The organism is Citrobacter sp. CK181 (assembly GCF_030333595.1).
Taxonomy (GTDB): domain Bacteria; phylum Pseudomonadota; class Gammaproteobacteria; order Enterobacterales; family Enterobacteriaceae; genus Citrobacter_B; species Citrobacter_B koseri.
Map to the genome: position 1 here is coordinate 95,452 of NZ_JAOWFN010000015.1, position 113,460 is coordinate 208,911.

At 55.6% G+C, this 113,460-nt stretch carries 107 protein-coding genes and 6 tRNA genes; 42 read left to right on the forward strand and 71 right to left on the reverse strand.

Annotation, left to right across the window (positions count from 1 at the left end):
- Position 1: 1 nt before the first annotated feature.
- From OGW17_RS17720 to mltB, 13 genes are all read right to left on the reverse strand, one after another.
- Positions 2-78: transfer RNA gene (locus OGW17_RS17720), tRNA-Arg, on the reverse strand.
- A 193-nt stretch (positions 79-271) separates the two neighbouring features.
- Positions 272-348, reverse strand: a tRNA-Arg gene (locus OGW17_RS17725).
- 62 nt (positions 349-410) lie between these two features.
- Positions 411-487 (reverse strand) — tRNA-Arg (locus tag OGW17_RS17730).
- Positions 488-490: 3 nt separating this feature from the next.
- Positions 491-583, reverse strand: a tRNA-Ser gene (locus OGW17_RS17735).
- 340 nt (positions 584-923) lie between these two features.
- Positions 924-1,109: a carbon storage regulator CsrA gene (gene csrA / locus OGW17_RS17740; protein WP_000906486.1), complete on the reverse strand. Its 186-nt coding sequence runs from the start codon at positions 1,107-1,109 to the stop codon at positions 924-926.
- A 239-nt stretch (positions 1,110-1,348) separates the two neighbouring features.
- A complete protein-coding gene (gene alaS / locus OGW17_RS17745) occupies positions 1,349-3,976 on the reverse strand; it encodes an alanine--tRNA ligase (protein ID WP_049010251.1) in 2,628 nt (875 codons plus the stop codon).
- 131 nt (positions 3,977-4,107) lie between these two features.
- Positions 4,108-4,608 (reverse strand): recombination regulator RecX, encoded by a 501-nt coding sequence (gene recX / locus OGW17_RS17750; protein ID WP_071257945.1) that lies wholly within the window; start codon positions 4,606-4,608, stop codon positions 4,108-4,110.
- A gap of 106 nt (positions 4,609-4,714) precedes the next feature.
- On the reverse strand, positions 4,715-5,779 hold the full coding sequence (gene recA, locus OGW17_RS17755) for a recombinase RecA (protein WP_012134806.1): 1,065 nt from the start codon (positions 5,777-5,779) through the stop codon (positions 4,715-4,717).
- 96 nt (positions 5,780-5,875) lie between these two features.
- Positions 5,876-6,373 carry a nicotinamide-nucleotide amidase gene (gene pncC / locus OGW17_RS17760; RefSeq protein WP_024130886.1) on the reverse strand — a complete coding sequence of 166 codons (498 nt, stop codon included), beginning with the start codon at positions 6,371-6,373 and terminating at the stop codon, positions 5,876-5,878.
- A gap of 130 nt (positions 6,374-6,503) precedes the next feature.
- Positions 6,504-7,382 carry a metal ABC transporter substrate-binding protein gene (locus OGW17_RS17765; protein ID WP_024130887.1) on the reverse strand — a complete coding sequence of 293 codons (879 nt, stop codon included), beginning with the start codon at positions 7,380-7,382 and terminating at the stop codon, positions 6,504-6,506.
- A 14-nt stretch (positions 7,383-7,396) separates the two neighbouring features.
- Positions 7,397-8,257 (reverse strand): metal ABC transporter permease, encoded by an 861-nt coding sequence (locus OGW17_RS17770; protein WP_012134809.1) that lies wholly within the window; start codon positions 8,255-8,257, stop codon positions 7,397-7,399.
- The gene (locus OGW17_RS17775) at positions 8,254-8,907 is read right to left on the reverse strand and encodes a metal ABC transporter ATP-binding protein (RefSeq protein WP_071257943.1); all 654 of its coding nucleotides are present in this window, start codon (positions 8,905-8,907) and stop codon (positions 8,254-8,256) included. The genes OGW17_RS17770 and OGW17_RS17775 overlap by 4 nt, the downstream gene beginning before the upstream one ends.
- A gap of 304 nt (positions 8,908-9,211) precedes the next feature.
- Positions 9,212-10,312, reverse strand: coding sequence for a lytic murein transglycosylase B (gene mltB / locus OGW17_RS17780; protein WP_071257942.1), 1,101 nt, complete (start codon positions 10,310-10,312; stop codon positions 9,212-9,214).
- Positions 10,313-10,567: 255 nt separating this feature from the next.
- Between mltB and srlA the strand changes: the two genes are divergently transcribed.
- From srlA to gutQ, 7 genes are all read left to right on the forward strand, one after another.
- On the forward strand, positions 10,568-11,131 hold the full coding sequence (srlA, locus tag OGW17_RS17785) for a PTS glucitol/sorbitol transporter subunit IIC (protein ID WP_012134812.1): 564 nt from the start codon (positions 10,568-10,570) through the stop codon (positions 11,129-11,131).
- Positions 11,128-12,099, forward strand: coding sequence for a PTS glucitol/sorbitol transporter subunit IIB (srlE, locus tag OGW17_RS17790; protein WP_047461709.1), 972 nt, complete (start codon positions 11,128-11,130; stop codon positions 12,097-12,099). The genes srlA and srlE overlap by 4 nt, the downstream gene beginning before the upstream one ends.
- 11 nt (positions 12,100-12,110) lie before the next feature.
- Positions 12,111-12,473 (forward strand): PTS glucitol/sorbitol transporter subunit IIA, encoded by a 363-nt coding sequence (srlB, locus tag OGW17_RS17795; protein ID WP_071257941.1) that lies wholly within the window; start codon positions 12,111-12,113, stop codon positions 12,471-12,473.
- A gap of 18 nt (positions 12,474-12,491) precedes the next feature.
- Entirely contained in the window at positions 12,492-13,271 is a 780-nt protein-coding gene (gene srlD / locus OGW17_RS17800; RefSeq protein ID WP_012134815.1) for a sorbitol-6-phosphate dehydrogenase, read from the forward strand.
- Between the two features lie 101 nt (positions 13,272-13,372).
- The gene (gene gutM, locus OGW17_RS17805; protein WP_012134816.1) at positions 13,373-13,732 is read left to right on the forward strand and encodes a transcriptional regulator GutM; all 360 of its coding nucleotides are present in this window, start codon (positions 13,373-13,375) and stop codon (positions 13,730-13,732) included.
- A gap of 73 nt (positions 13,733-13,805) precedes the next feature.
- Entirely contained in the window at positions 13,806-14,579 is a 774-nt protein-coding gene (gene srlR / locus OGW17_RS17810) for a glucitol operon DNA-binding transcriptional repressor SrlR (protein ID WP_012134817.1), read from the forward strand.
- Positions 14,572-15,537 (forward strand): arabinose-5-phosphate isomerase GutQ, encoded by a 966-nt coding sequence (gutQ, locus tag OGW17_RS17815; RefSeq protein ID WP_071257940.1) that lies wholly within the window; start codon positions 14,572-14,574, stop codon positions 15,535-15,537. Before srlR ends, gutQ begins: the two co-directional genes overlap by 8 nt.
- On the opposite strand, the gene norR is transcribed toward gutQ, so the two are convergent.
- Positions 15,534-17,054 (reverse strand): nitric oxide reductase transcriptional regulator NorR, encoded by a 1,521-nt coding sequence (gene norR / locus OGW17_RS17820; RefSeq protein WP_012134819.1) that lies wholly within the window; start codon positions 17,052-17,054, stop codon positions 15,534-15,536. The two genes, gutQ and norR, sit on opposite strands and share 4 nt — an antisense overlap.
- 186 nt (positions 17,055-17,240) lie before the next feature.
- Here norR and norV point away from each other — a divergent pair, with 186 nt between their 5' ends.
- Both norV and norW read left to right on the forward strand, forming a co-directional pair.
- Positions 17,241-18,689 carry an anaerobic nitric oxide reductase flavorubredoxin gene (norV, locus tag OGW17_RS17825; RefSeq protein WP_012134820.1) on the forward strand — a complete coding sequence of 483 codons (1,449 nt, stop codon included), beginning with the start codon at positions 17,241-17,243 and terminating at the stop codon, positions 18,687-18,689.
- Complete coding sequence (norW, locus tag OGW17_RS17830) at positions 18,686-19,819, forward strand: NADH:flavorubredoxin reductase NorW (RefSeq protein ID WP_071257938.1); 1,134 nt, start codon at positions 18,686-18,688, stop codon at positions 19,817-19,819. The genes norV and norW overlap by 4 nt, the downstream gene beginning before the upstream one ends.
- A gap of 257 nt (positions 19,820-20,076) precedes the next feature.
- Here norW and hypF read toward each other — a convergent pair whose 3' ends face one another.
- The 3 genes from hypF to OGW17_RS17845 form a co-directional block, all read right to left on the reverse strand.
- Entirely contained in the window at positions 20,077-22,317 is a 2,241-nt protein-coding gene (gene hypF, locus OGW17_RS17835) for a carbamoyltransferase HypF (protein ID WP_071257937.1), read from the reverse strand.
- Positions 22,318-22,461: 144 nt separating this feature from the next.
- Entirely contained in the window at positions 22,462-23,007 is a 546-nt protein-coding gene (gene hydN / locus OGW17_RS17840) for an electron transport protein HydN (protein WP_024130889.1), read from the reverse strand.
- Between the two features lie 154 nt (positions 23,008-23,161).
- Entirely contained in the window at positions 23,162-24,175 is a 1,014-nt protein-coding gene (locus OGW17_RS17845; protein WP_071257936.1) for a LacI family DNA-binding transcriptional regulator, read from the reverse strand.
- Between the two features lie 264 nt (positions 24,176-24,439).
- On the opposite strand from OGW17_RS17845, the gene ascF reads away from it, so the two are divergent.
- Both ascF and OGW17_RS17855 read left to right on the forward strand, forming a co-directional pair.
- Positions 24,440-25,894, forward strand: a complete 1,455-nt coding sequence (gene ascF / locus OGW17_RS17850) for a PTS cellobiose/arbutin/salicin transporter subunit IIBC (protein WP_071257935.1) — start codon at positions 24,440-24,442, stop codon at positions 25,892-25,894.
- Positions 25,895-25,916: 22 nt separating this feature from the next.
- A complete protein-coding gene (locus OGW17_RS17855; RefSeq protein WP_071257934.1) occupies positions 25,917-27,341 on the forward strand; it encodes a 6-phospho-beta-glucosidase in 1,425 nt (474 codons plus the stop codon).
- Positions 27,342-27,423: 82 nt separating this feature from the next.
- Here the strand turns inward: OGW17_RS17855 and hycI are convergent, their stop codons facing one another.
- The 9 genes from hycI to hycA all read right to left on the reverse strand — a co-directional run bounded on the left by hycI (position 27,424) and on the right by hycA (position 35,293).
- Positions 27,424-27,879, reverse strand: coding sequence for a hydrogenase maturation peptidase HycI (hycI, locus tag OGW17_RS17860; RefSeq protein WP_047461683.1), 456 nt, complete (start codon positions 27,877-27,879; stop codon positions 27,424-27,426).
- Positions 27,872-28,282 (reverse strand): formate hydrogenlyase maturation HycH family protein, encoded by a 411-nt coding sequence (locus OGW17_RS17865; protein WP_071257933.1) that lies wholly within the window; start codon positions 28,280-28,282, stop codon positions 27,872-27,874. The genes hycI and OGW17_RS17865 overlap by 8 nt, the downstream gene beginning before the upstream one ends.
- Entirely contained in the window at positions 28,279-29,046 is a 768-nt protein-coding gene (hycG, locus tag OGW17_RS17870; protein ID WP_012134830.1) for a formate hydrogenlyase subunit HycG, read from the reverse strand. The genes OGW17_RS17865 and hycG overlap by 4 nt, the downstream gene beginning before the upstream one ends.
- The gene (locus OGW17_RS17875) at positions 29,046-29,588 is read right to left on the reverse strand and encodes a formate hydrogenlyase complex iron-sulfur subunit (protein ID WP_049011105.1); all 543 of its coding nucleotides are present in this window, start codon (positions 29,586-29,588) and stop codon (positions 29,046-29,048) included. The genes hycG and OGW17_RS17875 overlap by 1 nt, the downstream gene beginning before the upstream one ends.
- A gap of 9 nt (positions 29,589-29,597) precedes the next feature.
- Positions 29,598-31,307, reverse strand: a complete 1,710-nt coding sequence (gene hycE, locus OGW17_RS17880) for a formate hydrogenlyase subunit HycE (RefSeq protein ID WP_012134832.1) — start codon at positions 31,305-31,307, stop codon at positions 29,598-29,600.
- A 17-nt stretch (positions 31,308-31,324) separates the two neighbouring features.
- The gene (locus OGW17_RS17885; RefSeq protein WP_012134833.1) at positions 31,325-32,248 is read right to left on the reverse strand and encodes a respiratory chain complex I subunit 1 family protein; all 924 of its coding nucleotides are present in this window, start codon (positions 32,246-32,248) and stop codon (positions 31,325-31,327) included.
- A gap of 2 nt (positions 32,249-32,250) precedes the next feature.
- On the reverse strand, positions 32,251-34,077 hold the full coding sequence (gene hycC / locus OGW17_RS17890) for a formate hydrogenlyase subunit 3 (RefSeq protein ID WP_071257931.1): 1,827 nt from the start codon (positions 34,075-34,077) through the stop codon (positions 32,251-32,253).
- Positions 34,074-34,685 carry a formate hydrogenlyase subunit HycB gene (hycB, locus tag OGW17_RS17895; protein ID WP_047461668.1) on the reverse strand — a complete coding sequence of 204 codons (612 nt, stop codon included), beginning with the start codon at positions 34,683-34,685 and terminating at the stop codon, positions 34,074-34,076. Before hycB ends, hycC begins: the two co-directional genes overlap by 4 nt.
- A 146-nt stretch (positions 34,686-34,831) precedes the next feature.
- Complete coding sequence (gene hycA / locus OGW17_RS17900) at positions 34,832-35,293, reverse strand: formate hydrogenlyase regulator HycA (protein WP_071257930.1); 462 nt, start codon at positions 35,291-35,293, stop codon at positions 34,832-34,834.
- A 209-nt stretch (positions 35,294-35,502) separates the two neighbouring features.
- Between hycA and hypA the strand changes: the two genes are divergently transcribed.
- The 7 genes from hypA to OGW17_RS17935 all read left to right on the forward strand — a co-directional run bounded on the left by hypA (position 35,503) and on the right by OGW17_RS17935 (position 42,181).
- Positions 35,503-35,874, forward strand: coding sequence for a hydrogenase maturation nickel metallochaperone HypA (hypA, locus tag OGW17_RS17905; RefSeq protein WP_024130894.1), 372 nt, complete (start codon positions 35,503-35,505; stop codon positions 35,872-35,874).
- A gap of 102 nt (positions 35,875-35,976) precedes the next feature.
- Positions 35,977-36,849, forward strand: coding sequence for a hydrogenase nickel incorporation protein HypB (gene hypB, locus OGW17_RS17910; protein WP_012134839.1), 873 nt, complete (start codon positions 35,977-35,979; stop codon positions 36,847-36,849).
- The gene (gene hypC / locus OGW17_RS17915; RefSeq protein WP_047461662.1) at positions 36,840-37,112 is read left to right on the forward strand and encodes a hydrogenase 3 maturation protein HypC; all 273 of its coding nucleotides are present in this window, start codon (positions 36,840-36,842) and stop codon (positions 37,110-37,112) included. The genes hypB and hypC overlap by 10 nt, the downstream gene beginning before the upstream one ends.
- Complete coding sequence (gene hypD / locus OGW17_RS17920) at positions 37,112-38,233, forward strand: hydrogenase formation protein HypD (protein ID WP_012134841.1); 1,122 nt, start codon at positions 37,112-37,114, stop codon at positions 38,231-38,233. Before hypC ends, hypD begins: the two co-directional genes overlap by 1 nt.
- Entirely contained in the window at positions 38,230-39,240 is a 1,011-nt protein-coding gene (gene hypE, locus OGW17_RS17925; protein ID WP_071257928.1) for a hydrogenase expression/formation protein HypE, read from the forward strand. The genes hypD and hypE overlap by 4 nt, the downstream gene beginning before the upstream one ends.
- 389 nt (positions 39,241-39,629) lie before the next feature.
- Entirely contained in the window at positions 39,630-41,708 is a 2,079-nt protein-coding gene (flhA, locus tag OGW17_RS17930) for a formate hydrogenlyase transcriptional activator FlhA (protein ID WP_024130895.1), read from the forward strand.
- A 44-nt stretch (positions 41,709-41,752) separates the two neighbouring features.
- Positions 41,753-42,181, forward strand: coding sequence for a TOBE domain-containing protein (locus tag OGW17_RS17935; protein WP_012134844.1), 429 nt, complete (start codon positions 41,753-41,755; stop codon positions 42,179-42,181).
- Positions 42,182-42,257: 76 nt separating this feature from the next.
- On the opposite strand, the gene OGW17_RS17940 is transcribed toward OGW17_RS17935, so the two are convergent.
- Positions 42,258-42,602 carry a nitrous oxide-stimulated promoter family protein gene (locus tag OGW17_RS17940; RefSeq protein WP_024130896.1) on the reverse strand — a complete coding sequence of 115 codons (345 nt, stop codon included), beginning with the start codon at positions 42,600-42,602 and terminating at the stop codon, positions 42,258-42,260.
- Positions 42,603-42,789: 187 nt separating this feature from the next.
- Here OGW17_RS17940 and sitA point away from each other — a divergent pair, with 187 nt between their 5' ends.
- The 5 genes from sitA to mutS all read left to right on the forward strand — a co-directional run bounded on the left by sitA (position 42,790) and on the right by mutS (position 48,931).
- Complete coding sequence (gene sitA / locus OGW17_RS17945) at positions 42,790-43,707, forward strand: iron/manganese ABC transporter substrate-binding protein SitA (RefSeq protein WP_047461652.1); 918 nt, start codon at positions 42,790-42,792, stop codon at positions 43,705-43,707.
- Positions 43,704-44,525 carry an iron/manganese ABC transporter ATP-binding protein SitB gene (gene sitB / locus OGW17_RS17950; protein ID WP_058668011.1) on the forward strand — a complete coding sequence of 274 codons (822 nt, stop codon included), beginning with the start codon at positions 43,704-43,706 and terminating at the stop codon, positions 44,523-44,525. The genes sitA and sitB overlap by 4 nt, the downstream gene beginning before the upstream one ends.
- The gene (gene sitC / locus OGW17_RS17955; protein WP_012134848.1) at positions 44,522-45,382 is read left to right on the forward strand and encodes an iron/manganese ABC transporter permease subunit SitC; all 861 of its coding nucleotides are present in this window, start codon (positions 44,522-44,524) and stop codon (positions 45,380-45,382) included. The genes sitB and sitC overlap by 4 nt, the downstream gene beginning before the upstream one ends.
- Positions 45,373-46,221, forward strand: a complete 849-nt coding sequence (gene sitD, locus OGW17_RS17960) for an iron/manganese ABC transporter permease subunit SitD (protein ID WP_071257927.1) — start codon at positions 45,373-45,375, stop codon at positions 46,219-46,221. The genes sitC and sitD overlap by 10 nt, the downstream gene beginning before the upstream one ends.
- A gap of 148 nt (positions 46,222-46,369) precedes the next feature.
- Positions 46,370-48,931 carry a DNA mismatch repair protein MutS gene (gene mutS / locus OGW17_RS17965; protein WP_012134851.1) on the forward strand — a complete coding sequence of 854 codons (2,562 nt, stop codon included), beginning with the start codon at positions 46,370-46,372 and terminating at the stop codon, positions 48,929-48,931.
- Between the two features lie 47 nt (positions 48,932-48,978).
- Here mutS and OGW17_RS17970 read toward each other — a convergent pair whose 3' ends face one another.
- The 4 genes from OGW17_RS17970 to OGW17_RS17985 form a co-directional block, all read right to left on the reverse strand.
- A complete protein-coding gene (locus tag OGW17_RS17970) occupies positions 48,979-49,272 on the reverse strand; it encodes a hypothetical protein (RefSeq protein ID WP_175479743.1) in 294 nt (97 codons plus the stop codon).
- 107 nt (positions 49,273-49,379) lie between these two features.
- Positions 49,380-49,616, reverse strand: a complete 237-nt coding sequence (locus tag OGW17_RS17975; protein ID WP_012134852.1) for a non-oxidative hydroxyarylic acid decarboxylases subunit D — start codon at positions 49,614-49,616, stop codon at positions 49,380-49,382.
- Positions 49,617-49,626: 10 nt separating this feature from the next.
- Complete coding sequence (locus OGW17_RS17980; RefSeq protein WP_071257925.1) at positions 49,627-51,054, reverse strand: non-oxidative hydroxyarylic acid decarboxylases subunit C; 1,428 nt, start codon at positions 51,052-51,054, stop codon at positions 49,627-49,629.
- On the reverse strand, positions 51,054-51,647 hold the full coding sequence (locus OGW17_RS17985) for a non-oxidative hydroxyarylic acid decarboxylases subunit B (RefSeq protein ID WP_071257924.1): 594 nt from the start codon (positions 51,645-51,647) through the stop codon (positions 51,054-51,056). Before OGW17_RS17985 ends, OGW17_RS17980 begins: the two co-directional genes overlap by 1 nt.
- A 168-nt stretch (positions 51,648-51,815) precedes the next feature.
- Here OGW17_RS17985 and OGW17_RS17990 point away from each other — a divergent pair, with 168 nt between their 5' ends.
- Entirely contained in the window at positions 51,816-52,220 is a 405-nt protein-coding gene (locus OGW17_RS17990; protein WP_071257923.1) for a MarR family winged helix-turn-helix transcriptional regulator, read from the forward strand.
- 150 nt (positions 52,221-52,370) lie between these two features.
- Here OGW17_RS17990 and rpoS read toward each other — a convergent pair whose 3' ends face one another.
- From rpoS to cysD, 12 genes are all read right to left on the reverse strand, one after another.
- A complete protein-coding gene (gene rpoS, locus OGW17_RS17995) occupies positions 52,371-53,363 on the reverse strand; it encodes an RNA polymerase sigma factor RpoS (RefSeq protein ID WP_000081498.1) in 993 nt (330 codons plus the stop codon).
- A gap of 62 nt (positions 53,364-53,425) precedes the next feature.
- The gene (gene nlpD, locus OGW17_RS18000) at positions 53,426-54,553 is read right to left on the reverse strand and encodes a murein hydrolase activator NlpD (RefSeq protein ID WP_024130899.1); all 1,128 of its coding nucleotides are present in this window, start codon (positions 54,551-54,553) and stop codon (positions 53,426-53,428) included.
- 138 nt (positions 54,554-54,691) lie between these two features.
- Complete coding sequence (pcm, locus tag OGW17_RS18005; protein WP_012134859.1) at positions 54,692-55,318, reverse strand: protein-L-isoaspartate O-methyltransferase; 627 nt, start codon at positions 55,316-55,318, stop codon at positions 54,692-54,694.
- Complete coding sequence (surE, locus tag OGW17_RS18010) at positions 55,312-56,073, reverse strand: 5'/3'-nucleotidase SurE (RefSeq protein WP_012134860.1); 762 nt, start codon at positions 56,071-56,073, stop codon at positions 55,312-55,314. The genes pcm and surE overlap by 7 nt, the downstream gene beginning before the upstream one ends.
- Positions 56,054-57,103 carry a tRNA pseudouridine(13) synthase TruD gene (gene truD, locus OGW17_RS18015; protein WP_071257921.1) on the reverse strand — a complete coding sequence of 350 codons (1,050 nt, stop codon included), beginning with the start codon at positions 57,101-57,103 and terminating at the stop codon, positions 56,054-56,056. Before truD ends, surE begins: the two co-directional genes overlap by 20 nt.
- The gene (gene ispF / locus OGW17_RS18020; protein ID WP_012134862.1) at positions 57,100-57,579 is read right to left on the reverse strand and encodes a 2-C-methyl-D-erythritol 2,4-cyclodiphosphate synthase; all 480 of its coding nucleotides are present in this window, start codon (positions 57,577-57,579) and stop codon (positions 57,100-57,102) included. The genes truD and ispF overlap by 4 nt, the downstream gene beginning before the upstream one ends.
- A gap of 139 nt (positions 57,580-57,718) precedes the next feature.
- The gene (gene ispD, locus OGW17_RS18025) at positions 57,719-58,414 is read right to left on the reverse strand and encodes a 2-C-methyl-D-erythritol 4-phosphate cytidylyltransferase (RefSeq protein WP_012134863.1); all 696 of its coding nucleotides are present in this window, start codon (positions 58,412-58,414) and stop codon (positions 57,719-57,721) included.
- An 18-nt stretch (positions 58,415-58,432) separates the two neighbouring features.
- Positions 58,433-58,744, reverse strand: a complete 312-nt coding sequence (gene ftsB, locus OGW17_RS18030; protein ID WP_012134864.1) for a cell division protein FtsB — start codon at positions 58,742-58,744, stop codon at positions 58,433-58,435.
- Between the two features lie 201 nt (positions 58,745-58,945).
- Entirely contained in the window at positions 58,946-59,269 is a 324-nt protein-coding gene (locus OGW17_RS18035; RefSeq protein WP_012134865.1) for a DUF3561 family protein, read from the reverse strand.
- A 49-nt stretch (positions 59,270-59,318) separates the two neighbouring features.
- Positions 59,319-59,924, reverse strand: coding sequence for an adenylyl-sulfate kinase (gene cysC / locus OGW17_RS18040; RefSeq protein WP_071257920.1), 606 nt, complete (start codon positions 59,922-59,924; stop codon positions 59,319-59,321).
- Positions 59,924-61,351: a sulfate adenylyltransferase subunit CysN gene (gene cysN, locus OGW17_RS18045; RefSeq protein WP_071257918.1), complete on the reverse strand. Its 1,428-nt coding sequence runs from the start codon at positions 61,349-61,351 to the stop codon at positions 59,924-59,926. Before cysN ends, cysC begins: the two co-directional genes overlap by 1 nt.
- Positions 61,352-61,360: 9 nt before the next feature.
- Positions 61,361-62,269: a sulfate adenylyltransferase subunit CysD gene (cysD, locus tag OGW17_RS18050; RefSeq protein ID WP_012134868.1), complete on the reverse strand. Its 909-nt coding sequence runs from the start codon at positions 62,267-62,269 to the stop codon at positions 61,361-61,363.
- Between the two features lie 253 nt (positions 62,270-62,522).
- On the opposite strand from cysD, the gene OGW17_RS18055 reads away from it, so the two are divergent.
- Positions 62,523-63,566: an aminopeptidase gene (locus OGW17_RS18055; RefSeq protein ID WP_012134869.1), complete on the forward strand. Its 1,044-nt coding sequence runs from the start codon at positions 62,523-62,525 to the stop codon at positions 63,564-63,566.
- 134 nt (positions 63,567-63,700) lie between these two features.
- Here OGW17_RS18055 and cysH read toward each other — a convergent pair whose 3' ends face one another.
- The 3 genes from cysH to cysJ form a co-directional block, all read right to left on the reverse strand.
- Positions 63,701-64,435 (reverse strand): phosphoadenosine phosphosulfate reductase, encoded by a 735-nt coding sequence (cysH, locus tag OGW17_RS18060; RefSeq protein ID WP_049008633.1) that lies wholly within the window; start codon positions 64,433-64,435, stop codon positions 63,701-63,703.
- Positions 64,436-64,536: 101 nt separating this feature from the next.
- Positions 64,537-66,249, reverse strand: a complete 1,713-nt coding sequence (gene cysI, locus OGW17_RS18065) for an assimilatory sulfite reductase (NADPH) hemoprotein subunit (RefSeq protein WP_012134872.1) — start codon at positions 66,247-66,249, stop codon at positions 64,537-64,539.
- Complete coding sequence (gene cysJ, locus OGW17_RS18070; RefSeq protein WP_058668020.1) at positions 66,249-68,054, reverse strand: NADPH-dependent assimilatory sulfite reductase flavoprotein subunit; 1,806 nt, start codon at positions 68,052-68,054, stop codon at positions 66,249-66,251. Before cysJ ends, cysI begins: the two co-directional genes overlap by 1 nt.
- 307 nt (positions 68,055-68,361) lie before the next feature.
- Between cysJ and queD the strand changes: the two genes are divergently transcribed.
- The gene (gene queD, locus OGW17_RS18075; RefSeq protein WP_012134875.1) at positions 68,362-68,724 is read left to right on the forward strand and encodes a 6-carboxytetrahydropterin synthase QueD; all 363 of its coding nucleotides are present in this window, start codon (positions 68,362-68,364) and stop codon (positions 68,722-68,724) included.
- 131 nt (positions 68,725-68,855) lie between these two features.
- Here the strand turns inward: queD and queE are convergent, their stop codons facing one another.
- The 7 genes from queE to mazG all read right to left on the reverse strand — a co-directional run bounded on the left by queE (position 68,856) and on the right by mazG (position 75,663).
- Complete coding sequence (gene queE, locus OGW17_RS18080; protein ID WP_047461605.1) at positions 68,856-69,527, reverse strand: 7-carboxy-7-deazaguanine synthase QueE; 672 nt, start codon at positions 69,525-69,527, stop codon at positions 68,856-68,858.
- Positions 69,528-69,828: 301 nt separating this feature from the next.
- Complete coding sequence (locus OGW17_RS18085) at positions 69,829-70,176, reverse strand: hypothetical protein (RefSeq protein ID WP_071257917.1); 348 nt, start codon at positions 70,174-70,176, stop codon at positions 69,829-69,831.
- Positions 70,177-70,180: 4 nt separating this feature from the next.
- Positions 70,181-70,966, reverse strand: coding sequence for a DUF4225 domain-containing protein (locus OGW17_RS18090; protein WP_071257916.1), 786 nt, complete (start codon positions 70,964-70,966; stop codon positions 70,181-70,183).
- A 12-nt stretch (positions 70,967-70,978) separates the two neighbouring features.
- A complete protein-coding gene (locus OGW17_RS18095; RefSeq protein ID WP_071257915.1) occupies positions 70,979-71,293 on the reverse strand; it encodes a hypothetical protein in 315 nt (104 codons plus the stop codon).
- A 199-nt stretch (positions 71,294-71,492) separates the two neighbouring features.
- Complete coding sequence (eno, locus tag OGW17_RS18100) at positions 71,493-72,791, reverse strand: phosphopyruvate hydratase (RefSeq protein ID WP_012134889.1); 1,299 nt, start codon at positions 72,789-72,791, stop codon at positions 71,493-71,495.
- An 89-nt stretch (positions 72,792-72,880) separates the two neighbouring features.
- Positions 72,881-74,518 (reverse strand): glutamine hydrolyzing CTP synthase, encoded by a 1,638-nt coding sequence (gene pyrG / locus OGW17_RS18105; protein ID WP_012134890.1) that lies wholly within the window; start codon positions 74,516-74,518, stop codon positions 72,881-72,883.
- Between the two features lie 353 nt (positions 74,519-74,871).
- Positions 74,872-75,663 (reverse strand): nucleoside triphosphate pyrophosphohydrolase, encoded by a 792-nt coding sequence (gene mazG, locus OGW17_RS18110; RefSeq protein ID WP_012134891.1) that lies wholly within the window; start codon positions 75,661-75,663, stop codon positions 74,872-74,874.
- On the opposite strand from mazG, the gene OGW17_RS18115 reads away from it, so the two are divergent.
- Positions 75,655-75,804, forward strand: a complete 150-nt coding sequence (locus OGW17_RS18115) for a hypothetical protein (protein ID WP_175479742.1) — start codon at positions 75,655-75,657, stop codon at positions 75,802-75,804. The two genes, mazG and OGW17_RS18115, sit on opposite strands and share 9 nt — an antisense overlap.
- Here the strand turns inward: OGW17_RS18115 and relA are convergent.
- Both relA and rlmD read right to left on the reverse strand, forming a co-directional pair.
- On the reverse strand, positions 75,801-78,035 hold the full coding sequence (relA, locus tag OGW17_RS18120) for a GTP diphosphokinase (RefSeq protein WP_047461598.1): 2,235 nt from the start codon (positions 78,033-78,035) through the stop codon (positions 75,801-75,803). The two genes, OGW17_RS18115 and relA, sit on opposite strands and share 4 nt — an antisense overlap.
- A 51-nt stretch (positions 78,036-78,086) precedes the next feature.
- Positions 78,087-79,385 carry a 23S rRNA (uracil(1939)-C(5))-methyltransferase RlmD gene (gene rlmD, locus OGW17_RS18125; RefSeq protein ID WP_071257914.1) on the reverse strand — a complete coding sequence of 433 codons (1,299 nt, stop codon included), beginning with the start codon at positions 79,383-79,385 and terminating at the stop codon, positions 78,087-78,089.
- A gap of 57 nt (positions 79,386-79,442) precedes the next feature.
- Between rlmD and barA the strand changes: the two genes are divergently transcribed.
- Positions 79,443-82,199 (forward strand): two-component sensor histidine kinase BarA, encoded by a 2,757-nt coding sequence (barA, locus tag OGW17_RS18130; RefSeq protein WP_049009494.1) that lies wholly within the window; start codon positions 79,443-79,445, stop codon positions 82,197-82,199.
- Between the two features lie 132 nt (positions 82,200-82,331).
- On the opposite strand, the gene OGW17_RS18135 is transcribed toward barA, so the two are convergent.
- The 8 genes from OGW17_RS18135 to syd all read right to left on the reverse strand — a co-directional run bounded on the left by OGW17_RS18135 (position 82,332) and on the right by syd (position 90,825).
- Positions 82,332-83,474 (reverse strand): glycerate kinase, encoded by a 1,143-nt coding sequence (locus OGW17_RS18135; protein ID WP_047461590.1) that lies wholly within the window; start codon positions 83,472-83,474, stop codon positions 82,332-82,334.
- A gap of 81 nt (positions 83,475-83,555) precedes the next feature.
- Positions 83,556-84,896: a glucarate dehydratase gene (gene gudD / locus OGW17_RS18140; protein WP_024130902.1), complete on the reverse strand. Its 1,341-nt coding sequence runs from the start codon at positions 84,894-84,896 to the stop codon at positions 83,556-83,558.
- Between the two features lie 19 nt (positions 84,897-84,915).
- Positions 84,916-86,256 carry an enolase C-terminal domain-like protein gene (locus OGW17_RS18145; protein WP_012134897.1) on the reverse strand — a complete coding sequence of 447 codons (1,341 nt, stop codon included), beginning with the start codon at positions 86,254-86,256 and terminating at the stop codon, positions 84,916-84,918.
- Between the two features lie 2 nt (positions 86,257-86,258).
- A complete protein-coding gene (gene gudP / locus OGW17_RS18150; RefSeq protein ID WP_012134898.1) occupies positions 86,259-87,611 on the reverse strand; it encodes a galactarate/glucarate/glycerate transporter GudP in 1,353 nt (450 codons plus the stop codon).
- A gap of 455 nt (positions 87,612-88,066) precedes the next feature.
- Positions 88,067-88,516 carry a flavodoxin gene (locus tag OGW17_RS18155; RefSeq protein ID WP_012134900.1) on the reverse strand — a complete coding sequence of 150 codons (450 nt, stop codon included), beginning with the start codon at positions 88,514-88,516 and terminating at the stop codon, positions 88,067-88,069.
- Between the two features lie 18 nt (positions 88,517-88,534).
- Entirely contained in the window at positions 88,535-89,317 is a 783-nt protein-coding gene (gene truC / locus OGW17_RS18160; protein ID WP_047461581.1) for a tRNA pseudouridine(65) synthase TruC, read from the reverse strand.
- Positions 89,317-89,646: a YqcC family protein gene (locus tag OGW17_RS18165; protein ID WP_071257913.1), complete on the reverse strand. Its 330-nt coding sequence runs from the start codon at positions 89,644-89,646 to the stop codon at positions 89,317-89,319. The genes truC and OGW17_RS18165 overlap by 1 nt, the downstream gene beginning before the upstream one ends.
- 633 nt (positions 89,647-90,279) lie before the next feature.
- The gene (syd, locus tag OGW17_RS18170; RefSeq protein ID WP_047461575.1) at positions 90,280-90,825 is read right to left on the reverse strand and encodes a SecY-interacting protein; all 546 of its coding nucleotides are present in this window, start codon (positions 90,823-90,825) and stop codon (positions 90,280-90,282) included.
- A 68-nt stretch (positions 90,826-90,893) separates the two neighbouring features.
- Between syd and queF the strand changes: the two genes are divergently transcribed.
- From queF to xni, 5 genes are all read left to right on the forward strand, one after another.
- Positions 90,894-91,742, forward strand: coding sequence for an NADPH-dependent 7-cyano-7-deazaguanine reductase QueF (queF, locus tag OGW17_RS18175; RefSeq protein ID WP_058668030.1), 849 nt, complete (start codon positions 90,894-90,896; stop codon positions 91,740-91,742).
- A 114-nt stretch (positions 91,743-91,856) separates the two neighbouring features.
- Entirely contained in the window at positions 91,857-93,221 is a 1,365-nt protein-coding gene (gene ppnN / locus OGW17_RS18180) for a nucleotide 5'-monophosphate nucleosidase PpnN (RefSeq protein WP_024130903.1), read from the forward strand.
- 564 nt (positions 93,222-93,785) lie between these two features.
- Positions 93,786-95,075, forward strand: coding sequence for an HAAAP family serine/threonine permease SdaC (gene sdaC, locus OGW17_RS18185; RefSeq protein ID WP_049009488.1), 1,290 nt, complete (start codon positions 93,786-93,788; stop codon positions 95,073-95,075).
- Between the two features lie 60 nt (positions 95,076-95,135).
- Positions 95,136-96,503 carry an L-serine ammonia-lyase II gene (sdaB, locus tag OGW17_RS18190; RefSeq protein WP_071257912.1) on the forward strand — a complete coding sequence of 456 codons (1,368 nt, stop codon included), beginning with the start codon at positions 95,136-95,138 and terminating at the stop codon, positions 96,501-96,503.
- A gap of 170 nt (positions 96,504-96,673) precedes the next feature.
- On the forward strand, positions 96,674-97,429 hold the full coding sequence (gene xni, locus OGW17_RS18195) for a flap endonuclease Xni (protein WP_071257911.1): 756 nt from the start codon (positions 96,674-96,676) through the stop codon (positions 97,427-97,429).
- An 80-nt stretch (positions 97,430-97,509) separates the two neighbouring features.
- Here the strand turns inward: xni and fucO are convergent, their stop codons facing one another.
- Both fucO and fucA read right to left on the reverse strand, forming a co-directional pair.
- Entirely contained in the window at positions 97,510-98,658 is a 1,149-nt protein-coding gene (gene fucO / locus OGW17_RS18200) for a lactaldehyde reductase (RefSeq protein WP_049009485.1), read from the reverse strand.
- Between the two features lie 25 nt (positions 98,659-98,683).
- Positions 98,684-99,331 (reverse strand): L-fuculose-phosphate aldolase, encoded by a 648-nt coding sequence (gene fucA, locus OGW17_RS18205; RefSeq protein ID WP_012134912.1) that lies wholly within the window; start codon positions 99,329-99,331, stop codon positions 98,684-98,686.
- Positions 99,332-99,886: 555 nt separating this feature from the next.
- Here fucA and fucP point away from each other — a divergent pair.
- The 5 genes from fucP (at position 99,887) to fucR (ending at position 105,731) form a co-directional block, all read left to right on the forward strand.
- Positions 99,887-101,197, forward strand: coding sequence for an L-fucose:H+ symporter permease (gene fucP, locus OGW17_RS18210; protein WP_012134914.1), 1,311 nt, complete (start codon positions 99,887-99,889; stop codon positions 101,195-101,197).
- A gap of 31 nt (positions 101,198-101,228) precedes the next feature.
- A complete protein-coding gene (gene fucI, locus OGW17_RS18215; RefSeq protein ID WP_012134915.1) occupies positions 101,229-103,004 on the forward strand; it encodes an L-fucose isomerase in 1,776 nt (591 codons plus the stop codon).
- A 103-nt stretch (positions 103,005-103,107) separates the two neighbouring features.
- Positions 103,108-104,526, forward strand: a complete 1,419-nt coding sequence (gene fucK, locus OGW17_RS18220) for an L-fuculokinase (protein ID WP_071257910.1) — start codon at positions 103,108-103,110, stop codon at positions 104,524-104,526.
- 1 nt (position 104,527) lies between these two features.
- Positions 104,528-104,950 (forward strand): L-fucose mutarotase, encoded by a 423-nt coding sequence (gene fucU, locus OGW17_RS18225; protein ID WP_286452255.1) that lies wholly within the window; start codon positions 104,528-104,530, stop codon positions 104,948-104,950.
- Positions 104,951-105,008: 58 nt separating this feature from the next.
- The gene (gene fucR, locus OGW17_RS18230) at positions 105,009-105,731 is read left to right on the forward strand and encodes an L-fucose operon activator (RefSeq protein WP_012134922.1); all 723 of its coding nucleotides are present in this window, start codon (positions 105,009-105,011) and stop codon (positions 105,729-105,731) included.
- A gap of 82 nt (positions 105,732-105,813) precedes the next feature.
- Here fucR and rlmM read toward each other — a convergent pair whose 3' ends face one another.
- The 4 genes from rlmM to OGW17_RS18250 form a co-directional block, all read right to left on the reverse strand.
- Positions 105,814-106,914 carry a 23S rRNA (cytidine(2498)-2'-O)-methyltransferase RlmM gene (gene rlmM / locus OGW17_RS18235; protein WP_012134923.1) on the reverse strand — a complete coding sequence of 367 codons (1,101 nt, stop codon included), beginning with the start codon at positions 106,912-106,914 and terminating at the stop codon, positions 105,814-105,816.
- Positions 106,907-107,302, reverse strand: coding sequence for a DUF423 domain-containing protein (locus tag OGW17_RS18240; protein ID WP_286452256.1), 396 nt, complete (start codon positions 107,300-107,302; stop codon positions 106,907-106,909). The genes rlmM and OGW17_RS18240 overlap by 8 nt, the downstream gene beginning before the upstream one ends.
- A gap of 18 nt (positions 107,303-107,320) precedes the next feature.
- A complete protein-coding gene (gene gcvA, locus OGW17_RS18245; RefSeq protein WP_012134925.1) occupies positions 107,321-108,238 on the reverse strand; it encodes a glycine cleavage system transcriptional regulator GcvA in 918 nt (305 codons plus the stop codon).
- A 349-nt stretch (positions 108,239-108,587) separates the two neighbouring features.
- Entirely contained in the window at positions 108,588-108,815 is a 228-nt protein-coding gene (locus tag OGW17_RS18250; RefSeq protein ID WP_024130904.1) for a YgdI/YgdR family lipoprotein, read from the reverse strand.
- A 198-nt stretch (positions 108,816-109,013) separates the two neighbouring features.
- On the opposite strand from OGW17_RS18250, the gene csdA reads away from it, so the two are divergent.
- Entirely contained in the window at positions 109,014-110,219 is a 1,206-nt protein-coding gene (gene csdA, locus OGW17_RS18255) for a cysteine desulfurase CsdA (protein WP_058668035.1), read from the forward strand.
- Positions 110,219-110,665, forward strand: a complete 447-nt coding sequence (gene csdE, locus OGW17_RS18260; RefSeq protein ID WP_071257909.1) for a cysteine desulfurase sulfur acceptor subunit CsdE — start codon at positions 110,219-110,221, stop codon at positions 110,663-110,665. Before csdA ends, csdE begins: the two co-directional genes overlap by 1 nt.
- Before the next feature lie 77 nt (positions 110,666-110,742).
- Here csdE and tcdA read toward each other — a convergent pair whose 3' ends face one another.
- The gene (tcdA, locus tag OGW17_RS18265) at positions 110,743-111,549 is read right to left on the reverse strand and encodes a tRNA cyclic N6-threonylcarbamoyladenosine(37) synthase TcdA (RefSeq protein ID WP_071257908.1); all 807 of its coding nucleotides are present in this window, start codon (positions 111,547-111,549) and stop codon (positions 110,743-110,745) included.
- 139 nt (positions 111,550-111,688) lie between these two features.
- A complete protein-coding gene (gene mltA / locus OGW17_RS18270) occupies positions 111,689-112,786 on the reverse strand; it encodes a murein transglycosylase A (RefSeq protein ID WP_012134931.1) in 1,098 nt (365 codons plus the stop codon).
- A 208-nt stretch (positions 112,787-112,994) separates the two neighbouring features.
- On the opposite strand from mltA, the gene OGW17_RS18275 reads away from it, so the two are divergent.
- Positions 112,995-113,071 (forward strand) — tRNA-Met (locus OGW17_RS18275).
- A 151-nt stretch (positions 113,072-113,222) separates the two neighbouring features.
- Positions 113,223-113,299: transfer RNA gene (locus tag OGW17_RS18280), tRNA-Met, on the forward strand.
- Positions 113,300-113,460 lie beyond the last annotated feature (161 nt).

Sequence of the window (113,460 nt, forward strand, 5' to 3'; positions counted from 1 at the left end):
ATGGTGCATCCGGGAGGATTCGAACCTCCGACCGCTCGGTTCGTAGCCGAGTACTCTATCCAGCTGAGCTACGGATGCATTGGGAAACTTATTTACTGCCGATATTGATACCGCTACAAAAGCCATATCAAGTAAGAGATGGTGCATCCGGGAGGATTACTCGGCTGCGCCTCTCCCTACGGGCCGTTGCTGAAGCAACGTTATCCTCCCTGGTGCTTGCGATAACTTCGCAGACCATGAAACAACAGCGTAACTGTTATATCGGGGAAGATGGTGCATCCGGGAGGATTCGAACCTCCGACCGCTCGGTTCGTAGCCGAGTACTCTATCCAGCTGAGCTACGGATGCATCGGGAAACTTACTTTATTGCAGATTTTGATACCGCTACTAAAGCCATATCAAGTAAGAGATGGTGCATCCGGGAGGATTCGAACCTCCGACCGCTCGGTTCGTAGCCGAGTACTCTATCCAGCTGAGCTACGGATGCAAATGGCGGTGAGGCGGGGATTCGAACCCCGGATGCAGCTTTTGACCGCATACTCCCTTAGCAGGGGAGCGCCTTCAGCCTCTCGGCCACCTCACCACGCGCCTCTTACGAGTGCTTCGAAGAACTTGTTTCTGCTCATCGTCGCTGCGTGGCGCACATATTACTTTCTGGGACTTATAAGTCAAACAATTTTTCCCGCGCTTTTATCGTTTGCACACTTCACGCTCAATTAGTCTGCAAAAACGGCAAAAAGGGTGTTTTATCAACAGATAAATCGGCGTGTTACACCGCCTGAGCGCAGGCAGAAAAACAGAATAACCAGGAAAGAGCCTGCCGGCACCGGAAGCGATACGGAAAAAGAGTGAAGAAAAATGAAAAAGAGAAAGGAAGCGAGGAGCAGGTTGCGCCTCATCGGAAGAGATGAGACGCGAAAACCTTAGTAACTGGACTGCTGGGATTTTTCAGCCTGGATACGCTGGTAGATCTCCTCACGATGGACAGAGACTTCTTTCGGGGCGTTTACGCCAATGCGCACCTGGTTGCCCTTTACCCCTAAAACTGTCACGGTGACCTCATCTCCAATCATGAGGGTCTCACCAACTCGACGAGTCAGAATCAGCATTCTTTGCTCCTTGAAAGATTAAAAGAGTCGGGTCTCTCTGTATCCCGGCATTATCCATCATATAACGCCAAAAAGTAAGCGATGACAAACACGTAAAGTGTAAGCAGTCACGGCATCACATTCTGTTAAACCTAAGTTTAGCCGATATACACAACTTCAACCTGACTTTATCGTTGTCAATAACGTTGATGCAAACGCCGCAGACCGGGGCCTGCGGCGTTAGATAACGCTTATAGTTATTACAGTTTTGCGCTAACCCAGCCTTTCACACTGGCTAACGCTGCTGGCAGAGCAGCCGCATCCGTACCACCGGCTTGCGCCATGTCTGGACGTCCGCCGCCCTTGCCGCCCACCTGCTGAGCGACCATGCCGACCAGCTCCCCTGCTTTCACGCGGTCGGTCACATCCTTCGACACGCCCGCAATCAGAGAAACCTTACCTTCCGCTACCGTTGCAAGAACGATAACGGTAGAACCCAGTTGATTTTTCAGATCATCAACCATCGTACGCAGCATTTTTGGCTCAACGCCCGCAAGCTCGCTAACCAGCAGCTTCACGCCGTTGATATCAACCGCTTTGCTGGAAAGGTTCGCACTTTCCTGCGCGGCAGCCTGTTCTTTCAACTGCTGCAACTCTTTTTCAAGCTGACGCGTACGTTCCAGTACAGAGCGGACTTTTTCGCCCAGATTCTGGCTGTCGCCCTTCAGCAGCTGTGCGATATCGCTTAAGCGATCGCTTTCAGCGTGCAGCGTAGCAATCGCGCCTTCGCCCGTAACCGCTTCAATACGACGAACGCCTGCCGCAGTACCGGATTCAGAAACAATGCGGAACAGACCGATATCCCCCGTACGGCTGGCGTGCGTACCGCCACACAGTTCGGTGGAGAAATCGCCCATGCTCAGCACACGAACGCGATCGTCATACTTCTCGCCAAACAGCGCCATCGCGCCTTTGGCTTTCGCCGCTTCAAGGTCCATGATGTTGGTTTCGACCGGCAGGTTGCGACGGATTTGCGCATTCACCAGATCTTCCACCGCACGGATTTCAGACGGTTTCATCGCTTCATTATGCGAGAAGTCGAAACGCAGGACTTTGTCGTTAACCAGCGAGCCTTTCTGCGCTACGTGCGTGCCCAGAATCTGGCGCAGCGCCGCGTGCATCAGGTGCGTCGCAGAGTGATTCAGGCGAATACGTGCCCGGCGAGCTTCATCCACATCAGCCTGCACCGCATCACCCACTTTCAGGGAACCGGTCGAAAGCGTACCGATATGTCCAATCGCCTGGCCATATTTTTGCGTATCGCTAACCGCAAACGCGAAGCCTGCACCTTTCAGTTCGCCTTTATCGCCAACCTGACCGCCGGATTCCGCATAGAACGGCGTCTGATCCAGCACGACAACGGCTTCCTGACCCGCGCTAATCGCATCTACCGCTTTACCATCCACAAACAGCGCGGTCACTTTACCGTTCAGTTCCAGATGGTCATAACCTTTAAATTCTGACGCGCCGTCAACGCGGATCATCGCGTTATAGTCTGCGCCAAAACCGCTGGCCTCACGCGCACGACGACGCTGTTCTTCCATCGCGGCTTCAAATCCCGCTTCATCAACTTTGATGTTGCGCTCGCGGCAAACGTCCGCCGTCAGGTCAACCGGGAAGCCGTAGGTGTCATACAGACGGAAAGCGGTTTCGCCATCCAGCGTGTCACCGGAAAGCTTCGCCAGCTCTTCGTCCAGCAGCGCCAGACCACGTTCCAGCGTACGGGCAAACTGCTCTTCTTCCGTTTTCAGAACCTGCTCAACCTGCGCCTGCTGGCGCTTCAGCTCTTCACCGGCAGAGCCCATAACGTCAATCAGCGGCCCAACCAGCTTGTAGAAGAAGGTCTCTTTCGCGCCCAGCATGTTGCCATGACGAACCGCACGACGAATGATACGGCGCAGCACATAGCCACGGTTTTCATTCGACGGAACCACGCCGTCGGCGATCAGGAAGGCGCAGGAACGGATGTGGTCGGCAATCACGCGCAGCGACTTGTTGCTCAGGTCAGTCGCGCCAGTCACCTTCGCAACGGCTTCAATCAACGTGCGGAACAGGTCAATTTCATAGTTGGAGTTAACGTGTTGCAATACAGCGGCAATACGCTCCAGACCCATACCGGTATCGACGGACGGTTTCGGCAGCGGTTCCATCGTGCCGTCAGCCTGACGGTTGAACTGCATGAAGACGATGTTCCAGATCTCAATATAGCGATCGCCATCTTCTTCCGGGCTTCCCGGAGGGCCGCCCCAGATGTGATCGCCGTGGTCGTAGAAGATCTCGGTACATGGACCGCACGGCCCTGTATCGCCCATCTGCCAGAAGTTGTCGGACGCGTATGCCGCGCCTTTGTTATCACCAATTCGGATGATACGTTCGCGCGGAATGCCGACTTCTTTTTCCCAGATCTCGTAGGCTTCATCGTCAGTTTCATAGACGGTCACCCACAGACGCTCTTTTGGCAGGGCAAACCAGTTTTCACCGGTCAGCAGTTCCCACGCAAACTGAATCGCGTCGTGTTTGAAATAGTCGCCGAAGCTGAAGTTACCCAGCATTTCGAAGAAGGTGTGGTGACGTGCAGTGTAACCGACGTTTTCCAGATCGTTGTGTTTACCACCCGCACGTACGCAACGCTGCGAAGTGGTGGCGCGGGAATAATTACGCTTGTCGAGCCCAAGGAAAACATCCTTGAACTGGTTCATCCCGGCGTTGGTAAACAACAAAGTTGGGTCATTGTTTGGCACCAGGGAGCTGCTGGCAACTACCTGATGTCCCTTACTGTGGAAAAAATCGAGAAACGCCTGACGGATCTCAGCGGTGCTCTTGCTCATAATTATCCTGAAATCAAGCTAACGAAATATCATTACCCGCCTCAGCGCTCATATGCCCTGCCCGGCTGGCAATTGAAAAAAGTGGGAATAAGATAAGTTTTCTTTACGGGGAAGTAAAATCCCGTATGCAGTCAATCGTCAAAATTTCGCCATATCTCCTGAATATCCTCCATCAGATAGCCACGATAAAGCAGGAAACGCTGGACTTTGACCTTTTCCGAAAATGCGGCTGGTAAGGGTTCGCCATATTTTCGGATCGCCTGTTCGCGAGCAATAAGCAACCACTCAATCTCGCATTCACGCATTGCGCGTTCAATCGCCTCACGCGCAATGCCTTTTTGATTCAGCTCCTGCCGAATACGTGCCGGGCCATAACCTTTACGGCTGCGGCTGGCGATAAAGCGCGAAACAAAACGATGATCATCAAGGTAGTTGTGCTCATGGCACCAGGCGATAACCCGTTCATAGTCTTCCGGTGCCGCATCGATCTCTTCCGGCCCGTTTTTTCCCATAACCGGTGCGGAGAGTTTACGCCGCAGTTCCTGTTCACTGTGATCGCGTACCGCCAGAATACGTACCGCGCGATCCAACAGACGGTTATACGCGGGGCGTCGCGGTGTGGATTCACTCATAACAAACCTTCGGAAAAAGAAATGCAAAAAGGGCCGCAAGATATGCAGCCCTTCAAAGTATAAGCCCGATAAGGCGCCAGAGCGCCGCCACCGGGCAATGCAACGATTAGAAATCTTCGTTGGTTTCTTTCACACCTTCACCGTTGTCATCAACGGAGAAGTCTGGCGTCGAGTCCTGATTGCTCAGCAGCAGCTCACGCACTTTTTTCTCAATCTCTTTGGCGGTCGCCGGGTTCTCTTTCAGCCAGGCAGTGGCATTCGCTTTACCCTGACCGATTTTCTCGCCGTTATAGCTGTACCATGCACCGGCTTTCTCGATCAGCTTCTCTTTCACGCCCAGGTCAACCAGTTCGCCATAGAAGTTGATGCCTTCGCCGTAGAGGATCTGGAACTCAGCCTGTTTAAACGGCGCGGCGATTTTGTTCTTCACAACCTTCACGCGGGTTTCGCTACCCACGACGTTTTCGCCCTCTTTCACCGCGCCGATACGACGGATATCCAGACGAACGGACGCGTAGAATTTCAGCGCGTTACCCCCGGTAGTGGTTTCCGGGTTACCGAACATGACGCCAATTTTCATACGGATCTGGTTGATGAAGATCAGCAGGGTGTTGGACTGTTTCAGGTTACCGGCCAGCTTACGCATCGCCTGGCTCATCATACGCGCCGCGAGGCCCATATGAGAGTCGCCGATTTCACCTTCGATTTCCGCTTTCGGCGTCAACGCCGCCACGGAGTCAACAACGATAACGTCTACAGCGCCTGAACGCGCCAGCGCATCACAGATTTCCAGCGCCTGCTCGCCGGTGTCCGGCTGGGAGCACAGCAGGTTGTCGATATCGACGCCCAGTTTACGGGCATAGATAGGGTCCAGCGCATGTTCGGCGTCGATAAACGCACAGGTTTTGCCTTCACGCTGTGCAGCGGCAATCACCTGAAGCGTCAGGGTGGTTTTACCGGAGGATTCCGGCCCGTAGATTTCTACGATACGCCCCATCGGCAGGCCACCCGCGCCCAGCGCGATATCCAGAGAAAGCGAACCGGTGGAGATGGTTTCCACATCCATGGAACGGTCTTCACCCAGGCGCATGATGGAGCCTTTACCGAATTGTTTTTCGATCTGGCCCAGCGCTGCCGCCAACGCTTTCTGTTTGTTTTCGTCGATAGCCATTAACTACTCCTGTCATGAGCCGGGGTCCGCTTGCGCTTGTACCGGATAGTGAATTCTGTACTGTTAGGTGCAATTATACTGTACAGTCATACAGTATCAAGTGTTTTGTAGAAATTGTTGCCAGAGCGTCTTGAGCGCATATTCCGTCGCCTGGCGACGTACGCTGTCACGGTCGCCGCTAAAGCACTCCCGGCGGGTGATCCCCTCGCCCTGTGCGGTTGCGAAACCAAACCAGACAGTGCCGACGGGCTTCACGTCGCTGCCGCCGTCCGGCCCGGCAATACCGCTGATAGAAACGGCATAATCCGCGCGGGCCGCTCTGAGCGCGCCAATCGCCATCTCAATCACCACCGGTTCGCTGACCGCGCCGTGCTGCTCAAGCGTCGGTTCGCGCACGCCAATCATTTGCGCTTTCGCTTCATTACTGTAGGTAACAAAACCGCGTTCAAACCAGGCGGAACTCCCGGCGATATCGGTAATCACTTTCGCTACCCAACCGCCCGTGCAGGACTCCGCTGTCGTTAGCGTTGCGCCGCGCTGTTTCAGCGCCAGCCCTACCACTTCGCTTAACTGCATCAATTCATGGTCAGTCATCATCGCTTAAGGCTCCTGAAAAACGTGCAGCACAAGATAGCACTTTCTGAGCAGATATGGGGACGAGGTGCGGATTTTACGAGGAGGCTTCAGAAAAAAGCCGATGCGAAGGCATCGGCCGATCGTACGGTTATTTCATACTGTTGGCGATGGTCTCAACATTGTGGCGAAACGCTTTTACGTAGCTATCCGCCACGCCGCCTTTTGCCGACAAGGCTTCAGGATATAGCTCGCCGCCCGGCTGCGCGCCCGTCGCGCTGGCGATCTGTTTTACCAGACGCGGATCGAGCTGATTCTCCATAAACCAGGTGTTCACTCCATCCGCTTTAATCTGCTTAATGAGCGCGGCGACCTGCGCGGCAGAGGCTTCACTTTCCGACGACAGCCCCTGCGGCGCCAAAAACTCAACACCATAGGCACGACCGAAATAACCGAAGGCGTCGTGGCTGGTCAGCACCTTGCGTTTCTCCTGCGGGATCTGGCTAAAGCGCGCTTTCGCCCACGCGTCCAGTTCAGTCAGCTGTGCGATGTAAGGTTTGCCGGAAGCCTCCAGCGCGGCTTTATCCTGCGGGTCGGCGTTGACCAGCCCGGAAAGAATATTCTGCGCATACAGCGCGCCGTTCGCTGCGCTATTCCAGGCGTGTGGATCGGTGACGGTTTCGCCGTCTTCATCCAGCGTATGCGTCTTCACCCCGTCGGAAGCCACCACCAGCGTACCTTTGAAACCGGAGGCTTTTACCAGCCGGTCAAGCCACCCCTCCAGCCCCAGCCCGTTCACTACCACCACATCCGCTTTGCTCAACGCCGCGCTGTCTTTCGGCGAAGGCTCGAAGGTATGCGGATCGCCATCCGGCCCAACCAGCGTAGTGACGTTGACATTCTTACCGCCGACCTCCTGGGTGATGTCGCCGAGAATAGAAAAACTCGTCACCACATTCAGCGTTTTCGCCAGCGCGCCTTGCGTCATCAACCCCAACGCGAGCGCAATCATTACCCCTGTACGTTTCATCTTTTCCCCTTGCATTAAAAAAGCGCGCGCAGACTGTCAGCCAGCCTGCTGCGCGTGCCGAATAAAATGGAAATAAAGAACAGCGCGCTGGCGGTCAGTACAATCGACGGCCCGGCGGGTAAACTCACCGCCCAGGAAAGGCTTAGCCCCAGCCATGCACAGACGACGCCGCTGCCGCCGGCGAGCAATAACAGCCCCGGTAACGTGCGCGCCCAGCAGCGGGCCGCGACGGCAGGAAGCATCATCAGCCCTACCGCCATCAGCGTGCCGAGTACCTGAAAGCCAGCCACCAGATTCAACACCAGCAACGAGAGAAACAGCCCGTGCAGCAGCGAAGGCAGCCAGCGCGCGTTAACCTGCAACCATGCGGTATCAAACGCTTCACTCACCAGACCACGATAGAAAATCGCCAGCATGATCAATGTGAATGCGCATACCCCCGCCACGAACAGCGCGGAATCGCGATCGACCGCCAGAATGGAACCAAACAGAAGATGCAGCAGATCGACATTTGACCCGCGCAGCGACACCAGCGTAACCCCCAGCGCCAGCGATCCCAGGTAGAACCCGGCGAAGCTGGCGTCTTCTTTTAGCGGCGTACGGCGACTCACCATTCCCGCCACCAGCGCTACCGTAATCCCGGCGATAAACCCGCCGATGCTCATTGCCAGCAATGACATTCCACTGAGCAGATAGCCCACCGCCACGCCGGGTAGCACCGCATGCGACAGCGCGTCTCCCATCAGGCTCATACGTCGCAGCAGTAAAAAGACGCCAAGCGCCGTCGTGCTGACCGAAAGCGCCAGACAGACCACCAGCGCCCGCCGCATAAAGCCGTATTCAATAAACGGCTGAAAGAAGATATGCCAGATCATGCCACCCTCACCCGCTCGGTCATCCAGTGAGACACATCCGTATCCAGCCGTAACGTCTGCGGAAAATAGCGCGCCACCCGTTCGCTGTCGTGCAGCACCGCCAGCACCGTTTGCCCTCGCTGATACATCTCCAGCATCAGCCCCATCAGTACGTTGCAGGTCTCCTCATCCACGCCGGTAAAGGGTTCATCCAGCATGACCAGCGGCGCTTCCTGCACCAGCACACGGGCAAACAGCATGCGTTGAAACTGACCGCCAGAGAGTTCATCAATGGTCATCGTCGCCATTGCCTCCAGCCCCACGCGCTCAATAGCGTGGGCGACACGCAGACGGGTTTTGCGTTGAAATCCCCCCAGCAGGGAAATAGCAGGCCAGCACCCCATGCTCACCACGTCCTGAACGGTAAGCGGAAACTGCGTCTCCAGCGCGTGACGTTGCGCCAGCCAGCCAATTACCGGGCGGCGTCCGCGCCAGCGAAATGCGCCGCTCACCGGAGGAAGAAAACCGGCCAGCGTTTTCAGCAGCGTTGATTTGCCGCAGCCGTTAGCGCCGATAATCGCCGTCATGCTGCCGCGTTCCAGCGTGCCGGTCAGCGGCGACGTGACCGGCTGTCGCTCGTAACCGGCCACCAGTTGATTCAGGATAATCATGGCAATGCCACCGCCCAGCGCACGGCTAGTCCGATAAACAAAACAAGCGCGATAGCCATCAGCAGGCGAGTCAGAGCCGAAAGAGAGAAGAGTGAAGCAGACATATTCGCACCACAATAAAATGTTATAACATAACAATAATGAAATACGATGCGGATGTAAATGCCAGGAAAAAAGGGAGTGTGGCGAAATGTTTCAGACGTGAAATAGCGCAGCAGCGGCGCTGCACGCTCCCCTTTCTCTCAGGGAAAAGGGAGCGTAATCCAGACCGGGTAAGCGTAGCCCCCCGGAAAACACACCGCGGCTACTGACTAAACGGCGACGCCGCAGGTACACGCGCCAGCGCGACGGCCTGACCAAGCTGCCAGACCGCCATCGCATAGTGAGTGCTGTGGTTATAGCGCGTGATGGCATAGAAGTTCGGCAACCCGTACCAGTACTGATAGCCCGTACCCACATCCAGACGCAGCAGGCTGGCCTGCTGATGATTACCCAGCGACTGCTGCGGCGTCAGCCCGGCGGCCGCAAGCTGAGCAATGCTGTACTGGGTTTTAAAGCCGTTCGCCAGCCCTGGCGCCTGACCGTTGGCCGGAACGGCGACCACATCGCCTTTCACCCAACCGTGGGCTTTGAAATAGTTCGCCACGCTGCCGATGGCATCAACCGGGTCCCACAGGTTGATGTGCCCATCGCCGTTAAAGTCCACCGCGTACTGCTTATAGGACGACGGCATAAACTGTCCGTACCCCATCGCACCGGCAAAAGACCCTTTCAGATCCAGCGGGTCGTCCTGTTCATCACGCGCCATCAGCAGAAACGTTTCCAGCTCGCCGGAGAAATACTCCGCCCGACGCGGATAGTTAAACGACAGCGTCGCCAGCGCATCCAGAATTCGCGTTTTACCCATGATGCGGCCCCAGCGGGTTTCCACGCCAATAATGCCGACGATAATCTCCGGCGGGACGCCATAAACCTGCCATGCACGGTTCAACGCATCCTCATATTGATTCCAGAACGCCACGCCGTTTTGCACATTGTCCGGGGTAATAAACTGCTTGCGATAGCGCAACCATGCGCCATTCGGCCCCGCTGGCGGTTGTGTGGTCGGCGCCTGTCTGTCCATCAGTCGCAGAACGTAGTCCAGGCGCTTCGCCTGCGACAGGATCTCCTGCAACTGCTGGCGATTAAAACCGTGCTTGTTCACCATCTTCTCAATGAACTGCTGCGCGTTCGGATTATTGGCGAAATCACCGCCCATCACCATGACATTGTGCTGTGGCTCAAGCAGGAAACCGCCGGACGGCGCTCCCGTTGTCGTTTGAATTTCTGAAGACTGTGGTTTGCTGCTACAGGCAGCAAGCAACGCAAAGAGAGGAAGTAGTGCTACATAACGACGCTTGAACATGAGACATCCATTAAACAGATTCAGCCAGGGGGAAGTATGGTAAAGCATCCCGCTTCGCACAAGGAAGCGCTCTTCACAGAATACGCACTATTCTCCCGTAACATCCCTGCTTTTTTTCTCCGCAACAAACGCAAACTTTCACTTTAAAATATTTATCTTTCATTTTGAGATCAAAATAACACTTTTAAATCTTTCGATCTGATTAAAATAACTCACCAATTGGCAAGATAACAACAAACCCTACAGGAGAGAACAATGATCGAAACCATTACACATGGTGCGGAGTGGTTTATCGGGCTGTTCCAGAAAGGCGGAGAGGTGTTCACCAGTATGGTGACCGGCATCCTTCCGCTTTTGATAAGCCTGCTGGTCATCATGAATGCCTTAATAAACTTCATTGGCCAGCAGCGTATTGAACGTTTTGCCCAGCGCTGCGCCGGGAACCCGTTATCCCGTTACCTGCTGCTGCCGTGCATCGGTACGTTTGTGTTTTGTAACCCGATGACGCTGAGCCTGGGCCGCTTTATGCCAGAAAAATACAAGCCCAGTTACTACGCGGCGGCTTCCTACAGCTGCCACTCGATGAACGGACTGTTCCCGCACATCAACCCCGGCGAGCTGTTTGTTTACCTGGGCATCGCCAGCGGCCTGACGACACTCGGCCTCCCGCTTGGCCCGCTCGCCGTCAGCTATCTGCTGGTCGGTCTGGTCACCAACTTCTTCCGTGGCTGGGTGACTGACCTCACCACATCCATCTTTGAGAAAAAAATGGGCATTCAACTTGAGCAGAAAGTCCACCTGGCTGGAGCGACATCATGACGCGTATTCGTATTGAGAAAGGCACCGGCGGCTGGGGCGGCCCGCTTGAACTGGATGCAACCCCCGGAAAGAAAATCGTCTACATCACCGCCGGGACGCGTCCGGGGATTGTCGACAAACTGGCGCAACTGACAGGCTGGCAGGCGGTGGATGGCTTTAAAGAGGGCGAACCACCTGAGGAAGAGATCGGCGCGGCGATTATCGACTGCGGCGGCACGCTGCGCTGCGGGATTTATCCGAAGCGGCGCATTCCAACCATCAACATCCACTCTACCGGGAAGTCGGGGCCGCTGGCGCAGTACATCGTGGAAGATATTTACGTCTCCGGGGTGAAAGAAGAGAACATCACGCTGAGCGGCGAAGCGCCTGCAAACGCGCAGCCTGTCGCCTCGCCTGCGGGCCGCGATTACGACACCAGCAAAAAAATCACCGAACAGAGCGATGGCCTGTTGGCGAAAGTCGGTATGGGGATGGGCTCAGCAGTAGCGGTGCTGTTCCAGTCCGGGCGTGACACCATCGATACGGTGCTGAAAACCATTCTGCCGTTTATGGCCTTCGTCTCGGCGCTGATCGGCATCATTATGGCCTCCGGTCTCGGCGACTGGATCGCTCACGGCCTGGCGCCGCTTGCCAGCCATCCGCTGGGGCTGGTCACGCTGGCGCTCATCTGTTCATTCCCGCTGCTGTCGCCCTTCCTCGGCCCTGGCGCGGTGATCGCCCAGGTTATCGGGGTGCTGATTGGCGTGCAGATTGGTCTGGGTAATATCCCTCCCCATCTGGCGCTGCCCGCGCTGTTCGCGATTAACGCTCAGGCCGCGTGCGACTTTATTCCGGTCGGTTTATCGCTGGCGGAGGCCCGTCAGGACACCGTTCGCGTCGGCGTGCCTTCCGTGCTGGTGAGCCGCTTCCTGACCGGCGCGCCTACCGTTCTCATCGCCTGGTTTGTTTCCGGCTTTATTTATCAATAAGAGGTTCAGAGATGACCGTGATTTACCAGACCACCATCACCCGTATCGGCGAGAGCGCGCCGGACGCGCTCTGCGACAGGATGCTGATTACCTTTCGTGAAGGCGCGCCTGCGGATATCGAAGCGTTTTGCTTTATCCACTGCCACGGCGAGCTGAACGGCACGCTGCAACCCGGCGCACAGTTTCATCTGGGTGAGCATCGCTATCCGGTGACTGCTGTGGGCAGCGTGGCCGAGCAGAATCTGCGTGAACTGGGGCATATCACCCTGCGCTTCGACGGGCTGAACGAGGCGGAATTTCCCGGCACCGTACACGTTGCGGGGCCAGTACCGGACGACATCGCGCCGGGCTGTATTTTGAAGTTTGTGGCTTAAAGGTTTAAGGAGAGAAAAATGAATCAGGTTGCCGTTGTCATTGGTGGAGGCCAGACCCTGGGGGCCTTCCTCTGCCGTGGGCTTGCAGAGGTTGGTTATCGCGTCGCCGTTGTCGATATTCAGAGTGATAAAGCCGCAAATGTGGCGCAGGAGATTAACGCCGCGTTTGGCGAAGGCATGGCGTACGGTTTTGGCGCCGATGCCACCAGCGAGCAGAGCGTTCTGGCGCTCTCTCGCGGAGTCGATGAAATTTTTGGTCGGGTTGATCTGCTGGTCTACAGCGCGGGCATCGCCAAAGCGGCGTTTATCAGCGATTTTCAACTCGGCGATTTCGACCGCTCGCTACAGGTGAATCTGGTGGGGTATTTCCTCTGCGCTCGCGAATTCTCCCGCCTGATGATCCGCGACGGCATTCAGGGACGCATTATCCAGATCAACTCCAAGTCCGGGAAAGTGGGCAGTAAACACAACTCCGGCTATAGCGCGGCGAAGTTCGGCGGCGTGGGCTTAACCCAGTCGCTGGCGCTGGATCTGGCAGAATACGGCATTACCGTGCATTCGCTGATGCTTGGCAACCTGCTGAAATCACCAATGTTCCAGTCGCTGCTGCCGCAATACGCCGCCAAGCTTGGCATCAAGCCGGACGAAGTGGAGCAGTATTACATCGACAAAGTTCCGTTAAAACGCGGCTGCGATTATCAGGACGTACTGGACATGCTGCTGTTTTACGCCAGCGCGAAGGCGTCGTACTGCACCGGACAGTCCATCAATGTGACCGGCGGTCAGGTGATGTTTTAAGAGGTATGATTGCCCGGTGGCGCTGCGCTTACCGGGCCTACGAATATTATGTAGGCCAGATAAGGCGCAGCCGCCATCCGGCAAAATCAAAGGAGCGCATTATGGTTTCCGCACTGATCACCGTCGCCGTTATCGCCTGGTGTGCGCAACTGGCGCTGGGCGGCTGGCAAATCTCCCGCTTTAACCGGGCGTTTGACAAACTTTGCCAACGAGGACGAGTGGGCGTCGGGCGCTCCGGCGGACGCTTTAAACCGCGAGTGGTGGTCGCCATCGCTCTGGATGACCAGCAGCGCGTTACGGATACCTTATTCATGAAAGGTCTCACCGTCTTTGCCCGACCGGTTAAAATTCCCGCAATACAGGGCAAACATCTTGATGAATTACAGCCTGATGTGATCTTTCCCCATGATTCGCTCTCACAGAATGCACTATCATTAGCGCTTAAACTGAAACATGGGTAATTTCGTTGTGAATGCTAATTGCTTGCGAAATTATCATTTCACAACTTATACATCAGTCAGGGTAATTACGCCTATGAAACCACGTCAGCGTCAGGCTGCTATTCTGGAGCATCTGCAAAAGCAGGGAAAATGCTCGGTTGAGGAGTTGGCCCAGTACTTTGACACCACGGGCACCACCATTCGCAAAGACCTGGTCATTCTGGAAAATGCCGGAACCGTTATTCGCACGTATGGCGGCGTGGTGTTGAATAAAGATGAATCCGACCCGCCTATCGATCACAAAACGCTGATCAACACCCATAAAAAGGCGTTGATCGCACAAGCGGCCGTTCAGTTTATCCACGATGGCGACTCCATCATCCTTGATGCCGGAAGCACCGTGTTGCAGATGGTGCCGATGCTTACCCGCTTTAGCAATATCACCGTCATGACCAACAGCCTGCACATTGTTAACGCCCTTTCGGAGCTGGACAACGAGCAGACCATCCTGATGCCCGGCGGCACATTCCGCAAAAAATCTGCGTCATTTCACGGTCAGCTGGCAGAAAACGCCTTTGAGCAGTTCAGTTTTGATAAACTGTTCATGGGCACCGACGGCATCGATCTCAATGCCGGAGTGACCACCTTTAATGAGGTCTATACCGTCAGCAAAGCGATGTGCAATGCCGCGCGCGAAGTGATTCTGATGGCGGACTCCTCAAAATTTGGGCGCAAAAGCCCCAACGTTGTGTGCAGTCTGGAAAGCGTCGACAAACTGGTTACCGACGCGGGTATCGACCCCGCGTTTCGTCAGGCGCTGGAAGCAAAAGGGATTGAAGTGATCATAACCGGAGAAACCAATGAGTGATGTATTACTGAACGCGGGTCGCCAGACATTACTGCTGGAGTTACAGGAAGCAAGCCGTCTGCCGGAACGCCTGGGCGATGATTTTGTCCGTGCCGCCAATACTATCCTCCACTGCGAAGGCAAAGTGATTGTCTCCGGTATTGGCAAGTCAGGCCATATCGGCAAAAAAATCGCCGCGACTCTCGCCAGTACAGGAACACCCGCGTTCTTTGTCCACCCGGCAGAAGCGTTGCATGGCGATCTCGGCATGATCGAAAGCCGGGACGTGATGCTGTTCATCTCCTATTCCGGCGGTGCGAAAGAGCTGGATCTCATTATTCCGCGCCTGGAAGATAAATCGATAACCCTGCTGGCGATGACCGGAAAGCCAACCTCCCCGCTGGGTCTGGCGGCAAAGGCTGTGCTGGATATCTCCGTTGAGCGTGAAGCCTGCCCGATGCACCTGGCGCCGACCTCCAGCACCGTCAACACCCTGATGATGGGCGACGCGCTGGCTATGGCGGTGATGCAGGCGCGCGGTTTCAATGAAGAGGATTTCGCCCGTTCACACCCTGCCGGGGCGCTGGGCGCGCGTCTGCTCAACAAAGTCCATCACCTGATGCGCCGTGACGATGCGGTGCCGCAGGTTCAGCTCACCACCAGCGTGATGGACGCCATGCTGGAGCTGAGCCGTACCGGGTTAGGTCTGGTTGCGGTATGCGACGCGCAGCGCGTTGTAAAAGGCGTCTTTACCGACGGCGACCTGCGCCGCTGGCTGGTTGGCGGCGGCACGCTGGCTACGCCGGTCAGCGAAGCGATGACCCACAACGGCATTACGTTGCAGGAGCAGAGCCGCGCCATCGATGCCAAAGAACTTCTGATGAAGCGCAAGATCACCGCCGCGCCGGTGGTGGATGAAAACGGTAAACTCACCGGCGCAATCAACCTGCAAGACTTCTACCAGGCAGGCATCATCTAACTTTTCAGCCCCAGACGCTTCGCCAGCCGATGCAGGTTGGCGACGTCTGTCTCCAGCGCTCGCGCGCAGGCGGCCCAGTTGTGGTTATTTTGCGCCAGCGCACGGCGAATCATCTCCCGCTGGAAAGCCTCGGTCGCGTCGCGCAGATTGTGATTTGCCGGTAGCGTCGGCGTACTGTCGTCAGGCAGAGCGGGAGAAACCTCCTCCTGTAAGGCAAAATGCTGCGCTTCCAGCACCACCTCATCCCCCGCCCGGGTCGCTCTTGCCAGAACCACCGCACGGTGGATCGCATGTTCCAGTTCGCGAACGTTTCCCGGCCAGCCATAGCTCAGCAGATGGCTACGCGCCCCCGGACTCAGCACCACGCGGGAAAGCCCCAGCCGCAGGCGGCACTGTTCGCAAAAATACCCGGCCAGCAAGACCACATCCTCACCACGCTCACGCAGCGGCGGCACGGAGAGCGGGAACACGCTCAAACGGTGGAACAGGTCGGCGCGAAAACGCCCGGCCAGCACCTCTTCGCGTAAGTCGCGGTTAGTCGCCGCCAGCACGCGCACGTCAACGCGCAGGCTGCGATCGTCCCCGACGCGTTGAATATCGCCATACTGCAAAACGCGCAGCAGTTTCGCCTGCAACGCCAGCGACAGCTCACCGATCTCATCAAGAAACAGCGTGCCGTTATCGGCCATTTCGAACTTACCGCTACGGTTGCTGATTGCCCCGGTAAACGCCCCTTTGACGTGGCCGAAAAGCTCGCTCTCCGCCACGCTTTCCGGCAGCGCGGCGCAGTTCAGATACACCAGCGGGTTCACCGCCCGTGGCGAGCCTTCGTGAATCGCTTTCGCCACCAGCTCTTTCCCGGTTCCCGTTTCGCCGCTGATCAGCACGTTGAGATCCGACCCCGCGACAATCTCAATCTCTTTTTTCAACTGCATCATATTTGGCGACAGGCCGATCATCTGCGTTTCTTTCACCTGTTCGAAAGAAGCGGAAGATCCCGGCAACATATTCTGGCTTTCTAATTGCTCAATAAGCAGCGCATTGCTCAGCGCCCCCGCCGCCAGCGCTGCGATGAGCCGCAGCTCTTCATCGCTGAAAACATCAAACTGATCGGGTTCCATGCCGTCAAGCGTGAGTGCGCCAATCAGGGTTTGCCCGGCGAACAGCGGCAGCCCGATACAGGCGTGTACCTTCAGGCTCTCCTGATCCGGGATCAGCCCGTCATACGGGTCCGGCAGGTCGCTGTCGGCCGGAAAACGCACCACATCCCCGGCACGGGCAATGGCTTCCAGTCGCGGATGCCCTTCCAGAGTAAAGCGCCTGCCCAGTACATCCTGCGCCAGACCGTCGATCGCCAGCGGAATAAACTGCCGCCCCTCATAGCGCAGCAGCGCCGACGCATCGCACTCCAGCACCTGACGCAGCGTGGTGATCAGGCGCTGAAAGCGGTCCTGATGCCCGATACCACTTTGTAATTCAATGGCGATGCCCGCCAGGACATCAACTGAAAAGCTCATGGCTACCTCATTGTCATTTTGACAATCAATAGTGTCATATTGACAATTAATTGAATAGTCTTTTTGACTACCATTTTATGAGTATAAATTTTTTAATTATTTAAAATCAATCAGTTAAAAAGTTGGCACGCATCCTGCTATTAGCAATACATCTTTCTTAAAAAAACTGTATTTACTGAGGTTGCTATGTCTATTCTGGTTAAAAATAACATTCATTGGGTTGGCCAACGTGACTGGGAAGTTCGTGATTTTCACGGGACCGAATATAAAACGCTGCGCGGCAGCAGCTACAACAGCTATCTCATCCGTGAAGAAAAAAATGTTCTGATCGATACCGTAGACCATAAATTCAGCCGCGAATTCGTGCAAAACCTGCGTAGCGAAATCGACCTGGCCGACATTGATTACATCATTATTAACCATGCGGAAGAAGACCACGCGGGCGCGCTGACCGAACTGATGGCGCAAATCCCGGATACGCCGATCTACTGCACCGCAAACGCCATTGACTCCATTACCGGTCACCACCATCACCCGGAATGGAACTTTAACGTCGTAAAAACAGGCGACACGCTGGATATCGGCAACGGCAAGCAGCTGATTTTTGTTGAAACCCCGATGCTGCACTGGCCGGACAGCATGATGACCTACATGACGGGCGACGCGGTACTGTTCAGTAACGACGCCTTCGGTCAGCACTACTGTGACGAACGTCTGTTCAACGATGAAGTCGATCAGACCGAGCTGTTCGAGCAGTGCCAGCGTTACTACGCCAACATCCTGACGCCGTTCAGCCGTCTGGTCACGCCCAAAATTACCGAAATCCTCGGCTTCAACCTGCCGGTAGATATGATTGCCACCTCTCACGGCGTGGTATGGCGCGACAACCCAACCCAGATCGTTGAACTGTATCTGAAATGGGCGGCGGATTATCAGGAAGATCGCATCACCATTTTCTACGACACCATGTCCAACAACACCCGCATGATGGCCGACGCGATTGCGCAAGGCATCAACGAAGTTGACCCGAACGTGGCGGTGAAAATCTTTAACGTCGCACGCAGCGATAAAAACGAAATTCTGACCAACGTGTTCCGCTCCAAAGGCGTGCTGGTCGGTACTTCTACGATGAACAACGTGATGATGCCGAAAATCGCCGGTCTCGTTGAAGAGATGACTGGCCTGCGCTTTCGTAACAAACGCGCCAGCGCTTTCGGTTCCCACGGCTGGAGCGGTGGCGCGGTAGACCGTCTGTCCACCCGTCTGCAAGATGCCGGCTTCGAGATGTCACTGAGTCTGAAAGCGAAATGGCGTCCTGATATTGATGCCCTGGAACTTTGCCGCCAGCACGGCCGCGATATTGCCCGTCAGTGGGCGCTCGCTCCGCTGCCGGAAACAAATGTGAAAGCGACAACCCAGGAAGAAGAGTGCGCCTGTGCCGCCGCCGCTGCGGCTGACCTCGGCCCAAGCATGCAGTGCAGCGTGTGCCAGTGGATTTACGACCCTGCAAAAGGTGAGCCGTTGCAGGATGTCGCGCCGGGTACGCCGTGGAGCGACGTACCGGATAACTTCCTGTGCCCGGAATGTTCATTAGGTAAAGACGTCTTTGATGTGTTGGCAACGGAGGCAAAATGAGCCGGGGAATTGTCATTATTGGTTCGGGCTTCGCCGCCCGCCAGTTAGTCAAAAACATCCGTAAACAGGACGCGACCGTAGCGCTGACCCTGATTGCCGCTGACAGTATGGACGAGTACAACAAACCCGACCTCAGTCACGTCATCAGCCAGGCGCAGCGTGCCGACGACCTCACCCGCCAGTCGGCGGGGGAGTTTGCCGAACAGTTTAATCTGCGTCTGTTCCCACACACCTGGATTACGGACATTGATGCCGACGCCCATGTGGTAAAAAGCCAGGACAAGCAATGGCAGTTCGACAAACTGGTACTGGCGACAGGGGCATCAGCCTTTGTTCCGCCGGTTGCCGGACGTGAGTTAATGCTCACACTGAACAGCCAGCAGGAGTATCGCGCCTGTGAAACGCAACTGCGTGACGCGCAGCGCGTACTGATCGTCGGCGGCGGTCTGATTGGTAGCGAGCTGGCAATGGATTTCTGCCGTGCGGGTAAAGCCGTCACGCTGATTGACAATGCCGCCAGCATTCTGGCCTCGCTGATGCCGCCGGAAGTGAGCAGCCGTTTGCAGCATCGTCTGACCGATATGGGCGTACATCTGCTGCTGAAATCGCAGTTGCAGGGTCTGGAGAAAACCGCTACCGGTATTCGCGCCACGCTGGATCGCGATCGTCAGGTAGAGGTGGATGCGGTCATCGCCGCGACCGGCCTGCGCCCGGAAACCGCGCTGGCGCGCCGTGCCGGGTTGACCATCAACCGTGGCGTCTGCGTTGACAGCTATCTGCAAACCAGCCACCCGGATATTTATGCGCTGGGAGACTGCGCGGAAATTAACGGCCAGGTTCTGCCTTTCCTGCAACCGATTCAGTTAAGCGCCATGTATCTGGCGAAAAATCTGCTCGGCGGGAACGCGCCGCTGAAGCTGCCCGCCATGCTGGTGAAAATCAAAACGCCGGAATTGCCGTTACATCTTGCAGGCGAAACCCAGCGTTGCGACCTGAACTGGCACATTGCGGCGGAGTCCGAAGGGATGGTCGCCCGAGGCATGAATACCGAAGGTCAGCTTTGCGCCTTTGTGGTGAGCGAAGACCGCATGAAGGAGGCCTTTGCGCTGCTGAAAACGCTGCCCGCGTAAGTTCATTGTGCCGGGTGGCGGCTGACCTGCGAATCATGACGCCGTAGGCCTGATAAGCGCAGCGCCATCAGGCAATGTTCGAACATCTTTGCCGGACGGCGGCGTAAACGCCTGATCCGGCCTACGGGAAGCGCCTGTTTGTACGTCGCCATCCGGCGATACTGCCACTGATTTATTAACCTCACGCACACGGAAGTGCGCTGCTGCTTGTCGGTATGCCCCGACACGTTTCGCCCCGCCAGTCCCGGGGCTTTTTTTTATTTCTGCGCCAGCTCGCGCGCTGCGGCGATCGCTCCCTGCCCTAACGACACTCCCCCATCTCCGGCCGGTAAACGCTGCGGGAACAGTAAGGTAAAATCAGCAAGACAGAACGCCAGACGCCTGCACAGCAAGCGGTTATGCAGCACACCGCCGCCGAATACCAGCGTGGTGATCCCGCGTGCGGTCGCTTCCTGACGCAGCAGCGTGGCGAACCCATGCGCCAGCGCGTCGTGAAAGGCCCACGCCCGCTCCTCGGGAGCAGCCTGCCAGTTCAGCCACTGCCGCCAGAACGTGGCTAAATCCAGCTGGTTGTTTTTAACCGGCATCGTCACCGGATGTTCAACGCGATTGCATCGCGAAGCCAGCGCCTCCAGCGCACAGGCCGCTTCCCCTTCATAACTGAGCGTGTCAGGCGCGCAGCCTGATGCGGCGGCGACGGCATCGAACAGGCGTCCGCACGACGACGCCAGCGGGGCGTTGATTCCGCGCTCAATGGCCCGCGCCAGCACGTTCCACTGCTGTTGTTGCAACGCAGCCGTTTCTGGATAGTCCCGCCAGTCAGGAACAAAGCGCAGACACTGCGCCAGCAGGTTGCGCCAGGGCTGCTTCGCGGCGAGATCGCCGCCCGCCAGCGCGACGGCGGGCAGGCCGCCAAGATGCTCGCATTCACGGTAATTAACGCGTAAACACTCTCCGCCCCACAGCGCGCCGCCCTCTCCCATACCGATGCCGTCGAGCGTCAGGGCAATCACATCGCCGCCGTTCAACGGCCAGCCGTGCTCGACCATACATGCCGCCGCATGCGCATGGTGGTGCAATACCGTTTCGGTCGGAAGCGTCATCTCGCTGGCCCACTGGCTGGAGACGTAGCCCGGATGCGCGTCGCAGACAACGCGTTGCGGCGTAAAATCGTAAATGTTCTGAATCAAACGCAGCGCGTCACGCCACTGCGTTTGAATGCCGTCATCGCTGAGATCCCCCAGATGCTGGCTTACCACCGCCTGCTCGCCGCGCACCAGACAGAAGGTATTTTTCAGATCGGCGCCCAGACAAAGCATCGGCGGCACATCGCGAAATCCCGGCGGCAGCGCGATCGCATCCGGCACATAGCCCCGCGAACGGCGTAGCATTTCGCCGCTGTCACGCACGACCGAGTCATCCATTCGCTGCACGATATCGCGGTTGTGCAACAGAAAACCGTCAGCGATCGCCTTCAGGTCGTCCAGCGCCTGTTGGTTAGTGATGGCCGGCGGTTTACCGCTAAGGTTGCCGGAGGTCATCACCAGCGGACAATTCAGCGCCTGTAAAAGCAGATGCTGGAGCGGATTCGCGGGCAGCATTACCCCCACTTCCGCCAGCCCCGGCGCGATCCCCTCGCACAGCGACGCGACATGCTGTTTATCCACCAGCACGATGGGGGCGGCCGGCGTAGTCAGCAGTCGGCGCGCCGCATCCGGCAAGCCTTCCGTATCCGGCAACATTACCGCCAGCGGTTTCGCAGGGCGGCGTTTACGCGCCCGCAGCATCGCCACCGCCTCATCGTTTTGCGCATCGCAGGCCAGATGAAAGCCGCCAATGCCTTTGATGGCGACAATGCCCCCCGCTTTTAACATCGCGACGGCAGCCTGTAGCGCGGCGTCTTTTTCCGCCCGAGCGCTGCCAGAGCGCCACGCCAGATGCGGGCCGCAGGCCGGGCAGGCAACTGGCTGGGCGTGGAAACGGCGGTCGTACGGATCGCGGTATTCCGTCGCACACTTCCTGCACAACGGAAACGATGCCATCACGGTAAACGGACGGTCGTAAGGCATCGCACGAATGATCGTAAAACGCGGGCCGCAGTGGGTGCAGTTGATAAAAGGGTAACGGTAGCGCCGCTCGCCGGGCGTATTCATTTCGGCGAGACAGGCCGGGCATGTGGCCGCATCGGGCACAATTTGCGTATTCATCGTTCCGCCCGCGCTCTGGCGAATGGAGAAATCGGCAGGCAGTTGAGACCAGTCAAACGGCTCGCTCTCGACGCTGTCAATACGGGCCAGCGGCGGGCAATGTTGATGTAACTGCACAATAAACTCCGCCGGATCTTCCTGTAAGCGCACAACCACACCGTCACCGTCGTTACACACGTCGCCATGCAGTTGTAACCGCTGCGCCAGTTGCCAGACGTAGGGGCGAAATCCGACGCCCTGTACCTTGCCACGAATACGCAGCTGTACGCCGGAGTGGTTGTTTATTGTCATGAAGTCGTTCCCGCAGTCATCTATCCCGGTTTGCCTGATGGCGCTACGCTTATCAGGCAAACCGGGGATACGAACAGTAGGCCGGATAAGGCAAGACCGCCATCCGGCATGAATACCACCGTATTTTACGCGGTTTTTCAGGAATCAGAAAAGCAAAGACGCGGAGGAGTCCAGCGCCGCACGGCGACGTTTTTCCGCGCTCAGTTGTTCAAGTTTGTTGCGATCGACGCAAATCAGCGCGTGGGTCGGACAGGCCTCCATACAGGCAGGGCCGGCCTCGCGGTGGTGGCAAAGGTCGCATTTGTTGGCCTCCGCTTTTTCCGCCCGGACGTTCAGGCCCGCGCCGCTGTTGCGAATCACCGGACGCACAACCACTTCCATCGCGCCGTATGGGCAAGCGACCACGCAGGTTTTACAGCCAATGCAACGCTCCTGCATCACATGTACGAAACCTTTATCACGGCTGATGGCGCCGTTCGGGCAGACGTTGGCGCACGGCGCGTCTTCACACTGGCGGCACAGCGTCGCCGTGGAGACATTCACACCTTTGATCACATGGATGCGGGGTAAGAAAGTTTCAGGGGTCAGCGACGCGCAGTCCTGGTTTTCCTGATGAGACACCACACAGGCCACTTCACAGGTACGGCAACCAATGCATTTATTGGCGTCGGCAATGATGAAACGGTTCATCAAATTCTCCAGCAATGACAGATTATGTGCCGAAACATTCATAAATCGTGCCAGTTTTTAACTGATTGTTATTGCTTGATATTTGATGATGACATTGTGACCAGGCACTGTCATCGTCACGAATGACGATGACAAATGACAATGTAAAGCGGGATCAGCGGGCAGGCAGCAGCGCTGCCGAATCGCGCAGGATCAGCGCACCGGTAAAGGTTTTTGGCGGCGTAAATTCACCGCCGTCCAGCATGAAGATAAGACGTCCAATCGTCTCCTGAATCATCTCCGTGACCGGAATTTTAACGCTGGAAAGCGCCGGGATGGTATAGGGCGCCATCGCGATGTCGTCGAATCCGATGACCGAGGTCTGCGCAGGCACGCTCATGCCACGCTCGTGTAACTGTTTGATGGCGCCAATCGCCATATCGTCATTACTGGCTACCAGCGCGGTAAAATTCACCTTGCGCGCCAGAAGCGTATCCACCCCTTCAGCACCGCTGGCGGGCGTCCACTTTCCGTTGACAATCAATTCGTTATTGATAGCGATGCCGTGTCGCGTCAATGCGTCTTTATACCCTGAGAGACGCTCCACGCCGGTAGGGGAATCCATCGAACCAGTGATAAACGCAATCTCGCGATGCCCCCCGGCGATCAACTGTTCCACCGCGTTAAAACTGGTCTGCTTCTGGTCGCAATAAACGCAGTGGCTGCTGTTTCTTCGCAGCCGACGGTTAAGCACCATAATGGGCTGGGCGTGTGAGTCGATAATGTCGTCAATCTCATCCACACTAAGAAAACGGGGATAAATCATAATGGCGTCGCAGCGCAGATCGAGCAGATACTGAATCGCCTGACGCTCTTCTTCCGCGCTATGTTTGCCGTCCGCGAGCAGAAGCTGACGCCCCTTATCCTCTGCCATCCGCGCCGTATGAAACAGCAGCTCGCTAAAATAAACGCCGTGGTAAAGGGTGTTCGTCACCACCAGACCGAGGGTCTGCGTTTTCTTCGCCGCCAGACTGCGCGCTAACAAATTGGGTCGATAGCCGCTCTCTTCAATGGCCTGAAACACGCGGTCTTTGGTCTCCTGGCTGACGTAGCCGTTACCTGAAAGCACCCGGGAAACCGTCGCTTTCGACACCCCGGCGCGCTTCGCCACCTCCAGCATCGTCGTCATATTACTCATCCATTAGCACTCAATGACACGCAGTGTACTTCACCGTACCGTTGTTGTCCTTGATGGTAAATCACCGCCCAAAACAACAAGTGATCCTTCTCACAATTATAAAAAATGATCGAATTGTGATCTTGTATCACTCAGTGAAACTATTCATGATTTTGTGGAACCGGTTTCCTATTTTGCGTTTCATTGCCCACGTTTTTTTAGCGAAAAGGCGTAAGACGATAAAACTACCCTATTGATAAAACAGGATAAAATCCGATGTCTAAGAATTATGCGGCACTGGCGCGCTCCGTGGTGACGGCGCTGGGCGGTGTGGATAACATCACCGCCGTGACACACTGCATGACGCGTCTGCGTTTCGTTCTCAAAGATGACGCGCAGGTCGACAGCGCGACGTTGAAAACCCTCAGCGGCGTTCTCGGCGTGGTTCGCAGCGACAACCAGTGTCAGGTGATTATCGGCAACACCGTTTCACAGGCGTATCGCGAAGTCGTCAGTCTGCTGCCGACCGATATGCAGCCCGCAGCGCCCGTCGGCAAACCTAAACTCACCTTTAAACGCATCGGCGCGGGGATACTTGACGCGCTGATCGGCACTATGTCCCCGCTGATCCCGGCGATTATCGGCGGATCGATGCTGAAACTGCTGGCCATGATCCTCGAAATGACGGGGCTGCTGGAAAAAGGCGCCTCCACGCTGACCATCCTGACGGTAATTGGCGACGGCGCATTCTTCTTCCTGCCGCTGATGGTGGCGGCGTCAGCGGCAATCAAGTTCAAAACAAACATGTCGCTGGCGATTGCCATCGCAGGCGTGCTGGTTCACCCGAGTTTTATCGACCTGATGGCGAAAGCCGCCGAAGGTGAACACGTTGAATTTGCCCTGATCCCGGTGACGGCGGTGAAATACACCTACACGGTGATCCCGGCGCTGGTGATGACGTGGTGTCTTTCATACATCGAACGCTGGGTGGATCGCATTACCCCAGCCGTCACGAAAAACTTCCTGAAACCAATGCTGATCGTCCTGATCGCCGCCCCGCTCGCCATTGTTTTAATCGGCCCAATCGGGATCTGGATCGGTAGCGCCATCTCCGCGCTGGTTTACACCATTCACGGCTATCTGGGCTGGCTTTCCGTCGCCATCATGGGCGCGCTGTGGCCGCTGCTGGTCATGACCGGGATGCACCGCGTCTTTACCCCAACCATCATCCAGACCATTGCTGAAACCGGCAAAGAAGGCATGGTCATGCCGTCTGAAATTGGCGCTAACCTGTCGCTGGGCGGTTCCTCTCTGGCCGTCGCATGGAAAACCAAAAACCCGGAACTGCGCCAGACGGCGCTTGCCGCCGCCGCTTCCGCAATTATGGCGGGGATCTCCGAACCAGCGCTGTACGGCGTGGCGGTACGTCTGAAGCGTCCGCTGATTGCGAGCCTGATCAGCGGTTTTATCTGCGGCGCGGTGGCAGGTATGGCGGGGCTTGCCAGCCACTCGATGGCGGCGCCGGGCCTGTTCACCAGCGTCCAGTTCTTCGACCCGGCGAACCCGATGACCATCGCCTGGGTGTTTGGCGTGATGGCGCTGGCCGTGGTGCTCTCTTTTGTTCTGACGCTGATCCTCGGCTTTGAAGATATCCCCGTGGAAGACGCAGCCGCGCAGGCAAGAAAAAACCAGGCCGCGCAACCGACTACTGCAAAAGAAGCCAGCATCTGACTGGCGCATATTGAGGATGACTATGTCTGTATTTCCGCAAGGATTTTTATGGGGCGGCGCACTGGCCGCCAACCAGTCTGAAGGGGCATACCGGGAAGGCGGCAAAGGGCTGAGCACCGTCGATATGATCCCGCACGGCGAGCACCGTATGCCGGTCAAACTGGGGCTGGAGAAACGCTTTCAACTGCGGGATGACGAATTTTATCCAGGCCATGACGCGATTGATTTTTACCATCGCTATAAAGACGATATCGCCCTGATGGCGGAGATGGGCTTCACGGTGTTTCGCACCTCGATCGCCTGGAGCCGTCTCTACCCTGACGGCGATGAGCTGACGCCGAACGAAGAAGGCATCGCGTTTTATCGCGCGGTGTTTGAAGAGTGTAAAAAGTACGGTATTGAGCCGCTGGTCACGCTGTGCCACTTCGATGTGCCGATGCACCTGGTGACGGAGTACGGCTCCTGGCGCAATCGCAAAATGGTGGAATTCTTTACCCGCTACGCGCGAACCTGCTTTGAAGCCTTTGACGGTCTGGTGAAATACTGGCTGACGTTCAACGAAATCAACATCATGCTGCACAGCCCATTCTCCGGCGCGGGCCTGGTGTTTGAGGAAGGTGAAAATCAGGATCAGGTGAAGTATCAGGCCGCGCATCACGAGCTGATTGCCAGCGCGCTGGCGACCCAAATCGCCCATGAGGTCAACCCGCAAAACCAGGTCGGCTGTATGCTGGCGGGGGGCAATTTTTATCCGTACTCCTGTAAACCGCAGGACGTCTGGACCGCGCTGGAGAAAGACCGCGAAAACCTGTTCTTTATCGATGTGCAGGCGCGCGGCGCTTACCCGGCCTATTCCGCCCGCGTCTTTCGCGAGAAAGGCGTGGTGATTGAAAAAGCCCCGGAAGACGACGCTATCCTGAAGAACACCGTCGATTTTGTCTCGTTTAGCTACTACGCGTCACGCTGCGCTTCAGCGGAGATGAACGCCAATAACACCAACGCCGCCAACGTGGTGAAATCGCTGCGCAATCCGCACCTTGACGTCAGCGAATGGGGCTGGGGGATTGACCCGCTTGGTCTGCGCATCACCATGAATATGATGTATGACCGCTACCAGAAGCCGCTGTTTCTGGTGGAAAACGGCCTCGGCGCGAAAGATGAGCCGGACGCGAAAGGTGAGATCCATGATGATTACCGCATCAGCTACCTGCGTGAACATATTCGGGCGATGGCCGACGCCATTGAAGACGGCGTGCCGCTGATAGGTTACACCACCTGGGGCTGCATCGATCTGGTGTCCGCCTCGACAGGCGAAATGAGCAAACGCTACGGGTTTGTGTATGTCGACCGTGACGACGCTGGCAACGGCACGCTGGCGCGTACCCGCAAAAAATCATTCTGGTGGTACAAGAAAGTGATTGCGAGTAACGGGGAAGATCTGGCGTAGCCCGTTTTGCCGGGTGGCGGCTTCGCCTTACCCGGCCTACAAAACCGTAGGCCCGGTAAGCGTAGCGCCACCGGGCACCCGCTCAGAGCGGAGAAAATCCCCCATCGCCAACCCACTCTGCAAGCCTTGAATAAACCACTTCCACCGCCTCTTTCACCGGCGGCGTCATCGGATAATAAAAGCCAACGATATCCGGCTGGATGCCGAGGAAAATCACGTCGCCAACGTCCTCTTTCAGCTGATCCACCAGGTAATTCAACGGCATATTGTGGGTGGTCATCATAAACATTTCGGCGATGTCATCCGGGTCGATGATGCGGATCTCGCCCGGATTCAGCCCCATATCGGTCGCATCGACAATCAGCAGACGATCCGGGCGCAGTTCGCGGATCGCGACAATATCGTTCTCCGGCGCGCTGCCGCCGTCAATAACAACCCAGTTGCCTTTAGGCTGCGCGGCGCACATTTCGGCCAGCAGCGGCCCGGCGCCGTCATCGCCCATCATACTGTTGCCGACGCACAATAAAACGTCAGTCACGGTGTCTCCTCACCATCAGATAGATGGCGCTTTCCTGATGAATATCGTGGAGCATACTCAGCATCAGCTTGCTCCACGCCTGCTGTTGCGGGCTTTGCGCAGCGAGCGCGCTGTCGAAAGCGCGCGCCAGCATTTGCACATGGTTAAAATCGATGACGATCTCGCCGTACTTTGGCACGCCTTCCATTTTACGTCTGGCCTCGCTTCCCTCTTCCAGAGTCGCGATCCACGCCAGATAATCCTCCCACGAGCAGGTTAACGCCGCTTCCAGGCAGTCGATGACCCCAAGGTGGTGGCCAATCGCCAGGCTGTAATAGACAACCTGCTGCGCCTCGGCGGGCGTCGCATCGTTCTCATCAATAAACTTACGGCTCAGTTGACTGAACACCACCGTTTCACTCATCGGATACGCGCCTCTTCAACCACATGATTCAGGTGAGTGACGATCTCGGTCAGACGCGGATCGTTTTCCGCTTCCAGCCAGCGCGCCACCTGATGTTCACCCTGCCCCAGTTGGGTCAGGTAATCATCGGCGATCTGACGGCCATAGCGATAACCCGCCAGACGACGCGCCGCGCGATCCACCTTCACGCGCAGCGGCTGCACCATGTCGGGATGCAGAATCTCTGCCGCCTGCTCGTCCAGCTCACCCGGCGCGCGGGCGTGGATTTTCTGCTCCAGCAAACCCAGCGCCATCGCAAAACCGTACAACGTTGCCGCAGGCGTCGGCGGGCAGCCCGGAATGTAGACATCCACCGGTACGATTTTGTCTGTACCGCCCCAGACGCAGTACAGGTCGTGGAAGATACCGCCGCTGTTGCCGCAGGCGCCGTAAGAGATACAGATTTTTGGGTCCGGCGCGGACTGCCAGGCGCGCAGCGCCGGAGAACGCATCGCGCGCGTCACCGCCCCGGTGAACAGCAGAATATCCGCATGACGCGGCGACGGGACGACTTTGATGCCAAAACGTTCGGCGTCAAACAGCGGAGAAAGGGTGGCAAAAATTTCAATTTCGCAGCCGTTGCAGCCACCGCAGTCCACGCGGTAGACATACGCCGAACGCTTAATGTTTTTCAGCAAAGACGCCTTCATGCTGGCGATGGATTCATCCACCGTCATCGGCAGCGGAATGCCGTTGGCGTCGCGTGGGCCTAATAAATTGCTCATCAGCTGGCCTCTTTCATATGGCGAGTCAGTTCAATACGGTCGGACGGCACCAGGCATTTCTGACGCTTGCAGTCCGGGCAGGTCTCAAAGCTTTCACGGTGATGTTCCGCGCGGCTGTCGCCATTGTGTTTCAGCAGCGCGATGGCGTAATCAATCTCTTTCTGCACCGCGAAAGGACGGTTGCACACGCGGCAATTGCACAGCGTAAAGCGGGACTGTTGCAGAAAGTCCTCTTTCTTCCACACCGCCAGCTCATATTCCTGCGAGAGTTTAATCGCCGCCGTCGGGCACACTTCTTCGCAGCGGGCGCAAAAGATGCAACGCCCGAGGTTGAACTGCCAGGCCAGCTCGCCGGTAACAAGGCAGGTTTCAACCGTCAGCGCATTCGACGGGCAGGCATTGACGCAGGCTGCGCAGCCAATGCACTGCTGCGGGTTATGCTCCGGTTTGCCACGGAAGTTTTTATCGACCGCAATCGGCTCCAGCGGATATGACGACGTCGGCGCGCCGGTTTTGATAACTTTTTTGATAAAGGTAAACATGGCGATTCCTTATTTCAGCGGCGAGTTTTTACGCTCAATGCTGTAGCGCTCAAGTTCTTTGTACGGCACGACTTTGCTCTTCTTCTTACGCACATCCACCACGGTCATGCGGTCGGTACAGGAGTAGCAAGGGTCGAGGCTACCGATGATCAGCGGCGCGTCGGAGACCGTGTTACCGCGCAGCATATAGCGCAGGGTCGGCCAGTTAGCGTAGGTCGCCGCACGGCAGCGCCAGCGGTACAGCTTCTGGTTGTCGCCGGTCATGCTCCAGTGGATGTCATCCCCGCGCGGCGCTTCGGCAAAGCCCAGCGCAAAACGGTGTGGGATATAGGTAAAGCCTTCCACCATCAGCGGGCCGCCCGGCAGGTTATCCAGGCCGAAATCGATCATGTTCAGCGCGGTGTACACTTCGTTGATGCGCACTTTCAGACGGGAGATGACGTCACAGCCCTGCTCGCTATGCACTTCCATCGGCAGCAGGCCGTAGCCGACAAACGGGTGATCGGCGCGGGTATCGCGGGCGTGACCGCTGGCGCGCACCATCGGCCCTACGTTACTGAAGTCGCGGGCGATTTCCGGGTCGAGGCGCCCAATGCCGACGGTGCGCTGCTCCATGTTCGGCGTGCTGAGCAGCATATCCACCAGTTCCTGCACCTCGCGGCGCATCTGCTGCGCCAGTTGACGGGTCTGGATCATGTCCTCTTTCAGCAGATCGCGACGAATCCCGCCGATCAGGTTCAGACCGTAGGTTTTACGCGCCCCGGTAAGGATCTCCGCCATCTTCATCGACGTTTCACGCACGCGGAAGAACTGCATAAAGCCGGAGTCAAAACCGGTAAAGTGGCAGGCCAGGCCGAGGTTCAGCAGGTGTGAATGCAGGCGCTCCACCTCCAGCAGAATGGCACGGATCATCTGCGCGCGTTCCGGCACCACGATGCCCATCGCATTCTCGACGGAGGTGGTATAGGCGGTGCTGTGAGCAAAGCCGCAAATGCCGCACACGCGATCCGACAGGAAGGTGACTTCGTTGTAGCCCATGCGGGTTTCCGCCAGTTTCTCCATGCCGCGATGGACGTAGAACAGGCGGTAATCGGCGTCGATAATGTTTTCGCCGTCAACAAACAGGCGGAAGTGACCCGGTTCATCAGAGGTGACGTGCAGCGGGCCGATCGGCACCACGTTGTTTTTCTTGTCACCCAGCTCGTTGATAAATTCGTAGGTTTCGGCATCAGTGGTCGGCGCCGGACGTTGACGGTAATCCATGCTGTCTTTACGCAGCGGATAGAGTTCATCCGGCCAGTCATCCGGCAGCACCAGACGGCGTTCGTCAGGCAGGCCGACCGGAATTAAACCGTACATGTCGCGCACTTCACGTTCGCCCCACACCGCAGCCGGCACGCGCGGCGTCACGGACGGAAACTCCAGTTTGTTGGCATCGACTTCAACGCGCACGGTAATCCAGCACTTCGTCCCCTGCTCCATCGACAGCACGTAGTAAACGGCATAGTGGCCGCACAGCTGGCGTTCGTCGTTGCCAAACAGTACCGAGAGCCATCCGCCCTGTTTGTAGTAGAGAAACTCCACCACTTCCGGCAGGTAGTTCACCTTCACGGTGAGGGTCAGCTGATCTTTGGTCTGCCAGGCTTCGTCCAGCACCACGCCCGGAAAAGCCTGGTGCAGCGCCGCAAGGTATTGTTGACCTAATTTTTCTTCAGACATGCTCAAACTCTCTTAAATCACGCCACCAGCAAGGAGACGAATGCTAAAAACGCAAACCCAAAACCGGCCCAGGTCACGCGTGAAGTGGCGCAAAAACGCAGGCGCGCCATGCTGTTTTCGAACAGGGCAATCACCAGTACGCCAGCGATCAGCTTGACGATGGCAATGACCAGCGCCAGCAGCAGCCCACCCGCGCTGAAGGTCTCCATCTGTCCCCACGGCAGGAATACGCCGACAAACATTTGCAGCACCACCAGCTGTTTCAGGCTGATGCCCCACTTCAGCACCGCGAAGCCGCTGCCGCTGTATTCGGTCAGCGGGCCTTCCTGCAACTCCTGCTCCGCTTCCGCCAGATCGAACGGCAGTTTGCCCATCTCGATAAAGGTGGCGAACGCGCAGGCGCACAGCGCCAGCATCAGCGGAATGCTGCGCGCTGCCGGCCAGTGGTAAATCGTGTCGGTGATATTGCTGATGTGCGTGGAACCGGCCACCTGCGCCGCCACCCACAGGCCGAGCAGCAGGATTGGCTCCACCAGTACGCCGAGCATCGCTTCGCGGCTTGCGCCGATCGCGGTAAACGGACTCCCGGTATCCAGACCGGCAATAGAGAAGAAGAAGCGGGCGATCGCAAAGAGGTAGATCAGGGTGATCAGATCGCCCAACTGCGGCAACGGTGAACCAACCGTCACCACCGGCAGCGCGGTCGCGATAGTCAGCATGACGCCGACCATCACAAACGGCGTCAGGCGAAAGACCCAACCGGAATCGGCAGGCGCAACGCTCTGGCGCCCCAACAGTTTGATCAGGTCGCGATACTCCTGCAAAACGCCCGGCCCGCGACGGTTGTGCAACCGGGCACGCGCCACGCGGGTAATACCGGACAGCAGCGGCGCTGCGGCAAATAACACCAGCGCCTGAATTAACGGATATAACACACTCATTCTCAGGCTCCTCGTGAAACCACAATCACCACCAGCACCGCCAGCTCAATCAGCGCCAGGCGGCGGAACAGAACCGGTGCCGCCGCATTCTGCCAGCCCGGAACCAGCGATACCGGGTTAAGCCATTTACGCAACTTAAGTACCGGGGCAAAGGCCTCTTTCACCGGCATGGCGAAACCGTGGGCGGTAATCACCATCGACTGCTCGTGGTCGTAGCCACAGACCCAGGCCGCGCCGCGTGAACGCGACGGCAGACGGTTGCCTTTGAAAATCGCCATGATGATGAACGGCAGCAGCGGACAGGCGATCAGCAGCAGCGCGATCATCGGCTGAGAAACGGTGGTGTTCGCCGTCTCCAGCGGCAGAGGCACGGCAGCGGAGATCAGCGGCAGCAGCCACGGCGCGGCAACGCCGCCCAGCACGCAGCAAATGGCCAGCGCGACGACGCTCACCCCCATCAGGATTGGCGCACAGCAGGCGTTTTCCGCCTCTTTGGTACGCGGCGCGCCGAGGAAAGTGACGCCATAGACTTTCGCCATACACATCACCGCCAGCGCACCGGTAATCGCCAGCCCGACGGCCAGCAGCGGCCCTAACAGACGGCCAATGAACGCGCCGCTGTTGCCCAGTTTGAAGAAGGACTGATAGATAACCCACTCACCGGCAAACCCGTTCAGCGGCGGCAGCGCGGCCATCGCCATCAGGCCAATCAACATCGCGACAGAAATCACCGGCATACGCTTGCCGATGCCGCCCAGTTTTTCAATGTCGCGGTGCCCGGTACGAAACCAGATGCTGCCCGCGCCCAAAAACAGCACGCTTTTGAACAGGCTATGGTTGACCAGATGATAGAGAGCGCCGGTCAGGCCGAGCGCAATCAACGCCGGTTGATTAAGGGCGATACCGGTGACGCCCGCGCCCAGACCGAGCAGGATAATGCCGATGTTTTCCAGGGTGTGGTACGCCAGCAGACGCTGAATGTTATGTTCCATCAGCGCATACAGACCGCCGACAAACGCGGTGATCATGCCGAGCACCAGCAGCAGAACGCCCCACCACAGCGGCGCATTGCCGCCAATCAGCGATAAAGAGAGAATGCCCAGCAGACCCATTTTCATCACCACGGTAGAGAACAGAGCCGCCGCCGGCGCACTGGCGTTGGCGTGCGCCTGTGGCACCCAACCGTGCAGCGGGATAATCCCGGCCAGCAGACCAAAACCGACTACGCCGAGCAGCCAGATGTCAGAACCGAGCGGCAGCGCCTGGGCGCGCAGATCGAGCAGACGCAGCTCCAGCGTGCCGTAACGCTGCCACACCAGCCAGCAGGCGACAGCCAGCAGCAGCGTACCGATACGCCCCAGCGCAAACCACAGTTTGCCCTCTTTGCTGCAACCGGTAAGAAACACCGCGCACAGTGCCATGATTTCCGCCATCACCACCAGCGTACCAAGATTGCTGGCGACGACCGCGCAAACTGCCGCCGCCATCAGCAGGTTTACCAGCAGCCCGTTGGCTAACACCTGCGGGTGACGATGCCAGTCGATGTTGTACAGGCTGACGAACAGCCCGCACAGCCCAAGCGTAATCAGCCAGATGGCGTTCAGCGGGGTGATTTGTAAACCATGACCGATCAACGGCATCACGCCGCTGACCGCTGTCGCATTCACCAGGACGGAAAAACCCGCCGCCGCGGTATACAGACTGCCGACCGCGCCGCCGACACCGGCGACCCAGCCGCTCAGCGCTTTATGAAAGGAGAACAGAAATGCCAGTACGGCCGCCGCCGCGAACCAGGCCACACCGCTATTGATCAGTGAAATTGCGTTCATTTTGCCTCCCCACTTTGCGCCTGCTGAAACAAGGTGAGATCGCCAAAATCGGTGTTGAAGGTCAGCTCACGTTTGCGCTTGCTGGCGCGGGCGATATCCATGTTATTCACCAGGTGTAACGCGTTGGTCGGACACATCCGCACGCAGGCCGGGCCTTGTTCGTCGAAGCTGCACAGATCGCATTTGACCGCGATGGCGCGCACGCCCGGCACCCAGTCCAGCAGAGTACTGACGCGTGCCGGCGCGGGAGGCGCCGGCGGGGCTTTCGGTGAATTGGCATTCGCCGGAATATGCAGCGGACGGCTGCCGGAAAATTCAATCGCGCCGAACGGGCAGGCAATGCCACACAGCTTGCAGCTTACGCACAGGCTTTCATTCAGCTGTACGGCGCCGTCTACCCGATTGATGGCATTCACCGGGCACACCACGGCACAGGGCGCATCTTCACAGTGGTGACACAGCTGCGGCGCGGATTCTTTTTCATTGAGCATCACTTTCAGCCGCGGCATTGATTGCAGGCCGTGCTGGCGATGCGTCTCTGAACAGGCTGCTTCACAGGTGTGGCAGCCAATACAGAGCGTGGAGTCAGCAATTACAAAACGATTCACCAGGCATTCCTCAGGTGATAGTCATTTTTGACGAAAACATGTCTGAAAAATGTCATTTTCGACACTTATCGACATTCCCATCCCCTCAAACATTCATATGCAGCGTGAAGCGCACGCCGCGAGTAACAACGGGCAGCGCCTCGTGCTTATGCCGCCGGGCTATTTCCCTTTACCAGTTGACGTAAATTCACCGGGCGATTGTTTTCCACGGCGGTGTACAGGCTGTCGTAAACGCTGGCGATTTTTTCGAGATAGTGCTCCAGCACCTGCTCGCGATCGCGGTTACTGACCTTCTCATCAACGAGGCCGTCAATGGTCAATTGCGCTTGTGCAATCAACTGCTTATCTTCACCGTCTTTGGTTTTGACGTAATACTCGATGGTGTGGCTGTTAAAACCGTCCGCCAGGGTGACGTAAATCGTGAAGTGCTCGAAAAGCACAAAGCACAGATCTTTGTCCGGCGCACAGCTCATGGCGTGATGCAGACGCGCTTTTGATAAGGTGATCCCCTGAACCAGTGAGTTGCAGTAGGTTCGCCACTGGTCCAGCAGGCGATGATGCCGCTGCGCGATGTAATCAGCCTTTTCGCTTATTTCCCAAATAGTCATGTCAGGTTACCCGGTTAGCAGAGATAGCCAGCCTTAAGCATTTTCCATGCCAGTTTTTAAATCTTTATTTTTCATGACGATACAAAAACAGCCATCACGTTCGACGCCGTGACGACATGTCATTTCGTCATCGTCGTCATTGTCACGAGCAAGGGAAAAATAACTGGCATATTTATTGCTTATTCAGGGCAATGAATTCGGGAGGCGATATGCACGAAATAACTCTCTGCCAACGGGCACTGGAATTAATTGAACAACAGGCCGCAGCGCACGGTGCAAAACGGGTAACTGGGGTCTGGCTCAAAATTGGCGCATTTTCTTGCGTAGAAACCAGCGCTCTCGCCTTTTGTTTTGATCTGGTATGCCGTGGCACCCTGGCGGAAGGTTGTAAACTCCACCTCGAAGAACAAGAAGCCGAATGCTGGTGCGAGTCTTGTCAGCAGTACGTCACGTTACTGACGCAGCGCGTGCGCCGTTGCCCGCAATGCCAGAGCGACACGTTACGCATTGTGGCCGATGACGGGTTGCAGATTCGCCGAATTGAAATAGACAGTAATCCAACGCCGGATAGCGACGCCTGAGCGTCTTATCCGGCCGACAGGAATGGCCTGAGTTGTAGGCTGCATAAGCAAAGCCGCCATCCGGCAATAGATTTACCGCAAGATAGAGATCAGGAGTGAGCGATGTGTACGACATGCGGTTGCGGTGAAGGCAACCTTTATATAGAGGGAGATGAGCATAATCCCCATTCGGCGTTTCGTAGCGCGCCTTTTGCCCCGGCGGCTCGCCCGGCGCTGAACATCACCGGCGTGAAGACATCCGCCTTTACCCCGAGCCAGACCGCCGAAGGCGATCTGCACTACGGTCACGGTGAAGCGGGAACCCATGCGCCGGGTATGAGCCAGCGCCGGATGCTGGAAGTCGAAATTGACGTGCTGGACAAAAACAACCGTCTGGCCGAGCGCAACCGCGCCCGCTTCGCCGCCCGCCAGCATCTGGTGCTCAACCTTGTCTCCAGCCCCGGTTCCGGTAAAACCACCCTGCTGACCGAAACGCTGATGAAGTTAAAAGACAGTGTGCCGTGCGCGGTGATTGAAGGCGACCAGCAGACGGTCAACGACGCCGCCCGCATCCGCGCGACCGGTACGCCCGCTATTCAGGTCAACACCGGCAAAGGCTGCCATCTTGATGCGCAAATGATTGCCGATGCCGCTCCGCGTCTGCCGCTGGCCGACAACGGTATTCTGTTTATCGAAAACGTCGGCAACCTTGTCTGCCCGGCCAGCTTTGACCTCGGCGAGCGCCATAAAGTGGCAGTGCTTTCCGTTACGGAAGGCGAAGACAAGCCGCTGAAATACCCGCATATGTTCGCCGCCGCTTCGCTCATGCTCCTGAACAAAGTCGATCTGCTGCCGTACCTCAATTTTGACGTTGAGAAGTGCATCGCCAGCGCCCGGGAAGTCAATCCTGACATTGAGATCATCCTCATCTCCGCCACCAGCGGCGAAGGGATGGATCGGTGGCTGAACTGGCTGGAGGCACAGCGATGTGCATAGGCGTTCCGGGGCAAATTCGCTCCATTGACGGCAATCAGGCGAAAGTCGATGTCTGCGGCATCCAGCGCGATGTCGACCTGACGCTGGTTGGCAGTTGCGATGAGAGCGGTGAGCCGCGTCTGGGCCAGTGGGTGCTGGTTCACGTTGGTTTTGCCATGAGTGTGATTAACGAAGCGGAAGCGCGCGACACCCTCGACGCGCTGCAAAACATGTTTGATGTCGAACCGGACGTCGGCGCTTTGTTATATGGCGAGGAAAAATAATGCGTTTTGTTGACGAATATCGCGCACCGGAACAGGTGATGCAGTTGATTGATCACCTGCGTGAACGTGCCGCGCATCTCCCTTATACCGCCGAACGTCCGCTGCGCATCATGGAAGTGTGCGGCGGTCATACGCACGCCATCTTCAAGTTCGGCCTCGACCAGCTGCTGCCCGACAACGTGGAGTTTATCCACGGCCCCGGTTGCCCTGTCTGCGTGCTGCCGATGGGCAGAATTGACAGCTGCGTGGAGATCGCCAGCCATCCTGAGGTGATTTTCTGCACCTTTGGCGATGCCATACGCGTACCGGGGAAACAGGGTTCGCTATTGCAGGCCAAAGCCCGTGGCGCAGATATCCGCATTGTTTATTCGCCGATGGATGCCCTGAAACTGGCGCAGGAAAACCCAACGCGCAAAGTCGTTTTCTTCGGTCTGGGATTTGAAACCACCATGCCGACCACCGCCATCACGCTGCAACAGGCGAAGCTTCGCAACGTGCAGAACTTTTACTTTTTCTGCCAGCACATCACGCTTATTCCAACGCTGCGCAGCCTGCTGGAGCAGCCGGATAACGGAATTGACGCGTTTCTCGCACCGGGTCACGTCAGCATGGTGATCGGCACCGACGCCTATAGCTTCATCGCGACGGATTTCCATCGTCCTCTGGTGGTGGCGGGATTCGAACCGCTTGATCTACTGCAAGGCGTCGTTATGCTGGTTGAGCAGAAAATAGCCTCCCATAGCCAGGTTGAGAACCAGTACCGTCGCGTGGTGCCGGATGCCGGTAATCTGCTGGCGCAACAGGCTATCGCCGAGGTGTTTTGCGTCAACGGCGACAGCGAATGGCGCGGGCTGGGCGTGATTGAATCGTCTGGTGTCCACCTGACGCCAGACTACCAGCGCTTTGACGCCGAAGCGCACTTCCGCCCGGCGCCGCAACAGGTGTGCGACGATCCGCGTGCGCGCTGCGGAGAAGTGCTCACCGGCAAGTGCAAACCGCACCAGTGCCCGTTATTTGGCACGACCTGTAACCCGCAGACGGCGTTTGGCGCGTTAATGGTCTCCTCCGAGGGGGCATGCGCCGCCTGGTATCAATATCGTCAGCAGGAGTGTGAAGCATGAACAGCGTACAACTTGCCCACGGCAGCGGCGGTCTGGCCATGCAGCAGCTGATTAACAGCCTGTTTATGGAAGCTTTTGCCAACCCGTGGCTGGCTGAGCAGGAAGATCAGGCGCGTCTTGAACTGGCGCAACTGGCGGCGGAAGGCGACCGCCTGGCCTTCTCCACCGACAGCTATGTTATTGACCCGCTGTTTTTCCCCGGCGGCAATATCGGCAAACTGGCGATTTGCGGCACGGCCAACGACGTGGCGGTCAGCGGCGCGATCCCGCGTTATCTCTCCTGCGGCTTTATCCTCGAAGAAGGTCTGCCGATGGAGACGCTGAAAAGCGTGGTGAACAGCATGGCGGCAACCGCGCGCGAAGCCGGTATCGCCATTGTGACCGGTGATACCAAAGTCGTTCAGCGCGGCGCGGCGGATAAGCTGTTCATCAACACCGCCGGGATGGGGGCGATTCCCGCCAATATTCACTGGGGGGCGCAGACATTAAGCGTAGGAGATGTGCTGCTGGTCAGCGGCACGCTCGGCGATCATGGCGCAACGATCCTCAATTTGCGTGAACAACTGGGGCTGGATGGCGAACTGGTCAGCGACTGCGCGGTATTAACCCCGCTGATTCAGACGCTGCGCGATATTCCAGGCGTGAAAGCCTTACGCGATGCGACGCGCGGCGGCGTGAATGCTGTCGCCCATGAGTTTGCCGCCGCCTGCGGCTTCGGTATTGAGTTGTCCGAATCCGCGCTGCCGGTCAAACCGGCAGTGCGCGGCGTCTGCGAACTGCTGGGGCTGGATGCGCTTAACTTTGCCAATGAAGGCAAACTGGTGATCGCCGTTGAGCGTCAGGCCGCAGACGCGGTGCTTGACGCGCTGCGCGCGCATCCGCTGGGCCGCGATGCGGTGCCGATCGGCGAGGTGGTTGAACGCAGAGGTGTTCGCCTGGCCGGTCTGTATGGCGTGAAACGTACCCTTGATTTACCCCACGCCGAACCGTTGCCGCGTATATGCTAGCGCCTGATGGCGCTGTGCTTATCAGGCCTACGGTTCAATGCAGTTTGTAGGCCGGATAAGGCGTTTACGCCGTCATCCGGCAAAGGTGCCTGATGGCGCTGCGCTTATCAGGCCTACGGTTCAATGCAGTTTGTAGGTCGGATAAGGCGTTTACGCCGCCATCCGGCAAAAGCACCTGATGGCGCTGTGCTTATCAGGCCTGCGGTTCAATGCAGTTTGTAGGCCGGATAAAGCGTTTACACCACCATCCGGCAAAGGCGCCTGATGGCGCTGTGCTTATCAGGCCTACGGATGGACAGGCCTGCGGTGATACCCAAAATATATTACCTATATCTATAATTTATTTACCGTTTTCGCACCGCATCGCGGTGCTTTTCTGGAAAAGCAACATGTCGTATACACCGATGAGCGATCTCGGACAACAAGGTTTGTTCGACATCACTCGTACATTATTGCAGCAGCCCGACCTGGCGTCGCTCAGTGAAGCGCTTTCGCAACTGGTCAAGCGCTCAGCGCTGGCCGACAGCGCGGCTATTGTGTTATGGCAGCCACAGACACAACGCGCGCGTTATTATGCAACTCGCGAAAATGGTAAACCTGTCGCGTATGAAGACGAAACCGTGCTGGCACATGGCCCGGTTCGGCGCATTCTCTCGCGTCCCGATGCGCTGCATTGCAATCATCACGAATTCAGCGAAACCTGGCCGCAACTGGCGACAAACGGGCTGTACGGTGAATTTGGCCACTACTGTTTGCTGCCGCTGGCCGCTGAAGGGCGCATTTTTGGCGGCTGCGAATTCATCCGCCAAAACGACCAGCCGTGGAGCGAGAAAGAGTACGAACGTCTGCAAACCTTCACCCAGATTGTCGCAGTGGTCGCTGAGCAAATTCAGTGTCGGGTCAGCAATAACGTTGACTACGATCTCCTGTGCCGTGAGCGCGACAACTTCCGCATTCTGGTGGCGATCACCAATGCCGTGCTTTCACGGCTGGACATCGACGAACTGGTGAGCGAAGTCGCGAAAGAGATCCACCACTACTTTAATATCGATGCCATTAGTATCGTCCTGCACAGCTCCCGCAAAAATAAGCTGAGCATCTATTCCACGCATTATCTGGATGAACATAATCCCGCGCATGAACAAAGCGAAGTGGACGAAGCGGGAACGCTCTCTGAACGGGTTTTCAAAAGCAAAGAGATGCTGCTGATTAACCTGAACGAGCGGGATACGCTTGCGCCGTACGAACGCATGCTGTTCGACACCTGGGGCAACCAGATACAGACCCTGTGTCTGCTGCCGCTGATGTCCGGCAATACAATGCTCGGCGTGCTGAAGCTGGCGCAATGCGAAGAGAAAGTGTTTACCACCGCCAACCTCAAACTGCTGCGCCAGATTGCCGAACGCGTGGCGATTGCCGTGGACAACGCCCTCGCCTATCAGGAGATTCACCGGCTGAAAGAGCGTCTGGTCGACGAGAACCTGGCGCTTACCGAGCAGCTCAATAACGTGGATAGCGAATTTGGCGAGATAATCGGTCGCAGCGAAGCCATGTACAACGTGCTCAAGCAGGTGGAGATGGTGGCGCAAAGCGACAGCACCGTCCTGATCCTCGGTGAAACAGGAACCGGTAAAGAGCTGATTGCCAGGGCGATTCATAATCTGAGCGGGCGTAACGCACGGCGAATGGTGAAGATGAATTGCGCGGCGATGCCCGCCGGGCTGCTGGAAAGCGATCTGTTTGGTCACGAGCGCGGCGCCTTTACCGGCGCCAGCGCGCAGCGTATTGGTCGTTTTGAGCTGGCGGATAAAAGCTCGCTGTTTCTTGATGAAGTGGGCGACATGCCGCTGGAGCTACAGCCGAAACTGCTGCGCGTACTTCAGGAGCAGGAATTTGAACGTCTGGGCAGCAATAAACTGATCCAGACGGACGTCAGGCTGATCGCCGCCACCAATCGCGATCTGAAAAAAATGGTGGCCGATCGTGAGTTCCGCAACGATCTCTATTACCGTCTGAACGTCTTTCCGATCCAGCTCCCGCCGCTGCGCGAGCGCCCGGAGGACATTCCGCTGCTGGTCAAAGCCTTCACCTTTAAAATCGCCCGCCGGATGGGGCGCAACATCAACAGTATTCCTGCCGAAACGCTGCGCACGCTGAGCAATATGGAGTGGCCGGGGAACGTCCGCGAGCTGGAAAACGTCGTCGAGCGCGCCGTTCTGCTGACGCGGGGCAACGTGCTGCAACTCTCGCTGCCGGACATGGGAATGCTCACGCCGGGCGCGCCGCCGGTCGCCACCGAAGTCGCCCAGGAGGGCGAGGATGAATTTCAGCTCATTATGCGCGTGTTGAAAGAGACAAATGGCGTGGTGGCGGGGCCAAAAGGCGCCGCGCAGCGTCTGGGGCTGAAGCGCACCACCCTGCTCTCTCGCATGAAACGATTAGGCATTGATAAAGATGCATTGGTATAGCATCTCTGGCTATACTGGCAGATATCTCAACGAAAGGAGGCAGTATGGCGGTATCAGCACGTAATCAACTGACCGGTACGGTTAGCGCAGTCGCAACAGGTGCGGTGAATGATGAAGTTGAACTGACGCTGGCGGGCGGCGCAAAACTGGTGGCGATTGTCACTCACAGCAGCCAGCAGGCGCTGGGTCTGACAAACGGAAAAGACGCCATTGCTTTGATTAAAGCCCCCTGGGTTACTCTGGCAAGCGAAGATTGCGGCCTGAAGTTCTCCGCCCGCAACCAGTTTGCCGGTAGCGTATCTCAGGTGACGGAAGGCGCAGTCAACGCGACTGTACACATCAAAACCGACGCTGGTTTTGAGATTGTGGCCGTTGTCACCAATGAGAGTCAGGAAGAGATGAAACTGGCGCAGGGCAGTCGCGTTATTGCGCTGATTAAGGCGTCAGCGATTCTGATTGCGACCAAAGCGTAATGGTGTTGCCCGATGGCGCTAACGCTTATCGGGCCTACGCAACTGCGATTAACTCCCGCCATCCGGCAAGACACATTTATTTCTTGCGCTGATACTTTTCCGGCAATTCCGGGACGGGGCGTTTGTCATCAATAAGGTGACGGATGGTCAAAATCGGATGGCGCCAGAGCATTCTTGGGCCTGCCCAACGCATGATCTGCTTCATCTCCTCACGCTTCGCGGGCTGATAACAGTGCACCGGACACTGCTTACAGGCCGGTTTTTCCTCGCCAAACACGCACTTATCCAGCCGCTTTTGCGCATAGGCAAACAGCGCATCGTAATGACCTTGCTCGTTTGAGGCCTGCGGGCACTGGCTCTCGTACAGCGCGATCATTTTTTTAATCGTCAGTTTTTCACGAGCAATACGCTTACCGGACATGATGCCTCCACAAATAAGTTGCATAAATAATACACCTTATCTTCTCTCAGGACTATCACCCTAAGGTGACACATCCTTAGCGCCCTACGTAAATAAGAATTATTTTCATTTATCTATACCTTGTGCTATATAACATAGCAAAGGCTATATTCGATGAATAATTAACCGCATTATGATGAGGGATACTATGCCGCACTTGCTCCGTCTGAAATCCATTCTCCTTGCCAGCGCGCTGGCGATGCTTGCGCTGTCGCCTGCTTATGCAAAAGATAAATTTAAGGTCATCACAACGTTTACCGTCATCGCCGACATGGCGAAAAACGTAGCGGGCGATGCGGCGGACGTCAGTTCAATCACGAAGCCTGGCGCGGAGATCCACGAGTATCAGCCGACGCCCGGCGACATTAAGCGGGCGCAGGGCGCGCAGCTGATCCTCTCTAACGGCCTGAACCTGGAGCTGTGGTTCGCCCGGTTCTACCAGCACTTATCCGGCGTGCCGGAAGTTACGGTATCCAACGGCGTGAAGCCGATGGGCATTACCGAAGGGCCGTATAACGGCAAACCCAACCCGCACGCCTGGATGTCGGCGGAAAATGCGCTGATTTACGTGGATAACATTCGCGATGCGCTGGTGAAATACGATCCAGATAACGCCGCGACGTACCAGAAAAACGCCGAAAACTATAAAGCCCAAATCCGCCAGACGCTCGATCCACTACGCGACGCGCTGGCGAAGATTCCTGCCGACAAGCGCTGGCTGGTGACCAGTGAAGGGGCATTTTCCTATCTGGCGCGCGATAACGACCTGAAAGAGCTGTACCTCTGGCCGATCAACGCCGATCAGCAAGGCACGCCTAAACAGGTACGCAAAGTGATCGATGCGATCAGGGAACATCACATCCCGGCGGTGTTCAGCGAAAGTACCGTTTCCGATAAACCGGCCCGCCAGGTCGCGCGTGAATCCGGCGCACACTACGGCGGTGTGCTATATGTTGATTCTCTGAGCGCTGCCGACGGTCCGGTGCCGACGTATCTGGATCTGCTGCGCGTCACAACTGAAACCATCGTCAGCGGCATCACTGACGGGCTGAGGAGCCAGAAATGAGTCAATCTGCGATTACCGTTGATCGCGTCACGGTGACGTATCGCAATGGTCACACTGCCCTGCGGGACACGACGTTTCAGGTGCCTGGCGGCTCAATTGCCGCGCTGGTTGGCGTCAACGGTTCAGGGAAATCGACGCTGTTTAAAGCATTGATGGGGTTTGTCCGACTGGCGAAGGGAGAAATCGCCATCCTGCAACAGCCCGTCAACAAAGCGTTGAAACAGAATCTGATCGCCTATGTCCCGCAATCTGAAGAGGTGGACTGGTCGTTTCCGGTACTGGTGGAAGATGTGGTGATGATGGGGCGCTACGGCCATATGGGGTGGCTGCGCCGCCCCAGCGCGCGCGATCGTGAAAGCGTGGACGCCGCGCTGGCGCGGGTGGACATGCTGGAATATCGCTATCGGCAGATTGGCGAGCTTTCCGGCGGGCAGAAAAAACGCGTCTTTCTGGCCAGAGCCATCGCCCAGGACGGGCAGGTTATTCTTCTGGATGAGCCTTTTACCGGCGTTGACGTGAAAACCGAAGCCCGCATTATTGCCCTGTTGCGCGAGCTGCGCGATGAAGGCCGCACCATGCTGGTTTCAACGCATAACCTCGGCTCGGTAACGGAGTTTTGCGATTACACGGTGATGATCAAAGGCACCGTGCTGGCGAGCGGCCCGACGGAAACCACCTTCACCGCTGAAAACCTCGAACTGGCGTTCAGCGGCGTATTGCGTCATGTGGCGCTGAGCGGCGGCGAGGAGCATATCATCACCGACGACGAGCGTCCCTTTATCTCACGGCGCGCAGCAGGCGGAGGAGAATCATCATGAACTGGCTTGTGGAACCGTTCGGCTACCAGTACATGCTCAACGCCATGTGGGTCTCGGCAATGGTCGGCGGCCTGTGCGCCTTTCTCTCCTGCTATCTGATGCTTAAAGGTTGGTCGCTGATTGGCGACGCGCTTTCCCACTCCATCGTCCCCGGCGTGGCGGGCGCGTATATGCTGGGGCTGCCCTTCTCTCTCGGCGCGTTTCTCTCCGGCGGCCTGGCGGCGGGCAGCATGCTTTTTCTCAACCAGCGTTCACGCCTGAAGGAAGACGCGATTATCGGTCTTATCTTCTCCTCTTTCTTTGGCATCGGGCTGTTTATGGTTTCGCTCAATCCGATGTCGGTCAACATCCAGACCATTATCCTCGGCAACGTGCTGGCTATTGCGCCGGAAGATATTCTGCAACTGGCGATCATCGGTACGGTCTCTCTGGTGATTTTGCTGCTGAAGTGGAAAGATCTGATGGTGACTTTTTTCGACGAAAACCATGCGCGATCGATTGGGCTTAACCCCGCCCGGCTGAAGCTGCTGTTTTTCACGTTGCTGTCGGTCTCCACCGTCGCCGCTCTGCAAACCGTCGGCGCTTTTCTGGTGATCTGTCTGGTGGTCACGCCTGGCGCCACCGCCTGGCTGCTGACCGATCGTTTTCCGCGCCTGTTAACCATCGCCGTCGCCATCGGCAGCCTGACCAGCTTTTTCGGCGCCTGGCTCAGCTACTGGCTGGATGGTGCGACCGGCGGGATCATCGTCGTCCTGCAAACGCTATTGTTTCTGCTGGCGTTTATCTTCGCTCCGAAACACGGCCTGCTTGCCAACCGCCGTCGTGCGCGCCTGAATAAGGAGACCCCATGCGCTTAACCGCCTTACTGGAACCCTTCCAGTTTGATTTTATGATCAACGCGCTCATGGTCTCGGCAATTGTGGCGATCCCCTGCGCGTTATTGTCGGTGTTTCTGGTGCTGAAAGGCTGGGCGTTAATGGGCGACGCCATGAGTCACGCCGTGTTCCCCGGCATTGTGCTGGCCTATATCGCCGGTATTCCGCTGGCCATCGGCGCGTTTATTGCCGGGCTATTCTGCGCGGTTGCCACCGGCTATCTCGACGATAACAGCCGCATTAAGCGCGATACCATCATGGGAATCGTCTTCTCAGGAATGTTTGGCGCAGGGCTGGTGCTGTACGTTTCTATCCAGTCTGAAGTCCATCTGGATCATATTCTGTTCGGCGATATGCTGGGCGTGTCCATCAGCGACATTCTGCAAACGGCGCTGATTGCGCTGGGTATTGCGCTGATTATCGGGCTGAAATGGAAAGATTTTTTACTGCATGCCTTCGATCCGCACCAGGCAAAAGCCAGCGGCCTTAATACCGCCCTGCTGCATTATGGCCTGTTGTGCATGCTCGCGTTGACCATCGTCGCAACGCTGAAATCGGTGGGGATTATTCTTTCCATCTCGCTGTTAATCGCCCCTGGCGCGATTGCGATTTTGCTGACGCGACGTTTTGCCCGCGCGCTGATGCTGGCGGTCACGCTGTCTGTCGTCACCTCTTTTCTCGGCGTTTATCTGTCGTTTTTCCTCGACAGCGCCCCTGCGCCAACCATCGTGGTATTGTTCACTGCGATCTTCATCGTGGCATTTATTTACGCTACGTTGCGGGAGCGGCGTTCCGAAATGCGGCTCAAACAGCAGTTATAAAAATCAGAAACGGAATAAGGATCGATAAGTCGTCCATCGCTGCTTTCCCTGAAATGCGTATCTCCGTTATCATGTGCCCCTTATGTGATAACAACGAAAAGAAAAAGCATCGCAATCCATTTAAAATCAGGGAACTGGACACGACTCCATGAGTACAATCGATAATCTCGACGCCCATACCCCCATGATGCAGCAGTATCTCAAGCTGAAAGCCCAGCACCCGGAGATCCTGCTGTTTTACCGCATGGGCGATTTTTACGAACTGTTTTACGACGATGCACGCCGCGCCTCGCAATTACTCGATATTTCGCTGACCAAACGCGGCGCATCGGCGGGCGAACCGATTCCGATGGCGGGCATCCCGCATCACGCCGTCGAAAACTACCTTGCGAAGCTGGTCAATCAAGGGGAGTCCGTCGCAATCTGTGAACAGATTGGCGATCCGGCCACCAGCAAAGGCCCGGTTGAACGTAAGGTCGTGCGCATCGTTACGCCTGGCACCATCAGCGATGAAGCGCTGTTGCAGGAGCGCCAGGACAACCTGCTGGCCGCCATCTGGCAGGACAGCAAAGGCTACGGTTACGCCACGCTGGACATCAGCTCCGGGCGTTTTCGCTTAAGCGAACCGGTTGACCGTGAAACGATGGCCGCAGAATTACAGCGCACTAACCCGGCAGAACTGCTGTACGCCGAAGATTTTGCCGAAATGGCGCTGATCGACGGCCGCCGTGGTTTACGCCGTCGCCCGCTGTGGGAATTTGAAATCGATACCGCTCGCCAGCAGCTAAACCTGCAATTTGGTACACGGGACCTGATCGGCTTTGGCGTAGAGAACGCACCACGCGGACTGTGCGCCGCAGGCTGTCTGTTGCAGTACGTCAAAGACACCCAGCGCACTTCACTGCCGCACATTCGCTCCATTACGATGGAACGCCAGCAGGACAGCATCATTATGGATGCCGCCACGCGCCGCAACCTGGAGATCACCCAGAACCTGGCGGGCGGCGTGGACAATACGCTGGCTTCGGTGCTCGACTGCACCGTCACGCCAATGGGCAGCCGTATGCTCAAACGCTGGCTGCATATGCCGGTGCGCGACACGAAAACCCTGATCGAACGTCAGCAGACCATTGGCGCGTTGCAGGATGTGACCAGTGAATTGCAACCGGTGCTGCGTCAGGTGGGCGACCTGGAGCGTATCCTCGCCCGTCTGGCCTTGCGTACCGCCCGACCACGCGACCTCGCCCGTATGCGTCACGCCTTCCAGCAGTTACCGGAACTGCGCGCACAGCTTGAAACCGTAACCAGCGCCCCCGTGCAGAACCTGCGCGAGAAAATGGGCGAGTTTACCGAACTGCGCGATCTGCTGGAACGCGCCATTATCGACGCGCCGCCGGTTCTGGTGCGCGACGGCGGCGTTATTGCGCCGGGCTACAACGAAGAGCTGGACGAATGGCGCGCGCTGGCTGACGGGGCGACCGACTATCTCGATCGTCTGGAAATCCGCGAGCGTGAACGTACCGGGCTGGATACGCTGAAAGTCGGCTTTAACGCCGTACACGGTTATTACATCCAGATCAGCCGTGGGCAAAGCCACCTGGCGCCCATTAACTACGTCCGCCGTCAGACGCTGAAAAACGCCGAGCGCTACATTATTCCCGAGCTGAAAGAGTACGAAGACAAAGTTCTGACCTCTAAAGGCAAAGCGCTGGCGCTGGAAAAACAGCTTTATGACGAGCTGTTTGATCTGCTGCTCCCTCACCTGGCAGAGCTGCAACAGAGCGCCAATGCGCTGGCTGAACTGGACGTGCTGGTCAACCTGGCTGAACGCGCATATACGCTGAATTATACCTGTCCGACCTTTAGCGATAAGCCCGGCATTCGTATTACCGAAGGTCGCCATCCGGTTGTCGAGCAGGTGCTGAACGAGCCGTTTATCGCCAACCCGCTGAACCTTTCCCCACAGCGCCGGATGCTGATTATCACCGGGCCGAACATGGGGGGTAAAAGCACCTATATGCGTCAGACCGCGCTGATTGCGCTGCTGGCGTATATTGGCAGCTACGTGCCTGCGCAAAGCGTTGAGATTGGCCCGATCGACCGCATCTTTACCCGCGTAGGCGCGGCGGACGATCTGGCTTCCGGTCGTTCAACCTTCATGGTCGAGATGACAGAAACCGCCAATATTTTGCACAACGCGACCGAAAACAGTCTGGTTTTGATGGACGAAATCGGTCGCGGCACATCGACCTATGACGGCCTGTCGCTGGCGTGGGCGTGTGCGGAAAATCTGGCGAATAAGATCAAAGCGCTGACGCTGTTCGCCACCCACTACTTCGAACTGACGCAGTTGCCGGAGAAAATGGAAGGCGTCGCGAATGTGCATCTGGACGCGCTGGAGCACGGCGATACCATCGCCTTTATGCACAGCGTGCAGGACGGGGCGGCAAGCAAGAGTTACGGTCTGGCGGTAGCTGCGCTGGCGGGCGTGCCGAAAGAGGTGATCAAACGCGCGCGGCAGAAGCTGCGCGAGCTGGAAAGCCTCTCGCCGAATGCCGCCGCGACCCAGGTGGACGGTACGCAGATGTCGCTGCTGTCGGTTGCGGAAGAGACCTCTCCTGCCGTTGAAGCGCTGGAGAACCTCGACCCTGACTCTCTGACGCCACGCCAGGCGCTGGAGTGGATCTACCGGTTGAAGAGTCTGGTGTAAATCAGAAACGCCCGGTGGCGCTACGCTTACCGGGCCTACAAGAAGCATCACAATACGTAGGCCGGATAAGGCGTCAGCCGCCATCCGGCACAACGCCCGATGCACAGGCCAGCAAAACACCCCCCAATCCGTAGGCCGGATAAGGCGTAGCCGCCATCCGGCACAACGCCCGGTGCACAGGCCAGCAAGACACACCACAATCCGTAGGCCGGATAAGGCGTCAGCCGCCAGCCGGCACAACGCCCGATGCACAGGCCAGCAAGACACAGCACAATACGTAGGCCGGATAAGGCGTCAGCCGCCATCCGGCACAATGCCCGGTGCACAGGCCAGCAAGACACAGCACAATCCGTAGGCCGGATAAGGCGTAGCCGCCATCCGGCACAACGCCCAGTGCACGAACCAGCAAGACACACCACAATCCGTCAGCCGCCATCCGGCTTTTTTATTAACGCTTATCTTCCGCCAGCAGCGGTGGAATGCCCGGCACCATCGGCGCTTGATCAATATCTTTCTGCGTCATGCGAAACGCTTGCGGATAATGTTCGCGGCTGGTACGGCGTAGCGGCTCGGTATCACGCCAGGTGTACAGACAATGCTGGCACTGATACACCGTCCAGATCCCTTTGACCGGAGAGGTCGCCATCAATTCAATATGTTCATCAGCACAACGTGGACAAATCATCTGCTACTCCTTATTTACGGTTGGCCAGCATGGCAGTCAGCTTTTCAGCCCAGGCTTTGGTTTCCGGTAAATCACATACCGGCTGGCTGTAGTGGCCGCGATTATCCGGCGCAACCGGCGTTGTGGCGTCGATGATCAGTTTGTCAGTGATCCCCGCCGGGCTTGAGCCTGGGTCCAGTTCCAGCACCGACATGTTCGGCAGTTGCACCAGATCGCCTGCCGGGTTGACCTTCGACGACAGCGCCCACATCACCTGCGGCAGGTTGAACGGATCGACATCCTCATCAACCATAATCACCATCTTCACATAGCCCAGACCGTGCGGCGTGGTCATTGCCCGCAGGCCGACCGCGCGGGCAAATCCGCCGTAGCGTTTTTTGGTCGAGATAATCGCCAGCAGACCGTGGGTATACATGGCGTTAACCGCCTGCACTTCCGGGAACTCCGCTTTCAGCTGCTGATACAGCGGCACACAGGTCGCTGGCCCCATCAGGTAGTCAATTTCAGTCCACGGCATCCCGAGGTAGAGCGATTCAAAAATCGGTTTAGTGCGATAAGACACTTTGTCGATGCGCACCACCGTCATATTGCGCCCACCAGAATAATGGCCGGTAAACTCGCCAAACGGCCCTTCAATTTCACGCTTACGGCTTTCGATCACCCCTTCAAGGATCACTTCTGAACCCCACGGCACATCAAAGCCGGTCAGCGGCGCGGTGGCGATCGGGTATGGGCTTTCGCGCAGCGCGCCCGCCATTTCATACTCAGACTGATCGTATTTCAGCGGCGTGGCGCCCATCAGAGTAATGATCGGATCGTTACCGAGCGTAATAGCAATCGGCAGATCTTCGCCACGCTCTTCCGCCTTATGCAGATGCAGCGCGATATCGTGCATTGGCACCGGTTGCAGGCCCAGCTTACGCTTGCCTTTCACTTCCATCCGGTAGATACCCACATTCTGCTTGCCGAAGTGATCCGGGTCGAGCGGATCGCGGGAGACGACACAGGCTTTATCCAGATAGAAGCCGCCATCGCCATCGTTGAGGCGAAACAGCGGCAGAATATCAAACAGGTTGATCGCCTCGCCATCAACGGTGTTTTCCGCCCACGCCGGGTTGACACGGCGCTCGGGGGCGACGGGGAACGTGTCCCAGCGGCGGATAAATTCATCAATTTGCTTTTTTACTGGCGTATTAGGCGGCAAGCCTAAAGAGATGGCATGGTTCTGCCAGGAGCCAATAGTGTTCATCGCCACGCGCGCATCCGTGAAGCCACGGATATTGTCGAACCACAGCGCCGGCGCTCCGTCGCCAATGCGCCCGGTTGCGTTAGCCGCAGCAGCCAGATCCGGCTCTGCATTCACTTCTTCACTGATTTTCAGCAGTTGCCCCTGCTCGTCGAGCGCCTGCAAAAAGCTGCGTAAGTCATCAAATGCCATTATTCATTCTCCTGTGAAAAATTCTGCGCCTGCTGCAACCCCTGCCAGCGCCGGGCACGCGGATGCTCCAGACCAAACTGATCCAGCACACGCGCCACAATATGCTGCGTAATATCATCAATGGTTTGCGGATGGTTGTAGAAAGCAGGCATGGGCGGCACCATCGCGACCCCCATGCGAGAAAGGGCGAGCATGTTTTCCAGATGGATCGTGCTGAGCGGCATTTCACGCGGCACCAGCACCAGTTTGCGCCCTTCTTTCAGCACCACGTCGGCGGCACGGCCAACTAACCCCTCGGCATATCCTGCGCGAATCCCCGCCAGCGTTTTCATACTGCAAGGAATAATGATCATGCCGTCGGTGCGAAATGAGCCGGAAGAGATCGTCGCCGCCTGATCCGCCGGGTTATGGCAGTAATCAGCCAGTCCGGCAACATCTCGCGCACTGTAAGGTGTTTCCAGCTCAATGGTCGTTTTGGCCCACTTAGACATTACCAGGTGTGTTTCTACTGTCGGCATTTGCCGCAGCGCCTGTAGCAGCGCAATGCCTAGCGGCGCCCCCGTTGCGCCGGTCATCCCCACAATCAGTCTCATTCATTACTCCACCTTTGTTCGTATACGAACGTTTTAGATAAAATACGCTACCCGGAATACCTGGACAAGCTTCATTCCCCATAGCCGCACGGAGAGCTAAAAGATTGAGCATTATAAAAATTGCTACAACCCGTTATGATAGCAACAGATATTTTGCCAGGAGCGCACATGGAGTTACGAAACACAGCGTTTCATCTGTTACGTCAGCTTTTTCAACAGCATACGTCCCGCTGGCAGCACGAATTACCGGAACTGACCAAGCCACAGTATGCGGTAATGCGCGCTATTGCTGAGCATCCAGGCATTGAGCAGATTGCCCTAATGGAGGCGGCGGTCAGTACAAAAGCGACGCTGGCGGAGATGCTAAGCCGAATGGAAAGCCGGGGACTGGTGACGCGGGAAAGCGATCCACAAGATAAACGCCGCCGCTTTGTTTATCTTACTGGCGAAGGAGAAACGCTGCTGACCAGCGCCATGCCGTTGGGGGATCGTGTGGATGATGAATTTTTAGGGCGCCTGAGCGACGATGAGCGCAAACAGTTCACGCAGCTGGTGCGCAAGATGATGGGGTAAAGTCAGCCTGGGATATTTTTGTCAGCCCGATAAGTAAAGCTCCATCGGGCAATAAGTGCCGGATGGCGGCTACGCCTTATCCGGCCTACGAACTGACGCCCAAAGAAAAAGGCCAGTCGCGAGACTGGCCTTTTTTTGACGAATAATCACTTACTCACGGAACAGCGCTTCGATATTCAGCCCCTGAGTCTGCAAAATTTCACGCAGACGACGCAGGCCTTCAACCTGAATCTGACGAACACGTTCACGGGTGAGACCAATTTCACGCCCCACATCTTCCAGTGTCGCCGCTTCATACCCCAGCAGACCGAAACGACGTGCCAGCACTTCACGCTGTTTGGCGTTCAGTTCGAACAGCCATTTGACGATACTCTGTTTCATATCATCATCTTGCGTGGTGTCTTCCGGGCCGTTCTCTTTTTCATCGGCCAGGATATCCAGCAACGCTTTTTCGGAATCACCACCCAGCGGGGTGTCTACCGAGGTTATGCGCTCGTTGAGACGAAGCATACGGCTGACGTCATCAACCGGTTTATCCAGTTGCTCTGCTATCTCTTCCGCGCTCGGTTCGTGGTCCAGTTTATGCGACAACTCTCGTGCGGTACGCAGATAGACGTTCAGCTCTTTAACAATGTGAATCGGCAGTCGAATCGTACGGGTTTGGTTCATAATGGCCCGTTCGATCGTCTGGCGAATCCACCAGGTAGCGTATGTTGAGAAACGGAACCCACGTTCAGGGTCAAACTTCTCGACGGCACGGATAAGCCCCAGATTGCCCTCTTCAATCAGGTCCAGCAACGCCAGTCCACGATTGCCATAACGGCGGGCAATTTTTACCACCAGACGCAAGTTACTCTCAATCATGCGACGGCGAGAGGCAACATCTCCACGCAGTGCGCGACGCGCAAAATAAACTTCTTCTTCGGCCGTTAACAGTGGCGAATAACCAATCTCACCAAGGTAAAGCTGAGTCGCGTCCAACACACGCTGTGTGGCCCCTTGCGATAACAGCTCCTCTTCAGCCAGGTCGTTATCACTGGGTTCCTCTTCACTCAAGGCTTTTTCGTCAAAAGCCTCTACTCCGTTCTCATCAAATTCCGCGTCTTCATTTAAATCATGAACTTTCAGCGTATTCTGACTCATAAGGTGGCTCCTACCCGTGATCCCTGGACGGAACTAGCAAGTGCAAGCCTGGTTCCGCCGAATTATCGCTGCGGTAAATAGCGCAGCGGGTTTACGGATTTCCCCTTGTAACGAATTTCAAAATGCAAGCGTGTAGAACTGGTTCCGGTGCTACCCATGGTAGCGATTTTTTGCCCCGCCTTAACTTCTTGTTGTTCCCGGACCAGCATCGTATCGTTATGGGCGTAGGCACTCAGGTAATCATCGTTGTGTTTGATGATAATAAGATTACCGTAACCGCGCAGCGCGTTACCGGCATATACGACGCGTCCATCTGCGGTCGCGACAATAGCCTGTCCTTTACTGCCTGCAATGTCGATCCCTTTGTTGCCACCTTCGGTAGCCGCGAAGTTTTCGATCACTTTGCCCTCAGTCGGCCAGCGCCATGTGGAGATTGGCGAACTGGTTGACGTACTGCTTGCAGTCGGTTCGGTTGTGCTCGCTGTTGGTGCCGTTACAGGCGCTGTGACCACGGTCCCAGCAGGCTTGTTGTTCGGCAACATTTTATTAGCACTTTGTTCACCTGAATCCTCAGAATACGTAATTGTCGGTTTCGACGCAACTACAACGGTGGAATTTTGTGCAGGTTTGGTCACAACTCCTTGCTCTACTGCATCCGCCTGCGTAATCGCGTTGCCGCCGGTAATTGGCGTGCCTGAGGCATTGCCGACCTGGAGCGTTTGCCCCACATTCAAGCCGTATGGGGCCGGAACGTTGTTACGCTGAGCAAGGTCGCGGAAATCGTTCCCGGTGATCCAGGCGATATAAAAAAGCGTGTCGCCTTTTTTAACGGTGTATGTGCTGCCGCCGGTGTAGCTGCCTTTCGGAATGTTCCCATACTGGCGGTTGTACACGATACGGCCATTTTCCATTTGCACAGGCTGCTCAGCGACCGGCTGGATCTGCCGGGACTGGGCAACCGGTTGAACAGGCTGCACGGGCTGAATCTGCGGCGTTTGTTGCGCCGTTGTCCCCATTTTGGGCGGCGGTGTGATCAGCATCCCGGAGCTGGTGCTCGACGGGGCATTACCATTAACTGAGCTTACCGGCGCAGGAGGATTCGAAGAATTGGAACAACCTGCCAGCCATAGCGAAACCAGCGACAATGCCGCAATGCGGCTAACGGTGAATTTTGGGCTTCCCGCGCTCATTTATCCCCCAGGAAAAATTTGGTTAACAACCAGTGACGTAATAACCGTGCAAGGCATCGGCCTGGACGCTGGAAACGTCCCCACAATACGCTTACCCTTTATAAAATAACCAGGAAAAATCCGGGTATTAAAGGATGCTTAAGCGAGTTCGCCTTTCACTAAAGGCACAAAGCGGACGGCCTCCACGGTATCGATAATAAATTCGCCTCCCCGGCGACGCACCCGTTTCAAGAACTGATGCTCCTCACCCACGGGTAAAACGAGAATCCCGCCTTCATCCAGTTGCGTCATTAACGCCGTCGGAATTTCCGGCGGAGCTGCCGTCACGATGATGGCGTCAAACGGGGCACGAGCCTGCCAACCTTGCCATCCATCGCCATGACGAGTTGAAACATTGTGTAAATCAAGCTGTTTCAGGCGACGACGCGCCTGCCATTGCAGCCCTTTAATGCGCTCCACCGAGCACACATGCTGTACCAGATGCGCGAGAATCGCCGTCTGATACCCGGAGCCGGTGCCGATCTCCAGCACTCTGGATTGCGGCGTCAGCTCAAGCAATTCTGTCATTCGCGCCACCATATAGGGCTGCGAAATGGTCTGCCCCTGGCCAATCGGCAAAGCGATATTGTCCCAGGCTTTATGTTCAAACGCTTCATCAATGAACTTTTCACGCGGGACGGCGGCAAGCGCATCCAGCACTTGCTCATCTTTGATGCCCTGAGCGCGCAATTGTTCAAGAAGAGTGTGTACGCGTCTGCTTACCATTGCGCGTCAACTCCCACGCTGTCTAACCAGTCCGAAACCACATCATGCGCGCTATACGCCGTTAAATCCACATGCAGCGGGGTAACGGAGACATAGCCCTCATCCACCGCCGCAAAATCGGTGTCCGGCCCGGCGTCGCATTTGCCTCCCGGCGGGCCGATCCAGTACAGCGTGTTGCCGCGCGGGTCCTGCTGTGGAATAACCTGATCGGCCGGATGGCGGCTGCCGCAGCGGGTTACGCGAATGCCTTTGATTTGATCCAGCGGCAGATCCGGGACATTGATATTCAGAATGCGTCCGGTACGCAGCGGCTCCCGACGTAATGCACGCAAAATAGAGCAGGTTACCGCTGCCGCCGTCTCATAGTGCTGATGACCGTCAAGCGATACCGCCAGCGCGGGAAAACCCAGGTGACGGCCCTCCATCGCTGCGGCGACGGTCCCGGAATAGATGACATCATCGCCCAGATTGGGGCCCGCGTTAATGCCTGAAACCACAATATCCGGGCGCGGACGCATCAGCGCGTTCACGCCCAGGTAGACGCAGTCGGTCGGTGTGCCCATCTGCACGGCGATATCGCCGTTATCAAAGGTAAAGGTACGAAGCGAGGATTCCAGCGTCAGCGAGTTTGACGCGCCACTGCGGTTACGATCCGGGGCGACGACCTGTACGTCAGCAAACTCACGCAGCGCTTTCGCCAGCGTTTGTATACCGGGCGCGTGGACCCCATCATCGTTACTCAGCAATATGCGCATAATCACCCATTGTGTTAATCAGTTCCCTTACGACGCTGGTGGCGAAACTGCCTGCCGGTAGCCAGAAGCGCAGCTCAACGGTGACGTCATCCCACCAGTTCCAGCGTAATTGTTGCGGATAGAGCAGCATCGCTCTGCGCGCCGCGTCAACCTTTTCGCGCAGCAGTAACGATTGCAGTTCGCCCTCATCCGCAATGGCAGCCTCTTCAAACGCCAGCGCGTCGCGCAGGGTTCCCCACTCGCCGCTACCGGGAAGCGCCGCCGTAATCATCAGTTCTTTTTCGTCAACGCGACGCTGCAATTCCGCCTGTTCTTCCTGCGTGGCCACAAACCAGCTCCCGCGCCCCGCTAATTGTAGCGCATCGCCATCAACAACTTGATTAAAGTCTGGTTTTTTCACGCGTTCGTTGACGATCTGATTAAACAACGCACTGCGGGCCGCCGACAACCAAAAACTGCGTTTATTGCGATCGCGCACCGGCGCATTGCTTTGCGCCCAGCGCAGCGCGCCTTGCAGGTTGCTGCCGCCAATACCGAATCGCTGCGCGCCAAAATAGTTTGGTACGCCGCGCGTATTGATGGCCTGTAGCCGGGCTTCGACATCATCACGATGGCTGACTTCACGCAGCACCAGCGTAAACGCGTTGCCCTTCAGCGCGCCTAAACGCAGCTTACGTTTGTGACGCGCGTACTCCAGCACTTTACAGCCTTCAATCTGGAATGCGCTCAGGTCTGGCATCTCTTTGCCCGGCACGCGCGCGCACAGCCACTGTTCAGTGACGGCATGCTTGTCTTTCTGCCCGGCAAAGCTCACTTCACGGGCATGAATTTTAAGGAATTTCGCCAGCGCATCGGCCACAAAACGGGTGTTACAACCGTTTTTCAGAATGCGAACCAGAATATGTTCGCCTTCGCCATCTGGCTCAAAACCTAAATCTTCAACCACCACAAAATCTTCCGGGTTCGCTTTAAGCAGCCCGCTGCCCTGCGGCTTTCCGTGGAGGTACGTCAGGTTTTCAAACTCGGTCATTTCGCGGCCTTAATCAGTAGCGCCACCGCTTCGCAGGCAATCCCTTCCCCACGCCCGGTGAACCCGAGTTTCTCCGTGGTGGTCGCCTTGACGTTGACATCATCCATATGACAACCAAGATCTTCCGCGATAAACACGCGCATTTGCGGGATATGCGGCAGCATCTTCGGCGCCTGGGCGATAATGGTCACGTCCACGTTACCAAGGGTATAGCCTTTGGCCTGAATGCGTCGCCATGCTTCCCGCAGCAATTCGCGGCTGTCCGCGCCTTTAAAGGCCGGATCGGTATCCGGGAAAAGTTTGCCGATATCGCCAAGCGCCGCCGCGCCGAGCAGCGCATCGGTCAGCGCATGCAGCGCCACGTCGCCATCAGAATGCGCCAGCAGCCCTTTGTCATACGGGATGCGCACGCCACCAATGATAATTGGGCCTTCTCCGCCAAAAGCGTGTACGTCAAAACCGTGTCCGATTCGCATCATGCATTCTCCTGATATACACATCATCCTTCAAGCTGCCTCTTTGTTGGCTGCCTTTGTTCACCCCAGTCACTTACTTATGTAAGCTCCTGGGGATGCACTCAGTTGCCGCCTCGATGCAGCCTGAATGATTTTGTGTCTAGATTGTTCGGGTCAGATAAAATTCCGCAAGCGCCAGATCTTCCGGGCGGGTGACTTTTATATTATCAGCCCGGCCTTCAACCAGTTGGGGATGAAAACCGCAATACTCCAGCGCGGACGCCTCATCGGTAATGGTCGCGCCTTCGTTCAGCGCACGGCTCAGGCAATCGTGCAGCAGCTCGCGTGGGAAGAATTGCGGCGTTAACGCGTGCCACAGGTCGGTACGCTCTACGGTATGCGCAATGGCGGCTTTACCCGGCTCGGCGCGTTTCATGGTGTCGCGTACCGGAGCGGCGAGGATTCCTCCCGTGCGGCTGGTTTCGCTAAGCGAGAGCAGACGCGCCAGGTCATCCTGATGCAGACAAGGCCGGGCGGCGTCATGCACCAGCACCCACTGCGCGTCACCGGCCGCCCGTAAGCCTGCCAGTACGGAATCGGCGCGCTCGTCGCCCCCGTCCACGACGGTGACCTGCGGATGTTGCGCCAGAGGAAGTTCGGCGAAGCGGCTGTCGCCAGGGCTGATTGCGATAACGACGCGCGTCACCCGGGGATGCGCCAGCAGCGCATGCACCGAGTGTTCAAGAATGGTTTTATTGCCAATAGAGAGATATTGCTTAGGACATTCCGTTTGCATTCGGCGGCCAAATCCGGCAGCCGGTACCACAGCGCAAACGTCCAATAAAGTGGCTGCCATGTCATTTCCTGGGCTGATTTATCGATTAGTTTGCCCCGCAGCCTGAGCACGTTTAGACGCGTCAGGCACCAGACGGTAAAAAGTTTCGCCCGGTTTGGTCATACTGAGTTCATTACGCGCGCGCTCCTCGATCGCTTCCTGGCCGCCATTGAGATCGTCAATTTCGGCGAAAAGCTGATCGTTACGCGCTTTAAGTTTCGCATTCGTAGCTTGCTGCGCAGCCACATCATCGTTGACGCGGCTGTAGTCATGTATGCCGTTCTTACCGAACCACAGCGAATACTGCAACCAGACCAGTAAAGTCAGCAGCAGCAGCGTTAGTTTACCCATCCTGCCCCCTGAAAAACGGCACCATCATCCCATAACTTTCCCAGAGACTCTACTCTGAGGCGGGAATGCCGCGACAACGCGGGCAAATGTACCACATTTATCCGCCGATCCGCATATCTCGTGCAGGGAGAACATAATCTTATTGTTGGTTACGGTTTGAATTATGGCCACTCTCACCCGTCATGAAAAGGGAGGGCTGACCTACCCCAACAGCCACATGAAGAGCGCGCCAAACATCGCGCCTACCGTTAATAGCGTAGCCGTAATGCTGTAGAACAGTTTGCCGCTCATGATTGAATGCAGGGCCACGCCGACCACAACCGCAACGGGCATGAGCGCCAGGAAGAAGGGCCAGGTATAGAGGAAGAAAAACAGCGTGTTAGGGCCATAGATGAGAAAGGGAATTCCCAACGCCAGCAGCCACGAGGCAAAACCGACCACGGCGCCCGGCAGTGACCAGGTTGTGTCGTCGTCGGTCGTGAGGGCATCTGACCTTGTGATAGTAATGTTATGGCTATTACGCATATCGAATCCTGTAACCTTGACTCACCGGGCATACAAGCCCGGCGGTGTCTCAGGATCTGATAATATCGCCCTGTCTCAGTAGATCTAATAATTGGGCAACCAAATTTGTTACTAATTGTTCACCATCCAGATGAACTTCAGGCGATTCAGGCGTTTCATATACCGAATCAATGCCGGTGAAATTACGCAGTTCACCCGCCCTGGCCTTCTTGTACAGCCCTTTAGGATCGCGCGCTTCACAGGTTGCCAGCGGCGTATCGACAAAAACTTCGATAAACCGCCCCTCCCCGATACGCTCGCGCACCATCTGCCGCTCCGCGCGATGCGGCGAAATAAACGCCGTCAGCACCACCAGCCCGGCATCCACCATCAGGTTCGCAACCTCCCCCACCCGGCGGATATTCTCTTTACGGTCTGCGTCGCTAAAGCCAAGATCGCTGCACAGGCCGTGACGGACATTATCGCCATCCAGCAGCCAGGTGCTGACCCCCAGCTTATGCAGGGCCTCTTCCAGCGCGCCTGCAATCGTTGATTTCCCCGAACCGGAAAGTCCCGTAAACCAGACCACACCCCCTTTATGCCCATGCAGCGCTTCACGATCTTCGCGCGTCACCGCATGGGCATGCCAGACGACGTTTTCGTCATGCAGCGCCATTACTTGCCTCCCAGCAAATCACGCGCGCCCCAGTGCGGGAAGTGGCGACGGATCAGCGCGTTCAGTTCCAGCTCAAAATCGCTGAACCCGGAAGGCGTCGCGGCGGTGTGCTCAATAGGCTCACGTACCAGCCCCGCGCCAACGGTCACGTTGGACAGCCGGTCGATGATGATTAACCCGCCAGTGACCGGGTTCTGCTGGTATGTATCCAGCACTAACGGTTCGTCAAAAGTCAGTTCGACCAGGCCGATACCGTTCAGCGGCAGGCTTTCCACCTCGCGCTGGGTCAGGTTGTTGATATCAACCTGATGGCGAATGGCATCAACGCGCGCACGGGTCTTTTTACCGGCAATCTTGATGTCATAACTCTGCCCGGCCGACAGCGGTTGTTCCGCCATCCATACCACATCAACGGCGGCGCTCTGTACAGCTGGCAGGTTTTCGCCTGCATCCAGCAACAGATCGCCACGGCTGATGTCGATTTCATCTTTCAGCACCAGCGTAATCGCTTCACCGGCGTACGCCTCTTGCAGATCGCCATCAAAGGTGACGATGCGCGTCACGTTGGATTCAACGCCTGACGGCAGAACTTTGACACGCTGCCCGACCTTCACGCAGCCGGAGGCCAGCGTTCCGGCATAACCACGGAAATCGAGGTTCGGCCGGTTCACATACTGTACCGGGAAGCGCATCGGCTGGGTGTCGACAACCCGCTGGATCTCAACCGTCTCCAGCACTTCCAGCAGCGTCGGGCCGTTGTACCACGGCATACTGGCGCTCTGGGTCGCGACGTTATCTCCTTCCAGCGCAGAGAGCGGCACAAAGCGGATGTCCAGGTTCCCCGGCAGCTGCCCGGCAAACGTCAGGTAGTCTTCGCGAATACGGGCGAACGTCTCCTCGCTGAACCCCACCAGATCCATCTTGTTGATCGCCACCACCAGGTGTTTAATGCCCAGCAGCGTAGAGATAAAACTGTGGCGGCGGGTCTGATCCAGCACGCCTTTGCGGGCGTCGATCAGCAGGATCGCCAGATCGCAGGTCGATGCGCCGGTCGCCATGTTACGCGTGTACTGCTCGTGCCCTGGCGTGTCGGCAATAATAAATTTGCGTTTCTCGGTCGAGAAATAGCGGTACGCCACATCAATGGTAATTCCCTGCTCGCGCTCAGCCTGCAACCCGTCGACCAGCAGCGCCAGATCGAGTTTTTCACCCTGGGTGCCATGACGCTTACTGTCGTTATGCAGCGACGAGAGCTGATCTTCATAAATCTGACGCGTATCGTGCAGCAGTCGGCCAATCAGCGTGCTTTTACCGTCATCGACGCTGCCGCAGGTCAGGAAACGCAGCAGGCTTTTGTGTTGCTGGGCAACCATCCAGGCTTCGACGCCGCCTTCATTAGCGATTTGTTGTGCAAGTGTGGTGTTCATGGCGGCTCCTTAGAAATACCCCTGACGTTTCTTCAGCTCCATTGAGCCCGCCTGGTCGCGGTCAATCACGCGCCCCTGACGTTCACTGGTGGTCGAGACCAGCATCTCTTCAATAATTTCCGGCAGCGTCTGCGCGCTGGATTCCACCGCTCCCGTGAGCGGCCAGCAGCCGAGGGTACGGAAACGCACCATGCGTTTTTTGATCACCTCGCCGGGTTGCAGGTCAATACGATCGTCATCGATCATCATCAGCATGCCATCGCGCTCCAGCACCGGGCGCTCAGCGGCCAGGTACAGCGGCACGATCTCGATGTTTTCCAGCCAGATGTACTGCCAGATATCCTGCTCGGTCCAGTTAGAGAGCGGGAAAACGCGGATGCTTTCGCCTTTGTTAATCTGCCCGTTGTAGTTGTGCCAGAGCTCCGGGCGCTGGTTTTTCGGGTCCCAGCGGTGAAAGCGGTCGCGGAAGGAATAAATACGCTCTTTGGCGCGCGACTTCTCTTCGTCGCGGCGCGCGCCGCCGAACGCGGCGTCAAAGCCATATTTATCCAACGCCTGTTTCAACCCTTCGGTTTTCATAATATCGGTGTGTTTAGCGCTGCCGTGAACGAACGGGTTAATCCCCATCGCCACCCCTTCCGGGTTTTTATGCACCAGCAGTTCACAACCGTAGGCCTTTGCGGTGCGATCGCGGAATTCGTACATCTCACGAAACTTCCAGCCGGTATCAACGTGCAGCAGCGGAAACGGCAACGTACCTGGATAAAACGCTTTACGCGCCAGATGCAGCATGACGCTGGAATCTTTACCGATGGAATACATCATCACCGGATTAGAAAATTCGGCGGCCACCTCGCGAATGATATGGATGCTTTCCGCTTCCAGCTGCCGCAGGTGGGTGAGTCGTTTTTGGTCCATAACCGTTCCTTTGCAATACCGCTATTTTGCTAAACATTCAGATAACACGACTATAGGGAGCGCAGGAGAACGAATGAAATTACGAATTGGAATGAGTAGTTCCTCAAAGGAATAACGATTTGAGAAAGCAAATATCAAAAAGTGCTTAACCCACCGAATTTAGGGCATTTCAGAGCAAATGAAATTGTTTTACGGCAATCACGGTTTCATACTAAGCGGGTAAAAATTTCTGCTCTGTATTTAAGGACTCACTATGTTTTCCGCATCGCGCCTCCGTGCAGCGCTCCTGGCGCTCGGCGTATGCTTTATCCTTCCCGCGCAGGCAACGTCACCGAAGCCTGGCGATATCGCCAATATTCAGGCACGACACATTGCAACATTCTTTCCCGGCAGAATGACCGGAACACCGGCGGAGATGCTCTCTGCCGATTATTTACGTCAGCAATTTGAGCAGATGGGATATCGCAGCGATATCCGAACATTTAATAGCCGCTATATTTATACCGCCAGGAATAATCGCAAGAACTGGCATAACGTGACGGGCAGTACCGTTATTGCGGCGCACGAAGGGAAAGCGCCGCAACAAATTATTATTATGGCGCACCTGGATACCTATGCGCCGCTGAGCGATGCTGATACCGACGCCAATCTCGGCGGTTTAACCTTGCAGGGCATTGACGATAACGCCGCCGGGCTGGGCGTGATGCTGGAACTGGCTGAACGCCTGAAAGACATCCCGACGCAGTACGGCATCCGCTTTATCGCCACCAGCGGTGAAGAAGAAGGAAAACTGGGCGCAGAAAACCTGCTTAAGCGGATGAGCGCCGCTGAGAAGAAAAATACGCTGCTGGTAATTAACCTTGATAACCTGATTGTCGGCGACAAACTCTACTTCAACAGCGGGCAGCAAACGCCGGAAGCCGTACGCAAACTGACGCGCGACCGGGCGCTGGCGATTGCGCGCAGCCACGGTATCGCCGCCGCGACCAATCCGGGTCTGAACAAGGATTACCCGAAAGGCACAGGCTGCTGTAACGACGCCGAAGTCTTCGATAAAGCCGGTATTTCCGTGCTGTCGGTTGAGGCCACCAACTGGAATCTGGGGAAAAAAGACGGCTATCAGCAGCGTGCGAAAACGCCTTCATTTCCGGCCGGAAACAGCTGGCACGATGTGCGTCTGGATAACCAACAGCACATCGACAAGGCGCTACCAGGAAGAATTGAACACCGCAGTCGCGATGTCGTGCGCATCATGTTGCCGCTGGTAAAAGAACTGGCGAAAGCCGGTAAAGCCTGATGTGTCGCCCGGTGGCGGCTACGCCTTACCGGGCCTACAAGCGCAGCGCTTGCCGGATGGCGGCGTAAACGCCTTATCCGGCCTACAGACACTGTCTGGTAGGCCTGATAAGCGCAGCGCCATCAGGCAAACAATCACCCTTCGTGCAGCCCGCACTCGCGCTTCAGCCCGAAGAATCGCGTCTCTTCTTCCGCCATGCCGGGCTCCCATTTACGGGTGGTGTGGGTATCGCCAACCGACAGATAGCCCTGATCCCATAGCGGATGGTATTTCAGACCGTGTTTTTGCAGATACTGGTACACCGTCCGGTTATCCCAGTCGATGATGGGCAGCACTTTAAAAACGCCGCGCTGAATCGCCAGCACAGGCAGATGCGCCCGGCTCCCGGATTGTTCGCGGCGCAGGCCAGCAAACCACGTTTGCGCGTTAAGCTCTTTTAACGCCCGGTTCATCGGCTCGACTTTGTTGATGTCATTGTATTTCTCAATGCCCTCAACGCCTTGCTCCCACAGTTTACCGTAGCGGGCTTCCTGCCAGGCCGCGCTTTCCGTCGCACGGTAGACTTTCAGGTTCAGGTTCAGCTTTTCCGTCAGCTCATCAATAAACTGGTAGGTTTCCGGGAACAGATAGCCGGTATCGGTCAGGATAACCGGAATATCCGGGCGAATCTGGTTAACCAGATGCAGGCTGACCGCCGCCTGAATACCAAAGCTCGACGAGAGCACGTATTCACCGGGTAGATTCTCCAGCGCCCACGCCACGCGTCCTTCAGCATCCTGCTTTTCCAGCTGCGCGTTGGTTTCAGCCAGCGCCATGACGCGCTCGACTTTTGGCAATTCATTCAGGGCGTTTAGATCGAGTACGGACATAAGTTCCTCACTGTTTGCCTTGCCTGATGGCGCTGCGCTTATCAGGCCTACCGTCTACGTAGGCCGGATAAGGCATTTATGCCGCCATCCGGCGATGCACGTTATTCCCAGAAATCCCGGGCGGGATCGAGCACCGGGCGAATGATGCCCGCACGCACCGTAAAGTCGCCGAAGCCTTCACCCGCTTCGCGCTCTTTCACCCAGCGCCCAATCAGTTCATCCAGCGACGCCAGAATTTCCGGCTCGGTAATGTTCTCTTTGAACATACGCGGGATACGCGTTCCGATGCGATTGCCGCCCAGATGCAGGTTATAACGACCCGGCGCTTTCCCCACCAGACCGACTTCCGCCAGCATGGCGCGTCCGCAGCCATTTGGGCAGCCCGTCACGCGCAGCACGATGTGCTCATCGCTCACGCCGTGGTGGGTCATCAACGCGTCCACTTTATCGACAAAGGTCGGCAGGAAACGCTCCGCTTCCGCCATCGCCAGCGGGCAGGTCGGGAACGATACGCAGGCCATCGAGTTTTCACGCTGCGACGTGACCGCATTCATCAGGCCGTGGTTGCGCGCCAGTTTTTCAATCTTCGCTTTCTGGCTTTCCGGCACGCCGGCAATGATCAGGTTCTGGTTGGCGGTAATACGGAATTCACCCTTGTGGATCTTCGCGATCTCCAGCAGACCTGTTTTCAGCGGGCGCCCCGGATAATCCAGAATACGGCCATTCTCAATAAACAGCGTCAGGTGCCATTTGTTATCGATGCCTTTCACCCAACCGATGCGATCGCCGCGCCCGGTAAATTCATACGGGCGGATCGGTTCAAATTTGATGCCTGCACGACGCTCGACTTCCGCCTTGAACGTCTCGACCCCAACACGCTCCAGAGTGTATTTGGTTTTGGCGTTTTTACGATCGGTGCGATTACCCCAGTCGCGCTGAGTCGTCACCACCGCTTCCGCCACCGCCAGGGTATGCTCCAGCGGCAGATAGCCGAACTCGCTCGCGGTGCGGGCATACGTTTTCTTGTTCCCGTGCTCAATGGAAAGCCCGCCGCCGACCAGCAGGTTAAAGCCCACCAGCTTGCCGTTTTCCGCCACGGCGACAAAGTTCATGTCGTTGGCGTGCAGATCGATGTCGTTCTGCGGCGGGATCACCACGGTCGTTTTGAACTTACGCGGCAGATAGGTCTGGCCGAGGATCGGCTCCTCATCCGTTGTGGCGACCTTTTCCTGATCAAGCCAGATCTCCGCATAGGCACGAGTACGCGGCAGCAAATGCTCGGAGATCTTTTTCGCCCACTCATAGGCTTCGGCATGCAGCTCAGACTCATACGGGTTAGAGGTGCACAGCACGTTACGGTTCATGTCGTTGGCGGTCGCCAGCGCGTCCAGCCCAACGGAGTGCAGCATCTGATGTACCGGCTTCACGTTCTTTTTCAGAATACCGTGGAACTGGAAGGTCTGACGGTTAGTCAGGCGAATGCTGCCGTAAATCGTATTTTCAGCGGCGAATTTATCAATCGCCTGCCACTGTCTGGTGGTGATAACCCCCCCCGGCAGACGGCAACGCAGCAGCATCGCATGACGCGGCTCCAGCTTCTGCTCGGCGCGCTCGGCGCGAATGTCGCGGTCATCCTGCTGGTACATACCGTGAAAACGGATCAGCAGAAAGTTGTCGCCTTTAAAACCGCCGGTCAGTCCGTCATTCAAATCTTCAGCAATGGTGCCGCGCAGGTAGTTGCTCTCAAGCTTCATGCGCTCGGCATCTGCCAGTTTACCTTCGACCACCAGTGGGCCTGGATGTTTTTCGCTCATTAGTAGACATCTCGCTGATAACGGCGCTCAACGCGCAGCTCACTTAAAAATTCATCCGCCGCTTCGGCATCCATACCGCCGAATTCGGCAATCACTTCCAGCAGTGCCTGCTCAACGTCTTTCGCCATGCGATTCGCGTCGCCGCAGACATAAATGTGCGCGCCGTCATTAATCCAGCGCCACAGCTCTGCGCCCTGTTCGCGCAGTTTGTCTTGTACGTATATTTTTTCTTTTTGATCGCGGGACCAGGCCAGATCGATGCGGCTCAGGACGCCCTCTTTGACGTAGCGCTGCCATTCCACCTGGTAGAGGAAATCTTCGGTAAAGTGCGGGTTGCCAAAGAACAACCAGTTTTTACCCGGCGCTTCATCTGCCGCACGCTGCTGCATAAAGGCGCGGAAAGGGGCGATCCCGGTGCCTGGACCTATCATGATCACCGGTGTTTCCGGGTTGGCCGGCAGACGGAAATTATCGTTGTGTTCGATAAATACGCGCACTTCCCCCTCTTCTTCCACGCGGTCGGCCAGGAAGCTTGATGCCCCGCCCGCCCGTGCCCGGCCTTCTATTTCATAACGCACGGCGCCTACGGTGATATGCACTTCGCTCTCGACTTCCGCCTGGGAAGAGGCTATCGAGTAAAGACGCGGCGTCAGCGGGCGCAGCAGCCCCACCAGCGCGTCAGCATCCAACTGAGCCGGAGAGAAACGCAGCATATCAACGACAGGCGTCGTCGCGGCGTAATGCTGCAACTGGGCTTTATCACCCACCAGCGGCAACAGCGATTCGCTGCGGGTCAGCGTGGCGTAGTTTTCCACGATATTGGCGGTGTTCACCGTCAGCTCAAAATGCCACTGCAAGGCTTCGGCAAGCGGCAGCACCTTACCGTTAACGGTGACCGGCTCCGTGCCTTTCAGCCAGACCAGTTCGACGATCTCTTTGACCAGTTCAGGATCGTTCTGATACCAGACGCCCAGGGCATCGCCCGGCTGATAACGCAGGCCGGAATCGCCCAGATCGATTTCGATATGGCGCACATCTTTTTCCGAGTCGCGGCCGGTGATTTTCTGATTGACGGCGAGCGAGGCGCTCAGCGGCGCTTCTTTGGTATAAGGGCTGGAATGCACGTCATTCACGGCCCCTGTTGCCGCGACAGCGACCTGCGCTGCCGATGCGCTCGGCGCACGCGCTTTCAGTACGTCAACAACGCGAGCCCGCCATTCTTGTGCCGCCGCCTGGTATTCCACATCCGCATCGACGCGATCGAGCAGACGCTCACCCCCCAGTTCCGCCAGCTTGCTGTCGAAATCTTTACCCGCCTGGCAGAAAAATTCATAGGAGGTATCACCGAGGCCAAAGACGGCGAAGGCGGTGTTGTCGAGCTTCGGCGCTTTTTTAGAGAACAGAAACTTACGCAGCGCAACGGCTTCTTCCGGCGGTTCGCCTTCGCCCTGCGTGGACGCGACCACAACCAGCAGCTTCTCATTGGCGATCTGTTTGAATTTGTAGTCACCCGCATTAACCAGCGTGACGTTCAGTTTCGCCGCCAGCAGGTCATCGCGCAGGGCTTCCGCCACGCGCCGCGCATTGCCGGTTTGCGATGCAGAAATAAGCGTAATACCCGGCATTTCAGCGACAGGCGCTGGCGTGGCGGCGAGCGTGCCCGGCTGCTGGTTCAGCATTCCCCAGAAATAGCCGGAAACCCAGGCAAGCTGGGTGGGGGAAAGATCGGTTGTGGCCGCCTGAAGGCGTGCCAGTTGCTCCGGGTTTAGCGGAAGCAAAGCGGATGGTGGGGCCTGTGTTGTCATGCGTCGTTATGTTCCAGTAGCAAAGCGGAATTTATGCAAAAAGACCAAACTAGCGATAAGGTTAACGGCGGGGATAATAACAATTAAAGAAGGGATGGAAATAACAAATAACCAAATGGACTAACCTGTTTTAGTTATAGTTATTAACAACAAAAGCGATTAAACAACCTATTGAAATAGAAAGAAATAATTCACAATTCTTGTGTAAATCTCATTATCCGCGCGTCAACGCCGTTTTAGTTAATGATAAAAAATGTGCTTTCCGGTACCCTACGGCGGTTTTTGTATTCTTGAGAGTTAATCATCCATGTCCACCACCTTGTTTAAAGATTTCACCTTTGAAGCCGCTCACCGCCTGCCCCACGTACCGGAAGGGCATAAATGTGGCCGCCTGCATGGTCATTCATTTATGGTGCGCCTTGAAATTACCGGTGACGTCGATCCGCATACCGGTTGGATCATGGATTTCGCCGAACTGAAAGCCGCGTTCAAACCGACGTACGATCGTCTGGATCATTATTATCTGAACGATATTCCAGGTCTGGAAAATCCAACCAGCGAAGTGCTGGCAAAATGGATTTGGGATCAGGTTAAACCTGCCGTACCGCTGCTGAGCGCAGTAATGGTGAAAGAGACCTGCACAGCAGGCTGCGTGTATCGCGGCGAGTGATTTTTTCGTTTTGCCGGATGGCGACGCGTTGCGTCTTATCCGGCCTACAAATGAGTATGACCGTAGGCCGGGCAAGCGAAGCGCCCCCGGCAAGCGAAGCGCCCCCGGCAAGCGCGCTAACGATTTTTTTATCACGCAATATTCAGATATTTGTGCGTCTGCATTGATAAGCGCCAGTTACGCGCGATACAGGTTTCAATGCACAGACGCGTCGCGTCTTCTTTCTGGCTGATTGGCTGCAAGGCAATGATTCGCGGCTTATCGTCGCTCAGCGTCGCCAATAGCTCATCCAGCGCTTCAATATCACGGACGCGACCAACAGGGTGCTTGATTTCATTCGCACGCTCCAGCGCCTGCGACAGGACGTCATAGCCACCGCGCATATTCACCTTCGGCGAGACCGTCACCCAGGTATTCGGCGTACAGCGCACCTCGTGGGTACCGCTGGTTTCAATCTGACAGCTGAATCCATTCTTCTCAAGTAAATCGGTCAATGGCATCAGGTCATGGATACAGGGCTCACCGCCGGTGATCACGACATGACGCGCGGTATACCCCTGTCGGCTTATCACCGCCAGCAGGTCTTCACTACTTGCCGCGCCCCACTTGTCGCTCTCTTTGGTCTTCGCCAGGATGCTGTATAACGACACTTCCCGATCTTCAAGCTTATCCCAGGTGTGTTTGGTATCGCACCAGGCACAGCCAACCGGGCATCCCTGTAAACGGATAAAAATGGCGGGGACGCCGGTAAAGTAACCCTCACCTTGCAGGGTCTGGAACATCTCGTTAATCGGGTACTGCATAGCATTCTCTGTTAAGGGGATAATCAGTGATTATCGCAGAAAGCCTCGCTAAGGTCATGCACAGCAGCTGTTTAAGGTAAGATTCCGCTGTTCCCCACAAAGCATATATCGAGCTTAGTTTCTCTACCGCTTACCCATTAGTTTAATCTGAACCTTGATGCTCCAAACCAGATTGATAAAGAAAGAGTTAAAGAAAACTGAAATCAAGGCTAAGGTGAGGCAACAAAGTATATAAATTATAAATATCTCATTGTTGCAGGGAAAAGTATAGAGAAAAACAACGCACCACTAAACCAGTCACTTACAGCCCTCGCAACTTGATATAAATTATCCATATCTTAAAGTAGCCTTTATGAAATCGACAGGTTAATTCAATGACAAAAAACGACAAACCGAATATTAAAAAGAAAGACCATAATTCACTGAAGTCCTTTTGTGCAATTGAAAAGGCAAAGAGTAATAAAATCGAAACCATGATAATATCAACTCTGATAACACTTGCATCTTTTAGCCAATAAGCTTTCTGCAAACTTATTTTATTTTCATTAGCAAAACGAATAAGTTTCTGTGCTTTATATTCACTTAAACCCGCAAGTTTAATACTTTCAGTTAAAGACTTATCATTCTGATCATATGTTTTGAAGATCATTTCCTTATTCCCTCAATTCAGCCCAGTTAGTACTTTCTCCACCAAGAAGTTGATAAATGGTGAATCCACTAACTGCATCACCGGCTAACTCACTCGCGCTTCCAACAGCTCCCAGGGTTCTCCAACTGCGAATATAATCTTCCTGTATATAGCGGAATAATTTCCACGAATCTGTTCTCAACGTCAGCGTTGAGGCTGAACCGAAAGAAAGAACAAGATCTCCCGTTGAAAAAGCAATATCACCATCCTTTTCATCCCCGCCCAAAAGCTTTGTTGCCTGACGGTAGGCATACCGCAAAGGCATTTTCCTGGGGTCTTCATGATATAATAAATAATAACCATTTTCCCAAATATTCTCGCTTCCCTGCATCATTAAAGGAACTCCATAACTTTTACATGCAGCTCCAAGGGTTGCTTTACATAAACCAAAACCACCGATAACTTGCATTGTCCCACTAACAAATCCAACTCGTTTTAATGTTATGGTAAGTGTAGAATGCCTTTCTCTTTCACGCTCAGCTATTGCATATAATTTAATACCCCCCATTTTTAATTGCATATAATATTTAGTTAAAGACATATGATATTCACGTAATCTATCCATCGCCCTGCCAAAATCTAATTTTCCATACCGATATTCATCAAGGCAATATGATGTAACTCTACGTTCCTCGATCATATATTTTGAACGCATAGCCGGATCATGAAGATATTGAAAACCGATATCATAGACAAGTCGGTCAATCTTTTCTTTTTCGCGCTGTAAATTCATTAATCCATAACTACTCAAAATAACCTCCTGTTATTTTCCGATCAACTTAACTTGAATTTTAATACTCCGAATTAAATTTATGACAAAGGGTGTAAAGAAGAGTGAAACTAGAGCTACAGCAATACAGAAGAGAATGTTTACTATAAAGTACTCAATTCCCTCAGAAAGGGAGGCAAAAATGACTGCCAATAGTAAAGCTCCACTCCAGGCATAATATTTCCATGCATACAAAAAAAATGCCCGACCCAAGCTGATATGTTTCCTTTTTGCCAGCTTAATCAGGATAGTAGCATCCTTTTTTTTCATGCCCGTTTTCGCCAGTATATCTTCCAATTCATTATCCATTCAATATTTCTATTATTTATTAATGATAAATATAAAAAACACATATTAGTAAATAGTCACACCATTAAATTACTCTCTGTAAAATAATAACAAAGTGACAAAGATCAAATCGATCATTAAAATTTTCAAATAAGAATATATTACAGACATAAAAAAACCCGCCGGAGCGGGTTTTTTACGTTAAGAGTGGAGAGCAGGATTACGCCTGACCTTTGATCTCTTTACGACCGTTGTACGGAGCTTTTTCGCCCAGCGCTTCTTCGATACGAATCAGCTGGTTGTATTTAGCAACACGGTCAGAACGGCTCATAGAACCGGTTTTGATCTGGCCTGCTGCGGTACCAACAGCCAGGTCAGCGATGGTCGCGTCTTCAGTTTCGCCAGAACGGTGAGAGATAACGGCAGTGTAGCCAGCGTCTTTCGCCATCTTGATAGCAGCCAGCGTTTCGGTCAGAGAACCGATCTGGTTGAATTTGATCAGGATGGAGTTAACGATGCCTTTGTCGATACCTTCTTTCAGGATCTTGGTGTTGGTTACGAACAGGTCGTCACCAACCAGCTGGATTTTGTCGCCCAGCACTTTGGTCTGGTATGCGAAACCGTCCCAGTCAGACTCGTCCAGACCGTCTTCGATGGAAACGATCGGGTACTGTTTGGTCAGGTCTTCCAGGAAGTGAGTGAATTCTTCAGAGGTGAACGCTTTGTTGCCTTCGCCAGCCAGAACGTATTTGCCGTCTTTGTAGAATTCAGATGCTGCGCAGTCCATCGCCAGAGTGATGTCTTTGCCCAGCTCGTAGCCAGCAGCTTTAACCGCTTCAGCGATAACAGCCAGTGCTTCAGCGTTGGAGCCCAGGTTCGGCGCATAGCCGCCTTCGTCACCAACAGCAGTGTTCATACCTTTAGCTTTCAGAACTTTAGCCAGGTTGTGGAACACTTCAGAACCCATACGTACTGCTTCTTTCAGGGTTTTAGCGCCAACCGGCTGAATCATGAATTCCTGGATATCAACGTTGTTGTCAGCGTGCTCGCCGCCGTTGATGATGTTCATCATCGGAACCGGCATGGAGTATTTGCCCGGGGTGCCGTTCAGTTCAGCGATGTGCTCGTACAGCGGCTGACCTTTAGAGGCCGCAGCGGCTTTGGCGTTAGCCAGAGACACAGCCAGGATCGCGTTCGCACCGAAGTTAGATTTGTTTTCAGTACCGTCCAGGTCGATCATGATTTTATCAATGCCAGCCTGATCTTTGGCGTCTTTGCCAAGGATTGCCTGAGCGATCGGGCCGTTAACCGCTGCAACAGCTTTGGTTACGCCTTTACCCAGGAAACGGGATTTGTCGCCATCGCGCAGTTCCAGCGCTTCGCGGGAACCCGTAGAAGCACCTGACGGAGCGGCTGCCATACCAACGAAACCACCTTCCAGGTGTACTTCGGCTTCAACAGTCGGGTTACCACGGGAGTCGATGATTTCACGACCGATGACTTTAACGATTTTGGACATTAGGTTTTCCTCAGTACAAGTTAAACTAAAACTCCAGACAAACAACGCGTACCTTTGGTACGCGTTGCCGTTCTAACTTTTTTTACTTCTTACTTCGCCTGACGCTTCTGATATTCGCTGGCGGCTTTCACAAAGCCTGCAAACAGCGGATGCCCGTCACGCGGCGTTGAAGTAAATTCCGGGTGGAATTGACAGGCAACGAACCACGGATGGTTCGGCACTTCGATGATCTCGACCAACTGATCATCCCCGGAACGGCCCGCAATGCGCAGACCTGCAGCTTCAATTTGGTTCAACAACATGTTGTTGACTTCATAGCGGTGACGATGGCGCTCAGTGATTGTCGGCGTACCGTACATCTGGCGAACCAGACTCTCATCGGAAAGCTGACACATCTGCGCGCCAAGACGCATGGTGCCACCCAGATCGCTCTTCTCAGTACGGACTTCAACGTTGCCGTTCTCGTCACGCCACTCGGTAATCAGCGCCACAACAGGGTACTTACAGTCTGGCACAAATTCCGTTGAGTTGGCGTTTTCCATACCCGCTACGTTGCGCGCAAATTCAATCAGCGCAACCTGCATACCCAGGCAAATACCCAGATAAGGAATATTGTTTTCACGCGCATAACGCGCCGTCGCGACCTTACCTTCAACGCCACGGTAGCCGAAGCCGCCAGGGATCAGGATAGCGTCTAAATCTTTCAGAATTTCGACGCCGCGCGTTTCAACATCCTGCGAATCGATCAGCTTGATGTTGACGGTGACACGGTTCTTCAGGCCACCGTGTTTCAGCGCTTCAATCACCGACTTATAGGCATCCGGCAGTTCAATGTACTTGCCGACCATACCGATAGTCACTTCGCCCGCCGGGTTCGCTTCTTCGTAGATAACCTGTTCCCATTCGGCCAGGTTCGCTTCCGGGCAGTCTAAGCTGAATCGTTTACAAATATAATCGTCCAGACCCTGAGATTTCAACATGCCCGGAATTTTATAAATAGAATCGACGTCTTTCAGAGAAATAACGGCCTTTTCAGCAACGTTACAGAACAATGCAATCTTCGCACGTTCATTGGCCGGAACGGCGCGATCGGAACGGCAGATCAGAATATCCGGCTGGATACCGATGGAGAGCAGTTCTTTAACGGAGTGCTGCGTCGGTTTCGTTTTGACTTCGCCTGCCGCGGCCATGTACGGCACCAGCGTCAGGTGCATAAACAGCGCGTGCTCACGACCGATATCAACCGCCAGTTGACGAATCGCTTCCAGGAACGGCAGGGACTCGATATCACCGACAGTACCGCCGATTTCGACCAGCACCACGTCGTGGCCTTCGCCGCCTTCGATGATGCGCTCTTTAATCGCGTTGGTGATGTGCGGGATAACCTGTACGGTTGCGCCCAGATAGTCGCCACGGCGTTCTTTACGCAGAACGTCGGAGTAAATACGACCCGTGGTGAAGTTGTTGCGGCGGCTCATCTTGGTGCGAATGAAGCGCTCATAGTGACCCAGGTCCAGATCGGTTTCGGCGCCGTCTTCAGTAACGAACACTTCCCCGTGTTGGATTGGACTCATAGTACCGGGATCGACGTTGATGTACGGATCCAGTTTCATGATGGTCACGTTGAGGCCACGGGCTTCAAGAATGGCTGCGAGGGAGGCTGCGGCAATGCCTTTACCCAGAGAGGATACGACCCCGCCGGTCACAAAAATATAGTTCGTTGTCATGCTGAACCTGAGAAGTTAGGTTTAAAAGACGATGGAATAACCAGGACGGGAAAGCAGTATACCCGAACATGGCGTACGCCACAAACTTTCATTATCCCCTCTCCTTCGTTCTTCAAGCCGCACCAGTGTTAGCTTCCTTCACTCACCCCAGTCACATCGCATTTCTATGTTCCTGGGGATTCTTTCAGTCGCCGCCTTGTTGCGACTCGAATAACTCGAAGAGGCAGTATACAAGGTGTTTCATCAACATAACGGGAAGAGAAAATAGCCCCTTTGGGGTAAATGTTTTTGACGTAAATCAAGAGCTTGTTATTTAAAAAATCACACAAAACGCCCTTGACTGCCTAAATTCGTTAGAGATCAATTTCCTGGCGTTTTACCTGCTGCCAGACTTCTTCCATTGTTTCCAGATCAACTCCCGTCATTTCCAGGCCTCGCGCCGCAACAATCCGCTCAACTTCACGAAAACGCCGTTCGAACTTTTCATTGGCTTTTTGTAACGCGGTCTCTGCTTTTGTCCCTAAATGACGCGCCATATTGACGGTGGCAAAGAGCAGGTCGCCCATTTCCTCCTCCAGTTTAGCCTGGTCTACGACAGCCTGCCGCGCCTCGAACATGACCTCGTCGATCTCTTCATACACCTTATCGACAACCGGCCCTAACGTCGTCCAGTCAAAGCCGACGTTCGAACAGCGCTTCTGGATTTTTTGCGCGCGCATTAACGCCGGTAAGCTGCGGGGAATATCATCCAGCGCCGAATGCTGCGCTTTCTGCGCGCGCTCTTCGGTTTTGATTTGCTCCCAGCGGGCTAATACCTCGGTACTGTTGTGAGCGGCTACGTCCGCAAAGACGTGTGGGTGGCGACGTTCCAGTTTATCGCTGATGGCGGCGCAAATATCATTAAAGTCAAAGCGCCCTTCTTCCTGCGCCATCTGCGCATAAAACACGACCTGAAACAGCAGATCGCCCAGCTCTCCGCGCAGGTCGTCAAAGTCCTCACGGGCAATGGCGTCGAGCACTTCATAGGTTTCTTCAAGGGTATACGGCGCAATGGTGGCAAACGTCTGCTCTTTGTCCCACGGGCAGCCGTTTTCCGGGTCGCGCAAGCGTTGCATGATGCCAAGCAGGCGATCGATTTGATTCATTGGAATATCCTGAAAATTGTCACCAACGTAGGCCGGATAAGGCGACAGCCGCCATCCGGCAACTGGCAACTGGCAATGCCTGATGGCAACGCTGACGCGTCTTATCAGGCCTACAAAGCGTATCCGGCCTGGAAAAATTAATTACCGTGCAAACGACGCGCGTCGATCACATCCGGCACCTGGTTGAGTTTACTGAGAACGCGCCCCAGCACTTGCAGGTTGTAAATTTCGATGGTCATATCGATGGTGGCGAGCTGCTGCCGGGTGTCGCTGCGGCTGGCCACCCCCAGCACGTTCACCTTCTCGTTAGCCAGAATGGTGGTGATATCCCGCAACAAGCCGCTGCGATCGTTGGCCTGAACGCGTACCACCAGCGAATATCCCGCAGAGTAGCTCTCGCCCCACACCGCATCCACGATACGTTCCGGTGCATGAGAACGCAGCTCCACAAGCTGTTCGCAGTCCGCCCGGTGTACGGAAATACCGCGCCCCTGGGTGATAAACCCGACAATCTCATCTCCTGGAATCGGCTGGCAGCAGCGCGCAATGTGGTGCATCAGGTTGCCGACCCCTTCCACCACCACGCGACCATCGTCTTTACGGCGATTCTGCGGGGCGTATGTTTTCTGCTGAAGCTGTTTCAGCGCGGCGGCGTCCTGTTCGGCGGCGCTCGGCTTATTAAACTGCGATTGCAGGAAGTTCACCATCTGGTTAAGGCGAATATCCCCGCCGCCAATCGCCGCCAGCAGTTCCTCCAGCTCATTGAAGTTGTAGCGCGGCAGCAGGTGTTTTTCCGCCTCTTTCAGGCTGATGCCCAAATGCGCCAGTTCATCGTCGAGGATTTGCCGCCCGGCGAGAATGTTCTTGTCCCGATCCTGCTTGCGGAACCAGGCGTGGATTTTAGAACGGCCACGGCTGGTCGTCACATAGCCCAGGTTCGGGTTGAGCCAGTCCCGGCTAGGGTTTGGCTGCTTCTGGGTGATGATTTCAATCTGATCGCCCATCTGCAACTGATAGGTAAACGGCACGATACGCCCGCCGATTTTCGCCCCGATGCAGCGATGCCCCACATCGCTGTGGATATGGTAGGCAAAGTCAAGCGGCGTGGAGCCTGCGGGCAGATCCACCACATCGCCTTTTGGCGTAAAGACATACACCCGGTCGTCAAAGACCTGGCTGCGCACTTCATCCAGCATTTCGCCAGAATCCGCCATCTCTTCCTGCCAGGCGATCAGCTTACGCAGCCACGCAATTCTGTCTTCATGGCCCGTGCGCGCCCCCCCGGAGACCGCTCCCTCTTTGTACTTCCAGTGCGCCGCGACGCCCAGTTCGGCATCTTCATGCATCTGTTTGGTACGAATCTGGATCTCAACGGTTTTACCGCCAGGGCCAAGCACCACCGTATGAATTGACTGGTAGCCATTAGGTTTCGGGTTGGCGACATAATCATCGAACTCGTCCGGCAGATGGCGATAGTGCGTATGCACAATCCCCAGCGCGGCATAGCAGTCCTGCAAACGTTCGGCCACAATACGCACGGCGCGCACGTCAAACAGCTCGTCAAACGCCAGATGCTTTTTCTGCATTTTGCGCCAGATGCTGTAGATGTGTTTCGGGCGGCCATAGACCTCCGCCTTCACACCTTCGGTTTTCATTTCAGAACGCAGATGCCCGACAAACTCTTCAATGTAATGCTCGCGGTCAATGCGGCGTTCGTGCAGCAGTTTGGCGATCCGCTTGTATTCCGCCGGGTGCAGATAGCGGAAGCAGTAATCTTCCAGCTCCCACTTCAGTTGCCCGATGCCCAGCCGGTTAGCCAGCGGAGCATAGATATTGGTGCACTCTTTCGCCGCCAGTACGCGTTCATCTTCCGGCGCGTCTTTAACCTCGCGCAGATGGGCGATACGTTCCGCCAGCTTGATGACCACGCAGCGGAAGTCGTCCACCATCGCCAGCAGCATCCGACGAACGTTATCCACCTGCTCGGAGGAGACGGAATCGTTATGCGTCGCTTTCAGCTGACGAATCGCCGCCATATCGCGCACGCCGTGAATCAGATTGACGATCGATGTCCCCACGCTTTCGCGCAGGATATCTTCGCTGACAACATTGGCGTCAGCCAGAGGGAAGAGCAGCGCCGCCCGCAGCGTGTCGATATCCATACTTAACGTAGAGAGGATTTCCACCATCTCCACGCCACGCCACAGCAACAGTTCAGCATCGGGATGTCCTTGTGTCTGTTGCAGGCAATACGCCCAGGTTTCGGCTAAGCGTTCACACGACTGCTGGCTGGAGATACTCAGACTCGCGATCCATTTTTTCGGATCAAACTCACCAGCTTTATTAAGATGTGCACTTCTTACCGCAACCATTGTCCTCTCCTTAAGGGACCAGGCCTACCGAAGTCAGCAAGCCATGACTCATTACAAACGCTCAAACAACACCATTGATTCCAGATGCCCAGTGTGTGGGAACATGTCGAGCATCGCCAGCCGCTGAATTTGGTATCCGGCATTCAACAAGGCGTCGCTATCCCGTGCCAGCGTAGCAGGATTACAGGATACATAAACAATACGAATTGGTTTTAACTTTATAATGTGTTTCATCACGCCTGCCGCCCCGGCACGAGCGGGATCGAGCAAAATTTTGTCAAAACCATTTTTCGCCCATTGCTGCTTCGTGACATCTTCTTCGAGATTTTCGTGAAAGAATGTCACATTCTGTAATCCGTTACGCCGCGCGTTTTCCCGGCCTTTTTCCACCAGCGCCGGAACGCCTTCAACGCCCACAACGCTGGCGGCGCGCGTCGCCAGCGGCAGAGTAAAATTCCCCATGCCGCAGAACAGATCCAGAACCCGGTCGTCAGGTTGAATATCCAGCCATTCCAGCGCCCGGGCGACCATTTTCTGGTTCACCCCTTCGTTGACCTGAATAAAGTCGCGCGGGCTGAAGGTTAAGCGTAGCCCGTTTGAATCATACCAGGGCGCCTCCCCGGTAAGCGGTTCAAGTATGTCGCTTTGAGGGGCCAGAAACAGAGACAGTCCCTCAGAATGCGAAAAGCGTTCCAGTTTTTCTCTGTCCGCCGCGCTCAAGGGCGCCGTATGACGCAGCACCATCAGGGTGCCATTCCCCGCCTGTACCAGCTCGACATGGCCAAAGTGGCGGTTTCCTTGCAAACTTTCCAGACACGCCCTGACGCGAGGCAGCAGCGCCTCAAGCTGGGGCACCAGAATGGGGCACTGCCTGACATCCACGATATCGCTGGAGCCCGCCTTGCGAAATCCCATCTGCAATTGCTGAGTTTTAGGCAGATAATTCAGGCTTAAACGCGCACGGCGCCGATAGCCCCACGGCGTATCGGCGATCACCTCGGCGACATCGCATTTCATTAAGCGCGACAGCGCGGCGCTTTTGCTGCGTTGTTGCAGCGCGACGCTGGCATGCTGCTGCTGGCAGCCGCCACAGACGCCAAAGTGCGGGCAGCGCGGCGTTTCCCGTTCCGGGCTATCATTCAGGCGACGCTTAACTTGCGCGCGGGCGAACTGTTTTTTATCTTCAGTAATGACGACGTCGCCCTTTTCCTGGGGCAGTAATCCCGGTATAAACAGCGCCTTTCCATTATGGCGAGCCACGCCCTGACCGAAAGGATCGAGGTCATTGACCGTAACGGTTATGATCTGACGCGTCGTCACGCGTCGTTTTGCAGAGTAGAATTGCGCCATCGACGAGATATTTCTCAATTTAACAGTGTGACCCTAATTGTCCCATAACGGAACTCCATGACCAACTACAGCCTGCGCGCACGCATGATGATTCTGATCCTGGCCCCGACCGTCCTCATTGGTTTACTGCTCAGTATCTTTTTCGTTGTGCATCGCTATAACGACTTGCAGCGTCAACTGGAAGATGCTGGCGCCAGCATTATCGAACCTCTTGCGGTCTCCAGCGAATATGGCATGAACCTGCAAAACCGCGAATCAATCGGGCAGCTCATCAGCGTTCTCCATCGCCGCCACTCCGACATCGTGCGCGCCATTTCCGTTTATGACGAGAATAACCGGCTGTTTGTCACATCCAATTTCCATCTCGATCCGTCAGAAATGCAGCTCGCCACCGGGGAGCCGTTTCCCCGCAGGCTGAGCGTGACCCGCCACGGGGACATTATGATCCTGCGAACGCCGATTATCTCCGAAAGGTATTCGCCGGACGAATCCCCCGTAACAGACGCCAAAACGCCGAGAAATATGTTGGGATATGTGGCGCTTGAACTGGATCTCAAGTCCGTCCGCCTGCAACAGTACAAAGAGATTTTCATCTCCAGCGTGATGATGCTGTTCTGTATCGGCATTGCCTTAATTTTTGGCTGGCGTCTGATGCGCGACGTCACCGGCCCCATTCGTAATATGGTCAATACCGTTGACCGCATTCGTCGTGGGCAGCTCGACAGCCGCGTCGAGGGCTTTATGCTGGGCGAGCTGGATATGCTGAAAAACGGCATCAACTCGATGGCGATGTCGCTTGCCGCTTACCATGAAGAGATGCAGCATAATATCGATCAGGCCACTTCGGATCTGCGCGAAACGCTGGAACAGATGGAGATCCAGAACGTTGAGCTGGATCTGGCGAAGAAGCGCGCTCAGGAAGCGGCGCGTATTAAGTCTGAGTTTTTGGCCAACATGTCGCACGAACTGCGCACGCCGCTTAACGGCGTGATTGGCTTTACCCGTCTGACGCTAAAAACCGAACTCAATACAACCCAGCGCGATCACCTCAATACTATCGAGCGTTCGGCCAACAACCTGCTGGCGATCATCAATGACGTGCTCGATTTTTCCAAGCTGGAAGCGGGCAAGCTGATTCTGGAAAGCATTCCTTTCCCGCTACGCAGCACGCTGGATGAAGTGGTGACGCTGCTGGCGCATTCATCCCATGACAAAGGGCTGGAACTCACGCTAAACATCAAAAATGACGTACCGGATAACGTCATCGGCGACCCGCTGCGCCTACAGCAGGTCATTACCAATCTGGTCGGTAATGCCATTAAATTTACCGAAAGCGGCAATATCGATATTCTGGTTGAAAAGCGCGCGCTCAGTAATACCAAAGTACAGATTGAAATCCAGATCCGCGATACCGGCATCGGCATTCCCGAGCGCGACCAGTCGCGTCTGTTCCAGGCTTTCCGCCAGGCGGACGCCAGCATTTCACGCCGTCATGGCGGAACCGGTCTGGGGCTGGTGATTACGCAAAAACTGGTCAATGAGATGGGCGGCGATATCTCGTTCCACAGTCAGCCCAATCGCGGTTCCACTTTCTGGTTCCACATTAATCTCGATCTCAACCCGAATGTGATAAGCGACGCGCCGCCAACGCGCTGTCTGGTCGGAAAACGGCTGGCCTACGTCGAACCGAACGCCACCGCCGCGCAATGCACGCTGGATATGCTGAGCGACACGCCGCTGGAGGTGATCTACAGCCCGACGTTCTCAGCGTTGCCGCTGGATCACTACGATATCCTGCTCATCAGCGTTCCGGTGACCTTTAACGAACCGCTCACCATGCAGCAAGAACGGCTGGCAAAAGCCGCCGCCATGACGGACTTCCTGCTGCTGGCGCTGCCTTGCCATGCCCAGATTAACGCCGAAAAACTCAAGCAAGGCGGCGCGGCGGCCTGTCTGTTAAAACCGCTCACCTCAACGCGTTTACTGCCAGCGCTGACGGAATACTGCCATTTGAATCAGCATGTTGAACCGCTGCTGACGGATGAGAATAAAATCGCCATGACGGTAATGGCGGTCGACGATAACCCGGCCAACCTGAAGCTGATCGGCGCGCTGCTGGAGGATAAAGTCCAGCATGTGGAGCTTTGCGACAGCGGGCATCAGGCGGTGGAGCGGGCCAAACAGATGCAGTTTGATTTGATCCTGATGGACATTCAGATGCCGGATATGGACGGTATCCGCGCCTGTGAGCTGATTCATCAGCTTCCGCATCAGCAGCAAACGCCGGTGATCGCCGTGACGGCACATGCGATGGCGGGTCAGAAAGAGAAGCTGCTGAGCGCGGGAATGAATGACTATCTGGCCAAGCCGATAGAAGAAGAAAAGCTGCACAGCCTGCTGTTGCGCTATAAGCCGGGGGCCGTGGTAGCGACCCGATTACCCGCCGCTGAATCGACAGAGTTTATCGTCAACCCGAACGCAACGCTCGACTGGCAACTGGCGCTGCGCCAGGCGGCCGGAAAATCCGATCTGGCGCGGGATCTGCTGCAAATGCTCATCGACTTCCTGCCGGAAGTGCGTAACAAAATTGAAGAACAGCTGGTGGGAGAGGCGCCCGAAGGGCTGGTGGATCTCATCCACACGCTGCACGGCAGCTGCGGCTACAGCGGGGTGCCGCGCATGAAAAACTTGTGCCAGTTAATTGAGCAGCAGTTACGCAGCGGCACCAAAGAAGAGGAGCTTGAACCCGAGTTCCTGGAGCTGCTTGATGAGATGGACAACGTCGCGCGCGAAGCAAAGAAAATATTAGGATGAGGGGATGCCGGATGGCGACGCTAGCGCGTCTTATCCGGCCTACAGGTGCGTGGCCGTAGGCCTGATAAGCGCAACGTGACCGGCCTACAGGTGCGTGACCGTAGGCCTGATAAGCGCAGCGCCATCAGGCAGTTAACGTAAATGTTGCCCCACGTTAAGGGTGGCGGCGATATTGCGCGCAGCCATACGCACATTTTCTGCGGCATTCTCCAGCGCCTCATCCAGCGTACAGATGGTATAAATCACGCTGAAAACAGCATCCAGCCCATGTTGGTGTACAACACCCACATCCGCCGTCAGGCTACCTGCAATGCCAATCACGGGCTTATTATGTCGTTTCGCGACCTTTGCCACGCCGACAGGCACTTTGCCGTGAATCGTTTGGCTGTCAATGCGCCCTTCTCCGGTAACAACCAGATCCGCATCAGCAACGCACTCCTCCAGATGCAAGGCATCGGTCACGATCTCAATGCCACGCCGTAACTCCGCGCCGCAAAACGCATATAATGCGGCTCCCAGACCGCCCGCCGCGCCGCCGCCCGCCAGTTCGAATACGTTAATATCCAGATCGCGGGAAATCAGCCGGGCATAGTGCGTCAGCGCGTCATCTAAGCGTTGAATCATCTCCGGCGTGGCGCCTTTTTGCGGACCAAATACCGCAGATGCCCCCTCTTTCCCGGTCAGCGGATTCGTGACATCGCAGGCGACTTCGATACGACACGCGGCAAGACGTTTATCAATACCGCTGATATCAATCTTTGAGAGCGCTTCCAGCGCCGCGCCGCCTTGCGTAATCTCCTGGTGCTGCGCATCCAGCAATTTCGCCCCCAGCGCCTGCACCATACCGGCGCCGCCGTCATTCGTCGCGCTACCGCCAAGGCCAATAATAATATGTTCCACCCCGGCATCGAGGGCGTGGCGAATTAACTCACCGGTTCCCCACGAGGTGGTTTTTAGCGGATCGCGTAATTGCGGTGGAACCAACTCCAGCCCGCTGGCGGCGGCCATTTCGATAAAGGCCGAACGTTCGTCGCCAGAAAGCCCATAAAATGCCCGCACGCTGTCACCGAGCGGGCCCGTCACGTCAACATCAACAATCCGGCCTGCCGTGGCCTCGACCATCGCTTCAACCGTTCCCTCACCACCATCAGCAACCGGGAGTTTTACGTAATCCGCATCAGGCCAGATTTCACGAAACCCCTCCTCAATGGCGGTCGCTACCTCAAGAGCGCTCAAACTTTCCTTATAAGAGTCCGGTGCGATCACTATTTTCATAAAGCATCCTTACGCATGTTGACTGTACTAAGCATACACCAGGAGAAGAACCGACCCCATGACGAAACCGGTTCAATACAGTCAGCGCACCATGCACGGGCGCTTATTGTCGAATGTCCAGTTCGGGATCAGATACTGCATTCCCATCGCATCATCACGCGCGCCCAGGCCGTGTTGCTGATACAACTCGTGCGCCTTCATCACCTGATCCATGTCAATCTCAACGCCAAGACCTGGTTTATCAGGCACCTGCACCATACCGCCTTTGATTTCAAACGGCTCTTTGGTCAGACGCTGATTACCTTCCTGCCAGATCCAGTGGGTGTCGATCGCGGTGATCTTGCCTGGCGCGGCGGCCGCCACATGCGTGAACATCGCCAGGGAAATATCAAAGTGGTTATTGGAATGCGAACCCCAGGTCAGGCCGAACTCATGGCACATCTGCGCGACGCGAACAGATCCCTGCATCGTCCAGAAATGCGGGTCAGCCAGCGGAATATCCACAGACTGCAAGGAGAGCGTATGCCCCATCTGACGCCAGTCAGTGGCGATCATATTGGTGGCCGTCGGCAGACCGGTCGCGCGACGGAACTCCGCCATCACTTCACGACCAGAGAAACCCTGCTCCGCCCCGCACGGATCTTCCGCATAGGCCAGCGAGCCTTTCAGGTACTTACCGATTTGGATTGCTTCGTTCAGCGACCAGGCGCCGTTCGGGTCCAGCGTCACGCGGGCATTCGGGAAGCGTTTTGCCAGCGCTACAATGGATTCCGCCTCTTCATCTCCCGCCAGAACGCCGCCCTTCAGTTTAAAGTCGTTAAAGCCATACTTCTCGTATGCCGCTTCCGCCAGGCGGACGACCGCATCAGGAGTCATCGCCTCTTCGTGACGCAGACGATACCAGTCGCATTTCTCATCCGGCTGGCTCTGGTACGGCAGCGGCGTCGCTTTACGGTTGCCGACAAAGAACAGATAGCCAAGCATTTCCACTTCGCTACGCTGTTGCCCCTCTCCCAGCAGGGATGCCACGTTAACCCCCAGGTGCTGGCCTAACAGATCAAGCAGCGCCGCTTCAATGCCAGTGACCACATGAATGGTGGTACGTAAGTCGAAGGTTTGTAAGCCGCGCCCGCCCGCATCACGATCGGCGAACTGATGACGCACGGCATTCAGCACGTTTTTGTACTCACCCAGCGTTTTACCCACCACCAGCGGGATCGCCTCTTCCAGCGTCTGGCGGATTTTCTCGCCGCCGGGGATTTCCCCCACGCCGGTGTGACCAGAATTGTCTTTAATAATGACGATATTACGGGTGAAGAACGGCGCATGCGCCCCGCTCAGGTTCATCAGCATACTGTCATGCCCCGCAACCGGGATAACCTGCATAGCGGTAACAACAGGGGTCGTAAATTGTGTACTCATCATTCAGTCCTTATATGAATTAGCGACGGCCGAAAACGGGGCGTTTACGATCAAAAGTCCAGCCGGGGATCAGGTATTGCATCGGGCCTGCGTCATTGCGCGCGCCGCCGGGCAGTTTTTTGTAAGCGTCATGCGCTTTCTGCACCTGTTCCCAGTCCAGCTCCACGCCAAGACCCGGCGCATCCGGCACAGCAATTTTTCCGTCTTTAATTTCCAGCGGTTGCTTCGTCAGGCGACAATCGCCCTCCTGCCAGATCCAGTGGGTGTCAATCGCCGTCGGTTTACCCGGCGCGGCAGCGCCAACGTGAGTGAACATCGCCAGGGAAATATCGAAATGGTTGTTCGAATGGCAGCCCCAGGTCAGCCCCCAGTCATCGCATAATTGCGCCACGCGCACCGCGCCGGAGAGCGTCCAGAAGTGCGGGTCGGCGAGCGGAATATCCACCGCGTTTAACATCACCGCATGGCCCATTTCACGCCAGTTGGTGGCAATCATGTTGGTCGCGACCGGCAGCCCCGTCGCACGACGGAACTCCGCCATCACTTCACGCCCGGAGAATCCTTGTTCTGCGCCACACGGATCTTCAGCATACGTGAGCACATCGTTCAGCCCTTTACACAACGCGATAGCTTCATCCAGCAGCCAGGCGCCGTTTGGGTCAACCGTGATTCGCGCATCCGGGAAGCGTTTTTTCAGCGCGCGGGCCGTGTCGATCTCCTGCTCGCCGGGCAACACGCCGCCCTTCAGTTTGAAATCTTTAAAGCCGTAGCGATCCTGCGCCGCCTGCGCCAGATGCACAACCGCGTCGCTGGTGAGCGCTTCCTGATGGCGCAGGTGATACCAGTCATGATTGCCCGGCGTTTTTTCGAGATAAGGCAAATCCGTTTTGGTGCGATCGCCCACGTAGAAAAGGTAGCCCAGCACAGTCACCGCATCGCGCTGTTTGCCCGGCCCTAACAGTTCGCACACCGGTACATTCAGCGCTTTGCCCAGCAGATCCAGCAGCGCCGCTTCCAGCGCCGCTACCGCATTCACCCGCAGTTCGAAAGTCCAGGCGCCTTTACCAAAGGTATCAAAGTCGGCAGCCTGATTACCTTTATGCACCTGTTGCACCACTTTATTCAGGCGGGCCACTTCCTGGCCTAAAACCATCGGAATCGCATCCACCAGCGTCTGGTAAATCACCTCGCCGCCGGGCGCTTCACCCACGCCGGTGTTACCGGCGTTATCGGTGAGGACGACGATATTGCGCGTGAAATACGCGTTATGCGCCCCACCGATGTTGAGTAACATACTGTCATGTCCGGCCACCGGAATGACTTTCATATCGGTAATGACGGGACTTGATTGCGTTGTCATATTTATTGTCCTGCTACAGGTTTCAGTTCGATGCGTTTAATATCCCCGACCAGCACGAGGTAACTCAGTACCGCCACCAGCGCATGGACGCCAACGTAAATCAGCGCGCCATTGAACGAGCCGGTCGTGCCGACGATGTAGCCAATCGCAATTGGCGTTACGATGCCGGAAATATTGCCAAACATGTTGAATAAGCCGCCGCTCAAGCCGCTGATTTCTTTCGGCGCGGTGTCCGCCATGACTGCCCAGCCCAGCGCGCCAATGCCTTTACCGAAGAAGGCCAGCGCCATGAAGCCGATAATCATCCATTCGACGTTGACGTAATTACAGAACACCATCACCATCGACAGCAGCATCCCCATCACGATCGGCGTCTTACGGGCGATGTTCAGCGAGCCGGTACGACGCATCAGCCAGTCGGAAATAATGCCGCCCAGCACGCCGCCCACGAAGCCGCAAATAGCCGGGACGGAAGCGACGAACCCCGCTTTCAGAATCGACATGCCACGCGCCTGCACCAGATAAACCGGGAACCAGGTGATAAAGAAATAGGTCAACGCATTAATGCAGTACTGGCCGATATAGACGCCGATCATCATGCGGGAACCCAGCAGCTGTTTGATTTGGCCCCATTTCACGCTAAACGGGACTTTCACCTTCGTATCTTTCTGATCCATATTGATCAGCGCGCCGCCTTCAGCAATGTACTCCAGCTCTTTTTTGTTAACGCCGGGATGCTGGTTTGGTTCATGGATCACTTTCAGCCAGATAAAGCTGATCACGATCCCCAGACCGCCCATAAAGAAGAATACATGCGACCAACCCACTTCATGGGTCAGCCAGCCCATGATTGGCGCAAAGATAACGGTGGCAAAGTATTGCGCGGAGTTGAAAATCGCCACCGCCGTTCCCCTCTCCTGCGCCGGGAACCAGGCCGCGACGATTCGGCTGTTGCCGGGGAAAGATGGCGCTTCGGCTAACCCGACCAGGAATCGCAGGGTAAACAGCGCCACGATGATGCCAAAACCGCTGAAGATATCCACAAAGCCCTGTAACAGGGTAAACATGGACCAGATAAAGATGGACCAGAAGTAGACACGTTTAGAACCAAAACGGTCGAGCAGCCAACCGCCGGGGATTTGCCCGATCACGTAGGCCCATGAGAAAGCGGAGAACACGTACCCCATGCCTACCGGGTCGAGACCAATATCTTTGGCCATTTCCGATCCGGCAATGGACAATGTGGCGCGGTCGCCATAGTTGAAGGATGTGACGATAAACAGCATCACCACTATCCAGTAGCGGGCATTGGTGCGTTTTTCCGCGCCGCTCACCGCGTGACTTAATGAACTCATTGTTGCACTCCTGAATTTTCGCGTTATCTACGCTCACTCTGAACTGCACAACCGGTAGGGAATCAGAGATGACGTTTCGTGTTTTTTGCAGCTTTTTATGAGGTCGTTTGCCTTGTGTACTGCATTTTTAATAACTGGCACGAGAAGTATAAAAAGCACACCTCGCACTCTCACCGTGCAACAACACAGTATTTCGGCAGCGTATCACGTATGTTTGTGGCAAAAGCCCAGGGCAATGGAAGCCACTTCACGGAAATGAAAAACGAAGAGGTAAACGGACAGGGTGCGAGAAGCAAAAGAAGAGGAGTGTGAAACGGGTCGCTTGACCCTATGAAAATGCCTCTGAAAACCCTTTCGTATGAAAGGGTTTTAGGGCAAATGCCTGATGGCGCTACGCTTATCAGGCCAACAGACTGCGCATGTAGACCGGACGTCGCCATCCGGCTGGGTTTTGCTCAGGAGAGCAATGTTCCCCAGTTTTCGACCCAGGGGTTGGATTCGCTCTCCGGCTCCGGGTGTTCGCTGGCGTCAATCAACAGCATCTCCCCAACACGCTGCGCGCTTTGCTCCTGCAACAGCGCATCGAACTGTTTGCCGCCATTGCAAAAATTAACGTAGCTGCTGTCGCCCAGCGCAATCACGCCGTAACGCAGATTTGGCTGAAAACCGAGATTGTCCTTTATTCCCTGGAACAGCGGCACAATGCTGTCCGGGAGATCGCCCTGCCCCGTCGTCGATGTCACAACCAGCACAACTTTATCCAGATACGGCTGCCAGTCGCTCAGTTGCGGATCTTCAAAGACGGTTGCTTTATGCCCCTGCGCGGTAAGGATCGCCTCGGCCTCTTCGGCAACCAACAGCGAGTTTCCATACATGGTGCCGACAAAAATACCAATTTCCGCCATTAACGTTTTCTCCCTGATTTAAGCCTGATTATTTTCATCCTGCCGGGACAACGCACTAAACTCAACCCTTTCATTCTCAGGGAGAAGTCCGCGCCAGCCAAACTGTGATAACGCCTGCATCCAGACGTCGTCCAGACCGGCGCGCAGGATCAGCGGTTCACCGGTAAAGGGGTGGGTAAGCGTCAGTTGACTGGCGTGCAACATTAAGCGCTGGCAACCAAAATGCTCTGCGGCGCTGCGATTCTGACGTAAATCGCCGTGTTTGCTGTCGCCGATAATCGGATGGCGTAAATGCGCGAGATGACGTCTGAGCTGGTGTTTACGGCCCGTTTTCGGCTCCAGTTCCACCAGGCCGTAGCGGGTTGTCGGATAACGCCCGGTCGCCACCGGCATTTCGACCGTCGCCAGCCCCCGGTAATGGGTCACGGCAGGCTGCGGGCCTTTATCTTCGCGGGCAAATTTATCGGCAATCTTATCCAGTTCTTCCACCAGCGGATAATCCAGAACGGCCTCATCCATTAACCAGCCGCGCACAATCGCATGGTAGCGTTTCTGAATCTGATGCTGCTCAAACTGCTGCGCCAGCAGGCGCCCCGCTTCGCTGGAAAGCCCCATCAGCAGGACACCGGAAGTCGGCCTGTCGAGTCGGTGGGCGGTAAAGACGTGCTGACCAATCTGGTCGCGTACGGTTTGCATCACCACGACTTTTTCGTCGCGATCCAACCAGCTGCGGTGAACCAGCCAGCCAGACGGTTTATTCACCGCCACCAGCCATTCATCCTGATAGAGGATTTCCAGCATCAGACGTTATCGCTCGTAAACAGCGCGTCCAGATCCTGCAATGTCGTCAGGATCACCTCGCGTTGAGGATGATCGGCCGTCAGCGCCATTTCATAATACGGCGCGACAGCAAAGGCTTGCGGAAGCGGCTGCGCGTTATCAAGCAACGCGTGCATACGGGGGATCAGCACCCATTGCAGCCATTCAAGCGGTTCCATCGTATCCATACAAAAAGGTTGCGTGCTGGTAAACAGGTGGGCCTGCGGCTCGTCCATCCGCCAGTGATGATGTTCACGCAGCAGGGCTTCCAGCGCGTGGAGTTGCTGGCGCACACGGTCATGAGTCGTCATGAAATTAACCTCAGTGATGAAAAACTGGCGCGAAGAATAGCATCAGTGAAGACGAAATAAAAAAAGGGAGCACTGTAAAAACAGTGCTCCCGGTTCGTTTCGCAGCATTCCGGCTACTTTTGGTGCTCCCTGCTCATCCGTGACAACTTTTCCTGTGGTCTTGCGACCTGCTCATCCTGAACAATTTGCATCCTGCTCACATCACCCCGATGCGAATCGACTTCATCCTGAAGTATCCTGGCCATCCTGACCCACCGAACATCCTGCCCGGCTCTCGTTCTCCGTCCTGGAGGTGTCCCTTAACGCATCCGGCGTTTTCCACTTTGCTTCATCCTGAAGCCTGTCCTTGTAACACCATCCTGGCGTGTCCTGCTGAAGCGCCATCATCCTGACGTTCGCTTCGTTGTGCGACTCCTTGTCGACAGGTATAGAATCGCCTGTTTCGCCTTGTCTTACAAGACACTTACAGACAATGCCTTAAGGATATTTTCATATGAAAGGCAGGATTGTTAACTCAACTCATTAATATTAAAAGAATTATAGTTAACCCCATGAGATAAGTATTCGCTTATTATCTGGCGATCTCTCACAGGGTATGTAAGAGATCTCTCACACGGTGTCTGGCAAAGTGGATTACAGAAGCGGCTTAAGCTGAGTCAGGAATTCCGCAAGAGAGGCGGCCAGAACGGTACGATTGCGCGTTCCCAGCGTCTCTTTGCAAACTTCCCCAGAGAGATTACACACCGAAATGACCTCAAGTTCATTTTCCAGCGTGGCGATAAAAAGCGTAGGCGGTAACTTGAGACGCTTCTGCGTGACCAGATGGCCGATCAGGTTTTCCTGAACGCGTCTGAAGTCATCTGCGCTCCATGTTTGCAGCAGCGTCAGCTTTTCATCCGCGAACTGCGCGTACATATCCCCGGCAAATTGCGTGGTGTAAAAAGCATGGACCGCAGGTTGTATCACAATATCAAATGCGCGTTCAACCGCGTTTACATTCGCCTCGCCTTCAAACGGCTGCGGCTGCCAGTAAACGGCATCGCTGGTCGAAGAGATAATGCACGGGGAAGGCACGCCATACAGCTCTTCGCTGAGCGGCCAGCTGTTGTGTTTCTCATGCCATGCGTCGCAATAACGCGTCGTAAATGCCGTCAGGGCTTGCGATGTCAGTTCGTCCACCGATTTCTCTCTTCATAAAAGCCAGGATACACTTGACGCATAGTGTATCTGGTTTATGACGGTGAAACATGTCTTCTTATGAAAACCATCAGGCGCTTGATGGCCTGACTCTCGGAAAATCAACGGATTACCGGGATAATTATGACGCCAGCCTGCTACAGGGCGTTCCGCGCAGCCTGAATCGCGATCCGCTGGATTTAAAAGCGGACAATCTGCCTTTTCACGGCGCCGATATCTGGACGCTGTATGAACTGTCATGGCTGAACGCGAAAGGCGTGCCGCAGGTCGCCGTTGGTCATGTGGAACTGGACTACACCAGCGTCAATTTGATTGAGTCGAAAAGTTTTAAGCTGTACCTGAACAGCTTTAACCAGACCCGTTTTGACTCCTGGGACGCCGTGCGTCAGACGCTGGAAAACGACCTGCGCGCCTGTGCGCAAGGCGAAGTCAGCGTCGCGCTGTACCGTCTTGATGAGCTGGAAGGGCAGCCTGTCGCCCATTTTCACGGCACCTGCATTGATGACCAGGATATCACCATCGATAACTATCAGTTCAGCACCGACTACCTGGAGAATGCCGCCAGCGGCGAAAAAGTCGTGGAAGAGACGCTGGTCAGCCATTTGCTGAAGTCAAACTGCCTGATCACCCACCAGCCGGACTGGGGCTCCATACAAATTTGTTATCGCGGGCGCAAAATTGACCGCGAGAAGCTGCTGCGTTATCTGGTCTCGTTCCGTCATCACAACGAGTTCCACGAGCAGTGCGTAGAGCGCATTTTTAACGACCTTCTGCGTTTCTGCCAGCCGGAAAAACTGAGCGTGTACGCGCGCTATACGCGTCGTGGCGGTCTGGATATCAACCCGTGGCGCAGCAACACCGATTTTGTGCCTGCGACGGGCAGACTGGTGCGTCAGTAATCTTTTTTTCTCAATTTTGCGCGCCGGATTCCGCGCGCAAGGTTGTGAAAGGTCATAAGCCAGCGCTATTGTAATCAACAGGGAATGACGTCTTGCGTCCCATAAGGAGTTTACTTGATTACACATATTAGCCCGCTTGGCTCAATGGACATGTTGTCGCAGCTGGAAGTCGATATGCTTAAACGCACGGCCAGCAGCGACTTGTATCAACTGTTTCGTAACTGTTCGCTTGCCGTACTGAACTCCGGCAGTCTGACTGATAACAGCAAGGAATTGCTGTCTCGTTTTGAAAGTTTCGACATCAACGTGCTGCGTCGTGAACGCGGCGTGAAGCTCGAACTGATTAACCCGCCTGAAGACGCCTTTGTGGACGGACGCATCATCCGCGCCTTGCAGGCTAACCTGTTCGCCGTGTTGCGCGACATCCTGTTCGTCAACGGTCAGATTCACAATGCAGGCCGCTTCCAGCATCTGGATCTCGAAAGCTCGGTGCATATTACCAACCTGGTGTTCTCGATCCTGCGCAACGCCCGGGCGCTACATGTCGGCGAAGCGCCAAACATGGTCGTCTGCTGGGGCGGTCACTCCATTAACGAAAACGAATATCTCTATGCCCGCCGCGTCGGCACCCAGCTGGGTCTGCGTGAGCTGAACATTTGCACCGGCTGCGGGCCAGGGGCAATGGAAGCGCCAATGAAAGGCGCGGCGGTAGGCCACGCGCAGCAGCGTTACAAAGACAGCCGCTTTATCGGTATGACGGAACCTTCCATCATCGCGGCAGAACCGCCTAACCCGCTGGTCAATGAATTGATCATCATGCCGGATATCGAAAAACGCCTCGAAGCCTTCGTGCGTATCGCCCACGGCATCATCATCTTCCCGGGCGGCGTCGGTACGGCGGAAGAACTTCTCTATCTGCTGGGGATCCTGATGAACCCGGCGAATAAAGATCAGGTGCTGCCGCTGATCCTCACCGGGCCGAAAGAGAGTGCGGATTACTTCCGCGTGCTGGACGAATTTATCGTGCATACGCTTGGAGAAGACGCCCGCCGTTACTACCGCGTCATCATTGATGACGCCACGGAAGTGGCGCGGCTGATGAAAAAAGCGATGCCGCTGGTGAAAGAGAATCGCCGCGACACTGGCGACGCTTACAGCTTCAACTGGTCGATTCGCATCGCGCCGGACCTGCAAATTCCGTTCGAACCGTCGCATGAGAATATGGCGAATCTGCAACTTTACCCCGATCAGCCGGTTGAAATTCTGGCGGCGGATCTGCGGCGCGCCTTCTCCGGCATCGTTGCGGGTAACGTCAAGGAGGTCGGCATCCGTGCGATTGAGGAGTTCGGGCCTTATAAAATCCACGGCGACCGCGAGATGATGCGTCGCATGGACGACCTGCTCCAGGGCTTTGTCGCGCAGCATCGTATGAAACTGCCCGGCTCGGCTTACATTCCCTGCTACGAAATCTGCGCATAACGCGCAGCGCCCGGTGGAGCACATCCGCCGGGTCAGACGATCGTCCGCTTTCTCAGACCGGGTCTGGTGTTTTCACCGCCCGGTTTTTTCATTGATACCAGTCACATAGTGAAGCTAAGTTTATAAATGCCGCTTATATTTCAAAATAAAAGCATTAACGCGCAAACGTTTACCTTACAATGCCAATAGTAATTTATCAGCCGTAATTCTTATTAGTCGCGACAATCCTCCAAAAACATTGTTTTTTATAGCCAAACCTCCGTATATTGCGCCCCGATCTTTTAGGGCATATGTCGTTAATGGTAGCCTTCGCGCCCGTAAATTCGCTTTGACGTTTTTTTAACAGATTAATGGTCCAAATTTATCCACATAACAGGTGGATTATTGCATTTGGGATCGCGATCACTGATACATTCATAAGTTAAATGTATCTTTCCGCCCGCAAATTATTACGGCGAAAAATTATATAAAAATCGTCATTAAACGAATTTCATTTTACGGTCAGGTCTTTTTTCATTGGATTAGACCACAAACCTGACTTTTAGCTTCCTCCAGGAGAAACAGATGGAAACCACTCAAACCAGCACTATTGCTTCGATTGATTCTCGAAGCGGATGGCGCAAGACGGACACCATGTGGATGCTGGGCCTTTACGGCACGGCAATCGGCGCGGGCGTACTGTTCCTGCCAATTAACGCAGGCGTCGGCGGTATGATCCCGCTGATCATCATGGCGATTATCGCTTTCCCGATGACCTTCTTCGCACACCGCGGCCTGACTCGCTTCGTGCTGTCCGGTAAAAACCCTGGCGAAGACATCACTGAAGTGGTTGAAGAGCACTTCGGTATTGGCGCGGGTAAACTGATCACCCTGCTCTACTTCTTCGCGATTTACCCGATTCTGCTGGTTTACAGTGTGGCGATTACCAACACCGTGGAAAGCTTCATGACCCACCAGTTGGCCATCACCCCGCCGCCGCGCGCGATTCTGTCTCTGATCCTGATTGTCGGCATGATGACCATCGTGCGCTTCGGTGAGCAGATGATCGTTAAAGCGATGAGTATTCTGGTATTCCCGTTTGTTGCGGCCCTGATGCTGCTGGCCCTGTACCTGATCCCTCAGTGGAGCGGCGCAGCGCTGGAAACACTCTCCTTTGATTCCGCTGCCTCTACCGGCAATGGTCTGTGGATGACGCTGTGGCTGGCAATTCCGGTAATGGTGTTCTCTTTCAACCACTCTCCGATCATCTCCTCCTTCGCGGTCGCGAAGCGTGAAGAGTACGGCGATGCGGCGGAGAAGAAATGCTCTAAGATCCTGGCATTCGCTCACATCATGATGGTGCTGACCGTTATGTTCTTCGTCTTCAGTTGCGTATTGAGCCTGACGCCGGCAGACCTGGCAGCAGCGAAAGAGCAGAACATCTCTATTCTGTCTTACCTGGCGAACCACTTTAACGCGCCAGTCATCGCCTGGATGGCGCCGATCATCGCGATTATCGCCATCACGAAATCCTTCCTCGGCCACTACCTGGGCGCTCGTGAAGGTTTCAACGGAATGGTTATCAAGTCTCTGCGCGGCAAAGGCAAATCCATCGAAATCAACAAACTGAACAAAATCACTGCGCTGTTCATGCTGGTTACGACCTGGATTGTCGCCACGCTGAACCCAAGCATCCTGGGGATGATTGAAACCCTGGGCGGCCCAATCATCGCGATGATTCTGTTCCTGATGCCGATGTATGCCATCCAGAAAGTCCCGGCAATGCGTAAGTACAGCGGCCACATCAGCAACGTATTCGTTGTTGTTATGGGTCTGATCGCTATCTCCGCTATTTTCTACTCCCTGTTCAGCTAAGTTTTGTAGCGCCGCTTTCGGGCGGCGCTTCCTCCCTGAGATTTAAGCAATGGATGCCCTATGATTAGCGTATTCGATATTTTCAAAATCGGCATTGGCCCTTCCAGTTCTCACACCGTCGGGCCAATGAAAGCAGGCAAACAATTCACGGATGATCTGATTGCCCGCAATATCCTGACCGATGTCACCCGCGTCGTGGTGGATGTCTATGGTTCACTGTCGCTGACCGGTAAAGGTCACCACACTGACATTGCCATTATTATGGGTCTGGCGGGAAATCTGCCGGATACCGTCGACATCGACGCCATTCCGTTCTTTATTCAGGACGTGAACACCCACGGACGTTTACTGCTGGCGAATGGTCAGCATGAAGTGGAGTTTCCGGTCGATAAGTGCATGAATTTCCATGCCGACAACCTGTCTCTGCATGAGAACGGGATGCGTATTAGCGCGCTGGCGGGCGATAAGGTCCTCTACAGCCAAACTTACTACTCCATTGGCGGTGGTTTCATCGTTGATGAAGAACATTTCGGTTTGTCGAACAGTGCGCCGGTCAACGTGCCGTATCCGTACAAATCCGCTGCCGATCTGCAAAAACACTGCCAGGAAACCGGTCTGTCGCTTTCCGGCCTGATGATGCAAAACGAGCTGGCGCTGCACAGCAAAGAAGCGCTGGAACAGCACTTTGCCAACGTCTGGGAAGTGATGCGCGGCGGTATTGAACGCGGCATCACGACGGAAGGCGTACTGCCGGGGAAACTGCGCGTTCCACGTCGTGCCGCGGCGCTGCGTCGTATGCTGGTCAGCCAGGATAAAACCACGACCGACCCGATGGCGGTTGTCGACTGGATCAACATGTTCGCGCTGGCGGTCAACGAAGAGAACGCGGCGGGCGGGCGTGTCGTGACTGCGCCAACCAACGGCGCATGCGGCATCGTTCCGGCGGTACTGGCGTACTACGACAAGTTTATCCGCGAAGTTAACGCCAACTCACTGGCTCGCTACATGCTGGTGGCCAGCGCGATCGGCTCTCTGTACAAGATGAACGCCTCCATTTCTGGTGCGGAAGTGGGCTGCCAGGGTGAGGTCGGCGTGGCCTGCTCTATGGCGGCGGCGGGTCTGGCAGAGCTGCTGGGCGGCAGTCCGACACAGGTGTGCATCGCTGCGGAAATCGGCATGGAGCACAACCTGGGTCTGACCTGTGATCCGGTTGCGGGCCAGGTACAGGTGCCGTGCATTGAGCGTAACGCGATTGCCTCCGTGAAAGCGGTCAACGCCGCGCGTATGGCGCTGCGTCGTACCAGCGAGCCGCGCGTGTGCCTCGATAAAGTTATTGAGACCATGTACGAAACCGGTAAAGACATGAACGCCAAGTACCGTGAAACCTCTCGCGGCGGCCTGGCGATGAAGATTGTCGCCTGCGATTAAGTCCTACCACGTTTCAGGATCTGTAGGCCGGATAAGGCGCTCGCCGCCATCCGGCATTTATTGCCTGATGGCGCTTCGCTTATCAGGCCTACGGATCGCGCTATTTCGCAACACTCGCCTCCTGTCGCCCTGGATGTTACCCTGTCCCCAAATTTGTCAGGGAGAATACCGTGGCCGTCCATCTGCTTATCGTCGATGCACTGAATTTAATTCGCCGTATTCATGCGGTTCAAGGATCGCCCTGCGCGGAGACCTGCCTGCATGCGCTTGAGCAGTTGATTGTACACAGTCAGCCGACACACGCCGTCGCCGTATTTGACGATGACGCGCGCAACAGCGGCTGGCGTCATCAGCGTCTCCCGGACTACAAAGCCGGTCGTCCTCCCATGCCTGACGAGTTACACAATGAAATGCCCGCAATACGCGCCGCCTTCGAACAGCGCGGCGTGCAATGCTGGGTTTCCAGCGGCAATGAGGCGGATGATTTAGCCGCCACGCTGGCGGTCAAAGTCACACTGGCCGGGCATCAGGCCACTATCGTTTCTACCGACAAAGGCTACTGTCAGTTGCTCTCCCCGACGCTGCGTATCCGCGATTATTTCCAGAAACGCTGGCTGGATGCGCCATTCATTGAGAAAGAGTTCGGCGTCCTTCCCCAACAGTTGCCGGACTACTGGGGGCTGGCGGGGATCAGCAGTTCAAAAGTCCCCGGCGTGGCGGGCATCGGCCCCAAAAGCGCGACCCAATTGTTGGTTCAGTTTCAGACTCTGGAAGGGATTTATGCGCACCTCGACGAGGCGGCGGAAAAGTGGCGCAAGAAGCTTGAAGCGCATAAAGAGATGGCATTTTTGTGCCGCGATATCGCGCGCCTGCAAACGGATCTCCATATCGACGGAAACTTGCAGCAGCTACGGCTGACGCGGTAGCTGTGTTGCCGGGTGGCGCTGCGCTTATCCGGCCTACATTTCGTGCAATCCTGTAGGCCGGATAAGGCCATCTGGCAAAATTACCAGGCGGTATGATACAACTCGATGATATCGGCAATACTCGCTTCACGCGGATTACCACCGGTGCAAACATCGTCAAATGCCGCCTGCGCCAGCGCCGGAATATCCTCTTTACGCACGCCGACATCGCGTAAATGCAACGGAATACCGACGTCCCGGTTTAGGGTAAATACCGCTTCCACGGCGGCATTACGCGCCTCGCTCAAACTTATCCCTTCAACCTTCTCGCCCATCGCACGCGCGATATCACGGAACTTCTCACCGGTATATTCCGCGTTGTAGCGCATGATATGCGGCAGAAGAATCGCATTAGCAACGCCGTGCGGGGTGTTATAAAACGCGCCCAGCGGATGCGCCATCCCGTGCACCAGCCCAAGCCCCACGTTGGAAAAGCCCATCCCGGCAACGTACTGCCCCAACGCCATCGCTTCGCCCGCTTCACGCTCGCCCGCAACCGAACCACGCAATGCCCCGGCGATGATCTCAATGGCCTTAATATGCAGCGCATCCGTCAACGCCCACGCGGCACGGGTGATGTATCCTTCGATCGCGTGGGTTAACGCATCCACCCCGGTTGCCGCCTTCAGCGCGGGCGGCATGCCGTCCATCATGTCGGCATCAATAAACGCGACCTGCGGGATATCATGCGGATCGACACAAACAAATTTACGCCGCTTTTCTTCATCGGTGATCACATAGTTAATGGTCACTTCCGCTGCGGTTCCCGCAGTGGTCGGGATCGCCATCACCGGCACGCTCGGATAACGGGTCGGCGACAGACCTTCCAGACTGCGCACGTCAGCAAACTCAGGGTTATTGCTGATAATACCGATCGCCTTACAGGTATCCTGCGGGGAGCCGCCGCCGATGGCAATCAGGTAGTCTGCCCCGCTTTGTTGAAATACGTTCAGCCCCTCTTTCACCACGCCGATGGTTGGATTTGGGATCACGCCATCGTAGATCGCCCATGCCAGCCCTGCGGCATCCATCTTATCCGTGACATTTCTGACCACACCGCACTGCACCAGCGTTTTGTCACTGACAATTAGCGCCTTGCGATAGCCCCGGCGTTGAACCTCATCGGTTAACGCCGCCACCGCCCCCCGGCCAAACCATGCCGTTTCGTTCAGGATCATTCTGTTCGCCATAGCCCGTCTCCTTCGCTGTGCGAAATTACTCTTCGATACGTAATCCGTAGGTTTTGAATTTTTCCAGCACAATGGCGATAGCCTCATCATCCAGTACAGGCACCGGATCGGTAATCGCCAGCGTACTGAGGTACAGCTGCGCCAGCACTTCCACTTCATGCGCCAGCCACAGCGCTTTTTCCAGGTTCTCTTCGCAGGCGATCAACCCATGATGCTGTAGCAGGGTCGCTTTGCGATTTTTGAGCGCAACGGCAACGTATTCAGAAAGTTCACGCGTGCCGAACGTGGCGTAAGGCGCACACGGAATGGAGTTCCCCCCCGCCGCCGCAATCATGTAATGAATGGCTGGAATAGGACGATTGAGGATCGACACCGCCGTGCAGTGAACGGCATGGTTATGGACGACAGCATTAGCATCCGGGCGCGTCTGGTAGGCCGCCATATGGAAACGCCACTCGCTGGAAGGCAATTTTCCCTGCTCATGCTGACCCTCTGCATCAATAAAGACGATATGTGATTCGGTGAGTTTGTCATACGGAATGCCCGTTGGCGTGATCAGCATCCCGCCCTGATAACGCACGCTCACATTGCCTGCGGTCCCCTGGTTCAGCCCCAGCCGGGTCATCTCCAGGCAGGTGTCGATAATCTGGCGGGCCAGTGTGTTTCGTTCCATTAGTTACCTCTCTCAGTCATTCAAAACGCGACAACAGAACAGCACGTTGCTCTGCTGAATTAATTGAACATTTGGTAACCATCATCATATTGAATAGCGATAAAGGAATTTACATGACTTTATTTTGTGATACGCATCAATTAATCACGTCAGTTAAATACCGTTTTCGCCGGATTCACTCTCGCCAAAATGACCGCCCTTAATATTATTTATCCAAACGGGCATTTTCATAATATTTGTAACAAATGCCCGTTTTCGCAGTAATAAATTAAATCGGTCATCAACGCTGTGGGTTTTTAATTTTATTTACTCAAACGGGCATCATTTTTCAGAAATTAAAGTGATGATAATCACATAAAGCCACCCTCCAGGTGCTAAATGTGACCACCATCATATTAAACAGCGTTTTTTATTTGAAAATGAATTCATGAGTTCACCATCAACAGCCAATTTTCTCTGGCAGATAACAGGAACTCGCCTGGTTTGTCGATCTGGTGAGAAACACCGGTCGTACTTCTAAAATGTTGAACACGCTTCTGAGCCAATGAGGATGCTATGGGAAACACAACAATACAGACGCAGAGTTTTCGTGCGGTGGATACAGGGCAAAGCAAACGCTATATCATTCCGTTCGCTTTACTCTGCTCACTGTTTTTCCTTTGGGCGGTTGCCAATAACCTGAATGACATTTTATTACCACAATTTCAGCAAGCCTTTACGTTAACTAATTTCCAGGCAGGTTTGATTCAGTCTGCTTTTTATTTCGGCTATTTTGTTATTCCCATTCCCGCGGGTATTTTGATGAAAAAGCTGAGTTATAAAGCAGGGATAATTACCGGACTATTCTTATATGCTTTTGGCGCAGCATTATTCTGGCCAGCTGCTGAAGTGATGAATTACACCTTGTTTCTGATTGGTCTTTTTATTATTGCCGCAGGACTTGGTTGTCTTGAAACCGCCGCGAACCCTTTTGTTACGGTATTAGGGCCAGAAAGCGGTGGCCATTTCCGTCTCAATCTGGCGCAAACATTTAACTCTTTCGGCGCTATTATCGCCGTGGTGTTCGGGCAAAGTCTTATTTTGTCTAACGTCCCACATCAATCTCAGGACGTGCTCGATAAAATGACGCCTGAGCAATTGAGTACGTATAAACACAGCCTGGTTTTGTCGGTACAGACGCCTTATATGATCATCGTGGCTATCGTTTTACTGGTTGCCCTGCTGATCATGCTGACCAAATTCCCGGCGCTACAGAGCGACGATCACAGTGACGCCCAACAAAGTTCATTCACCGCTTCGCTTGCCCGCCTGGTGCGTATTCGCCACTGGCGCTGGGCGGTGCTGGCGCAGTTCTGCTACGTCGGCGCGCAAACCGCCTGCTGGAGCTACCTGATCCGTTACGCTATCGAAGAGATCCCCGGTATGACGCCTGGCTTTGCCGCCAACTACCTGACCGGCACGATGGTGTGCTTCTTTATCGGCCGCTTCTCCGGCACCTGGCTTATCAGCCGCTTTGCGCCGCATAAAGTGCTGGCTGCCTATGCCCTGCTCTCCATGATCCTGTGTCTGGTTTCAGCCTTTAGCGGCGGCCATATCGGTCTGCTGGCCCTGACGCTGTGCAGCGCATTTATGTCGATTCAGTACCCCACTATCTTCTCGCTGGGTATTAAAAATCTGGGACAGGACACCAAATACGGCTCGTCATTCATCGTCATGACCATCATTGGCGGCGGCATCGTCACGCCGGTCATGGGTTTTGTCAGCGATGCGGCTGGCAACATCCCAACGGCTGAGCTGGTCCCGGCGCTCTGCTTTGCCGTCATCTTCATCTTTGCCCGTTTCCGTTCACAAGCGGCAACTAACTGAACATTTTTCCGAATAACGTGAGGAACCTGTAATGAAAAAAATCAGCTTACCGAAAATTGGCATTCGCCCGGTTATTGATGGACGTCGCATGGGGGTACGCGAGTCGCTGGAAGAACAGACCATGAATATGGCGAAAGCCACCGCTGCGCTTATCACCGAAAAACTCCGCCATGCCTGCGGCGCGCAGATTGAGTGCGTGATTGCGGATACCTGCATTGCCGGAATGGCGGAATCCGCCGCCTGTGAAGAGAAATTCAGCAGCCAGAATGTTGGCGTAACAATTACCGTGACGCCGTGCTGGTGCTACGGCAGCGAAACCATCGATATGGACCCAATGCGCCCGAAAGCCATCTGGGGCTTCAACGGTACGGAACGTCCCGGCGCCGTTTATCTGGCCGCCGCGTTGGCCGCGCACAGCCAGAAAGGCATTCCGGCATTCTCTATTTATGGTCATGACGTACAGGATGCCGACGACACCTCGATCCCTGCCGACGTTGAAGAAAAACTGCTGCGCTTTGCGCGCGCGGGTCTGGCGGTCGCCAGCATGAAAGGCAAAAGCTATCTCTCTGTGGGTGGCGTCTCAATGGGGATTGCCGGTTCCATCGTCGATCACAACTTCTTTGAGTCCTGGCTGGGGATGAAAGTGCAGGCGGTGGACATGACCGAGCTGCGCCGTCGCATCGACCAGAAAATCTATGACGAAGCCGAACTGGAGATGGCGCTGGCGTGGGCGGATAAAAACTTCCGCTATGGCGAGGATCAGAACGCGCAGCAGTACAAACGTAATGAAGAACAAAGCCGCGCGGTGCTGAAAGAGAGCCTGCTGATGGCGATGTGCATTCGCGACATGATGCAGGGCAACAACAAGCTGGCGGAAAAAGGGCTGGTCGAAGAGTCGCTGGGTTATAACGCTATTGCGGCAGGCTTCCAGGGCCAGCGCCACTGGACCGATCAATACCCGAACGGCGACACCGCCGAAGCGCTGCTGAACAGCTCCTTTGACTGGAACGGCGTGCGCGAACCGTTTGTCGTCGCTACCGAAAACGACAGCCTCAACGGCGTAGCGATGCTGCTGGGCCACCAACTCACCGGAACCGCGCAGGTCTTTGCCGACGTGCGAACCTACTGGTCGCCGGAAGCGGTAGAGCGCGTCACAGGCCAGCCGCTCACCGGCCTTGCGGAGCACGGCATCATTCACCTGATCAACTCCGGCTCTGCGGCGCTGGACGGCTCCTGCAAGCAGCGCGATAGCGAAGGCAAACCGACCATGAAGCCGCACTGGGAAATCAGCCAACAGGAAGCGGACGCCTGCCTGGCCGCCACCGAATGGTGCCCGGCGATCCACGAATACTTCCGTGGCGGCGGCTACTCCTCTCGCTTCCTGACCGAAGGCGGCGTGCCGTTCACCATGACCCGCGTGAACATCATCAAGGGTCTGGGGCCGGTACTGCAAATCGCTGAAGGCTGGAGCGTGGAACTGCCGAAAGAGATGCACGATCAGCTCGACGCCCGCACCAACTCGACCTGGCCGACCACCTGGTTTGCGCCACGTCTTACCGGTAAAGGCCCGTTCACCGACGTTTACTCGGTGATGGCGAACTGGGGCGCTAACCACGGCGTACTGACCATCGGCCACGTCGGCGCTGACTTCATCACGCTCGCCGCCATGCTGCGTATTCCGGTCTGCATGCACAACGTGGACGATGCGAAAATCTACCGTCCTTCCGCCTGGGCTGCGCACGGTATGGATATTGAAGGCCAGGATTATCGCGCCTGCCAGAACTACGGGCCGCTGTACAAACGTTAATGCGTCACTTCTTTGCCCGGTGGCGTAAGCTTACCGGGCCTACAATTTCGCATTTTGTAGGCCGGATCAGCGAAGCGCCATCCGGCAACGTTTCGGAGCTACTATGAAACAAGACGTCATTCTGGTTCTCGACTGCGGCGCCACCAACGTACGGGCAATGGCCGTTGACCGTCAGGGAAACATTGTCGCCCGCGCATCAACAGCGAATGCCAGCGACATCGCCACGGAAAATAGCGCCTGGCATCAGTGGTCGCTGGCGGCCATTCTGCAACGCTTCGCGGACTGCTGTCAGCAACTGAAGACGGAACTGGCGGCCTGCCGGGTTCGCGGCATCACCGTCACGACGTTCGGCGTAGACGGTGCGCTGGTTGATGAACAGGGTCAGTTACGCTATCCGATCATCAGCTGGAAATGCCCTCGCACCCTTGCCGTCATGGAAAACATCGGCCGCTTTATGCCGCCGCAGCAGTTGCAGGCGATCTCCGGCGTCGGCGCATTCGCCTTTAATACGCTGTATAAACTGGTGTGGCTGAAAGAGAACCACCCGCAGTTGCTCGAACAGGCGCACGCCTGGCTGTTTATTTCATCGCTGATCAACCACCGTTTAACCGGTGAATTCACCACGGATATCACCATGGCGGGCACCAGCCAGATGCTGGATATCCACCAGCGGGATTTCAGCCCGGAGATTTTACAGGCCACGGGTTTACCCCGCCGTCTGTTTCCACGGTTAGTTGAGGCGGGTGAACGAATTGGCACGCTGCAAAACGACGCCGCAAACCTGCTTGGGCTTGAGGCGGGTATTCCGGTGATCTCCGCCGGGCATGACACGCAGTTTGCCCTCTTTGGCGCCGGCGCAGAACAGGATGAACCGGTACTCTCGTCCGGTACGTGGGAAATCCTGATGGTACGCAGCGCGCAGGTGAACACGCCGCTGCTCAGCCATTACGCCGGTTCCACCTGTGAACTGGACAGCCAGGCCGGACTTTATAACCCAGGCATGCAGTGGCTGGCTTCCGGCGTGCTCGAATGGGTGCGCAAACTGCTCTGGACGCCAGAAACGCCGTGGCAGACGCTGATTGACGAGGCGCACGCCATTCCGCCGGGAGCTGAAGGCGTGAAGATGCAGTGCGATCTCCTCACCTGTCAAAACGCGGGCTGGCAGGGGGTGACGCTGAACACAACGCGTGGTCATTTTTACCGCGCCGCGCTGGAAGGGCTCACGGCGCAACTGCAACGTAATCTGCAAACGCTGGAAAAGATTGGTCACTTCCAGGCAACTGAGCTTCTGCTGGTTGGCGGCGGAAGCCGCAACGCGCTGTGGAATCAAATCAAAGCCAATCTGCTTGATATACCGATTAAGGTGCTGGATGACGCGGAAACCACCGTCGCCGGGGCCGCCATGTTCGGCTGGTATGGCGTAGGCGAATTTGCCAGCCCGGAACAGGCCCGAGCCCAGGTACGCTATCAGTACCGCTATTTCTGGCCGCAAACTGAACCCGAATTTATTGAGGGAGTGTGAGATGCTAAAAACTATTTCGCCATTAATATCCCCTGAGTTACTGAAAGTGCTGGCTGAAATGGGGCACGGGGATGAGATTATTTTTTCCGATGCCCACTTTCCCGCGCACAGCATGGGACCGCAGATTATTCGCGCAGATGGTCTGAAAGTCAGCGATCTGCTCCGGGCGATTATCCCGCTGTTTGAACTGGACAGCTACGCGCCGCCGCTGGTGATGATGGCCGCCGTAGAGGGCGATTCGCTCGACCCGACGGTTGAAGCACGTTATCGCGATGCGCTCTCATTACAGACGCCGTGCCCGGAGATTGTCCGCATCGACCGCTATGCGTTTTATGAGCGGGCGCAAAAAGCCTTTGCGATCGTTATCACAGGAGAGTGCGCGAAGTACGGGAATATTCTTTTAAAAAAAGGGGTAACGCCGTAATCTCTTGCCGGTGCGCCCGCATGATGCGGGCGTTCATCGAATGATGGGGTGAGAAAAGATGAAAGCGGCACGCCAACAAGCGATAGTAGACCTGCTGATCAACCATAAAAGTCTGACCACCGAGGCGCTGTCAGTACAGCTTAACGTCAGCAAAGAGACCATTCGCCGCGATCTCAGCGAGCTACAGGCGCAGGGAAAAGTGCTGCGCAATCACGGGCGCGCCAAGTATATTCACCGGGAAAACCAGGACAGCGGCGACCCGTTCCACATCCGGCTGAAAAGCCACTATGCGCATAAGGCGGATATCGCCAGGGAGGCGCTGGCATGGATAGAACCGGGCATGGTGATCGCTCTGGACGCCAGCTCAACCTGCTGGTATCTGGCCCGCCAGTTGCCGGACATTGATATTCACGTCTTTACCAACAGTCACCCGATTTGCCAGGAGCTGGGCAAACGCGAGCATATTCAGCTCATCAGTTCCGGCGGCCAGCTTGAGCGTAAATATGGCTGCTACGTCAATCCGTCGCTTATCTCTCAGCTTAAGCCGCTCGACATTGACCTGTTTATTTTTTCCTGCGAGGGGATCGACCGCGGCGGCGCGCTCTGGGACTCAAATACGATCAACGCGGATTTCAAATCCACGCTGCTTAAGCGCGCATCACAGTCTTTATTGTTGATCGACAAGAGTAAGCTCAACCGCTCGGGAGAGGCCTGCATCGGGCATCTGGATGATGTGACGCACATCATTTCCGATGAGCGCCAGGGGGTAATTCATGCCTGATAGCCTTGCCGCTTATCAGGCCAACAAATACCCGGCGCAGGCCGGATAAGGCATTTACGCCGCTATCCGGCAATCCATCGTATTACCGCTCGTCGCGACGCCCGCCCACGGCGGCCCACAGCCGACGGACATGCACGGTCACTTCTTCACGATCGTGATACAGCTGTCGCGCCTGAATTTGCGCGTTAATGCCGTGTTCATCAAGCTGCGCCTGAATGTATGCCAGGTTCTGCGACACCTCTTCATAGCGTTTTTTCATCGGCAGCTTGAGATTGAAGATCGTCTCGCGACACCAGCCGTTTACTAACCACTGCGCCATCAGCGCGGCAACTTTAGCAGGCTTTTCCACCATATCGCACACCATCCACGAGATGTTATTGCGATTCGGACGGTATCTGAATCCATCTTCGCGCAGCCAGGTCACCTGCCCGGTATCCATCAGGCTCTGCGCCATTGGGCCGTTATCGACAGAGTAAACCCACATGTTGCGCTTCACTAACTGGTAGGTCCAACCGCCAGGGCAGGCGCCTAAATCCACGGCATACATCCCGTTCGCCAGACGTTCATCCCACTCATCGGCCGGAATAAAAACATGCAGCGCTTCTTCCAGCTTCAGCGTCGAACGGCTTGGCGCATCGGCCGGGAATTTCAGCCGCGGAATCCCCATATAGAACGGCGAGTTGTTGTCAGGATACGAATACCCGGTATAACAGCAGCCCGGCGCGATGAAGAAAACATGCACCACCGGACGCTTTGGCGTTTCATAGTTTGTCAGAATCCCCGCGTCGCGCAGCGCGGCCCGCAGCGGCACCGTAAATTTACGGCAAAACTTCATCAACTCTTTGCTTTCATTGGTGTCTGCGACTTCAACACGCAGCTCGCCGCCTTTTTCCACAACGCCCTGTAGCATCCCGACAATCGGCGTAATGCGATCGTCCGGCGGCAGGTCGCGCAGCAGCTCGCCGACGACGAACATTTGACGCGCAAAAATGAGCGAGGAAAAAGGCAACTCTTTTACTATTTTTTCAGCATCGTCCGGCTGATAGCACTCAAAGACGACGTACCCGGCATTGTCTTTAACACGAGCGAAGCCAAAGATTTCCCGACGCGCCGCCTTATCCGTTATTTCAGCAGCACACTCCTTTTCAAAACCAGGGCGACACAACAATACAACCTTATTCATGACCAACGCCCTTACGTTTCAAACGGATGGCGCCAATTAACATCAGCACCCAGCCTGCCAGGAAACTCACGCCGCCGACAGGAGTAACAAACGCCCACAGGCGTAAATGAGACAGCACCAGGCAATACAGGCTGCCGCTAAACAGCACCGTACCTAACGCCAGAAAAACGCTGCTCCAGTAAAACCAGATGCTAATGCGTCGCTGCATCGCAACCGCCAGGCCAAAAATAGCCAGCGTATGAAACGCCTGATATTGCAGGCCGGTCTGGACCCAGCCCATTTCAACCACACCAAGAGTTTTGCTCAGGACATGCGCCCCAAAGGCACCCAGAGCAACATAGATAAAGCCGCTTATCGCGGCAAAAATCAGCATAAAACGGCTGGTCATGGTAGTACCCTAAATAAATTATTGTTCGTAACGAAAGCGGAATTTTTCTTGTTCAGCGGCCGCTTTGGTCAGAATCCACTGACGAAAGGCGGCTATTTTACCCAGTTCTGCCTGACTGTCATGACAAACCAGATAAAAAGCATTTTTACTGACCAGAACGTCGTTAAAGGGACAGACAAGACGCCCGGCTTCAATTTCTGATTGCGCCATGACGTTGTTCGCCAGCGCAACCCCCTGTCCGTGGATGGCAGCCTGTAGCACCATTGCGCTATGGCTGAAAATAGGTCCCTGCTGCACATTAATATGATTCAGCCCCAACTGACGCGTATAGGTCTGCCAGTCTCTTCGCGAAGCATCATGCAGTAATGTATGTTTTGCCAGATCTTCCGGCGTCTTTAACGGCTTATCGCCCGTCAGTAATAACGGTGAACACACCGGCAGTAAATATTCTGCGTACAATTTTTCGACGCGCAAGCCTGGCCAGTTGCCACGCCCATAAAAAATAGCGACGTCGACATCATCAGCCAGCTTATCTTCCTGACGGTCCACGGCCTGAATTCTGACATCGATTCCCGGATAAGTTGAGTTAAAGCTTGAGAGTCGAGGAACCAGCCACTGGATCGCAAAACTGGGCAATAAACTGACCGTAAGCGCGCCTTTTGCACTCCGCGCCTGAAGTTTACGCGTCGCTTCGGTTAATTGCGAAAAAATCTCTTTGATGTCGAGGAAATAGCTCTGCCCCTCTTCCGTGAGCAAAAGCGAACGATTGCGACGACGGAACAGTTTTAGCCCCAAAAAATCCTCAAGTGACTTGATTTGGTGACTTACTGCGGCCTGTGTCACAAAAAGTTCTTCTGCTGCGCGAGTGAAGCTTAAATGCCGCGCTGCGGCATCAAAAACACGTAATGCATTTAAGGGTGGTAATCGTTTTGACATGGCTTTTAGACTTTGATGTTAAATAAATTTAACAATTAGGTAACCCTGTGTAACCTATTAGTTTTTTTAATCTGAGCCATTATAATTTGTCCGTTGAGGTTCTACCAGCAAATACCTATAGTGGCGACACTTCCTGAGCCGGAACGAAAAGTTTTATCGGAATGCGTGTTCTGATGGGCTTTTGGCTTACGGTTGTGATGTTGTGTTGTTGTGTTTGCAATTGGTCTGCGATTCAGACCATGGTAGCGAAGCTACCCTTTTTCACTTCCTGTACATTTACCCTGTCTGTCCATAGTGATTAATGTAGCACCGCCAATTGCGGTGCTTTTTTTTGTCCATGACCGACCGGTTACTGATCCAGTTCGACCATCTCTTTAACGTCAGTACGATTGATCTGCTGTTTGTTGCCGTTAGCGTCTTTATAAGAAATCATGCCGGTTTCATCATCGGTTTTTGGCTTACCGTCTGACACGATAGTACGGCCATCATTTGTGTGCATCACATAATTCGGACCGGAACAGGCGCTCAGGGCAAAAGTCAGCATACATGCAGAGATCATTGCGGCAGTCTTTTTCATTTTCATCTTCTTCTCCTTAAAGCTGTTTATGCTAAATAAAACGGGTTCCGTAACAGGCAAAAACATTCGCCTAACACTATTTAGCATAACCTGCTTCCCTGACTTCACCAGGATAACCAGACAATTCCGATGGTTAGGACAAACCTTGTATCACAGCCCTTTTTGCGCCACGATCGGTATACTGAATTGAGGAATACCATGAACGCTTTCAATCCTGCGCAGTTTCGCGCGCAATTTCCTGCCCTTACCGATGCGGGCGTTTATCTCGACAGCGCCGCGACGGCGCTTAAGCCTCAGGCCGTGATCGACGCCACGCATCAGTTCTACAGCCTGAGCGCCGGAAACGTCCATCGCAGCCAGTTCGCCGAGGCACAGCGGCTAACCGCACGCTATGAAGCGGCGCGCGGCAAAGTGGCGCAGTGGCTGAACGCGCCTGATGATGCATCGATTGTCTGGACACGCGGCACCACGGAAGCCATCAATATGGTGGCGCAATGCTATGCCCGCCCGCGCCTGCAACCCGGCGATGAGATAATCGTCAGTGAAGCGGAGCATCACGCGAATCTCGTTCCCTGGCTGATGGTCGCTCAGCAGACGGGCGCAAAAATCGTCAAACTGCCCCTGAATGCCCTTTTCCTCCCCGACGTGGAGCGTCTGCCTGAACTCATCACGCCACGCAGCCGGATTCTGGCGCTGGGACAGATGTCGAACGTCACGGGCGGCTGCCCGGACCTGGCGCGCGCTATCACGCTGGCGCACGCGGCAGGGATGGTGGTGATGGTTGACGGCGCGCAAGGCGCGGTGCATTTCCCCGCCGATGTACAGCAGCTGGATATTGATTTTTATGCCTTCTCCGCCCACAAGTTGTACGGCCCGACGGGCATCGGCGCGCTGTACGGCAAACCGGCCTTACTGGAAGAGATGTCCCCGTGGCTCGGCGGCGGCAAGATGATCGCTGAAGTCAATTTTGAAGGATTCACAACCCAGGCCGTTCCCTGGCGTCTGGAAGCCGGCACGCCAAACGTGGCTGGAGTTATTGGCCTTAGCGCCGCGCTGGAGTGGCTGGCGGAAGTGGATATGGCGCAGGCCGAAAGCTGGAGTCGCGGTCTGGCGACGCTGGCGGAAGACGCGCTGGCGAAGCGTCCGGGTTTCCGCTCTTTCCGTTGCCAGGACTCCAGCCTGCTGGCCTTCGATTTTGCCGGCGTTCATCACAGCGATATGGTGACGTTACTGGCCGAATACGGCATCGCCCTGCGCGCCGGGCAGCACTGCGCGCAGCCGCTACTGGCGGCGCTTGGCGTAACGGGCACCCTGCGCGCCTCTTTTGCGCCGTATAATACAAAGCATGATGTGGATGCGTTGGTCAGCGCCGTTGACCGCGCGCTGGAAATACTGGTGGATTAATGACAAGCCCTCTTTTTGCCGGACACCCGTTTGGCACGACCGTAACGGAAGAGACGTTACGCGCTCTCTTTATCCCGCTCTCGCAGTGGGAGGACAAGTATCGCCAGCTTATTCTGTTGGGTAAGCAACTCCCGGCATTGCCGGATGAGCTAAAAACGCAGGCAAAAGAGATCGCAGGATGTGAGAACCGCGTCTGGCTGGGGCATACCCTGTCAGAGAAGGGAACGCTGCACTTTTTCGGTGACAGCGAAGGGCGTATTGTACGCGGTTTGCTGGCGGTTTTACTCACGGCGGTAGAGGGAAAGACCCCGGCGGAACTGCTGGCGCACTCGCCGCTGGGGTTGTTTGATGAGTTAGGCTTAACAACACAACTTAGCGCATCGCGCAGCCAGGGGCTGCATGCGCTGAATAACGCGATTCTTGAGGCTGCCCAGCAAGCCGGATGACGACGCTGATGCGTCTTATCCGGCCTACAACACCGCACGAACCGTAGGTCGGATAAGCATAGCGCCATCCGACACAATCAAGCCTGACGCGCCGCCTTCGCCATCATCTTCTTCAGCGCATGAGACACAGCAACAAAGCCAAAGGTCGCAGTTACCATCGTGGCTGCGCCGAATCCAGAGGCGCAATCCATTCGTTTCGGCCCCTCCGCCGTCGCTTTCATCGCACATACGGAACCATCAGCCTGCGGATAAACCAGCGCTTCCGTTGAGAACACGCAGTCCACGCCCAGTTTGCCCTTGCTGTTTTTCACCACGCCAAAGTCGCTTTTCAGCCGTTCGCGCAGTTTCGCCGCCAGCGGGTCCTGGATGGTTTTCGCCAGATCCGTTACCTGAATCTGGGTCGGGTCTATCTGCCCACCCGCCCCGCCGGTGGTGACTAACGGAACCTTATTTCGGCGGCACCAGGCAATCAGCGCGGCTTTTGGCCGCACGCTGTCGATGGCATCAATGACATACGAAAACCCTGCGCTCATATACTCCGCGACGTTATCCGGCGTGACAAAGTCATCCACCACCGTCACCCGGCACTCCGGGTTGATCTGACGAATACGCTCGGCCATCACCTCGGCTTTCGCCAGACCGACGTTATCGCGTAGCGCATGAATTTGCCGGTTGATGTTGGTGACGCATACGTCATCCATATCGATGAGCGTGATCGCGCCAATGCCGGTACGCGCCAGCGCCTCTGCCGCCCAGGAGCCGACGCCGCCGATCCCGACCACGCAAATATGCGCACCGGCAAACAGCTGCAACGCTTTTTCACCATACAGACGGGCGGTGCCGCCAAAACGCTGGCGCCAGGCATCACTAATTACAACAGACATACGACCTCAGAATTAAAAAGGGGTAATACGATCGTAGGCCGGATACGTCGCTTGCGACGCCATCCGGCATGATTTGCCTGATGGCGCTACGCTTATCAGGCCTACGATTTAAATCTTCAGCGAAGCCGCCATCAGGCAATCAGCCGCTAAATACGTTACCGGTTCCCGGGGCGTTTTTCAGCACCCAGACGCGCCCATAGTGATTATACCAGCCTGCGCGGTGCCCGGCGTCCGGGCCTATCCCCTGATAAATATCAAAGTGCTGGCCTTTAATCGCGCCGCCCACGTCCAGCGCCACCATCAGGCGCAGTTCGTACTGGCCGTTAAACTTGCCGTTGTTATCCAGCAGCGGGACTTCCGCCAGCAGGGTTGTTCCTGCCGGGATAATGCTGCGATCGGAAGCCACAGACGCACGGCCGATAAGCGGCACGGCGCTGGCGCCTTTCACCGGGGCAAAAGATTGCGGCTTAAAGAAGACGAATGACGGGTTTTGCTCCAGCAGCTCGCGCACTTCCGCTTCACTGTGGGTTTCTCCCCAGTGGCGAATGGCCTGCATCGACATATCTTCTTTCTTCACTTCACCGCGATCGATCAGCACCTTGCCGATACTGCGGTAAGCATGGCCGTTTTTCCCGGCATAGCTGAAGAAATTCAGCGGGCTACCGTCGCCAAAATCAATATAGCCGCTGCCCTGAACGTCCATGATGAAGTTATCCATCAGCGAGTTGCTGTACGCCAGAATGTAGCTGTCGCTCAGCGCGCCGGAATAGATCTCGGCACGAGACGGTAAGCGGCCGCGTTTTGGCGGCATGCGATAAATAGGGTACTGGAACTCGCCCTGACGGGTATGGCGCGCCTGAATAACCGGCGTGTAGTAGCCGGTAAACTGGACGTTGCCGTAGTTATCCGCCCCTTCCATCTGCCAGGCATCAATACCAAACTGGCGCATCATTCGCGTATCGCCACCGGAACGTAACCACTCCTGCACGGCGTTATAGACGTTGCTCTGGTTGCCATACAGACGCGGCGACGCGCTGCGGATTTGGTTGACCTGCTCGGCGAAATCGCCTGCGTTGATAGGCGCCCCAATGGCGTCAGGTTGGTTCACCAGTGAGAAAGGCTGGGTAAACTTCCCGTCTTTATACTGCTGGCCGCGATCGGTCGGTTTAGAGGAACAGGCGGCAAGCATTGCAACCACCGCCCCCATAAGAAGGTAATTTGCCCAACGTCCTTTCATGAGTTCTCGTCTTTTAGCTGTAAATCTTGCGCTATGAAGATAACAAACCCCCGAACCTAATGAAATGCGAAGCGCTCCCCTGACGCAAATTACGCACAAAAAACGTACCAAAGTGCGTTGTTTTTGCACACAATCATCCCAATTTCGTGATCCGGGTGAAAAAAGGGTTGCATGAAAATGTTAGCAGAGTATAGTGCGCATCCACGGACGCGGGGTGGAGCAGCCTGGTAGCTCGTCGGGCTCATAACCCGAAGGTCGTCAGTTCAAATCTGGCCCCCGCAACCAATTAAAATCTGATGTAATATTTTGCAAAGTAGTTCGAATCACAACAAGGCGGCGACGCAGTGAATCCTTAGGAGCTTACTTCAGTAAGTGACTGAGGTGAACGAGGAAAGCCAACGCAGATGTGGTTTGAAATACGAAGCAGAAAGACGGACGCGGGGTGGAGCAGCCTGGTAGCTCGTCGGGCTCATAACCCGAAGGTCGTCGGTTCAAATCCGGCCCCCGCAACCAATTGAAATATGATGTAATATTTTGCAAAGTAGTTCGAATCACAACAAGGCGGCGACGCAGTGAATCCTTAGGAGCTTACTCCAGTAAGTGACTGAGGTGAACGAGGAAAGCCAACGCAGATGTGGTTTGAAATACGAAGCAGAAAGACGGACGCGGGGTGG

Excerpts from the sequence above, each read along its gene's own strand:
- csrA (WP_000906486.1), bottom strand. The coding sequence starts at position 1,109 with ATGCTGATTCTGACTCGTCGAGTTGGTGAGACCCTCATGATTGGAGAT.
- alaS (WP_049010251.1), bottom strand. The coding sequence starts at position 3,976 with ATGAGCAAGAGCACCGCTGAGATCCGTCAGGCGTTTCTCGATTTTTTC.
- recX (WP_071257945.1), bottom strand. The coding sequence starts at position 4,608 with ATGAGTGAATCCACACCGCGACGCCCCGCGTATAACCGTCTGTTGGAT.
- recA (WP_012134806.1), bottom strand. The coding sequence starts at position 5,779 with ATGGCTATCGACGAAAACAAACAGAAAGCGTTGGCGGCAGCGCTGGGC.
- pncC (WP_024130886.1), bottom strand. The coding sequence starts at position 6,373 with ATGACTGACCATGAATTGATGCAGTTAAGCGAAGTGGTAGGGCTGGCG.
- OGW17_RS17765 (WP_024130887.1), bottom strand. The coding sequence starts at position 7,382 with ATGAAACGTACAGGGGTAATGATTGCGCTCGCGTTGGGGTTGATGACG.
- OGW17_RS17770 (WP_012134809.1), bottom strand. The coding sequence starts at position 8,257 with ATGATCTGGCATATCTTCTTTCAGCCGTTTATTGAATACGGCTTTATG.
- OGW17_RS17775 (WP_071257943.1), bottom strand. The coding sequence starts at position 8,907 with ATGATTATCCTGAATCAACTGGTGGCCGGTTACGAGCGACAGCCGGTC.
- mltB (WP_071257942.1), bottom strand. The coding sequence starts at position 10,312 with ATGTTCAAGCGTCGTTATGTAGCACTACTTCCTCTCTTTGCGTTGCTT.
- srlA (WP_012134812.1), top strand. The coding sequence starts at position 10,568 with ATGATCGAAACCATTACACATGGTGCGGAGTGGTTTATCGGGCTGTTC.
- srlE (WP_047461709.1), top strand. The coding sequence starts at position 11,128 with ATGACGCGTATTCGTATTGAGAAAGGCACCGGCGGCTGGGGCGGCCCG.
- srlB (WP_071257941.1), top strand. The coding sequence starts at position 12,111 with ATGACCGTGATTTACCAGACCACCATCACCCGTATCGGCGAGAGCGCG.
- srlD (WP_012134815.1), top strand. The coding sequence starts at position 12,492 with ATGAATCAGGTTGCCGTTGTCATTGGTGGAGGCCAGACCCTGGGGGCC.
- gutM (WP_012134816.1), top strand. The coding sequence starts at position 13,373 with ATGGTTTCCGCACTGATCACCGTCGCCGTTATCGCCTGGTGTGCGCAA.
- srlR (WP_012134817.1), top strand. The coding sequence starts at position 13,806 with ATGAAACCACGTCAGCGTCAGGCTGCTATTCTGGAGCATCTGCAAAAG.
- gutQ (WP_071257940.1), top strand. The coding sequence starts at position 14,572 with ATGAGTGATGTATTACTGAACGCGGGTCGCCAGACATTACTGCTGGAG.
- norR (WP_012134819.1), bottom strand. The coding sequence starts at position 17,054 with ATGAGCTTTTCAGTTGATGTCCTGGCGGGCATCGCCATTGAATTACAA.
- norV (WP_012134820.1), top strand. The coding sequence starts at position 17,241 with ATGTCTATTCTGGTTAAAAATAACATTCATTGGGTTGGCCAACGTGAC.
- norW (WP_071257938.1), top strand. The coding sequence starts at position 18,686 with ATGAGCCGGGGAATTGTCATTATTGGTTCGGGCTTCGCCGCCCGCCAG.
- hypF (WP_071257937.1), bottom strand. The coding sequence starts at position 22,317 with ATGACAATAAACAACCACTCCGGCGTACAGCTGCGTATTCGTGGCAAG.
- hydN (WP_024130889.1), bottom strand. The coding sequence starts at position 23,007 with ATGAACCGTTTCATCATTGCCGACGCCAATAAATGCATTGGTTGCCGT.
- OGW17_RS17845 (WP_071257936.1), bottom strand. The coding sequence starts at position 24,175 with ATGACGACGATGCTGGAGGTGGCGAAGCGCGCCGGGGTGTCGAAAGCG.
- ascF (WP_071257935.1), top strand. The coding sequence starts at position 24,440 with ATGTCTAAGAATTATGCGGCACTGGCGCGCTCCGTGGTGACGGCGCTG.
- OGW17_RS17855 (WP_071257934.1), top strand. The coding sequence starts at position 25,917 with ATGTCTGTATTTCCGCAAGGATTTTTATGGGGCGGCGCACTGGCCGCC.
- OGW17_RS17865 (WP_071257933.1), bottom strand. The coding sequence starts at position 28,282 with ATGAGTGAAACGGTGGTGTTCAGTCAACTGAGCCGTAAGTTTATTGAT.
- hycG (WP_012134830.1), bottom strand. The coding sequence starts at position 29,046 with ATGAGCAATTTATTAGGCCCACGCGACGCCAACGGCATTCCGCTGCCG.
- OGW17_RS17875 (WP_049011105.1), bottom strand. The coding sequence starts at position 29,588 with ATGTTTACCTTTATCAAAAAAGTTATCAAAACCGGCGCGCCGACGTCG.
- hycE (WP_012134832.1), bottom strand. The coding sequence starts at position 31,307 with ATGTCTGAAGAAAAATTAGGTCAACAATACCTTGCGGCGCTGCACCAG.
- OGW17_RS17885 (WP_012134833.1), bottom strand. The coding sequence starts at position 32,248 with ATGAGTGTGTTATATCCGTTAATTCAGGCGCTGGTGTTATTTGCCGCA.
- hycC (WP_071257931.1), bottom strand. The coding sequence starts at position 34,077 with ATGAACGCAATTTCACTGATCAATAGCGGTGTGGCCTGGTTCGCGGCG.
- hycA (WP_071257930.1), bottom strand. The coding sequence starts at position 35,293 with ATGACTATTTGGGAAATAAGCGAAAAGGCTGATTACATCGCGCAGCGG.
- hypA (WP_024130894.1), top strand. The coding sequence starts at position 35,503 with ATGCACGAAATAACTCTCTGCCAACGGGCACTGGAATTAATTGAACAA.
- hypB (WP_012134839.1), top strand. The coding sequence starts at position 35,977 with ATGTGTACGACATGCGGTTGCGGTGAAGGCAACCTTTATATAGAGGGA.
- hypC (WP_047461662.1), top strand. The coding sequence starts at position 36,840 with ATGTGCATAGGCGTTCCGGGGCAAATTCGCTCCATTGACGGCAATCAG.
- hypD (WP_012134841.1), top strand. The coding sequence starts at position 37,112 with ATGCGTTTTGTTGACGAATATCGCGCACCGGAACAGGTGATGCAGTTG.
- hypE (WP_071257928.1), top strand. The coding sequence starts at position 38,230 with ATGAACAGCGTACAACTTGCCCACGGCAGCGGCGGTCTGGCCATGCAG.
- flhA (WP_024130895.1), top strand. The coding sequence starts at position 39,630 with ATGTCGTATACACCGATGAGCGATCTCGGACAACAAGGTTTGTTCGAC.
- OGW17_RS17935 (WP_012134844.1), top strand. The coding sequence starts at position 41,753 with ATGGCGGTATCAGCACGTAATCAACTGACCGGTACGGTTAGCGCAGTC.
- OGW17_RS17940 (WP_024130896.1), bottom strand. The coding sequence starts at position 42,602 with ATGTCCGGTAAGCGTATTGCTCGTGAAAAACTGACGATTAAAAAAATG.
- sitA (WP_047461652.1), top strand. The coding sequence starts at position 42,790 with ATGCCGCACTTGCTCCGTCTGAAATCCATTCTCCTTGCCAGCGCGCTG.
- sitB (WP_058668011.1), top strand. The coding sequence starts at position 43,704 with ATGAGTCAATCTGCGATTACCGTTGATCGCGTCACGGTGACGTATCGC.
- sitC (WP_012134848.1), top strand. The coding sequence starts at position 44,522 with ATGAACTGGCTTGTGGAACCGTTCGGCTACCAGTACATGCTCAACGCC.
- sitD (WP_071257927.1), top strand. The coding sequence starts at position 45,373 with ATGCGCTTAACCGCCTTACTGGAACCCTTCCAGTTTGATTTTATGATC.
- mutS (WP_012134851.1), top strand. The coding sequence starts at position 46,370 with ATGAGTACAATCGATAATCTCGACGCCCATACCCCCATGATGCAGCAG.
- OGW17_RS17975 (WP_012134852.1), bottom strand. The coding sequence starts at position 49,616 with ATGATTTGTCCACGTTGTGCTGATGAACATATTGAATTGATGGCGACC.
- OGW17_RS17980 (WP_071257925.1), bottom strand. The coding sequence starts at position 51,054 with ATGGCATTTGATGACTTACGCAGCTTTTTGCAGGCGCTCGACGAGCAG.
- OGW17_RS17985 (WP_071257924.1), bottom strand. The coding sequence starts at position 51,647 with ATGAGACTGATTGTGGGGATGACCGGCGCAACGGGGGCGCCGCTAGGC.
- OGW17_RS17990 (WP_071257923.1), top strand. The coding sequence starts at position 51,816 with ATGGAGTTACGAAACACAGCGTTTCATCTGTTACGTCAGCTTTTTCAA.
- rpoS (WP_000081498.1), bottom strand. The coding sequence starts at position 53,363 with ATGAGTCAGAATACGCTGAAAGTTCATGATTTAAATGAAGACGCGGAA.
- nlpD (WP_024130899.1), bottom strand. The coding sequence starts at position 54,553 with ATGAGCGCGGGAAGCCCAAAATTCACCGTTAGCCGCATTGCGGCATTG.
- pcm (WP_012134859.1), bottom strand. The coding sequence starts at position 55,318 with ATGGTAAGCAGACGCGTACACACTCTTCTTGAACAATTGCGCGCTCAG.
- surE (WP_012134860.1), bottom strand. The coding sequence starts at position 56,073 with ATGCGCATATTGCTGAGTAACGATGATGGGGTCCACGCGCCCGGTATA.
- truD (WP_071257921.1), bottom strand. The coding sequence starts at position 57,103 with ATGACCGAGTTTGAAAACCTGACGTACCTCCACGGAAAGCCGCAGGGC.
- ispF (WP_012134862.1), bottom strand. The coding sequence starts at position 57,579 with ATGCGAATCGGACACGGTTTTGACGTACACGCTTTTGGCGGAGAAGGC.
- ispD (WP_012134863.1), bottom strand. The coding sequence starts at position 58,414 with ATGGCAGCCACTTTATTGGACGTTTGCGCTGTGGTACCGGCTGCCGGA.
- ftsB (WP_012134864.1), bottom strand. The coding sequence starts at position 58,744 with ATGGGTAAACTAACGCTGCTGCTGCTGACTTTACTGGTCTGGTTGCAG.
- OGW17_RS18035 (WP_012134865.1), bottom strand. The coding sequence starts at position 59,269 with ATGCGTAATAGCCATAACATTACTATCACAAGGTCAGATGCCCTCACG.
- cysC (WP_071257920.1), bottom strand. The coding sequence starts at position 59,924 with ATGGCGCTGCATGACGAAAACGTCGTCTGGCATGCCCATGCGGTGACG.
- cysN (WP_071257918.1), bottom strand. The coding sequence starts at position 61,351 with ATGAACACCACACTTGCACAACAAATCGCTAATGAAGGCGGCGTCGAA.
- cysD (WP_012134868.1), bottom strand. The coding sequence starts at position 62,269 with ATGGACCAAAAACGACTCACCCACCTGCGGCAGCTGGAAGCGGAAAGC.
- OGW17_RS18055 (WP_012134869.1), top strand. The coding sequence starts at position 62,523 with ATGTTTTCCGCATCGCGCCTCCGTGCAGCGCTCCTGGCGCTCGGCGTA.
- cysH (WP_049008633.1), bottom strand. The coding sequence starts at position 64,435 with ATGTCCGTACTCGATCTAAACGCCCTGAATGAATTGCCAAAAGTCGAG.
- cysI (WP_012134872.1), bottom strand. The coding sequence starts at position 66,249 with ATGAGCGAAAAACATCCAGGCCCACTGGTGGTCGAAGGTAAACTGGCA.
- cysJ (WP_058668020.1), bottom strand. The coding sequence starts at position 68,054 with ATGACAACACAGGCCCCACCATCCGCTTTGCTTCCGCTAAACCCGGAG.
- queD (WP_012134875.1), top strand. The coding sequence starts at position 68,362 with ATGTCCACCACCTTGTTTAAAGATTTCACCTTTGAAGCCGCTCACCGC.
- queE (WP_047461605.1), bottom strand. The coding sequence starts at position 69,527 with ATGCAGTACCCGATTAACGAGATGTTCCAGACCCTGCAAGGTGAGGGT.
- OGW17_RS18085 (WP_071257917.1), bottom strand. The coding sequence starts at position 70,176 with ATGATCTTCAAAACATATGATCAGAATGATAAGTCTTTAACTGAAAGT.
- OGW17_RS18095 (WP_071257915.1), bottom strand. The coding sequence starts at position 71,293 with ATGGATAATGAATTGGAAGATATACTGGCGAAAACGGGCATGAAAAAA.
- eno (WP_012134889.1), bottom strand. The coding sequence starts at position 72,791 with ATGTCCAAAATCGTTAAAGTCATCGGTCGTGAAATCATCGACTCCCGT.
- pyrG (WP_012134890.1), bottom strand. The coding sequence starts at position 74,518 with ATGACAACGAACTATATTTTTGTGACCGGCGGGGTCGTATCCTCTCTG.
- mazG (WP_012134891.1), bottom strand. The coding sequence starts at position 75,663 with ATGAATCAAATCGATCGCCTGCTTGGCATCATGCAACGCTTGCGCGAC.
- relA (WP_047461598.1), bottom strand. The coding sequence starts at position 78,035 with ATGGTTGCGGTAAGAAGTGCACATCTTAATAAAGCTGGTGAGTTTGAT.
- rlmD (WP_071257914.1), bottom strand. The coding sequence starts at position 79,385 with ATGGCGCAATTCTACTCTGCAAAACGACGCGTGACGACGCGTCAGATC.
- barA (WP_049009494.1), top strand. The coding sequence starts at position 79,443 with ATGACCAACTACAGCCTGCGCGCACGCATGATGATTCTGATCCTGGCC.
- OGW17_RS18135 (WP_047461590.1), bottom strand. The coding sequence starts at position 83,474 with ATGAAAATAGTGATCGCACCGGACTCTTATAAGGAAAGTTTGAGCGCT.
- gudD (WP_024130902.1), bottom strand. The coding sequence starts at position 84,896 with ATGAGTACACAATTTACGACCCCTGTTGTTACCGCTATGCAGGTTATC.
- OGW17_RS18145 (WP_012134897.1), bottom strand. The coding sequence starts at position 86,256 with ATGACAACGCAATCAAGTCCCGTCATTACCGATATGAAAGTCATTCCG.
- gudP (WP_012134898.1), bottom strand. The coding sequence starts at position 87,611 with ATGAGTTCATTAAGTCACGCGGTGAGCGGCGCGGAAAAACGCACCAAT.
- OGW17_RS18155 (WP_012134900.1), bottom strand. The coding sequence starts at position 88,516 with ATGGCGGAAATTGGTATTTTTGTCGGCACCATGTATGGAAACTCGCTG.
- truC (WP_047461581.1), bottom strand. The coding sequence starts at position 89,317 with ATGCTGGAAATCCTCTATCAGGATGAATGGCTGGTGGCGGTGAATAAA.
- OGW17_RS18165 (WP_071257913.1), bottom strand. The coding sequence starts at position 89,646 with ATGACGACTCATGACCGTGTGCGCCAGCAACTCCACGCGCTGGAAGCC.
- queF (WP_058668030.1), top strand. The coding sequence starts at position 90,894 with ATGTCTTCTTATGAAAACCATCAGGCGCTTGATGGCCTGACTCTCGGA.
- sdaC (WP_049009488.1), top strand. The coding sequence starts at position 93,786 with ATGGAAACCACTCAAACCAGCACTATTGCTTCGATTGATTCTCGAAGC.
- sdaB (WP_071257912.1), top strand. The coding sequence starts at position 95,136 with ATGATTAGCGTATTCGATATTTTCAAAATCGGCATTGGCCCTTCCAGT.
- fucO (WP_049009485.1), bottom strand. The coding sequence starts at position 98,658 with ATGGCGAACAGAATGATCCTGAACGAAACGGCATGGTTTGGCCGGGGG.
- fucA (WP_012134912.1), bottom strand. The coding sequence starts at position 99,331 with ATGGAACGAAACACACTGGCCCGCCAGATTATCGACACCTGCCTGGAG.
- fucP (WP_012134914.1), top strand. The coding sequence starts at position 99,887 with ATGGGAAACACAACAATACAGACGCAGAGTTTTCGTGCGGTGGATACA.
- fucI (WP_012134915.1), top strand. The coding sequence starts at position 101,229 with ATGAAAAAAATCAGCTTACCGAAAATTGGCATTCGCCCGGTTATTGAT.
- fucK (WP_071257910.1), top strand. The coding sequence starts at position 103,108 with ATGAAACAAGACGTCATTCTGGTTCTCGACTGCGGCGCCACCAACGTA.
- fucU (WP_286452255.1), top strand. The coding sequence starts at position 104,528 with ATGCTAAAAACTATTTCGCCATTAATATCCCCTGAGTTACTGAAAGTG.
- fucR (WP_012134922.1), top strand. The coding sequence starts at position 105,009 with ATGAAAGCGGCACGCCAACAAGCGATAGTAGACCTGCTGATCAACCAT.
- rlmM (WP_012134923.1), bottom strand. The coding sequence starts at position 106,914 with ATGAATAAGGTTGTATTGTTGTGTCGCCCTGGTTTTGAAAAGGAGTGT.
- OGW17_RS18240 (WP_286452256.1), bottom strand. The coding sequence starts at position 107,302 with ATGACCAGCCGTTTTATGCTGATTTTTGCCGCGATAAGCGGCTTTATC.
- gcvA (WP_012134925.1), bottom strand. The coding sequence starts at position 108,238 with ATGTCAAAACGATTACCACCCTTAAATGCATTACGTGTTTTTGATGCC.
- OGW17_RS18250 (WP_024130904.1), bottom strand. The coding sequence starts at position 108,815 with ATGAAAAAGACTGCCGCAATGATCTCTGCATGTATGCTGACTTTTGCC.
- csdA (WP_058668035.1), top strand. The coding sequence starts at position 109,014 with ATGAACGCTTTCAATCCTGCGCAGTTTCGCGCGCAATTTCCTGCCCTT.
- csdE (WP_071257909.1), top strand. The coding sequence starts at position 110,219 with ATGACAAGCCCTCTTTTTGCCGGACACCCGTTTGGCACGACCGTAACG.
- tcdA (WP_071257908.1), bottom strand. The coding sequence starts at position 111,549 with ATGTCTGTTGTAATTAGTGATGCCTGGCGCCAGCGTTTTGGCGGCACC.
- mltA (WP_012134931.1), bottom strand. The coding sequence starts at position 112,786 with ATGAAAGGACGTTGGGCAAATTACCTTCTTATGGGGGCGGTGGTTGCA.